This is a genomic window from Rhizobium mesoamericanum STM3625 (genome assembly GCF_000312665.1).
Classification (GTDB): domain Bacteria; phylum Pseudomonadota; class Alphaproteobacteria; order Rhizobiales; family Rhizobiaceae; genus Rhizobium; species Rhizobium mesoamericanum.
The window spans coordinates 235,582-349,317 of record NZ_HF536773.1; the positions used below are offsets into that span (position 1 = coordinate 235,582).

Below are 113,736 nucleotides of genomic sequence, written 5' to 3' on the forward strand. Positions count from 1 at the left end.
ATTGTTCGAAGCCTGGTTGAATAATACATCGACCCAGTAGTTCTCGGCGTTGAAGGTGCTGCTCGGAAAGACGCTTGACGAATTGTAGGTGTAGACACCGGCATTCGCGGGAGCCGTGAGGAATCCGTTTGTCACGGACGACGCGAAGTAGTTTCCCGTTGTCGTGTAGTGTCCGTAGTTTGTGTGATACGAGACCACATAGGTCGTACCGGCAGTGATCGCGACCGGGTTGGAAAAGCTCGCCGCCTGCCAACCCACATCTGACTCATTGGTGAAGGTGACTGTTGCCAGCCTGGTCCCTGTGCTTGACCATAGCGATGCCGTATGTGGCCCGATGTTCAAGTCGCTCTTGTAGTAGCGCACGCCCGTAACCGTGCCTGCCACTGAGGACTGGAACTTCATCCCCACCTCGACGGCGTTGCCATCGGGATCTGGCACGATGGGCGGAACCGCCGAAGCGGGAAAGAAGTTGTTGCCGGTTACCGTCACGGTGCGGCCGGCACCGGGGGTCTCCAGATTGAGGCTGTCGTCCACCGCCCGAGTCTTGATGGTGAAGGTGCCAGCTGTCGACGCGACCCAGCTGTAGGTCCAGGACTCGTCTCCAACCGCACGGTGCCAGGTCGTGCCGCCATCCGTCGAGACCTCGACCGCGGCGATGACGCCGCCGACGTCAGAAGCGGTTCCGCTGATGGTGACGGCGTTGCCGACCTTCAGGGCAGTCCCGTTATTCGGTCCGGTGATCAATGACACCGGTTTTGTCGTATCCGTCGACTGGGTTTCAGATACCAGGCCGGCCTCCAATGTGCCGGGCTGGATCCCCATGTCGGCCAAAAGGTTGACCATAGCCTGCTTGACGCGCGGGTCGACCGGGGTGGCCTCGAGATCATGGTTCTGATCGAGCCCCCAGGCCCAGTAAACAGTGCCGGCGCCGAACACCAGGGCGCCGCTCGGAGCTCGATAAAGCGTCAGATTGTGCGTTGCGGTCGCCGTCCCGGTAACGGTGCCATAGTCCAGCAGATATTGGGTCACGGGTATGGTTGTCGATGACAGTTCGATCAGTCCGGCGGGACGAAAGCCATTGTCGGGTGATTGGTCCCATTCATATCCAAGGTAGTTCTGCTGGAGCGTGGCCGTCTGGCCCGGTTGCAGGTTAGCCACGCTGGTATCGCGCCAGAAGCGCAGATTGGCGTCGTCGTAAGGGATGGTGATCGCATCGCTTCGGTACGAGTCCACCTGGAACATGGTGCCACTCAGCGCATTCTCCGGCCGCCCTCCCCCAACCGCAGTTGGCGAGACAAACCGTGGGTCCCGGTAGGTCCCAGTCCATTGGTTATTCGGATCGATGGGGCCCGCCCTGGTCTCCTTGTAGCACACCAGAGTGCGATAGGCTTGGGCGCCAGAACTGATGCTCGGAGCAAAGCGCGTCTCCCAGTAGACCTCGTTACCGCTCCAAAAGCAGAGGTTCACACCGGCATCCCGCGCTGCTTCGACGTTGGTGCGCTGTTGCCCCGACCAATACTCGTCGTGGCCGACACTCAGGAACATCTTGTGGTTCTGGATCAGGCTGCCGAGACGATCGGAGTCCATTCCGGCCATATAGGAAACGTCGTAGCCGTTCTTCTCCAGCCACTGGATGGCCGAAAACTCGACTCCGAAGATATAATCCTGCGGTCCTGCCGCCAGGCCGCCGCCTCTCGTGGTGATAGGGCGATTGTAGCTAACTGCGTATGCGCGCCCTGGAGAGGAGTCGCCTCCTGGCCCGTTGCCCTGGTACAGATTGGCTCCGCCCCAGGGGTTGTAGGCCTGCCAGGTTTCATCCGAAGTTTGGAAGAGGACGTCGCTGTGACTGCTGTCGTCACGCACGATGAACGGAATCTGGTTCTCGCCAAAAGTTCCGTCCTGGCGCACGAGCTTGGCGATGTAGATCCCCGAGGCTGCGTCGGCCGGAATTGCCCAGGACGCTGAAACAGCCCAGTTGCCGGCATCGACCAGACCGGTGGCATTGTCGCGCAACGCCGTGGGCTGGTTTTGGACGCCCGTATGCTGAATGGTGGCAACCTTGCGCGCTCCCATGCCGCCGTAATAGCCAAGCCTGTAGATGTCGATGCGATAGTTGCTGGAGTTCGTATTGATTTTGAAACTGACGGTCTGGCCGCGATTGATGCTGATATCGGTGGCGAAGCCCTCGATATTCGAGCTGCCGGCGCCGGTAATGCCCCACTCACTTTGCGGATTGCCTTGTTTCTGGTTTTCAAGAATGATCGGATTGGTCACTGCCGCGGCCGCGGCAAGGGTTTGAGAGGTATTGAGGGTAGTAGCCGCCCCCATCACCGGGCCGGACATGGTGCTGACCGACGCCGTCATCGTGCCGCCACCGCCTCCACCGCTTCCAGGCAGCGGTTCTTTCCAAACTGTCAACGTGGCCGCGTCTTGCGCCGGCAACGGATCGTTGGTCGAGGGAGCAAAGATGCCGTGAGCGCTCGGGACAAAATCTGCTTGGACGTTTAGCCTTGCACCCGGCAATTGACCGTCAGCCTCAATGACGCTGTTGGGGCTGGTATCGCGTGCGGCAACCGGCAGTAATCCCAGAGGCGCGGAAGATCCCACATTGTCAGTGGTGGCCGAAGGAACTGCCGTCTTGATCACCGCGACTTTTGCTGTCTCTGGTTCAAAGACCCCTGCGGCCTTTCCTGCTTCCGGCGGCGTGGCGACATCCTTTTGCAAGGCAAACAGATCAAAGGGATGGCTGATGCTCCCGCCCGCAGACGTCAGCAGCGCGACCGCCCTGAATGAACTGGCGCTCTGCGCGCCGCGCGCCGCTGCAGTTGCGTCCGCCAGCGACAGCGACGCGTAATCGACATCGACCTGCCCGCAAGCAGGAGCGAACTTTGACTGTCCAACGCTCGCTTGCGTGGCGCTACGCGATCTTGCCCTGACGTCAACGGCGAGCCACCTGGCAACCGACGTATCGGCGAAAATTGAACGGAGATTCCACCAGCGATTATCACCACCCATGAGATAACCCTTTTGCGAAACTGTTTGAAGCCGCGGAGCACAATGTCCAAACAAGATCACTCTTGGCTTGCGCACGTCCTACAAGGGAAGATTAACAGAAAATATAGTGAATATACCGTACCTACTTCGATCGACATAAAGCCAACATTTACCGTACTTAAGTGATACAGTTCATCCGTTGTACTTGAGGCAATCGGAAGAAATAGTCTTTTTAGAGAATATTTTTCGCTTCGCCAAAACAGTTGCGGGTATCGCCCAGCTGTCGAGAGAAGCAGAGAGTAAGGCACCTCAGTGATATCATCCCAGAAAGCAGCGGCATTGCTCGGTCGAACGGCTTCGCTTCACGCCAGCCCTCACAGACAACGGGCGGTTTCGTATTGCTGGGTAGCGCGATGTCTTGCTGAGAAGTTTGCCCAATCGGCACGACATCAGCCTAAATCCGCCAGGAATTTCGACGTGCTTTTTGTCGGCTCCATCTAATGGCTGATCCGAAATCCGGAGGGTGTCGTCTCATAAAAGGCCGGTTCCGTCTCGACAGCACTGACCGACGCGCCGGGTGGTCCTTTCCAGAATTCCTTCAGCATCGCCGAAACAGCACCCTGCGGGCCAACGATGAGAGCTCGCACGGAGCCATCGTCTTCATTGCGAACCCAACCCGCTAGTCCGAACTCCTCAGCCCTTGCCCGCGTCCAGACGCGAAAGCTGACGCCCTGAACCCGACCGGATATCCGCACCAGAACCGCCTTGGGATTCTCCTCCACATTGGCCTCCTTTAGGCCTGCCTGTTAGCAAATCTGGCGCATCCGAACAGAATTCAAGCGTGGCCTGCGCCGTCGCACGTGGCCAACATTAAGGATGGATCGAGATTGCGTAATTCTCGATGCCGGGTAGAGCACGAAACGCTGGACTGAATCCAACGGTGCGCTACATTGATAAGTGCTTCAACTTGAAGGGATCTCGATCATGCGCAGGCTTATCGCAGTGACTTCAGTGCTCCTCCTTAGTTTCGTCGGTTCAGCCTTTGCGCAAGCTAGTATGGGCATGGACAGTAGTGGCCGCTTTGACGGCTCGCCGCCACTTGGCACCGCGCCCGACAAGGAAGGAACCGGCGGCGGGGGATTCTCGATCCCTATCGACTTTGGTACCACCGCCAGCACGAACTCCCGCTCGATCCAATGGACGGGCTGCCCCGAGGACCAACGCGGACGAGCACGTGGCGGGTCGAATACACTGACCTATGAGGCATGCCGCAACCGCTGAGCAAGTCCCTGTGTGACGCGACCCCGCGGATCGAATTGGCGGTTCGCGGGATCCTTTCCGTGTGCTAGGAGAGGCGCGCAACACGAGGCACGACCGCCATGCTCCCCTGGCTTCAACTGGATTCCGCCGTCATTCCTGGAGAGGACGGAACATTGCGTCTTAAACAGAGAGGCAATGAATTCTCGATCATGCTCGGCTCGAACGAGCTCATGAACAGCCGCCTCAGCGGCTCCGAGGAGGCACTCGCAACGCTTTCGCAAGAAAAAATCAAGGAGCGGACGCGCCCAGAAGTGCTGATCGGTGGTCTCGGCATGGGTTTCACACTTCGTGCTGCCCTGTCGGTTTTTCCAAGTGATGCTGCAATCATCGTTGCCGAACTGGTACCAGCCGTCGTGCAATGGGCACGAGGCCCTATGTCGGAGGTATTTCAAGGCTGCCTCGACGATCCCCGCGTTGCCATCCATGAGGGCGACGTTGGCGAACTGGTAAGGCGAAGCAAGGCTCAGTTTGACGCGATCCTGCTTGACGTGGACAACGGTCCCGACGGCCTCACGCGCCGCTCCAACGATCGGCTTTACGACTTTGCGGGCCTGCGCGCCGCCCGCGACGCCCTGCGACCCGGAGGCGTTCTCGCTGTCTGGTCGTCGGGACCGGACGCCGGCTTCACGCGGCGGCTTCGTGACTGCGGCTTTGCCACCGAGGCCGTCAATACGCGCGCCAATGGCAAGGGCGGCGGCGCTCGGCATGTCATCTGGCTTGCCGTCAAATAAATCAGCTTGACTGAACTCGTCGTGCGGCCGCGATCGCACTGGCTGCACCCGAGCGCAGCTGCTGTGTGTCGGCCCCGGCGATGACGAAATCAAAACCCATTCTCAACAGTTGGCCGGCCCGCTCGCCATTGCTGCCGAAGACGCAGGCGAATTTGCCATGCGCCCGGCAACGGGCGATCAGATGCTTGAGAACACCGTCCACCTCCGCCGTATCAGGGGCGACCTTCGCTCCATCCGACAACGCGATCGACAAATCGGATGGGCCGATAAAGATACCGTCAATGCCCTCAACCCGCATGATTTCATCTGCGGCATCAAGTGCTGCGCGCGTCTCGATCATGGCAATCGCGACGGTCTGCTCGTTCGCGCTCATGAGATACTCGTTTGCCGTCAGCCCCGTATGGTTCAAAGCCAGTGTCGGCCCCCAGCTACGCTCGCCAAGCGGTGGGTATTTCGTGGCCTTCGCGAGGGCCTCGGCGTCCGATGCCGAGTTGATCATCGGGGCAATGATGCCGGAAGCTCCCACATCAAGAAGGCGCGAGGCCGATGGGAAATCGCCGACCGGAATTCGGGCGAGTACCGGCTTGCCGGCAAGTCGCCCCTGGCCAATGCCGACGGCAGCCGTCCCGATGTCCCAAACGCCATGCTGCATATCCAGCACGATGGCATCAAAGTCTTCTTGCGCCAGGTGATTGACGAACAGCGGATCGGGAATACCGATCCACGCGGATATCAATCCGCCCTCACCGCGCCTGATCCGCGTTGCGAAGCCGTCGATCGCCGTTGCGCCGCTCATGCCATGCTCCTTTCGCGGCTCAGCCGACCGCGTGTTGCTCGTCCCGATAAAATTCCTCGATGAATGTCTTTTCAAGCAGGATGCCGTCCCACTCGTCAGCAAAGAATGGTGAATCGTAAATCAACGTATACGGTCCGCCGTAACCTGCAGTCCGGCATGCTTCCAGGCATTTGCGATAATCCGCGACGTCGAGCCCCAATTCATCGAAATTGGCCTTGGCGTGGCAAAGTTCCGCTCGACGCATGATATCGCAAAGCCCTGCGTATTTTTCCGGCGCGGCCCAGTTGCCGAGATCGCCGTTCAGACCGACTTGGCCCTGCAGGGCATCAAGCAACCCGTTCGTCTCCTTCGGAGAGGCCAGAAGATCGAACCAGTTCTCGGTGACGATACGAACGCCGCTGTTGTTTGCCTGCTTGGCAAGCCAGCCGAGATGGCCCGCTGCCCGCTCAAGGTTTTCGCCTGTTGGCGCCTGCTTTCCAGCGATCACCCGCATGTTCTTGGCGCCAAGGGCTTGCGCAATCTCAATCCAGCCGGCGATCCAATGAATATCGCGCTGCGCGGTCTCCTGATGGCTTGGATCTCCGTCTTCGACGAGCAGCGTCTGAAGCAGGATACCTTCGCCCTCAAGCGCAGCGCGCATTTCCGCAAGATAGGAGGGTTCAAGGCTTGGCAGATGGAACGAGCATATCTCCAGTCGCCCAATGCCGCGAACGGCAAGTTGCCTGGGGATCTCGGTCAGCAAGGATTGTCCCGGCCCGTACGGTTCCTTGCGCGCAATACTCTTTTTCGGATCGGGGCTGTAGGGATAGACCGGCCCTAGCAGCCGATGCAGCGACCATGTCGAAACTGCAAACCGTCCATTCTGCAAATTGTCTTCAGTCATCTTCTCCTCCCGGGAGCAATGCCACCCGTCTCATTCTCCGCGGATAACCGCCTCCGCCGAAAGCGCTGCGCTAAGGAGCGCCTCATCGCGTTTGCGCATGGCAGAAAGCAGAAAGCCGACCGGCATGTCGGCATCCCCCGTCCCACAGGGGATCGATACGCCGCACCAATCGAGGAAATTGCCAAGCATCGTATTGCGCAGCGTCTTGCCGTTGGTTGCGAAAAACAGATCGTCGTTGGCTTCCAGTGGCGCGATTGGCGGGGCGACGTGGGCAACGGTCGGGAAGGCAACGAAGCTGTCACCCACGAGACGCTCGACATCGGCTATCAACTTTTCGCGGGCATCGAGGATCGCAAGATAGTTAGACAACGATGTCTTTTCGCCAAGCTTGATGCGCATCACCACGCGGTGATCCATGTCGGCGGCCTGCGGTCCGGACAACCGTTCGCGGTGAAGCGCGAACGCTTCTGCGGTCACCAAGGCACCATATGTTGCCATGAGCGCCAGAATTTCATCGAAGGCCGGGATCCTAAAGCGGCTGATCGATGCGCCCTCCGCCGCAAGCCAGTCGACCGCCGTCTCGAACGCTGCAACAACGCCGGCTTCAGCGCCATCGAGCACGACGTTGTCAGGGATCACGATATCGAGCCCCTTGAGCGGGCGGGCCACAATTGAGGGCACCGCGGCACCTCGCATTCCAGCATCGATCCAGACCGCATCCTGAACGGTCCTTGTGAGCGGACCGAGCGAATCCAGACTTTTTGCAAGCGGATAGACACCCGTCATTGGGTAACGACCCCAGGTCGCCTTATATCCGACAATACCATTGAGGGCGGCAGGGATGCGAACAGAGCCTCCCGTATCCGTGCCCATCGCCACCGGTACGAGGCCAGCTGCCACCACAACGCCAGCGCCGGACGACGAACCGCCCGGAATGCGCGGAACATCGCTGCTGCGCGGATTGTGCGGCGTCCCGTAGTGCGGATTGATGCCAAGCCCCGAAAAAGCAAATTCGCTCATGTTGGTGCAGCCGATCGAGACCATGCCGGCCTGCTCCAGCGTTGCCACGACGGTCGCATCCGCCTGCGCAACGGGACCGCTTGCCAGTACGGTCGATCCGGCCGTCGTTGTCCGCCCCTTGATATCAAAAAGATCCTTCCAGGCGATTGGTATGCCATCCAGCATGCCGCGCGAGCGGCCTTCCTTCATGCGCTTGGATGAGGCTTTTGCCTCTTCCGTCGCACGATCTTTCAGGATTGCCGTGAAAACCGATCGATCCGCATAGGATTCGATGCCATCGATCACTGCTTCCGTCACCTCGATCGGGTCGACAGCTGCCGTTTGAATGAGACTGGAAAGCTGCGCGACTGACATTGCGCCAAATGATTTGCTCATGGGGTATCCACAGTCTGACTGACTTGCCGAACTAAGCCGAATTTGATCGGCGAGCCAAGCCCTTAAAGTCAAATCAAACCGATTGGTTCGATTTTATGAACACTGCGTTTGTGTATTCGGTCTTCAATCGGAGGCGAAAAAAACACACATGGCTTTTGCCTGCTGCCCGGCGAGAGGACGATCGCACGCCGGTGCATGCATCAGTGTAGGAGTTAACAAAAATGACAAACGGCGAGAGTTGGAACACGGCGCGCAGCGACGTGGTGCACCGCCATGCAACGGATGACGAGTTGAACGGCATGGGCGAACGTGAATACGCCGAGCATGTAAATGCACACAAACCTTCCATATCAGAACGCTTCATCGTTCTTGCGGCCTTTGCGCTTCTGGGCGTCGCAGGGCTGACGGTTCATTATACGGCACCCATGGCGTCAAGCCTTGATACGGCTGCGGTGGGATCGATCTCAGAATCGTTACCCGCAGTCGATTATTGCCGTGAGCACAGCCCATATCCGGACAGAACCTGCTGAGGATCTGTCGCGCGTCGGGCATGGACAACCCTCCCCCGCGATATAGTTATGCGCAAGGGGAGGATTGTCGATGCCCGATGAGATCGACTACAATCTGGAGCGCTTCGTGGATGCGCAGAATGGCGCCTACGAGAAAGCGCTTTCGGAGTTAAGGGCCGGACACAAGCGATCCCACTGGATGTGGTTCATCTTTCCTCAGATGGCCGGCCTCGGCTCGTCGTACATGGCAGAGAAATACGCTCTTCGCTCAGCCGAGGAGGCCGCAGCCTATCTTGCAGACCCCGTTCTCGGCAGCAGGCTTTTGCGCTGTGTCGAGGCCGTCCTTTCGATCGAAGGCAAGTCCGCTCACGACATCTTTGGATCTCCTGATGACCTCAAGCTGCGGTCGTCCATGACGCTCTTTGCGGCGATCAGCGACCACGGGTCGCCTTTTCATAAGGTGATTGACCGGCTCTATCTGGGAGAGTTCGACGATCGCACCATCCAGCTCCTCAACGCCACCAATTAGCGCCGTTCGAGTGCTCAAGCGCTTCTATCTCGTTTGAGATCTCGTTGATCCGCTCTTTCCATTGGTGATCGGTGCCGTCGCCGATCTCTTCATCACCGAAGCAATCACGCGCCTCAGAGAGCGCGAGCTTGGCCTCGAGTTCGGCGCGTTTTCCATACAGACGATGAAGGTAACTGTGATCCATGCCCTTACGTCCCATATCTTTTGAAACGAGAGTAGAGGCTATAGTTCCGGCCCAAGGGCGGATGCCATCACGCAAACGCGGTGATGGCAGCGTTGCAAGCCTTGGAGAAATGATTGCAGCAAGTATCGTTGCCCATGGCCTGGCGCGTGACGCGAGCACCCTCAAGAAGGAGCGTCAGAGTATCGGCCAAAAGCTTCGGTTCGCGCGCACCGGCTGCCAGACAGAGCGCTTCAAGCCTATCGCGCTGCTCTGCCTTGTGGCGTTCGATCACGCCATAGGCCGGATGCCCCTCACCTTTCAGTTCGATCGCTGCATTGGCGAGATCACAGCCGACGTGATCACCGCAAAGGCTCTGCGTTCGCGTTTCGACCCATGCCCTGAGTTGCCCCTTCGGATCGCGGGGATGGGCCGTCTCGAGATCGCGCCAGATCGCCTCGGCCTTTTCCGACGCACGGCGCAGCGTCTCGCAGACGAGCTCGTCCTTGGACCCGAAATGGCGATAGAGCGTCATCTTGTTGGTGAGCGCTGCATCTGCGATCGCATCAACGCCAATACCGCGGATGCCGTGTTCACGGAATAGCTCGGCGGCGGTCGAAACGATGCGCTCCCGTGGTGGGATTTTCTCGTCGGAATTTGCGGGAGACAGCAGGTTCAATGATTCTGATTTTTTTGCGGACAAGGTCCTTGACATCCATGTGACCGATCGGTAACAAATGCATTGTTACTTACCGGTAACACCACTCTTTGCGGAAGTCAACGTGGTTGAATGATGCAGCCGGAGTGGAACACGGGCTACCGCCCACGAAAGGAGGCAAAACCATGAGCAAGACCAGAGAAGACCTGACTATCACCGAAGCCCTTCGCGACCCCCTGATCGCCATGGTACTCCGCGCCGATGGCGTCAAACTTGACGATTTCAAGCGTCTCCTTGAGACGGCTGCCAAGAAGGGTGAACAGCGCGCCTCTCCGGTGGGCAAATTCATGAACATGATCTCCAGCAATCCGGCTGCCATGTGCAGCTATTGCTGAAGCTTCGGGCTCTTCCCTGCCCCCGTGAGAGTCGTCGCTGTTCCAAGCGGCGGCTCTTTCAGTTTGGACGACCTCAGAACAACTCGTATTTCAAGCTGCCGAGAAACTCAGCATCCGCCACGGCATCGATCCCAGCGATCTTCTCTCCGTTAAAAGTCAGGAAGAGCACGACGCGCAGTTGTCCGTTCACGGCAACCACGAACCCGAACTTTCCGTCGATCACTGCTGGCTGCGCTGCCTGAGCCCGACCCTTGAACGTCTCTGCGACGGCATCTGCGCCGCGAAGCTCACGAACAGAAGGATTATACTGCATAGCCGCAGCGTCAGGCGTGAAGACCACCTGCGGATCGAGGATCGAAAGCAGTGCCTTTATGTCACCGAGGCGCGAAGCGGCAAGGAACGCGTTGATGACCTGCTTCTTGCGCGTGGCGTCCGCCTCTGGAACATCCGTCTTCCCCTGGACCCGACGGCGGGCGCGACTTGCGAGCTGGCGCGTTGCCGCCGATGAGCGGTGAATGATCGGCGCAATGTCGTCGAAGGGCAAATCGAACATATCGTGCAGCACGAATGCGATGCGTTCGGCAGGTGCCAATCTCTCGAGGATAACAAGCAGCGCCACGCCGACGGAGTCGGCAAAGGCAACTTGCCCCTCGGGATCGACCGTCCTGGACGCGTCGGCGATATGTTCGTGAATGGGCAAATCAAACGGCTCTTCCCGCCTCGTCTTTCTTGATCGCAGCATGTCCAGGCAGATGCGTGCCACAACGGTCGTTAACCAGCCGCCGATATTGTCGATCGTGCCGGCATCAGAGCGGCCAAGCCGCAGCCAGGCCTCCTGAACGGCATCGTCGGCTTCTGCGCGGGAGCCAAGCATCCGATAGGCGACGGCGCTGAGATGCTCCCTGTTCGCTTCGAATTCTCCCGCCAGCCAATTTTTCTCAATCATTGTCACATTCCTCCAGCCTGTTGCGTCAACTCCATGACGAACGAAACTTGGCCGGTGTGACATGACACGGCCGCGGCGTCATTTCGACAACATATCAAGGAGACACATGATGCAAGCGAGAATGGGAAACCCAGCCGTCGTCATTCCAGAAGCGATGCAAGCGCTGCACGCCCTCGGCACATTGCCGACCAAGTCAGGCCTGTCGCCAATCCTCTTGGAACTCGTCAATTTGCGTGCCAGCCAGATCAATGGATGCAGCGTCTGCATCGACGGCCATCCGCGCATTGCCAAGAAGGCAGGCGAGACGGACGAGCGCCTGTTTGCCGTCAGCGCCTGGCGCGACGCCCCGTATTTCACGCCGGCCGAACGCGCAGCCCTGGCGCTGACTGAGGCGGTGACCCGCCTCAGTGATCGCGCCGATCCGGTGCCCGACAACATCTGGGATGAAGCCACGCGGCATTTCGATGGCAAGAGCCTGGCAGCCCTCGTCATCGCCATCGCCAACATTAACGTCTGGAACCGCCTGAACATCGCCACCCGACAGATCGCCGGCGAATGGAAGCCCTAAAACGCAATCGGGCGGCCGCCTTATCGATGGCCGCCCGACAATAAACTCTCGGGAGGATCAGATGATGCCGCCACCGCCGGCAACCGAGGCCGGACGCTCGGCAGCGACCTTCCTGCGGTAGCCGCTCGCGCGGTAGGTTGCGACCGGATCGATCGCACCGCCGGCACGGCGGCGCGCTTCGGCGAGTATAGGCTCGACATCGGCGCGGTAAGCGCGCTTCAGCGTTTCGGTCGCCATCAGGGCGTCGTTGTCGTCCTGATAGGCAGCCAGCGCCTTGCGGTCGACGATGAGGGCTTGCGCAAAAGCGCGGCGGATTTCGTTGGCGCTATTGATCAGGCTTTCGATCGGGTCGGTCACGTTGTGCGACTGGTCGATCATGTGCGCCGGATTGAAATTGTTGACACCACGCTGCTCGGCATCGACCAGTTCGTTGAAGACGAGGAACAGGCGGTACGGTTCGATCGCACCGGCGTCGAGGTCGTCGTCGCCATACTTGGAGTCGTTGAAATGGAAGCCGCCGAGCTTGCCGAACTGGATCAGGCGGGCAACGATCATCTCGATGTTGGTGTTTGGCGCGTGATGGCCGAGGTCGACGAGGCATTGTGCCTTGGGGCCGAGCGTCTGGGCGATCAGGTAGTTGGTGCCCCAGTCCTGCACGACCGTCGAGTAGAAGGCCGGCTCGTACATCTTGTGCTCGGAAAACAGCTTCCAGTCGTCCGGCAGGGCCTTATAGATGTCGGCCATCGAAGCAAGATAGCGTTCAAAGGCCTTGGTGAAGTTGCTTTGGCCGGGAAAATTGGAGCCGTCCCCGATCCAGACGGTCAGCGCTTTGGAACCGATCGCCTTACCAATCTCGATGCATTCGAGATTGTGCTCGACGGCTTGCGCGCGCGTTGCGGCATCCGTGTGGCTGAGCGAACCGTACTTATAGGAATGCTTCTGGCCGGGGATGTCGGAGAAGGTGTTCGAATTCATCGCGTCGAAACCAAGGCCAAGCGCATCGCCCTTTGCCTTCAGTTCCTTGGCATCGGTCTTGTCCCACGGAATGTGGAGCGAGACACGAGGGGTCGCGCGCGTCAGCTCGTTGATGACGGAGCAATCGTCGAGCTTATCAAAGATGCCGCGAGGTTCACCAGTGCCGGGAAAGCGGGCAAAGCGTGTACCGCCTGTGCCTACGCCCCAGGAGGGAACAGCGACAAAGAACTCGGATACGCGGCGCGTGATATTTTCAATGTCGATGCCACGGCGCGAAAGATTGGCGCCAAGTGCTTCGTAATCGGATTTCAGCGCGGACACGCGCTTGTCGTTTTCCAGCGCAATCAGATCCTGCGCGATCTTGGACTCGGCCATGATTTCCTCCCGAAACATCTGGATACGAAGCGGCGGGCTGAGCCCCGCCGCTGCAGTTGGACTTAGCGCGGGAAGCTCTGCGCGTTGCCGGCGTCGACGTTGATGATGTTGCCGGTCGACTTCGCGGAGAGATCGGACGCCAGGAAGTAAATTGCTTCAGCGATGTCCTCAGGGAAGACATTGAGTTTCAGCATGGAGCGCTTGCGGTAGTGCTCCTCGAGCTCGTCGATCTCGATCTTCGACGATGCTGCACGTTGTTCGCGCCATTCGCCACTCCAGATTTTTGATCCGCGCAGGACCGCATCAGGATTGACGGTGTTGACGCGAATGCCTGCTTCTGCCCCCTCAAGCGCCAGGCAACGGGCAAGATGGATCTCGGCCGCCTTGGCCGTGCAATAGGCAGCAGCGTTCGGCGAGGATGCCAGACCGTTTTTGGAAGCAACGAATACCACGTTGCCGCCGAGATTCTGCTTGCGGAAAAGACGGAAAGCTTCACGCGACACCAGGAAGTAGCCGGTCGCCAGGATGTCAATATTCTTGCTCCACATCGATAGCTCAGTGCTTTCGATCGGCGCAGACGAAGCGATACCAGCATTCGACACCAGAATGTCGACGCCGCCGAATTCGACGCAGGCTTCCGCGAAGGATGAGATCACCGCGTCTTCCTTGGTCACATCGAGTTCGACGCTGCGAACCGCATCTGCGCCGAACTGCTTGGCGAAATCGGCTTTTGTGCTGTCGAGTGCCTCCTGATCGATGTCAGCCAGAACCACGCAAGCACCCTCACCGATCAGGCGCGCAGCCGTTGCACGACCAATGCCGCCGGCCCCGCCAGTGACAAAGGCAACCTTTCCGGCAAGGCTCTTCGGCTTCGGCATGCGCTGGAGCTTGGCTTCTTCGAGAAGCCAATACTCGATGTCGAATGCTTCCTGCTCGGGCAGGCCCTGATACTCCGAAACGGTCGAAGCACCGCGCATGACGTTGATGGCGTTGACGTAGAACTCGCTGGCAATTCGGGCAGTCGCCTTATCACGGGCAAACGACAGCATGCCGACACCAGGAACGAGGAAGATCACCGGGTTCGCGTCGCGCATCGCGGGCGAATTGTCATGCTTGCAGTCGTTGTAGTAGCGCGCGTAGTCGGCGCGGTAGTCTTCAAGCGCGTGGTCAAGGCCGGCAACGATCCCATCCACGTCAGGCTTTGCCGGGTCTAAATTGACGATCAGCGGGCGGATCTTCGTGCGCAGGAAGTGATCCGGGCAGCTGGTTCCGAGCGCCCCGAGCGACTGCAGGTTCTTGGAGTTGACGAATTCAAGCACGGCGTCCTGATCGTCGAAGTGACCGAGCTTGCGCTCCGCCTTGCCAATGCGGCCGCGGATTTCAGGCATCAGGCGGGCTGCAATGGCGCGACGCTGTTCAACCGGCAGGCTCTGGGTGGCAGCCCCCCCAAAAATCGTCTTGCCTTCGGTCTTTTCGGCAAACCAGACGATCGCCTTGTTGATGATCTCGAGCGTCAGCTCGTAACAGCCCTTTGCATCGTTTGCCCATGTGAACAGACCGTGGCTTTCGAGCACAACGCCCTTCGAGTTCGGGTTCGCCTTGACGAAGGATTCAAGGTCGAGGCCGAGCTGGAAGCCCGGACGACGCCACGGCAGCCAGCCGATCTCGTCGCCGAAGATCTCTTTCGTCAATTCCTTGGAGTTCTTGGAGGCTGCGATCGCGATGATTGCATCCGGATGCATGTGGTCGACATGAGTGAAGGGCACGAAACCGTGCAGCGGCGTGTCAATCGAGGCAGCGCGGCTATTGAGGTTGTAGGTGCAATGCGGCAGGAAGCCGACCATGCGGTCTTCGTCCTCGATGCCCTTGTAGAGGCCCTTCAGCGATTCAAGCTTGTCCTGATAGAGGGTGGCGAAGCCATCGAGCTTGATGGTGCCGACGTCGCCGCCCGAACCCTTGACCCAGAGAACCTTGACCTTTCCGCCGGTCAACGGATCCGTTTCCATCACCTTGGCGGACGTATTTCCGCCACCGTAGTTGGTGATGCGCTTGTCGGCGCCGAGCAGGTTCGAGCGATATAGCAGCTTACCAGGCTCATCCAGACCTGCAGCGTATGAATCGTCCCAACGGTTATCAAGAAGCCGGACGGTTGCCGCCATGTCATCCTCCCATGTAAAATTTCTTGAAGGCGCGAATAACCTCAACGCTCCATTGCGGTGACGTATCGCTCATCAAAATAGACATTGTCAATCGAAAACGCTCAAATTCGATTATGCTGCAGCGCAATATGAAGTTTTATGATCGTTTTTGATTGACACATTCTCACAACTGCGAAATAAGCAAGCTAGGAGGAACCCATGCACGAACGCGAACGCCATCGCATCATATTGAGCGCCGTTCAGGAAAAGTCGGTCGTCACGATTCAGGATATTTCTGAATTGACCGAGGCTTCCGAGGCGACGATCCGGCGTGACATCGCGGCACTTCACGTGCAGGGGAAGATCCGGCGCGTCCGCGGTGGCGCGGAGGCCGTGCACCCGCCACAGCTTGGCAGCCTCGCCGGACGCCCCTTCCGTGTTTCGGAATCGGTCAACATCGATAAAAAACGCTCAATCGCGCGGGCAGCCGTCGATCTCTGCGATCCGGGCGATGCCATCATCATCAATGGCGGGACGACGACGTTCCAGATGGTGTACTTCATGGCCGCCCATCGCATGCAGGTGATGACCAACTCGTTTGCGATCGCCGAGCACCTGGTCAAGCATTCGAAGAACACGGTGACGGTACCTGGTGGTGTCATCTACCGTGAGCAGAGCCTCATCCTGTCGCCATTCGACAATGATGCGATCCGCAATTTCTACGCCCGCCGCTTCTTTATCGGTGCCCAGGGGATTGGTCCGCTAGGCGTCATGGAAGCGGACGCACAGATCATTCAGAGCGAGCAGAAGCTGATGCACCAGGCCGACGAGCTCGTCGTGATGGTCGATTCCAGCAAGTTTCACCGCCGGTCGAGCCTCATTTTGTGTCCGCTCGACCGCGTTTCAACGATCATCACCGATGACGGTGTTCCCGAGGACGCTGTGCGGATGATCGAGGATGCGGGCGTCAAGCTGGTCATTGCGAGCGTGGCCTCGCAAGCGAAGGAGGATTCCTCGTCGGTCGCATGAGTGGCGCCGTCAGGATGTAGTCAAGTCTTATCAACGTGGGAGGATAAAAGTATGAAATTCGCAAAGACACTGGCAGTGGGCGTCGCCTTTGCCGTCGCCTTGATGGCAGGCGCCGCAAGCGCCAAGGACGTCAAGATCGGTCTGGTCGTGAAATCTCTCGGCAACGGCTTCTTCGAAGCCGCCAACAAGGGCGCGCAGGAAGCGGCAAAGGAACTCGGCGGCGTAGAAGTGATCTATACTGGCCCGACCTCAACGACGGCGGAAGGCCAGATCGAAGTCATCAACTCGCTGATTGCCCAGGGCGTTGATGCGATCGCCATCTCTGCCAATGATCCCGACGCCGTGGTACCGGCCCTGAAGAAGGCCAAGCAGCGCGGCATCAAGGTGATCTCGTGGGATTCCGGCGTCAACAAGGAAGGCCGCATCCTGCAGCTGAACCCTTCGTCCAACGAGCTGATCGGCAAGATGTGCCTGACGCTCGCCAAGGACCACCTCGAAGGGGGCAAAGGCGACTTCGCAATCCTGTCGGCCACGACCACCTCGACCAACCAGAACATCTGGATCGACCAGATGAAGAAGCAGCTCAAGGACTTCCCGGGCCTCAACCTCGTCACCACCGTTTACGGTGACGACCTCTCCGACAAGTCCTATCGTGAGGCCGAAGGTCTGCTGAAGTCGAACCCGAATGTCAAGGTCATCGTCGCTCCGACGACGGTCGGCGTCCTGGCCGCTTCCAAGGTCGTCGAAGACAAGGGCCTCATCGGCAAGGTCTACGTAACTGGCCTCGGCCTGCCGTCGGAAATGGCCGGCGCAATCAAATCGGGTGCGACGAAGGAGTTTGCCATCTGGAACCCGATCGACCTTGGCTATTCCGCAACGCAGATCGCCTATCACCTCGTCAAGGGTGACGCGACCGGCAAGCCGGGCAGTGAAATCGAAGCCGGCCGAATGGGCAAGATCAAGATCGGCGCAAACGGCGAAGCTGCCATGGCTGATCCCTTCGTCTATAATGCGTCGAACATCGACCAGTTCTCGAAAGTCTTCTGAGCCTGAACTTCGCTCAAGAAAAAGAACCCGGCGACGAGCCTCGCCGGGACCTCCCCATTCGACACCGGTAGCTGCAGATGAACACTGCCCTTCAACAATCCGTCGCAGGCTTAAAGACCGACGATGCGCCTGCCATTCTGGAAATGCGTGGCATTTCGCAGATTTTCCCCGGGGTGAAGGCACTCGATAACGTCAGCATCGCGCTCTATCCCGGCAAAGTCACCGCGCTGATTGGCGAGAACGGTGCCGGCAAATCGACGCTTGTCAAGATTCTCACCGGTATCTACCGCCCTAATGAAGGCGAGATCATTGTCGACGGCAAGCCCACGACCTTCTCCAATGCGCAGGCCGCCATCGACGTCGGCGTGACCGCCATCCACCAGGAAACCGTCCTCTTCGACGAATTGACGGTTGCAGAAAACATTTTCCTCGGCCACGCGCCGCGAACGAAATTCCGTACGATCGACTGGAAACTGATGAACAGTCGCTCGAAGGAACTCCTGCATTCCCTTGAAAGCAATATAGATCCGATGATCCGCCTCAAGGATCTCTCGATTGCTCAGCGCCATCTTGTCGCAATCGCTCGCGCACTATCCATCGAAGCGCGCATCGTCATTATGGACGAGCCGACCGCCGCGCTTTCGCGCAAGGAAATCGATGACCTCTTCCGTATTGTCGAAGGCCTGAAGGCACAGGGCAAAGCGATCCTCTTCATCAGCCACAAGTTCGACGAGCTCTACGAGATTGCCGACAACTTCGTGGTCTTCCGCGACGGTCGCGCTGTTGGCCACGGCCAACTCAAAAAGACGCCACAAGACGATATCGTCCGGCTCATGGTCGGCCGCGATGTCGAAAATGCATTTCCGAAGATCGACGTAGCGATCGGCGGCCCGGTGCTTCAAGTCGAGAAATATTGTCACCAGACAGAGTTTCGCGACATCTCGTTCACGCTGCGCAAAGGTGAGATCCTTGGCGTCTACGGGCTGATCGGCGCCGGCCGCTCCGAGCTCTGCCAGTCCCTCTTCGGCATCACAAAACCGGCATCCGGGACGCTGAAGCTTGAAGGCCGGGAGCTTGCAATCCACTCGCCGCTCGATGCGATCCGGGCAGGCATTGTCTATGTGCCGGAGGAGCGTGGCCGTCACGGCCTGGCGCTTCCCATGCCGATCTACCAAAACATGACGCTACCGTCGCTCGGGCGTACGTCACGCAAAGGCTTCCTGAAGGCGGCCAACGAATTTGCGCTCGCCCGCAAATATGCCGAGCGCCTGGATCTGCGCGCGGCAGCACTTTCGGTTCCTGTCGGGACATTGTCGGGTGGTAACCAGCAGAAAGTCGTTATCGGCAAATGGCTGGCAACCATGCCAAAGGTGATTATCCTCGATGAACCGACCAAGGGCATCGACATCGGTTCGAAGGCGGCCGTGCATGGCTTTATCAGCGAGCTTGCCGCCGAGGGCCTGTCGATCATCATGATCTCGTCCGAGCTGCCGGAAATCATTGGAATGTCTGACCGGGCCCTCGTCATGAAGGAAGGTCTGATGGCTGGCCTCTTCGAACGCAAGGATCTGACGCCGGAAGCGCTGGTCCGCGCCGCAACCGGTAATGCTTGAGGTAATCGCAATGTCCAGACTCCTGAAAAGGCGCGAAACGCTGCTCTTCGTCATTATCACGGTCATGGTCGCGATCTTCTCGACGAGAGCCCAGGATTTCGCAACACCAGGCAACCTTGCTGCGATCTTCAACGACACGTCGATCCTGATCATCCTTGCGTTGGCGCAGATGACCGTCATTCTCACTAAGTCGATCGACTTGTCGGTAGCCGCAAATCTGGCCTTCACCGGCATGGCAATTGCGATGATGAACGCTTCCTATCCCGACCTGCCGCTAATCGCGCTCATCCTTGCGGCGATCCTGATCGGCGCCTTTCTCGGTGCGATCAACGGCTTCCTCGTCTACGCGCTGGAAATCCCGCCGATTGTCGTCACCCTCGGTACGCTCACCATCTATCGCGGCATGGCCTTCGTTCTGTCGGGTGGCGAATGGGTCAATGCGCATCAGATGACGCCGACGTTCCTCAACGTTCCGCGCACCATCGTCCTTGGGATGCCGGTTTTAAGTTGGGCTGCGATCGTCATTGTCGCTCTGATATACATGCTCTTGAGATACACGCAGTTTGGCCGTTCGACCTATGCGGCTGGCGGCAATCCGACGGCTGCAGTCTACGCCGGCATCGATGTCGGCTGGACGAAATTCCTCGCCTTCGTTCTCTCAGGCGCGCTTGCAGGGCTTGCAAGTTATCTCTGGGTATCACGTTACGCGGTCGCCTATGTCGATATCGCCAACGGCTTCGAACTCGACAGCGTTGCGGCATGCGTCATTGGCGGCATCTCGATTGCCGGCGGCGTCGGCTCGGTCGTCGGCACCGTGCTTGGAGCCCTGTTCCTCGGCGTCATCAAGAACGCGCTCCCCGTCATCGGCATCTCGCCGTTCACGCAAATGGCAATCTCGGGCACGGTCATCATCCTCGCCGTCGTCTTTAACGCAAGGCGCGAACGCAATCGCGGCCGGATCATCCTGCGCGACAAGGCCGCAGCAGAGACCACAGCAGAGGTGGCAGCATGAGCACCGTCGTTTCCACCCCGAGCGAAAAACGCGTCATCCCCGATCGTCTTGGCACGCCCTTCAAACGCATCATGTCAAGCTGGGAGGTCCTGCTCTTTGGCGTTGCGGTGCTGATCTTTATCTTCAACTCGCTGGCGTCCCCCTACTTCCTGGACGCCTGGAACCTTTCGGACGCGACATTCAACTTCACGGAAAAGGCGATGATCGCCTTTGCCATGGCACTGCTTGTCATTGCCGGCGAGATCGACCTATCGGTTGCCGCGATTATTGCACTCGCCTCGACAGCCATGGGAGCGGCAGCGCAAGTCGGCGTTGGAGCGCCGGGTTTGGTCCTCATCGGCACTGGTGTCGGCCTGCTGTGCGGCATGTTCAATGGCTTTCTCGTCTCGGCCATGAAGCTTCCGTCGATCGTCGTCACGATTGGCACGATGAGCCTGTTCCGCGGTATTTCCTATATCGTCCTCGGCGACCAGGCCTATGGCGGTTATCCGGAGGATTTCGCCTTCTTCGGCCAAGGCTACGTCTTCTGGGTCTTTTCTTTCGAATTCGTGCTCTTCATTGTGCTCGCGATCGCCTTTGCGATCCTGCTGCATGCCACGAATTTCGGCCGTCAGGTCTACACGATCGGCAACAACGATTTCGCCGCCCGCTTCTCAGGGATCCCCGTCGAGCGCGTGAAATTCATTCTGTTCGTCTTAACCGGCGTCATGAGTGGTATCGCCTCAGTTTGCCTGACCTCGCGGCTTGGCTCAACCCGTCCCTCGATTGCCCAGGGCTGGGAACTCGAAGTCGTCACCATGGTCGTGCTTGGAGGTGTCTCGATCCTCGGCGGCTCTGGCAAGATCGGTGGCGTCGTCATCGCCGCCTTCGTCATGGGCCTTGTCACCTTCGGCCTCGGCCTCTTGAATGTTCCCGGCATCGTCATGTCGATCTTCATCGGCCTGCTTTTGATCATCACCATCGCGATCCCGATCGTCGCCCGCCGCATCAAAGCCATGAGTTCCAAATGACCCTGGAAAAGCACGCCTTTAAGATGACGCTCAATCCCGGCATGGAAGCCGAGTACAAGAAGCGCCATGACGAAATCTGGCCCGAACTCATCGACCTTTTGCACCAATCCGGCGCCAGCGACTACTCGATCCATCTCGACCGCGAAACGAACACCCTGTTTGGCGTTCTGACACGACGCTCCGATCACACGATGGCGGCCCTGCCCGAGCATCCTGTCATGAAGAAATGGTGGGCACACATGGCCGACATCATGGCAACAAACCCGGACAATTCTCCCGTCCAGAGCGACCTCGTCACCGTCTTCCATATGCCATGACGCCGAACTACAGACGCATTGCCGTTCTCGATATTGGCAAGACCAATGCCAAGGTGGTCGTGCTCGACAGCGCGACAGGCGCGGAGGTCGCAGCGGCAAGAACACCGAACACGGTCCTCAAGGACGGCCTCTATCCGCATTACGACACCGATAAGCTCTGGTCCTTCACGTTGGATTCCCTTCGCGCCTTTGCCAAGGAGCCTGGCTTCGACGCCATCTCGATCACCACCCACGGAGCCTCGGCAGCACTTCTCGACAAGGACGGCAATTTGGCGATGCCGGTGCTCGATTATGAGCACGAATATCCGGCCGCGTTCCGGGACGCCTATGCGCGGTCGCGCCCCCCCTTTGCGGAAACCTTTTCGCCACACCAGACCATGGGCCTGAATGTCGGCGCCCAGTTGCATTACCAGAAAACTGCCTTCCCCGATGACTTTGCGAAGGTCGCTACAATTGTTACCTACCCACAATACTGGACAGCTCGGCTGACCGGTGTCGTATCGAACGAGGTCACCTCCCTCGGCTGCCACACGGACCTTTGGAATCCGCGTGACAGTCGCTATTCTTCGCTTGTCGACACACTTGGTATCCGCGATCTGATGGCGCCGATCCGCTCCGCGTTCGATCCGCTCGGGTCGGTCTTGCCGGAGACTGCCGAAGCCATCGGCCTCACCCGCGAGATCCCCGTCTATTGCGGCATTCACGATTCAAACGCGTCGCTCCTGCCGCATCTGGTCGGGCGAGCCGCACCATTCGCGGTTGTCTCAACGGGTACATGGGTAATCAATTTCGGCGTCGGCGGCGATCTCAATCATCTCGATCCCAAGCGTGACACACTGGCCAATGTCGATGCCTACGGCCGCGCGGTTCCATCTTCCCGTTTCATGGGGGGGCGAGAATTTGAAACGATCTCGGGCGAGATCGGAGATGTCGACAAGGACGAAGTCGCATCAGCAATCAGGCAGGTTATCGCGAAGGGCATGATGCTGCTGCCGAATATTGTGCCCGGCTCCGGCCCCTTCCCCGGCAAAACCGGCCGCTGGGTCAACGCAGAGCATGCTGCAGGGGCAGAGCGTTACGCTGCGCTCTGCCTATATCTCGCATTGATGAACCAGGCCTGCCTCGATCTGATCGGCGCGCGGGGCCCCGTGATTGTCGAAGGACCTTTTGCACTCAACGCGTCCTACCTGATGCTGCTTGCGGCGCTCACCAATCGCGAGGTCATCGCCATCCCGGGATCGACCGGCACAAGCCAGGGCGCAGCACTGCTGACCGGCATCAAGCCGGCTGCCTGTGGCGAGCGGCATATCGCGCCGAACACCGTTCCGGGCCTCGACACTTACCGCCAGACCTGGCATGCGTGGGTTGCATAGCGATCTTTTCATCGGGCGCGCTCGCTCCATTTTAGGGTTAGCTGTAGGCTTGCGACTCGAACCAAAACGGAGGAGACCTCATGGCAGTTTCAGCCGCCGCACCTTTTGATCCACGCGCACTTGCAGCAAAACTACACAGCCTGCATCGTGCACAAAACCAGGCGCCGACGGCGGAGTTTTCCCTGCCTGTTGATCTCCGGCATGCGATGGACGCGCAGAATTTTCTTGCCGCAGATGAGGCAATTGAAAGCAACGCCTGGAAGGTAACCGTCTCGCCCGATGGGCAGGCCGTAACTGCGCCGCTGCATCCTTATGTGCAGGCCGATTCTGGAGCCCGGATTCCTTGGCAGAGGGGCATTAGGCTCGAGGCGGAGATCGCCGTGCGCCTCGGCCGGGACCTCCCCTTTCGTCGAGAGGGCAATTATAGCCGCGCCGACATCGTCGATGCGGTCGACGCCGTTCATCTCGGCGCTGAACTTCTGGCGAGCGCAGTCGAGGAGAGTGGCAAGATCTCGTTCCTGCTGTTTCTGGCCGATCGTCTTGGAAACAGCGGGTACGTACTCGGTCCCCGCCTGGAAAAGCCTGTCATCGATACGGCAAGCGGTACGCCGCTCAAGGTCACGTTCAACGGTCAGCAAATCTACGATGCACCCGCCCAGCATCCCAAGGGAGATGTGCTGACGTGGCTCCTGGACTATGCCAATGACGGAATGCGACCGAACACATCGCTCAAGGCTGGTGCCCTCATCACAACGGGCACGCTCTGCGGCGCGATCGAACTCATCACGCCTGGGGAAGTCGAAATTGTTTTCGGGGGATCCGCCTATCTGCGTCTGGCCATTGTCTGACTTCTTGTGGTGGGAAGCCGAAATGCCCTAGGTCAAAAACTGACCAAAGTACAAAGTTAAGTGATATATCCTTGAGGCGGCGATCGTGTAAGCCAATTTCTAGCCGTGGTGGACTGCCTGCTCGACTGCAATGCGACGAGTTGGCGCGATGCGATGGCCCAACCTCCATAGCCGTCGCGCTCACTTGACCTATAGAGGCCTCCCACCGCACGGGAGCGATCCATTCCCCCCATTTTTTCCCAGAGTACCTCAGCCTCAAAATCGATCGGGTGACTGCTTGGTTACTTGACGCCTCCAATGTGACCCACAAGGCACACAGTATAATCTTCTACGTTGCAAAACACGCCAGAAGAAACGTCTCACGTTCCATTGTCTCCTCCTGATGATTATCCAACTAATGGGAGCAAATCAGTGGGGTTATTGAATGAGCGGCCTTTTGAATAGTGACTGCGCTCAAGGCGTAGCAGCTTTTTTCGTCGTTATCGTCTTAGCCTTTAGTGCTCTCTATTTTGGATATGGAGTTCACCGCGCGATTGACGGACCGGATGAACCATTTGGGTATGCACCCAAAAAAACTCCAGCCAAACATATTTGATAACGCAAGATGAGCGAGAAAGCGAAAGATGCCAGCAGGTCAAAGCGCTGGAGCTGGCAGATCATGTTTCAAGGCGTCCACTGGCTTGACGTGCTATATCTCCTCACAACCGCCGTGGCATTGGCGGTCGCCTATTACCTTGGATACGGCGATACGGCAGTGAATAGCAGACAAGGCCTAGGACCATAGAACGAAACAAAGAGACGGCTTTTTAACGACCCTTCTGCAACTCCATGCCGGGGTGATAATGGTGTCCCTATTCGAGACGAGTTTTCGACGGCCTTTCCACTGACGGCCATAGGAGCCGCGATGGCCGTGATAGTTTTGGTGGTGCCTGGAAGTCTAGTGGACGGCCATCCGTCGCATGTTCAGGTGTTCGTCCAGCCCAACTTGCGTCGTTAAACAAACAGCATTCAACGACAAGCTTAAGGCGCCCGGTTGACCCGAAGACAGCGCTTTGCGGGACGGCTGAAAGGCCGCCCAGAAAGTGACGTTCTGACGCCGCATCGACAAACCCGTTCGCTCGCTGGCGATCAGAACGGCGGGCAGTCCAATGGGAGAGACGCGCCGCCGCATTATGCCGCTTCTGACTGGATCAAAGCTCGCACCTCTGTTTCGTTCCTTCAGAGGGAGGTGATATTTGTGTAGCTTCTGTTGACACAAAGGTCTCCCGCTTGCTTGGTGTCGTTGATCGGTGACGACCAGCTAAATTGCCTTGCCCACGAGAGAACCGATGAGCGCGGTCGAGGCCATGGCGACTGCACCCCAGAACACGACCCGGAGCGTTGGCTTAAACAGGTTCGCACCACCGGCGCGCGCGCCGACGGCGCCGAGGACCGCGAGCCCGATCAGGCACGCAACCGATACGCTCCAGACGACCATGCCCGCCGGCGAAAGCAGCGCAACGATCAAAGGCAGCGCAGCGCCGGACGAGAAGGTCGCCGCGGACGTAAGAGCCGCCTGAATCGGCCTCGCCATCACATGGCTCGCAAGCCCGAGCTCGTCACGCGCATGGGCTGCGAAAGCGTCCTTCGCCGTCATCTGCTCAGCGACCTGCCGCGCCAGATCAGGCTTGACGCCGCGCTGTTCATAGATTGCGGTAAGTTCCGCCAGTTCGGCGTCGGGTTGCGTGGCCAATTCACGGCGTTCGCGTGCTAAGTCGGCTTGTTCCGTGTCGGCCTGGGAACTCACCGATACATATTCGCCCGCCGCCATCGACATTGCACCGGCCACGAGCCCTGCGATGCCGGCAACGAGGATTTCATGTTGCGCCGTCGTCGCGGCGCCTACGCCCACGATCAGGCTGGATGTTGATATTAAGCCGTCATTGGCGCCAAGCACCGCAGCTCGAAGCCAACCGATGCGCTCAATCAGATGATTTTCATTGTGGAGAGCTCGCATCAAAATTGTCCCTGGCTCAAGTGTTTGTATTGCGAATTTTCAGATCAAATCAGTACTGACTTTTGCCAGCAGATTGATAGGCCGGTTCGTGGCGCTTCTTCGAGGCAGTTCCCAATCCCGCGTGAGCACTTCCTCATTCCACAATCCAGGCGGGGCACTTCTAAGCGAAAGGCCGAGTTAATTCCCCGTGCAAGCCGACGCCCATTTGTTCTTATGGCCAAAACTCTCTCGAAGCGGGAGCTTTTCAAGGCATCATCGAATTCTGCAACATCAACATACGCGAACATCACTGATGGCGGTATAAGGTGAGAAACTCATTGATAATGATGAAGCGGGTCGCGACCGCCGGCTCCAGCTTCTGCTCATGGCGAACCGATCATCATCATTACAGCAGACCTGGGTTATGACACGCCAAACGGACGATCACCATCGCGAGCCCTGAAGGCGATCAATCGGGCTCAGAGGAAGTCATTTGTCCTTCACAAGCCAAGGTTAGACGCGTCGCCCACCATGACTTTTGGTGGACAGAACCGATGCCCATCGGCTGCTATGCATGGGTGATCGCCCCTGCACTAAAGAGCGTTGCGGAGGCGACAGCCGTCTAACCGTCTCTGGCCAGAAAATCGATGAGCGTCCGTGTCGCTGTCGAGAGACGGCGGTGTGGCGCGAAAATCAACGAGAAAGGCCGGGAACGGCCCCGTGCGAGCTCCAGTACATCGACAAGACGCCCCTGTTCGATACGGTCCCGCACGATGAAATCGTAGGTCTGGCAGATGCCCATACCGTTTTCTGCCAGGGACACCACGCCCAGTACGTCGTCGAATACCCGGATGCGGCCGGGCGGCGTCCAGTCCACGTCGCGGCCTTCGACGTGAAACAGCCATGGTGCGCAACGCCCTGTGCTCGGCATTACGAACGGCAGGCACTGATGTTTCGCCAGCTCTTCCACATGCCCCGGGATGCCAGCCCGTTCGAGATAATGGGGAGAAGCAACCAAACGCAAAGGCGCGTCCTCCAGCTTGCGCGCCACCAGCCCACTATCGGGCAAGGGACCGAGGCGGATTGCCAGATCGTAACCCTCCGCCACCAGATCGACATTGCGGTTGGTGATGCTCAATTCGATGTGGACTTCCGGGTAGTCATGCGTGAAGCGGTCCAGCATCGCGGGCAGCCGGTAATGACCGTAGGTCGTTGGCACGCTGATACGGACATGACCAGTCAGCGACGCGCCAGTCGACGCCTGAATCGCTCGTTCCGCATCGTCGATCATCGAAAATGCGGCACGGGCCTGTTCGAGGTAAGCACGGCCTTCATCCGTCAGGCTTAAACGTCGGGTGGTCCGGCGCATTAGTTGCGCGCCAAGGCGGGTTTCAAGCCGCGTAATCGCCCTGCTGAGAACCGAGGGCGTCGTAGAAAGCACAACCGCCCCTTCGGTCATCGAGCCTTTTTCAGCAACGGTGACAAATGCCTCCACGTCGCCCAAATGATCAAACCGCCGCCCCATTTTGGCCCCTTGCGAAATAAAGTGTTCTGGCCCTCGCTGTCCCGACGAGCGCTGTTATGAAGGCCCTCAAACAAAAGGCATACCAAATGCTTGATGCGTGCAGTCTCGAGGAGGGTTCGCAAATCAGAAAATTTAGTGGGCCGATGACCGACTGGAATTCACTTTAGGTCGGCAAATGCACGCAACGTCCCGGAAAGCCGGTAGAAATCCGATTTCGGGGTCGTAAAGAAGCTTAGCGAAAAGCCCTTCTCGAAATTGTCGACATGAACGACGGTCGAGCCATCGGCCTCCTGCCAGGAGATAACGAAGTTGCCGCCATCGAGCTCCTTCCATTCGAAGGCGACTGTCGCGGTGGCGCCCTTGAGCGAACCGCCAGTGATTTCGTAGATCAGACTGTTCTCGTCGGTGGAATAGGCGTTGGTTGCGACGAGATCTCCGTAATCGACCTCGAAGGTGCTTCCGGCGAAGGGGAAGCGAGTGGTTGTTTGTGTACTCATTGCGGAGTCCAATCTGCGAAGTACAAAGAGTGGGTCAGGGTGGAAATGAACGGGAGGAGCACAACGCCCCTCCCCTTCTTCGTTTCTCAGGCAACCTTGTCCCAGGCGGGTGCGAGGCCGTCGGGGGAGACGATGCGACCATCGGCCTTTGCAAGGCCTTGGATTGCGCCCATTTCCTCGGCGGAAAGCGCGAAGTCGAAGATCGCGAAGTTCTCGGCGGCACGCGCCTCGCCAACCGTCTTCGACAGTGCGATAACGCCCTCCTGCTGAACCAGCCAGCGCAGAACGACTTGCGCCACCGACTTGCCATGGGTGGCGCCGATGTCCTTCAGGACGGGGTTGGTAAAGACCTTGCCGTCGGCCATGCCATAATAACCGGTGACGGCCATGCCGGCCTTCTTGGCAGCCGCGATCACCACGTCCTGGTTCAGATAGGGGTGGTACTCGATCTGGTTGGTGACGAGCGGCGCCTTGGAGAGCTTGACCGACTCGACCATCAGCGCCGTGTTGAAGTTGGAAACGCCGATATTGCGAACCTTGCCGGCCTCTTTTACGGCGTTCAGGGCGCCGATCTGTTCGGGGAGCGACACTGCCTCGTTCGGCCAGTGCAGCAGAAGCAGGTCAACATAGTCAGTCTTCAGCTTCTTCAGGCTTTCGTCGACGGACGCGAGAAAGGCGTCGTGCCTGTAGTTCTCCACCCAGACCTTGGTGGTCAGGAAGATATCACTGCGCGCGACGCCCGAGCCTGCGATCGCTTGGCCGACCTCGGCCTCGTTGCCGTAGATCTGGGCGGTATCGACGTGGCGGAAGCCGACCTTCAGCGCATGCGGCAGAATCCTGAGCACGTCCGCGCCAGGCATGCGGAAGGTGCCGAACCCGAGGGCCGGAATGGTGGCTCCATTGGCGGTCACATTATGCATAGTTCACTCCTTTGGTTATTCCGCAGCGCTCTTCGCCGGGGAGGATTGGGACTTGAGAGCAGGCAGGACGTCGCGCGCCAGTTCATCGATCACCTCGTTGAGGGGCCGTCGCGACGGCCGCAGAAGAAGCGCCAGATGATCAACGCCGGCGTCTTCTACAGCTTGCAGATGATCGATGAAGCCGTTGCGCCCGATGCGCGCGCCAAAGCGGCGCGCCGTCGCTGGTTCGGCTGGATCGTCGGCGAGATCGAGATGGAAAGCGCTTACGAATACACCGCGCGGCAGGCCGAGGAACTTGCAAGCAGAGTTCCAGTCGCTCGCCTGGGCGGCGAGCTGCTCCAGCCCGTTCGGATAAACGAACCGGCCCTGCATGTTCGCCGTGATCCAGTCCGCAGACTGGCGGCCCTGCCCGGCGATGATCATCGGGATGTGGGTTTGCCGGGGTTTGGGCAGCAGATCGAGGCTCGGTTCGATCCGGCCGTCGCCGATCGGAAGGCCGCCGGTCTTCCAGGCATCGCGCAGATAGGAGACAGCGCGACGGAAGGCTTCGCCGCGGTTCTCGAAATTAAGGCCGAGCAGCGGATATTCCACGGGCCGGTCGCCGGAAGCGACGCCGAGGATCAGGCGCCCCCCGGAAAGCTGATCGACGGAGGCGGCCGCCTTGGCGACCATCATCGGGTGACGCAGCGGCAGGACGATCGCCGCCGTGCCCAAGGCGACGTTTTCGGTGATGCCTGCGAGGAAGCCGAGATTGACGAAGGGGTCGTAGACGGACCCGGCGTCGCCGAAATTCTTGGGATCGAATACCGGCACGTCGCGCATCCAGACGGCGGCGAAACCCGAACGATCGACCTGGCGAACGAGATCGGGATAACGCGCGAGATCGGGAACGCCGAAGGGGCGTTTCTCCCTGACGCGCTGTTCTTCCCGTCCAGGCGACCAGTCGTTGTCGAGGGGAAGCTCGATGCCAAGCGTCAGGCCGCCTTCCGGTTTGCGGATGCGGTCGAGTGCACAGAACTGGCCGGCTTTGAACGTAGACATGAGAATTCTCCGAGGTGAGGATCGAAAGCTGGCCCGGCGCGGTTCGCGCCGGGCAACCGGAAGGCTCAAGCCGCCTTCAGGACCGGGGCCGCCGTGCGGCGGTCGAGAGCGCCGCTCCAAATGGTCAGAAGCAGGGCGACGACGACGAGGATCGCACCGACCCAGGGGGTCGCGCCGAGACCGAGCGGGGATTCGACCACAAGGCCGCCGAGCCATGCGCCGATGGCAATGCCGAGATTGAAGGCGGCGATGTTGAGCGCCGAGGCGACATCGACGGCGCCGGGACGGTGTTCCTTGGCCAGCTTCACGACATAGAGCTGCAGGCCGGGCACATTGCCGAACTGGAGGAAGCCGAGCGCCGCAAGGGTGACGATGGCCAGGACCGGGGAAACCGCGGTGAAGGTAAGCATAACGAGCACGATGGCTTGCAGGATGAACAGGCCAATCAGCGCCTTGACCGGGTTGTGGTTGGCGATCTTTCCCCCGGCAATGTTGCCGATCGCAATGGCTATACCATAGAGCACGAGGATCAGGCTGACGCTCTGTTCGGAGAAGCCGGTGATTTCCTGCAGGATCGGCGCCAGGAACGTGAAGGTGACGAAGGTGCCGCCGTAGCCGAGCGCAGTCATGCCAAAGACGATCAGCAAGCGGCCGGAACCGAGCACCCGCACCTGGTCGAGAAGACTTGCCGGCGGCGCTTTCTTTATATTGTGCGGCAAGAGGGCTGCAATCGCGACGAAGGCGATGACGCCAAGCGCGGCAACGGCCCAGAAAGTCGCACGCCAGCCGAGGATCTGGCCAATATAAGTGCCGAGCGGTACGCCGGTAACGATGGCAACCGTCAGGCCCATGAACATCATGGCAATCGCCGAAGCGCGGCGATTTTCAGGCACGAGATCGGCGGCGATGGTCGAGCCGACGGAGAAGAAGACGCCATGGGCGAAGGCGGCCAGCACGCGGGCGACGAGCAGCAGCTCATAGCTCGGCGACAACGCGGCAACTGTGTTGCCGACGATGAACAGTGCCATCAGGCCGAGGAGCAGCGGCTTGCGCTCGATCCTGCTGGTCAAGGCGGTGAGGATCGGCGCGCCGAAGGTGACGCCAAGCGCATAGACGCTGACGATCAGCCCAGCAAGCGGCAGGCTGATATGGAGATTGTTTGCGACGGTCGGCAAGAGCCCGACAATCACGAATTCCGTGGTCCCGATCGCGTAGGCCGCGATCGTCAATGCAAAAATGGCTATGGGCATAACAAGGTCCTCTCCCCTCCCTGTCCAGGCAAGGGTTGCTGAGACAGCGGCGCTGTCGGTTGAAGGATTGGGGGCAATATGAGCGGAGAGGGCTTGAATGATAATCGAGAGCATTGGATAAATACCTGTGAATTTGTTTCATAGGCAGACACAATGGACAATCGTGCAGGCGAGATGGAAGTCTTTGTAACGGCAGCAGAATTGCAGAGCTTTTCTGCCGCCGGGCGGCGTCTGAAGATGTCGCCGTCGGCTGTCAGCAAGCTCGTGACGCGCATCGAGGATCGGCTCGGCACCCGCCTGCTGGTCCGTTCGACCCGGATGATGACGCTGACGCCGGAAGGCGAAGTCTACCTCGCCAGGGCACGGCGCATTCTGGCGGAGATTGCTGAAACCGAGCAGATCGTCGCCGGCGGCGGCAGGATGGTTCCGCGCGGGCTGCTGCGCGTCAACGCCTCGGTTGGCTTCGGAGAACGATACCTTGTTCCACTGATCCCAAATTTTCTGGCGCTCTATCCGGAAGTGCAGCTCGACGTCTCGCTGACGGACGGCATCATCGGCCTGATCGAGGAGCGTACCGATATCGCCATCCGGTCGGGGGCCATGGACGACTCGTCTCTAAAGGCTCGCAAGCTTCTCGAAAGCCGGCGGGTCATCGTTGCGGCGCCGGCGTATCTTGCGACGAAAGGCATCCCGACGAGTCCGCAGGATCTCGCCCACCACAATTGCCTCAGCTTCAACTTCCGCCGCGCCCTGAACGAATGGCCATTCCGGAACCCCGGCTCGCCGGATGTCTACCGCCTGCCTGTCGCGGGCGATACAAGCGTCAACAGCGGCATGATCATGCGCCGGCTCTGCCTTGCCGGCAGCGGCCTAGGCAGGGTGGGTCAATTCCACGTGCAGCCCGACATCGACGCTGGAAGGCTGATACCAGTGCTGGAAGAATACAACCCTGAGGACATAGAGCAGATTCATGCTGTTTTCGCTGGACATGAACATCTTGCAGCTCGCATCCGCGCGTTCATGGACTTCCTGAAAGAGCATCTCGCAGATGAAGGGAAGTCGGCGCCCATTCTGTAGAGCCGCTTCCAAAGGGCAGGTTTTTGGATTAGCGTCACGCTTTCGATGACCGATTTTAGACGGAATACCCCAAAAACTATCTGCCAAGCGCATGGCGCATAGCTGGGTCAAGAATTTTTGCCTATGATAATTATATGGCTTTCCGACCGAAGTGGGCAGCCATCGGCCGGGCTTCGAATGCGATCGCCCATGCTCTCTTCCCCAAGCGCGCCTGCGGGAATTGCTCCATTCCTTTCTTGTCTCTTGGATTTTTTGGGAATGTGCCCGCCTGCGCCCGGCGCGTTGTACCTAACGCCGTTAGCCTACGATCTTGAACTGCTGTCATAGGGGGCAAAGGACTGTCAGCGGCGGTCCGGTCGGACCCTGACTCGCCCGTTCCGCATCGTCGATCATCGGGCGAGCGGGACAGGAGGGCTGTCCGTTGTGGGCGCGGCGGCGTGCTGTCCGTCGCCATTCTGTCCTTTTGCGAACAAATGAATTGTCCAGCGGCCAATTTATCCGCCTTTTCGGCTTTAATATATTCACGTCATTGAATGCGATCGATCCACCGTCATCCCGGATTTCAGGAGCAAATCATGACAAGCGCACCGCAGCCCATCAAACCGGTTCTCTTCGTCCTGACCAGCCATGGCTTCAAAGGCGAAACGGGCGAACCCACCGGCTTCTACCTCGGCGAAGTCACCCATCCGCTCGCCATGCTCGATGAAGCTGGCATCCCCGTTGAGTTCGCCTCGATCGACGGCGGCGAGCCGCCCGTGGACGGTCTCGACCTCAACGATGCGATCAACACACGCTACTGGAACAGCGAAGGCTTTCGGCACGCGATCCGGACAACTCAGCGCCTCGCCGACGTGAAACCGGGAGATTACTCCGCCATCTTCTTCGCCGGTGGCCACGGCGCGATGTGGGACTTCCCGACAAGCCCGGCCGTAAACAGCGTCGCTGGCGATATCTACGAGGCGGGCGGTGTCGTCGCTGCCGTCTGTCACGGCCCCGCCGCACTGGTCAACATCACGCTCAGCAACGGAGCACATCTTGTCGCCGGCAAGAATGTCGCCGCCTTCACCGATGACGAGGAGCGCGCCGTCAAGCTCGACAAGGTCGTGCCCTTCCTGCTCGCAAGCACACTTGCCGCCCGCGGCGCACATCATCATCCGGCCGCCGACTGGACAGCCAAGGTCGTCGTCGACGGAAGGCTCGTCACCGGCCAGAACCCGCAATCGGCGACCGGCGTCGGCGAGGCGCTCCGCGACCTGCTGACCGCGTAACCGGCATCAACCCGCATCACCAACCACACGTCATGGACCTTCCCTGCCATGCTGGCAGAGAATGGCTTTCGCATGGAGAAAAACATGAAACCCATTCGCACTCTCGCTCTCGCGCTGGCTCTTGGAACGAGCGCCTTCAACGCACAGGCCGCCAATGTTCTGGTCGTCCTTTCCGATTCCGACCGTCTCGATCTGAAGGACGGCAAGGTTTTCGAGACCGGCTTCTACCTCAACGAGTTGATGCAGCCGGTAAAGGCGCTCACCGAGGCCGGCCACCTCGTCACCTTCGCAACCCCGAAGGGTACGGCGCCGACGCTGGACAAATCCTCCGTGGGCAAGATGTATTTCGGCGGCGACGAGGCTGCGGCGCAGGAAAGCATCGCTATGCTGGATAAGCTCAAACTGACCTCCGACAGCGCCTCGCCGGTCGTCAGCCTCGCCCGCATCGAGCAGATCGGCTACGACCATTTCGACGCGGTCTATGTGCCGGGGCGGTCATGCCCCGATGCAGGATCTTCTCGTCAGCCCAGAACTGGGCAGACTGCTCGCCAACTTCCATGTGAAGGGCAAGATCACGGCCCTTGCCTGCCATGGCCCGATCGCGCTCCTCTCGACCTTACCCGATGCGGCGGCCTTCACCACGAAGCTGGAGTCAAGCGGTTCGGCTAAGGCCGAGGCCTGGATCTATGCGGGCTACAAGATGACCGTCATCAGCAATCAGGAAGAAGAAATCGCCAAGGGTCTGTTGAACGGGGGCGAGATGAAGTTCTATCCGCAGACTGCATTGCAGGCGGCAGGAGGCAATTTCGTCAGCAATGACGCGCCGTGGTCATCCAACGTGGTGACTGACCGTGAACTGATCACCGGCCAGAATCCTGGCTCCGCCGCGGCCGTCGCCGCGGAGCTGCTCAAGCGCCTGAAATAAACCGGCCCAACGATTGGCAAGCGCCGCCCCCGGATCGGGAACGGCGCCTCACCCTTCATTACCCAGTATCTGGCAGCTTGGGCGTTGCTTCCTATCCCAAACCGAGGCCAGCCTGACAGGACAGACAAATGACCACCAGCATCAAAGTCGTGGCACGCGTCATGATCACATCCGGCAGGGAGGATGCCTTCGAGAAACACGCGGCGGAACTGTCCGTCGCGACACGCGCCGAAGGAGGATGCCTTTCCTATCACCTCCATCGCAACCTCGACCAGAAGGGCATCCACGTCTTTGTCGAGGAATGGGCCTCTCGCCGGATCTGGGAACGGCACATGGCCGGCGAAGCCATCCGCGTCTTCAACGCGCAGCTGTCGCCGGCAACCATAGCCCACATCGAAATCCATCCCCTCGAACAGATCGCCTGAGACGGCGGCACGGGTTTCATCGAGAAGATCCTCGCCCCCGGAAATCCAGGCATCGAGCCAGCCAGGCTTGCCGCCTTTCGAGCTGGACACTTATGAGGGCGCCGTCGCCATCGAGGGCGCGGAACGGCTGATCGCCATAAAAAGAAAGCCTGCCGCGCGAGGAGATGCGGCAGGCGTTTCAACAGAACCGAACAGCGACTGGAGGAGGAGCATCGCCGTATCCGCACGCGCCCCCGGGAGGGCCGCCTGCATCACGAAGCCATGCGGGAGGATGTGCATTGCTTCGACACCTGGATGATACACCAATCCCCAGCAGTTCCCATGCTGCACGCCGCACTGCACCTTCCCGGTCCCGGCGTCATTCGATAATTGGAAATTACAGTTTTCAATCGTTTTAAAAAAGTGACAATTGCTCATCGCACCCATGCGTGAGACGCATGGGTGCTAGTGACGCTGACGCAGCAATAGGCAAAGTGACCTATTGCCACATTTCACGATCTGTAATCGGGCGACTTCACGTCGAGCCGGCGCTTGACGCTTTCCAGATGTAACCGTGCACTTTCCGGATCACCCGCACGCATCTGTTTCGCAGTCGCTTCCGCGATGTCGGGGTCGACCGGCAGAAGCGGCCTGCCCGTGCTCATCGCCTTCAATTGCACCTCCGCTGCCCGTTCCAGATAATAAAGATCGTCCCAGGCTTCGGCGATATTCGGTGCGCAGACCATGACGCCATGGTTTCTCATGAAGAGAATATCCTTGCCGCCCAGGACACTCGCCAGACGATCCCCTTCTCCCTCATCCAGGGCCAGGCCGTTATAGTCCACATCAACCGCGGTGCGACCGTAAAACTTAAGCGCGGTCTGCCCGGCCCACACCAACGGTTCAGCCTCGATCATGCACAGCGCAGTCGCATTCGGCATATGAGTATGGAACGCCGCACCGATACGCGGCGCCATCTTGTGCAGACGTGCATGAATAAAAAAGGCTGTTGCCTCGGGCTCACCATCGCCGGACAGCACGTTACCGCCGAAATCGCAGATCAGAAGGCTTGAGGCCGTGGCCTCCTCGAAGGCCCAGCCGAGTCGATTGACCAGGAAAAGATCGTCATGTCCTGGCACGAGTGCCGAAAAATGATTGCAGATCCCCTCCTCAAGGCCATATCGCGCCGCGGCCCGCAAACAGGCAGCCAGATCCACACGCGCCTGCCAGATCTCTTCCCTTTCGAGATCGACGTTTCGCAGGATCGTCGGTGCGACCAGTTCACGTTTAAGTTCATGCGCCATGAATATATCTCCGTCAGAATGATCGCCTATTCCATCCAGCCGGCAGCGGAAAGCAAGCCGCAAACCTCGTCAAGACGGTTGACCGATTCATTCGGCATATAATCGGCAAGCGGCTTCCGGCCGGTTCCTCGGTCGACCCAGATCGTTCTGAAGCCAAGCTCGCGTGCTGCGGCAAGATCAAGATGCGGACTGGCGCAGATGTGGACCAGTTGATCCTTTTTGATACCCAACTCCTTCCAGGCGTGCTGAAATATCTGCCTTGTCGGCTTGTAAGCACCGGCCTGCTCCGCCGTGATTACCCGATCGACCGAGCCATCGAGCTGGGCGACGTTTCCGGCGATGATCGCATCGTCGGTGTTGGAGATAATGGCGAGCTTGAATCCGGCCGCTTTCAGCCTCGCCAGGGTGGCGGCCACCTCCGGAAAGGGCGGCATGCGGCTGATGGACGATGTCAGAATATCTGCGTCGCCGGCCGATATGTCGAGGGAGAATTCGCTCATCGCCGATGCGAGGGCTGTGGCACTCACATCCTTGAACGACCGGTGGGGACGCTCTTCTTCCAAGCGATGTTCGTACCGGTCATATACGGAAATAAAGGCGTCGCGGTCGATAGAACGCCCCTTTCCGGCAAGGATCTTGTCCATCGCCGCCAGCAGCCCTTCATCCCACTGGATGAGGGTGCCATAGCAATCGAAGGTCAGCCATTCGGGCCGGGGTCCTGAAAGTGTCATGTTCAAACTCCAATGAAAGAACTCAAGGGGCAAAACACCTCCATTTGGCGGCTTTCCTTGGGTTCGGTTATGTTTTGACCGACATTTGCGCCGATCGGCTAAATCTCTTCCGCCCGCAGGACCGAGTTGTCCTTCGGTTCGTGAACCAATCTCCAATTCGTGACCTGATGCGTTGGCTTCGGTCACAGAGTGACGTTCGGCTCCCGGTTTCCCATTCTCCTGTAAGAGCGCAGCCCAGTCCTGCCGGGCAGGCTAGACGAACATCAGGACAACCGGGATAGCGCCGACGCGCCTTCCAGTGGGCTTTCGCCGCGCGGCTCGTAAGCGCGCTGGTCACGCAGGATCTGGAAGGCGATCGTCAAAAGCTTGCGCGCAATCGCCACGCGCGCCTTGTTGGTACCTCTGATTTTCAGGTGTTCGTATTGGGCGCGAAGCTGTGCATCGCTGGTGATGGCAGGTGTCACCGCCTCGACAAAGGCCCAGCGCAGCCACTTGTTGCCTTGCCGGATGATCTTGCCGTGGAAGGTCTTGCCGCCGCTCGAATAGGTCGAGGGGACCAGCCCGGCATAGGCGCCTAGCTTCTTCAGGTTGCGGAAGCGGCTGATGTCGTCGATCTCCGCATCGATCAGCCTTGCAAAGAACTCGCCGATGCCGGGGATCGTCTTCAACAGCTTGACGTTGGCATTGGCCTTGGTCATCGCCCGGATCGTTTTCTCCGACTGCTTGATGCGCCCATTGATGTCGGTGATGAAGTCGAGGCCGCGATCGATCTGTATGCGGTCAATCTCCGAGACGTTGACCTGCGTCAGCTGGATGCGGCCGGCCTTGCCAAACAGGTCGCCGAGTTTCTTCAGCTGTGCCGTCTGCTCCGGATAGCGATCAAACACGGTGACGATGCGGTTCTTCACCATCGTGCGCAGCCGCACGCTGGGTGCCCAGGCCTCTGGGACGAGGTCGGCTCGCAGCAGATGCGCCAGTACCGTCGCCTCGATCTTGTCGGTCTTGATCTTGGCGAGATCTGTGAAACCCCAATAAGGTAAGCCGGAAGGCTGGAAGTGTGACTGCCCTCCATCATCACCTGCATCTCAGCGATCCGTTCTCTCCAGAGGGCGCGGCCTTTTTCATGCCACCTCCTGTTACCTCGCGACAGGATTGACATACCCCGGCGTTATTTGGAAATTAGATGTCGGTATGTTGATCATTGGAAAATCGAATGACCTTTGGCTTTGATCTTGATCTTCTGAGAACCTTCGCCGCTGTCGTCGAAACGGGCGGATTTACACGAGCGGCGGATCGAGTAAATCTCACCCAGTCAACCGTCAGCCAGCAGATCAAAAAGCTCGAGACCAACCTCGGCCACGCACTGCTCATTCGCGACCGCCCAACTGGGAGCATTCGGACCACCGAGGAGGGCGAAGTTCTAATGAGCTATGCCCGGCGGATATTGACGGTTTCAGCAGAAGCAAGCCAAGCACTCGGCCGATCCGGGCCCTTACCGAAGACCGTTCGACTTGGCGTTCCCGAGGATTTCGCCGGTCAGCGCATGATCGATCTGCTCTCCGGCTTTTCTCGGACGTCTCCGGGCGCGAGGCTCGATACAGTCAGCGGGTGGAGCTTCGAGTTACGCCGGCTTCTTCACGCCGGAGAAATCGACCTCGCCCTCGTCAAACGTGAGCCGGGGGATGGCGCCTGCATCGCCAAGTGGGAAGAACGACTGGTTTGGGTCGGCGACCCGGTGCTCGCTACGGGCAGCGATCCGGTTCCGCTTGCGGTTTTCCCCGCAGGCTGCATCTATCGCGAGAGGGTTATTCGGGCGGTCGAACGAAGCGGAAGAACGTGGCGTATCGCCTTTTCCAGTCAAGGTCTGATGGGCGTTCAAGCTGCTGTCGCATCCGGCCTCGGCCTCAGCTTGCTCCCAATCGATGCAGTGCTGCCCGAACACCACGTATTGGGCAGCTCGGATGGCTTTCCGCCGGAATCCTCTTCGGAACTCGCGCTCATCGCAATGACAAAAAAGCTAGAACCAACCGTCCGAGAGCTCGCGGATTTTTTAGAGGCTAACCTGACATTGTTGCACCTAAGCGGGCGTTCACATGAAATCGGCTAGCAATCGCATGGTCAAAATAAGCTTGAAGAATGGTGGGGATAGCCAAATCAATTGTTTCACTTGCCACGCTCCGACTGACGCTGAACTGTTGTTTGCTGAGCGCTCTCGGCAAAGCATGCAGCTTCTCTCGGTCGCTTCGCTTAAGCCAACGGTCTCATAAATTCGCAGGCATTGCTTGCGCCGTCGGGGTGCGACAGCCTGGCGGCGTTACCGATCCGAGCGCCATCCCATGCGCTCCCATTTCGACTTCGGCTAGCTCGCCGAGTGCTACCCCACCCTGATCAAGGAATTCTTGTCACGGCTTTAGCCGCCAGCGGCAAGGCTATTTATAAAATGGGGAGTGCTTTGGAATTATCCGAAAGACTGCGAAGCAAGTGCAAATACGATCGGAGAACCTGCGTTCAAGCCTCCATATGAGGCAGTCTTAGAAGAAACCATGGTTGTCACGGTGTCAAAGACTGACATTCCGCTTTGCTGGATAAAACTGGCGAACCGGCCGGCATCAAAATGGGTGTCGAGGCGCAAAAAACTGCCGACATGCGCGACGACATGCGGATGAACGACAGAAACCGCGTCTTCTTCGCAATAAGCGACAACAGGACCGACGACGTGACCGCGGCCAAACCGGCGCCGCATGGAATAGGCCATCAGATTGCTGCCATCGTAAAGACCGTAGCAGATGGAGCTTTCAAACAATCGCACGAGATGTTGGTAGCGCAGCGTACCGAAAGCCGGTTCATCCAGGGCCACAACGACATCCAGATCACTGCGTTCGAGCCGTCTCAGCTCAAGCCCTGACCTGATATCGCCCGCCTGAGGCACACACAGAATTTCCCCCTGACACTGAAAGACCGTCTGTTGCGGCAAAAATCCAAGTGTCGCGCACATCCGGCGCGCCGCTCTCGTCGCATTCAACCTTAATCGTTCTTGGTGGCATTCCTCCAGCATTCGCTTGACGAGCCACTCGGCCGTACCGTTCGTCTGCAGGCGCGGCGCAGTGATCAGCATGCCGAATGTGGCGAAATTCTCCCCGTGCGGAAACCACATGGTCGAGCCAGAAACCCTACCAATTTCGTCAACCGCCACAAAGCCATGCCCCACATCTAATAAATGCTGCCAATCCTGCGATCGATGCGGCCACCCGACAGACATCGAGAGAGCCTGAAGCTGTGATAGAGCGACGTCTGCAATGTCGGCCAAACGCAGTTCAAATGCGTCGACATTCAGTCTGTCGGGTACCTTTGTATCCATTCGTGATCCAGCCGCCATCCCATCCTCCCGGCTGCATATTCGCGTAGACCGGCATCATGCTTTTGGCGAGCTTAGCCGAGACTTTGCGAAACATTTCACTGCGTATGCAAATGACGGCGCAAGAATTCACCGTTTGATCCGTACTTTCGGCAGGTATTCCTCTGATGGCGGCTTAACCTTCCCTTGATCAAAACGTCGCTTGCACAGACGAGGATCGCAATCGGAGATTGGCAACACCAATGCAGGCATCGGACATTCTGGCAAAACTGGTTGGCTTCGATTCCGTCGTCGGGACCCCGAACGCTGAAATCGTGGAGTGGATCGGCGCCTATCTGAAGTCCTTCGGCGCTACGATTGATATCCTTGTCGGCCCCGAGGGTGACCGCTCGAACCTTTTTGCGACGATCGGTCCCCGCGAAAAGCCGGGCTATGTCCTCTCCGGTCACATGGATGTCGTGCCGGCCAACGAGGCGGGATGGGCGAGCAATCCGTTTGTACTGCGGGTGGATGGCGGCAGGCTGTATGGCCGTGGCACCAGCGATATGAAAGGTTTTCTAGCCGCATCTCTGGCGGCCGTACCGGTGCTCGCGGCAAGCCCTCTCATGCGGCCAATACATCTGGCCTTTTCCTATGACGAGGAAGCGGGCTGCCGCGGCGTGCCACATCTCATTGGGCGCCTGCTCGAGCTTTGCCAAACGCCGCTCGGCGTTATCGTCGGAGAGCCCAGCAATATGCGCGCCATCCTCGCACATAAGGGGAAATCCGCCGCTCGCGTCATCCTGAAGGGACGCTCCGGTCATTCATCGCGGCCCGACCTCGGCCTCAATGCAATCCATGCCGCCGCCGATGTTTTGCAGGCAGCGATTTCGACCGCGCATTCTCTTGCACAGGGACCATTCGAAGCAGAGTTCGAACCTCCTTATTCATCGGTCTCGGTCGGCACCATTCACGGCGGACAGGCCGTCAATATCACTCCGGACTTCTGTAAGCTCGAGGTCGAAGCACGGGCAATTTCCAGCGCAGACCCGGCAGCCCTGCTCACTCCGGTGTACGAGGCCGCTGCGGCGCTCGAGCGCCTTGGATTCCAGGTCCAGTGGGAGGAGCTAAGTTCGTACCCCGCCCTCTCCCTGGAGCGGGCAGCACCTCTTGCCGATCTGCTGACGGAACTGACTGGTATCGAGCCGCTGGCAGCGGTCAGCTATGGCACCGAAGCCGGGCTCTATCAGCGCGCCGGCCTTGAAGCGATCATTTGTGGCCCGGGCGATATCGGGCGTGCGCACAAGCCGAACGAATTCATCCTCACGGACGAACTCGCCGCCTGCCAGGCCATGATCGAGGCTCTCGGCCGTCGTTGCCTGGCATGATGCCGCAAGACCGAAGGATAGATAGCTCATGACCTTTCTTTTCAACTCGGATGCCCGGCGCGGCCATATCTTCCAGCAAGCCATTGCCCATGAGCTGCCGGATCTCTCCTTTTGCATGGATCCGGCCTCCGTCGATCCTGATACCGTGCGCTATCTATTAACCTGGACCGTTCCGGACGACTTGCCGCGCTATCGCAATCTCGAAGTTCTGTTTTCGATTGGCGCCGGCATCGACCAGTTCGAACCAGCTCGTGTCCCCGATCGCGTAAAAATCGTCCGGATGGTCGAAGACGGCATCACCCGCATGATGCAGGAATATGTGACGCTTGGCGTCCTCGCACTCCACCGCAATCTTCCGGCCTATCTCAGCCAACAGCGCTGTCAGGTCTGGAATGCCTTGCCACAGGTTCAGGCCGCCGAACGCCGCATTGGTGTGCTGGGGCTTGGGAACCTTGGCCAGGCCGTGCTCGAAAGACTGAAGCCGTTCGGCTTTGTGCTTTCCGGCTGGAGCCGCAATCAACGCGAACTGGAAGGCGTTGCCTGTTTTGCCGGCCAAGCAGGACTCCATGCCATACTTTCCACGACCGATATCCTGATCTGTCTCCTGCCGCTCACCGACGAGACCCGTGGTCTTCTCAATGCCGATCTGTTCAAGAAACTGCCGCAGGGTGCGGCTCTCGTACATGTCGGCCGCGGACCACAGCTCGTTTCGGAAGATCTCCTGGCCGCGCTCGACGGCGGTCGGCTTGCCGGCGCGGTGATCGATGTTACCGATCCCGAACCGCTGCCGGCCAGACATCCGTTCTGGAACCACGAACGCATCCTGCTGACGCCGCATATTGCAAGCGTCACTCAGCCCCATAGCGCCGCGCGCTCCGTCATCGACAACATCAAGCGGATCCGGGCGGGCTTAGACCCGCTCGGCCTCGTCGACCGTCGCCGCGGCTACTGATCTCAAGCCCGAAAGGAATCCGATGTCACTCCTCAAGACGATTGATCCCAACCCGTCCTTTGCGCCGCGTGAAAACGTTGTCGCTGCCGATCGGCTGATCGCGGGAGATCCGAAGCTCAAGACCTGGGCACAGGACGTTGCCCGCAACGAGACGGTGCACACAGGCGTATGGGAGGCCACACCCGGGGTCAGCCGTTCGATCAAGGGCGAAACCTTCGAATTTTGCCATATTCTCTCCGGCGTCGTCGAATTGACGCCAGAAGGCGGCGAGCCCGTCGTCTATAGAGCCGGCGAGAGTTTCGTCATGAAGCCGGGCTTCGTCGGAATATGGAAGACGATCGAAACGGTCCGCAAGATCTACGTGACGGTCACCCCTTAAGCTTTACTGCCGCGGCACGGCTTCCGAGCCCCGCGCCGACATCTGGCCTGACCAAAGAATACGCTGCCGGACCGCCTCAAAACGTGTTTTTCGGCCGCGCCAGCCGACGCGATCGGATCAAGCTGCTTTTCCGATCCTGTAGCATCTCGGTAAATTGACCGGAGGTATCATTATGGACCTGAGCTTCGATCCAGACAGTCTTTCGCTTCCCGTCGGACATTTCATCGGCGGGCATTTCGGGGCTGCGAACGGTGTCATTCCCATGCACCGTCCCTCCGATGGCAAGGCCTATGCCGAATGCCCGATCGCGGACGCCTCCGTTGTCGACCAGGCTGTTCAGGCGGCCAAGGCGGCATTAAAGGAAAGCAATTGGGGCGGCGTCCGCCCGCGCGAGCGCCTGAACGTGCTGCACCGCTGGGCCGACCTCATCGAAAAGGAAGTAGAAACACTGGCCCAATTGGAGGCTGTCGCTTCGACCCGACCCGTAGGCCAGCTGGTCGATGGCGATATCGCGATTTCGGCAGAGCAGATCCGCTTCTTTGCCGAATTCGCAGACAAGGAGGGCAGCGACCTTGTGCCGACCGACGACGCCAATATCGGCATGGTCATGACGGAGCCCTATGGGGTGGTCGGCGCCATCACGCCCTGGAATTTTCCGATCAACATGGCCGCCTGGAAGCTGGGCCCGGCGCTGGCTGCCGGAAACGCCGTCGTCCTGAAACCGTCCGAAATGACGCCGTTTTCATCCATCTATCTGGCTCAGCTTGCCGTGCGTGCCGGCCTTCCCGCCGGCCTGATCAACGTGGTGCTGGGTGACGGCGCGACAACCGGCCAGGCGATCACCGGCCATCCCGAAATCGCCAAGATCAGCTTTACCGGGTCGACCCGGGCCGGATCGGCGATCATGGAGAACATCGCCCGCACGGGCATAAAGCCGATGACGCTGGAGCTCGGCGGCAAGAGCCCCCAGATCGTCTTTGCCGATGCGGACCTCGATAAGGCCGCCGCGGCCGTTACGGCCAGTATCGTCGGCAACGCCGGCCAGGCCTGCGTCGCCGGATCGCGGCTCATCGTGGAGAGAAAGATCGCGGCCGAACTGATCGATGCCATCCGGAACCAGATGAAGGGCGTTACTCCCGCTCCTACCTGGGATGCGGCGAGCCGCTACTCCCCCATCATCTCGGAGAAGCAGAGACAGCGTATCGATGCGATCGTCTCCGCCACTATCGAAGCCGGCGGAGAATGCCTTGCCGGCGGCACACGCATGGAGGCACCAGGCTATTTCTACGCCCCGACATTGATGGCCGGAGTCGACCAGAATTCCCCCGCCATCATCGAGGAGATCTTCGGTCCTGTGCTGACGCTCCAGACATTCGAGGACGAGGAGGAAGCCCTGCAGCTTGCCGACCATCCGAGCTACGGGCTCGCCGCAGGCCTCTTTACCCGCGACCTATCGCGCGCCATCCGACTGACCCGCCGTCTGCAAGCCGGCACTGTCTGGGTCAATCGCTATAGCCGCTCACGTGACCACATCCTGCCGACCGGCGGCTACAAGCAGTCCGGTATCGGCAAGGATCTCGGCCGCGAGGCATTCCAGGCCAATCGCAAGAGCAAGAGCGTTTTGATCAGTCTTTGAGGACAGGGAACATGAAAACCTACAAGATCGCATTGATCCCGGGTGACGGCATCGGTCGCGACATGATCGCCGCCGCCTGGTCCGTTCTCCAAAAGGCAGCCGACAAGCGCGGATTTAGGCTCGATGGTACCGAATTTCCTTGGTCCTGCGCCTTCTACAAGGAAACCGGCGCCATGATGCCCGCCGATGGCATCGCAACGCTGCGCGGTTTCGATGCCATATTGCTCGGAGCCGTGGGCTGGCCGGCCGAAGTGCCGGATGCCGTATCTCTGCACGGGCTGCTGCTGCCGATCCGCAAAGACTTCGTGCAATATGCCAATATTCGCCCGCACCGGCTGCTTCCGGGTGTTCAGGGACCGCTCAGGGCCGCAGCCTTCGACATTCTCTGCATCCGCGAAAACACCGAGGGCGAATATTCCGGCGCCGGCGGCCGCATCCATCAGGGCACATCCGACGAAGTTGCGGTCGAGACGTCGATCTTCACCCGCAAAGGCGTCGAACGCATTTTGCGTTTCGCCTTCGAGCAGGCAAGAGCCCGGCGCGGCAAGCTCGCCTCGGTCACGAAATCCAACGCCCAGAAGTATTCCATGGTCTTCTGGGACGAAATCACCCGGCAGCTTGCCCAGGACTATCCGGATGTCGAGGTCACGAGCTACCACATCGATGCCATGGCAGCCCGCATGGTAATGGCCCCGGAAACCCTCGACGTTGTCGTCGCATCCAACCTCTTCGGCGACATCCTCACGGATCTCGGCGCAGCAATCCAGGGCGGCCTCGGTTTCGCGGCGTCAGCCAACATCAACCCTGAGCGGAGCGCTCCGTCGATGTTCGAACCTGTGCACGGGTCTGCGCCCGATATTGCCCATCTCGGCATTGCCAATCCAATCGCAACGGTATGGTCCGGTGCCATGATGCTCGAACATCTGGGCGAGCAGGCCGCGGCAAATGCCGTCATGGCGGCGATCGAAGCAACAACCGCAAGCGGCATCGGCACGCTTCCGGGCAAGGACCGGACCGACGCGATCACCGCAGCACTGCTCGCCGCGATTTGAAGTGTTATCGAGGATCTGAACATGCAAAATTTGAAAGTGCCATCCCTATTCCGTGAGCAGGCGCTGATCGGTGGCAACTGGCTTTGCGCCCGCTCGGGCAAGACCGTTGCCGTCGTCGATCCGGCAACTCAGGCCGTCATCGGAACGGTGCCGGATATCGGCGGTGATGAAACCCGGTCAGCAATCGAGGCCGCCGATGCGGCTTATGTTTCGTGGAAGAAGCGCACGCATGCCGAGCGCGCAGCGATGCTGGAAGCCTGGCATGATCTGATCCTCGAGCATATCGATGACCTTGCGCTTATTCTGACGATCGAACAGGGCAAGCCGCTTGACGAGGCGCGTGGTGAAATCCGCTACGGCGCGTCCTTCGTCAAATGGTTCGCCGAAGAAGCACGTCGCATCGGCGGCCAGACCATCCCCTCGCCGACCCCTGACCGCCGCATCCTCGTTCTGAAGGAGCCGGTCGGCGTTTGCGGCATTATCACACCCTGGAACTTCCCGAATGCGATGATCACGCGTAAGCTCGCCCCGGCTCTCGCTGCCGGCTGTACTGTCGTGGTAAAACCTTCCGAATTCACCCCCTACTCGGCTCTGGCGCTCGGCGTGCTTGCAGAAATGGCTGGTATCCCGGCCGGCGTCATCAACATCGTCACCGGCATGCCCTCCGAGATCGGCGCCGAAATCCTTGCCAACGCGACCGTGCGCAAGATTTCATTCACCGGCTCCACCCCTGTCGGCTCGCTGCTGATGCGCGGCGCCGCGACCAGCATCAAACGGCTTTCGCTCGAGCTCGGCGGCAACGCTCCCTTCATCGTCTTCGACGACGCCGATCTTGACCTTGCCGTGGAGGGAGCGATCGTCTCCAAGTTCCGTAACGGCGGCCAGACCTGCGTCTGCGCCAACCGCATCCTGGTCCAGGCCGGTGTCTACGATGCTTTCGCCGAGAAGCTCGCCGCCCGCGTCGATGCCATGAAGGTCGGTCCAGGCACGGAGGCCGGCGTCACGATCGGTCCAATGATCAATGAAGCGGCCATCGCCAAGATCAACCGCCATGTCGAAGACGCGCTTTCCAAGGGCGCAATGATCGTGACAGCCAAGCGAGGCCTGCCGGCCGGCCCGCAATATACCGCGCCGATCGTCCTGACCGGGGCCACCATCACCATGCAGCTCGCCGCCGAGGAGACGTTCGGGCCGGTCGCACCGCTCTTCCGCTTCGAAACGGAAGAAGAGGCGATCACCATTGCCAATGGCACGCCCTACGGGCTTGCGGCCTACTTCTATACCGAGAGCCTGAAGCGCGCCTGGCGGGTGGGCGAGGCTCTCGAATTTGGCATGGTCGGCCTCAATACCGGCTTGATCTCCACGGAGGTCGCACCGTTTGGTGGCGTCAAGCAATCAGGCCTCGGGCGCGAAGGCTCGCAGCTCGGAATCGAAGAGTATCTGGAAACAAAGGCCTTCCATATCGGTGGCCTTAACTGAGTTGTCGTGTCTCAGACTGGAAAAGGGGTCGCAAGCGCGGCCCCTCTTCTTATGCTGCTGATTTCGTTGAGGCGCGTCACTGAAATCTGTCGAGCGTTTTGTAGTACAAGCCTACCAAGGGCAGGAACCATGGCTTGCCGAAATGGCCGGGAACGGCAGGCCAATCGAGCCCCTTGAGCGGGTTGCGGTCAGGCCTTCCCAGGATAGCATCCGCAATGGTCATACCGAGATGGGTGGAAAGCTGTGCGCCATGACCCGAATAGCCCATCGCGTACCAGATGCCGTCATGATAGCCGGCGCGTGGATAGCGGTCCTTGGTGATATCGACGAGACCGCCCCAGCAATAGTCGATCTTGACCCCGGCGAGTTGGGGAAATATCCGGGCGAGGCTTTCGCGAAGTATCGCGCCGCTCCTGGCGTCAGAGCGCTGGTCCGACGTCGCGGAGAACCGGGCGCGCCCGCCGAAGATCAGCCGGTTATCCGGTGACAGGCGCCAATAGTTGCCGATGTTCATCGTGTTCACGCAGGTGCGATTGCCGGGCATTGCCGCGGCAACCTCCACATCCGTCAAGGGCCGTGTCGCTACGATGAAACTCCCGACCGCCATGATGCGACGGCGGAAGTAACCGAAATTGGCTGTCGTATAGGCGCCGGTCGCGATCATGACCTGGTCTGCCGTCACGGTGCCTTTACTGGTCTTCAAGACGTGCCTGCCGCCGGACTGGCTCCGTTCCGTTACGGCAGCGCCTTCCACGATGACCGCCCCGCGCCGCTTGGCCGCCTCGGCCAATCCCGCGACATAGCGTCCCATATGCATCATGGCACTCTTCTTGGACAGCATCGCGCCATGGAACGGCGAACCGATCTCGTCCTTGAGATCGGTGGCGGAAAGCAGCGCGGTATCGGGATCGACCTCGACATGTACCGCTTCGAAGTTCTTTGCCAGGCCTTCGAAATGCTGCGGCTTGGAGGCGAGCTTCAGCTTGCCTGCGCGGCGGAAATTGCAGTCGATCTCTTCGTCCGCGATAATGTCTTCGAGCGTGTCGATCGAAGCGTCCAGTGCGCGATAAAGCGCGATCGCCCGCTCCTTGCCCAATTCCGCTTTTGCCCCGATGTAGCTATGCGCCAGACCGTTGTTCAGATGGCCTCCATTGCGCCCGGACGCGCCGAAGCCTACGGTCTCGGCCTCCAGAACCAGGACCTTCGCCCCCGCCATGGCGAGCTGCCGGGCAGCCCCAAGCCCGGTGAAGCCGCCACCCACGACGGCGACGTCATAGTGCCCCTCGACCGGGCCAGCGGCCGCACCCACAAAGCGGGGCGCCGTATCGTGCCAATAAGAGGAATATTTCATCTGGCTGCCCTTTCTCAGAGCCCCACGACGCCGGGCAGACCGGAAATGTCGGCGATTTCGACATAGCCATAATAGGGATTGGCCGGCTCGTGACCACGGTTGACCCAGACCTTATTCTTGATGCCGAGATCATGAGCCGACATGAGGTCGTAGCGGAAGGAAGACGAGCAATGCAGAATGTCTTCCGGGCCGCAGCCCAGCATATCGAACATGTATTCGAAGGCCTGGAAGCGCGGCTTATAGGCATTGGCCTGCTCTGCCGTATAAACGGCATGGAAAGGTGCGCCGAGCTTTGCGACATTTGACATGATCTGGCTGTTCATCGCGTTCGACAGGATGACGAGCGGAATTTCCTTCGCGACCTTGGCAAGACCCGCCGGAACGTCGGCGTGCGGCCCCCAGGTGGGTACGCGCTCATAAACCATCTTGGCGTCTTCCTCTTTGAAGGCAACGCCGTTGCGCTTGCAGGTCCGCTCGAGCGAATTGTGCACCACCTCAGCATAAGGCTTCCAGTCACCCATGATCTCGTCGAGCCGATAAGCAGCGAAATTCCTGATGAACTGCAACATGGCCATTTCATCGAGACGATCGCCATAAAGGTCACGGGCAGCTTCCGCCATCTGGAAATTGATCAGCGTGCCGTGGCAATCGAAGGTGATGTATTTCGGGCGGAAGGTGGTCATGCGCTTCGTCCTTACGTGCTGCCCCTCGAGGCGATTGGTGGAGAACACGATAATAGGATTGCTTTCGGCACTGGAGCCCACTGATTTTGCGAGGTTCGGAGCAGAAAGTATCGTATAGCGGCGTTCGTTTGGCATTTGCTTGCACGGACCGACCGACAAGGTCGTCCTTCGTCTCCACTTTCGAGACAGTTGTCAGCAGGGCTACGGCATAACATGCGGCAAGAAGGAGCAGCTACGGCGAAAGATACCGTCAAGGACGTCGCCTTCAGATAATCTTCCGGCCCCGACGCTCCGACACTTGGACGAAAGAAATTCGAGGAGCGTCATGCCGGAGCAACGGATAGAAATCAGGCCTTTCGGTCCGCAACATTTGGATGCCGCGGTCTGCTTGTCGCGTGAGGCCGGCTGGCCTCATCGTCTGGAGGACTGGAACGTCGCCCTTGATCTCAGCGAAGGTGTCGTTGCGATCGCCGCCGATGATGAAGTCGTCGGCACCACGCTCCTGACACCTTATGAAACCGACTGCGCTACGATCAACATGGTGATCGTAGCTGAACGCATGCGGGGACGCGGACTGGGACGCCGTCTCATGGAGGCTGCCTTCGCGCTTGCGCAGAACCGCCCCTTGCGCCTCATCGCAACTGCCGATGGTCTACCTCTCTATGAAAGACTGGGGTTTCGCCAGATCGGCACCATCGTTCAACACCAGGGGCACGTCACAGCGACCCAGAAACCGGAAAACACCGAGGCAGCAACCAAAGCCGATATCCCGGCCATTGCAGCCCTCGACCGAGAGGCTTTCGGCGCCGACCGCTCCACTCTCATTACACGTTTTGCGGATCTTGGTGAATTCGCTGTCATCCGCCGCAGCGGTAACGTCGTCGCCTTCGCCTGCCTTCGCAGCTTTGGCCGAGGCGAGGTCGTGGGGCCCGTCGTGGCGCCAGATATCGAGGATGCGAAATCGCTCCTCTCCCACTTCATGTGTCGCAAAGCAGGCGCCTTCCTGCGGATCGACACCAGCACGGAAACCGGTCTTGGGCCGTGGCTCGCCAGCCATTCGCTCCCCCATGTCAGTGGCGGCATCGCCATGGCGAACCCCATCATCAGACATACTAATTCGAAGACCGTCACCACTTTCGCCCTTGCCAATCAGGCGCTCGGCTGATCCGGAGAAGAACATGTACAGCAATTCCCTCATCGAGCTCGATCGCGCCCATCTGGTGCATCCGGTAGCCTCTTATCGCGGCCATGAGCAGCAAGGCGTACGGGTGCTTTCATCGGCCAAGGGAGCGACGATCATCGATGGCCACGGCCGCCAGCTGGTAGATGGTTTCGCGGGTCTTTGGTGTGTCAACGCCGGCTACGGTCACGAAACGATTGTAGAGGCTGCGGCTCGCCAAATGCGTGAGCTTCCCTACGCGACGGCCTATTTCGGTCTTGGTTGCGAATCAGCCATCCGTCTTGCCGCCGAGCTCGCCGAGCGAGCTCCCGGCGACCTCAAGCACATTTATTTTACACTAGGTGGCTCGGATGCCATCGACAGTACCGTCCGCTTCATCCGCTATTATTGGTTTGCGCGCGGAGAACCGCAACGCGATCAGTTCATCTCGATCGAGCAGGGTTATCATGGCTCTTCGACGGTCGGCGCGGGACTGACCGCCTTGCCCAATTTCCATACAGGCTTTGGCGTTCCGCTCGACTGGCAGCACAAGATTCCGTCGCCCTATCCTTATCGCAACCCCGTCGGACAGGATGCGAACACGATCATCCAAGCTTCGCTCGCCGCACTCAGGTCGAAGGTCGAAGCGATTGGAGCAAGCCGGGTCGCCGCTTTCTATGCAGAGCCAATTCAGGGCTCCGGCGGGGTGATCGTCCCGCCGAACGGATGGATGAAGGCTATGCGGGACCTCTGCAAAGAGCTCGACATCCTCTTCGTCGCCGACGAAGTGATCACCGGTTTCGGCCGAACGGGCCCTCTCTTTGCCTGTTCCGAAGAGGACATCGTTCCCGATTTCATGACGACGGCGAAGGGGCTCACCTCTGGCTACGTTCCGATGGGTGCAGTCTTCATGGCGGATCACGTCTATCAGGTCATTGCCGATCGAGCGGGAACTTCTGCCGTGGGTCATGGCTACACCTATTCCGCCCATCCAGTCAGCGCAGCGGTCGGCTTGGAAGTATTGAAACTCTACGAAGGCGGGCTGCTCGAAAACGGCATAAAGGCTGGTGCGATGTTGATGGCCGGCCTTGAAAGCCTGCGAGATCATCCCCTGGTGGGCGACGTCCGCGGTCGCGGCATGCTGGCTGCGATCGAATTGGTCGTCGACAAGGCTGCAAAAACGCCGCTGCCAGCGGAAGCCCAGCCTTCGCGCCGGATTTTCGATCGGGCTTGGGAAAACGGCCTGGTCCTCCGCGCCTTCGCCAATGGCGTGCTGGGTTACGCCCCGCCGCTTTGCTGCACCGACGCTGACATCGAAGCAATCATCAAACGAACGGAAAGGACGCTTGATCAGACGCTCGAAGATCCCGACGTCCGCCGGGCGCTCAAGGGATGAACCCGTCAAGGCCCGGGACCGATATACCGCGCGCAGGCGTTTTTCGGAATTTTGTGCCGCACCACTGGTCCGATTCGGCGCAAACGGTGCGATCGAAATGCCAAACTTGCCTGAAGGAATGGCCTAGCCCCGGCAATTCGGGAGCATCAGAAAACGAGTAGGCCTCGGAACAGCATAATCTTTCGCAAAGCGGCCGCTGCCGCCGCCAGCAAGCAGACTGGGGTACGAAATGACCAAGCCATTGGCAGAATTCAAATATATGAGCTTTGACGTCGTCGGGACGCTCATCGATTTCGAAGGTGGCCTGAAAACCTGCCTCAGCGAAATTGCAGCTGAGGCGAAGGTGATGATCGATGGCGAGGAAGCTCTCTCGCTCTATCGAGCCGCGCGCTACGCTGACGATGCGGATCTGTTTCCCGATGATCTTGTGCGCGTCTATCTCGCCATCGCACCAAAACTCGGTTTGCCGGTCGACGAGAGCTACGGTCAGCGCCTGCGCGATTCCGCCAGGCGATGGAAAGCCTTTCCCGACAGTGCCGCAGCCCTGGCGCAGCTCGCCCGCAAATATCGGCTTATCGCCATGACGAACGCCCGCCGCTGGGCTTTCGAACATTTCTCGGCGGAACTTGGACATCCCTTCCATGCTGCCTTCACCGCCGACGACACCGGCACGGAAAAGCCGGATCCAGCCTTCTTTCACCAGGTCTTCGACTTCGTATCCGGCGAAAACGCCGGCAAGGACGATATTCTCCACGTGGCGCAGAGCCAGTACCACGATATCGGCGTGTCCCACCAGTTGGGGATGACAAACTGCTGGATCCAGCGCCGTCACGCGCAGGACGGCTACGGCGGCACGATAGAGCCTAAGAGCTTCACGCAACCCGACTACCATTTCACGTCGATGGCGGCCTTCGCCTCGGCGGTGAAAGAGAGGCTGACCGAAAGACAATGATCCAACCCGGGAAAGCTCGCAGCCAAGACGGGTATCCCATCAACCAACAGAAAAAGGGGAATGAAATGACTGACAGAATTACAAACTGGACCGCCACCGACGACGCATTGGTCGAGAATGCCATTCGCCGAGGTGCCACTCGCCGCGAACTACTCACCATGCTTCTGGCAGGCGGTGTCGCAATGTCGGCGGGCGGCCTGGTGCTCGGCCGGGCATCGAATGCCGTCGCGGCCACGCCCAAATCCGGCGGCAATCTGAAAGCAGCCGGTTGGTCGTCCTCGACTGCCGATACGCTGGATCCTGCCAAGGCATCGCTGTCGACGGACTATGTGCGCTGTTGCTCGCTCTACAATCGTCTGTCCTTCATCGATAAAGCCGGCGTGACGCAGATGGAACTCGCCGAGAGCATCGAAAGCAAGGACGCCAAGACCTGGACAATCAAGCTGCGCAAGGGCGTGACATTCCATGACGGCAAGGAGCTGACGGCCGACGATGTCATCTTCTCGCTCAAACGCCATCTCGATCCCGGCGTCGGCTCGAAAGTCGCCAAGATTGCCGCGCAGATGACCAGCTTCAAGGCAGTCGACAAGTCGACGGTCGAAATTACCCTGGCCGATCCGAATGCCGACCTGCCAACCATTCTCGCCTTGCACCACTTCATGATCGTCGCCAACGGCACGACCGATTTCTCGAAGGGCAATGGCACCGGCGCTTTCGTTCTCGAAACCTTCGACCCGGGCAATCGCTCGGTCGTAGTGAAGAACAAGAACTACTGGAAATCCGGCCAGCCCTATCTCGACTCGTTCGAATTCTTTGCGATCAGTGATGACAATGCCCGCGTCAATGCGCTGCTTTCGGGGGACATTCACTACGCCGCTTCGATCAATCCGCGCGCCATGAAGCTGATTGACGGGCAGCAGGGCTTTACGCTTTCGAAAACGACCAGCGGCAACTATACCAATCTCAACATGCGCCTCGACATGACGCCCGGCAACAAGAAGGACTTCGTCGATGGCATGAAATGCCTGGTCAATCGCGAGCAGATCGTCAAGTCAGCCCTGCGCGGCCTCGGCGAAGTTGCCAATGATCAGCCCGTCTCCCCCGCCAGTATCTACCACAACAACGATCTGAAGCCTAAGGCCTTCGATCCCGACAAGGCGAAGTTCCATTTTCAAAAGGCGGGCGTGCTTGGACAATCCATTCCGGTGATAGCCTCGGACGCTGCAACCTCGTCGATCGACATGGCGATGATCATCCAGGCGGCCGGCGCCGACATCGGCATGAAACTCGACGTCCAGCGCGTTCCCTCCGATGGCTATTGGGATAACTATTGGCTGAAAGCGCCCATCCATTTCGGCAATATCAATCCGCGCCCGACGCCGGACATCCTGTTTTCGCTTCTTTATGCTTCGAATGCACCGTGGAACGAAAGCCAGTACAAGTCGGAAAAATTCGACAAGATGCTTGTCGAAGCACGCGGCTTGCTGGATCAGGCCAAGCGCAAGCAGATCTACGCCGAAATGCAGGTGATGATTGCTGAAGAAGCAGGTACCATCATCCCGGCCTATATCTCGAATGTGGATGCACTTTCGAGCAAGGTGCACGGATTGGAAGCCAACCCGCTCGGTGGCATGATGGGCTATGCAATGGCGGAGTATTTGTGGCTCGACGCCTAGCGGCCATTGAACCTCCCCGGGCGGCGCAAAGTCCGGGGATCTCCGTCTTGCGAACGCCGTTCGTTTCACAGATCACCGCAGGAGCACTGTCTTTGAGATACGAGGTCTCCGTTCTTGTCCTAAACCGGCTTTTCATTGCGATCATCTCCTTGCTGATCGTATCTTTCGCCGTCTTTTTCGCGACCAGCATGCTGCCGGGAGATACTGCCTCCATCCTGCTCGGCCAGGCGGCCACGCCGGAAGCAGTTGCAGGTCTGCGCAGGGCGATGCATCTCGACGAGCCCGCGATCCTGCGGTTCCTGGAATGGCTTTTTGGCCTGATGAAGGGTGACCTTGGCACCTCCTATGCCAACAACATGCCGGTTGCGGAGCTGATTGGCCGCCGCCTGCTGGCAACGCTGGAACTGGCCGCCATCACAACGCTCGTTTCGGTCCCGCTTGCACTCCTGCTTGGCATTACCTCGGCCATGCTTCGCGGCTCCTATTATGATCGGCTCGTAACCGTCATCTCGATCGGCGTCATATCGGTGCCCGAATTCATGGTCGCGACGCTCGCCGTTCTACTATTTGCAGTCTATCTGCGCTGGCTGCCGGCATTGTCTTCGACGAGCGAGGCCCATACGCTCTTCGACCTGCTGAAAATCTATGCCATGCCGGTCATTACGCTCACCTTCGTCATTTCGGCGCAAATGATCCGCATGACCCGGGCAGCGCTCATCGAAACGCTGAAGACCCCTTACGTCGAAATGGCCCTCCTCAAGGGCGCCTCGCGCGGTCGCATGGTGTTCAGACATGCATTGCCCAATGCACTGGGGCCCATCGTCAATGCGATCGCGCTTTCGCTCTCCTATCTCGTCGGCGGCGTGATCATCGTCGAGACTATCTTCAACTATCCAGGAATCGCCAAGCTGATGGTGGATGCAGTCGCGACCCGTGATCTCCCACTCATCCAAAGCTGCGCAATGATCTTCTGTCTTGGTTATCTCCTGTTGATCACCGCCGCCGACATCATCGCAATCCTGTCAAATCCGAGGCTGCGATGACGACGAAAAGCTTGGCTCCCCGCACTCCATCCATGTTTGGTTACAACGTTAGCCTCGTTGGCGTCGTCGCCTTCGCCGTCATTCTCGGCTGGACGATCGTCGCCCTCTTTGCGCCCTATATCATCCCCTACTCCGTCGGCGACATCGTCGATACGGATTATTTTGGCCCGATCAGCCGGCAACTATGGCTGGGCTCGGACTATCTCGGCCGTGATATGCTCTCGCGCGTCTTGATGGGCGCACGCTATACGGTTGGCATCTCGCTGGCCGCGGTCGCGCTATGCTGCCTTTGTGGTGTGACGCTTGGCATGATCGCGGCTGTTATGGGTGGATGGTTCGACACGATCCTGAGCCGTTTTCTCGATGCTCTGAACTCCATTCCAAGCAAGCTTTTCGGCTTGGTCGTCGTTGCCGCCGTCGGCTCGTCCATTCCGGTGCTGATCATCACACTCGCCGTCATTTATACGCCCGGTGCCTATCGCTTCGCCCGCGCGCTCGCGGTCAACATCAACTCAATGGATTTCATCACCGTTGCGCGCACTCGTGGTGAGCGGGTCGGCTACATCATCGGGTCGGAAATTTTGCCGAACATTATTCGCCCCGTTCTGGCGGATTTCGGCCTACGCTTCGTCTTTGTCGTTCTCCTCTTGTCAGGCCTTTCCTTTCTCGGCCTCGGACTGCAGCCGCCCTATGCCGACTGGGGAGCGCTAGTGCGCGAAAATATCGGCGGTCTGCCCTTCGCTGCACCGGCCGTGATCGTGCCTTCCTTTGCCATTGCCAGTCTCACCATCAGCGTCAACCTGCTGATCGACAACTTGCCGCGCCGGATCAGGGACAGGAGTGCATGACGTTGGCCAACCTCGTTGAAATCAAGAATCTGAAGGTTGAGGCGACGACCGACTCCGGGCGTATCGTCGAGATCATCAAGGGCGTCAGTTTCAATATCGCCAAGGGCGAGATTGTCGCACTCATCGGCGAAAGCGGCTCTGGCAAGACAACGATCGCGCTGACGCTCATGGGGCATGCGCGGGAGGGCTGCCGCATCTCCGGGGGCACCGTCCAAGTCGATGGGCAGGATATGGCTGCCCTTTCCGAGAGTAAACGTTCGAAGGTCCGTGGCACCACGGTCGCCTATATTCCGCAAAGCGCGGCGGCCGCTTTCAACCCAGCAACAAAGATCATGGAGCAGGTGATCGAGGTCACCCGTATTCACCGGTTGATGTCACCCGAACGGGCTCGCAAGCGCGCGATCGAGCTCTTCCGGGCGCTGTCGCTGCCAAATCCGGAGACGATTGGCGAACGATACCCGCATCAGGTCTCGGGAGGTCAGTTGCAGCGGCTTGCGGCGGCCATGGCCCTGATCGGCGAGCCGAAGCTGATCATATTCGATGAACCGACCACTGCACTCGACGTGACGACGCAAATCGACGTGCTGAAAGCGTTCAAGTCCGTCATCCGTGCCGGCGACATTGCCGGCGTCTACGTTTCGCATGATCTGGCGGTCGTCGCACAGATCGCCGATCGGATTGCCGTGCTTAAGGGCGGCGAAATCCAGGAAATGGCGGAGACGGAAACGATCCTGAGACGGCCGAGCCATCCCTATACGCGCGAGCTGCTGGCCGCGGTCGAGCCGAAACAGGCCTTCCGCAGCAGCGGCCCGGATCGCTCGATCGCGCCGGTGCTGAGCATCGATGGTCTGATAGCGGGCTATGGCGATATCCAGGCCAACGGTCTGCCGGCTGTGTGCGCGGTTCAATCCGTGAGCCTTGCGGTGGCGAAGGGCAGAAATCTCGGCATTATCGGCGAATCCGGATGTGGAAAATCCACACTGGCGCGGGCAATCGCCGGCATACTGCCTGCAGTGTCAGGCACCATCGGCTTCAACGGGAACGAGATGAACTGCGCCGCGAAATTGCGCACGCGCGATCAATTGCGCGAGATGCAGATCGTCTTTCAATATGCCGACACCGCGCTCAATCCGGCAAAATCGATCGCTGATATTCTCGAGCGGCCTCTGACTTTTTATCATGGGATGGACCGCAAGGCTCGAGCGGCCAGGGTCAACGAGTTGCTTGACATGGTGCAATTGCCCCGCGCGCTTCGCTATCGCTATCCGTCGGAATTGTCAGGCGGGCAGAAGCAGCGCGTGAATTTCGCTCGCGCGCTTGCTGCAGAGCCGCGCCTGATCATCTGCGATGAAATTACCTCTGCGCTCGACACTGTCGTTGCCGCGGCGATCATCGACCTGCTCAAGGACCTGCAGCGTGAACTGCATTTGTCCTACATCTTCATCAGCCACGATCTATCGGTCGTCGAGGCGATCTGCGACGAGATCGTCGTGATGTATGGGGGCAGAAAAGTCGAACAGATCACACGCGAAGCCGCAAATGCGCCCCGCCACCCCTATTCCCAGCTGCTGTTCGGATCCGTTCCGAAGCTTGATCCGACTTGGCTCGACAATCTCATCCAGGACCCGGAACTCAAGCGTGAGTATGGCCATGGCTAGCCAGATACCGCCCATACCGTTGGCGGCTGCTACATGGGAAACAGGCTCGTCAAGGGCATGTGCGCCTTGACGATCGGCGACTTGAGCACCACGAAGCTGAAATACTTGTCAATGCCGATATCCATGTCGGTGAGGCGCTCCATGATCGTCTGATATTCTCCGATACCGGCCGTCACAAACTTCAGCATGTAATCATAGCCACCTGAGACGAGATGGCATTCGACGACCTGATCGACCTTCTCCACTGCCGAGAGAAAACGTGCGAAGTCAATCTGTCGGTGGTTCTTGAGCGTGACTTCCGTAAACACGGTCAGCGTCTGGCCGAGTTTCCCGATATTGATCTGGGCCGAATATCCCTCGATATAGCCTTCCTGCTGCAATTTCTTGACCCGCATCAGACAGGGGCTCGGCGACAGGTTGACCAGTTCCGCCAATTCGACATTGGTGATACGGCCGTTCTTCTGAAGTTCGTACAGAATCTTGATGTCGATACGGTCGAGCTTCATGGCAGATCTTTCCCATATAAGGCGGCATTTTATGCTGCGAAATTTCCCGGATCGAGCATAACACCATGCTTCGTCTTTGCTATTTCATTCTGCACGAATTGGTCCAGCACATTAGGCCGCTTGGCTCACCACGGGCAGAATCTTATGCTGCATGACCCTGTTGTGCGGCAGCTTCATGTCCGATCATTTCGTTATGCTGTCGGCTCGAAAGGAGACACGCATCCATGCCCGCACCGCTTACCCTTGTCGAAAACTCTCCGGAATTTCCGGCCTCTGCCGACGTCGTCGTCATCGGTGCCGGTATTGTCGGCGTTTTTGCAGCCTATTATCTGGCGAAGCGGGGACTCAAAGTCGTTCTCCTCGAAAAAGGTCGCGTCGGTGCCGAACAATCCAGCCGCAACTGGGGCTGGTGCCGGCAGCAGAACCGTGACGCCCGGGAATTGCCGATGGCGACGAAGAGCCTCGACCTCTGGGACCAGTTCGCCGCGGAAACCGGGGAAAATACCGGCTTTCGCCGCTGCGGCCTCTTTTACCTGAGCAACAATGAGGAAGAGTTAGCCGGGTGGGCACGCTGGCGCGACTTTGCGCGCGATGTCGGTGTGACGACGCATATGCTTGATTCAGGTCAAGCCAGCGAGCGCGGCAAGGCGACCGGTCGCATCTGGAAGGGCGGCGTCTTTTCACCGACAGATGGCATTGCCGATCCGGCCAACGCCGCCCCTGCGGTCGCTCGCGCCCTGATAAAACTGGGGGGCTGCCTGCGCCAGAATTGCGCGGCTCGCGGCATAGAAACCGAAGGCGGAAAACTTTCCGCCGTCGTGACCGAGGAAGGCACGATCAGAACAAGAACTGCCATCCTGTCAGGAGGCGCCTGGGCTTCGTCCTTCTGCCGCCAGCTCGGTATCCGCTTCCCGCAGGCGTCGATCCGCTCGTCGATCCTTTCGGTCAGCGCTGGCGACGGCGAACTTCCGGATGCTCTCCATACCGCCCATGTTTCGGTGACGCGCAGGGGCGACGGTGGCCATACGCTCGCCATCAGCGGACGTGGCCGCGTCGATCCCACGCCCCAGAACATGCGGTTCGCAGCACAGTTTCTGCCGATGTTCATTCGTCGCTGGCGCTCCCTTTCCGTCGGGGGTTTCGAGGGCTTTCGCAGCGGCCATGAAAACCTCTCGCGCTGGCGCCTGGATCGGCCGACGCCAATGGAGCGGATGCGCATCCTCGATCCGGCTGCCGACAAGGCCACGATCAGCATTACCTATGACCGCGCGGTCGAATTGCTGCCGGCGATCAAAAACCGCCGCATCACCGCCAGTTGGGCCGGCTATATCGATTCGACGCCGGACGGCGTGCCGGGCATTGGCGAGATCGCACGCATACCAGGCTTGGTGCTGGCGGCCGGTTTCAGCGGTCACGGTTTCGGGATCGGACCGGGAGCCGGCCATCTGATTGCTGATATCGTCACCGGAGCCGCTCCGATTGTTGACGCAAAGCCCTATCACCCCGACCGTTTCTCGCAATCCGCGTGGGGTAAGGTGGCGGACTTCTGAAACGGCTCGTCAATCCTAGACTCCTCCGGCAACCGAACCAAGGACGCGGAAATTCCAGATGCAAGCCCGTCAGCTCGAAGTCTTTTGCATGCTCATGCGATGTGGGACGGTGACCGGCGCTGCCGCCATGCTCAACATCACGCAGCCGGCACTCAGCCAGATCTTGCTGCATGCGGAAGACCAGCTGGGGTTCAAGCTCTTCAATCGCGTGCGAGGCAAGCTGGTTCCCACCCGGGAGGCCGAAGAACTTTATCCGGAAGCCTGGCGCATCTTTTCCGAGCTCGGAGCGCTTAGACGCCGAACGACCGACATGCGCTTCGGGCGGACTGGACTGATCAGGATCGCAGCCACGACGCCACCTGCCATGTCGATCGTACCGAAGGCGCTTCTCGCCTTCAGGACGACCTACCCGGATATCGTCGTCCGCTCTCTGATCGCTCCGCTGATTAACGTCGTGGATATGATCCGCAATGGCGACGCCCCGCTCGGCATCGTCATGAACAATATAGCGCGGCCTGGTATTGATGTCGAAACCCTCGGATATGCTGAACTTGTTTGTATCGTGCCGGAGGGGCACCATCTTGCCGCGCGCGACAGCATTACATTTGCCAATCTTCAGAACGAGACGCTGATTTCCTACCGCGCCGATACCCTCCCCGGTCAGCTCCTTGCCAATGCCGCAGCTTCGGAAAATCAGTCGTTCAATCCCGCGATCGAAATCGATATCTCCATTACCGCCTTGCCGTTTGTCCGTAACGGCTTTGGCGTCGCGATCGTGGATGGCCTCCTGCCGTGGGAACAGTTTCCCGGCCTCCTGCGTCGGCCGCTTCTGCCACGAAAGACGGTTCCAATCGCGCTGCTGACCAGCCGGGACCGTCCTTTGACTGGCAGTCACCTTGCCATACGCGACTATCTGCGCGAGGCCTGTGCCGTCGTGTTGAAGGATGGCGAAGCGCAATGGGGATAAAAATCGTCCCCATTGGGTCAAAGCGAACCTGATTATGCCTCGCTTATCCAGGATCCGACGGGCAGCGGACGAGCCGGCGCCTGCTCGCGCAGTCGACCGACGTCGCAAACAGGGATTCCCACATGCGCCGAAATCAGTTCCGCGCCGGCCAGCTGACAAAACCGCCCCTGACAACGTCCCATACCCACCCGCACCATTGACTTTACCCGGTTTGCTTCACCTCCGGCATAGTCAACACTCCGGCGAAGATCGCCTGCGCTGATACCTTCGCAGCGGCAGACCATCGTTTCATCAGGTGTGGATCGGATCATGTCCACAGGCCAGGGAAAGGCGCTGGCGACGGCGCGAGCAAAGCGCTCGTAGCGGGCCATCAGGCGGAGATCCCGTGCCGGATCCGGAAAAGGCAGCCCGATATCGGCAAGGCAGGCACTCGCGGCAAGCCGTCCGGCAACTTCGGCGCCATCCGCCCCAAGGATCCGCAAGCTGTCACCGGCAAGATAGACACCCTCCATACAGCGGCCCATTCGATCGGCCCGCGGCAACCATTGAGCCCAGCCCGGACCATAATCGAAACTGCATTGGGCCAGGCCGGCAAGTTGTGTCTCGGCCCTTAAGTGCCAGCCAATGCCGACCGCATCGCATTCGGTATGATGGTCGCACCCGCCGGCATCCCGCCAACGAACGGCCCCCGGGCCGCTTTCGTCGCTGACGATATCCGTCAGCGTCACGCCTGCGCGATATAGGCGGCCGAGTTTCAGTCGCATCGCCAGGCCCCGCAGGACCAGAGCCGGCCTTGCCATCATGCCCGGTAGGGCAAGGATCTGATTTCGAAGTGAGGCGGTATCGAGAATGGCCACGACATTTGCCCCTGCCTTCAAAAGCTGGGCCGCAACGAGGGTCAGCAGTGGTCCGGAGCCCGCCAAGACGATCCTTCGCCCCAAGGCGACGCCTTGTGCCTTCAGCGCGATTTGCATGGCTCCGAGACTGTAGACCCCCGGAGCTTGCCAGCCAGGTAGCGGCACCAGCCGGTCGGTCGCGCCGGTCGCGAGAATTAGCCGGTCATAGGCGAATTCCCGGCGACCGGCGGGCGTGAGCACCTGCAGCACATTGTCCGCTAGCGCCATCGCTGAACTTTGAGGATAGTATTCGACCTCCCCGCGAGCCACCAGACGATCGAAGAGAGCATGAAGGGCAAGCGCTTTGCCCGCCTCCGACCCATAAAGCTGCTCGGCCGGGCGCCCAAAGCCCTGCGGCGGACGACGATATACCTGGCCGCCCGCCTTCAATCCCTCATCGATGACGACGGGGCGGATACCGGCGGCTGCAAGAAGCTCGGCTGCGCGTATGCCCGCCGGACCAGCGCCGACAATCACAGTTGCCTTCCGCTCAGCCGCCATCGTCATGGCCAATCTCCCGGCGCCTGGGTCATTAAGGACATGCCGTTTTCGACGAGGGTCGAACAGGCACGCAGGCGGGTCCCATCCTGGTGCCAGACCCAGCAGTCCTGACAGGCGCCCATCAGGCAGAAACCAGCTCGCCCCTCCGGCCCAAACTCGGATTGCCGAAGAATGCGAGAAAATGTCAGCATGGCGGTCAGTACCGTGTCGCCGGCCAACACTTGGCGTTCAATGCCGTCGAGCAGGAAGCGGACGGGTTGGCGGTCCTGCTCGGCGAGGCGCACGATACGCCCCACTTCTCCAGTTAGACCCAGGTCCTGGCTCATTCAGCCGCCTCTTTGATCGGAATGCGAGGCTCGGGCATCTCCGGGTAACGTGCGCAAACATCGCCAAGCGCTGCCGCGACGCCCTCATGTCCGGCACGTCCCGCCATTCGGCGGAAAATCTCCGTCTTGGTGAAGAACCGCCAGTGGATGGGAAGGCCGGCAAGAATATCCGTGAGCAGGTCGTAAGCGGCGGATGTCCACTGCGCCTCGTAGCTTTCGCGCTCGCTGCCATAGTGGAAGTGGGCAGAGGGAGCCGCACGCGATGCCCTGAGACTGGACGTTTCGGCTTCGTCGACCTTGCCAGCCCGGATGACCACTCCGTAGTCGCGCTCGGCAGCTTCAAGGGAAACGTAGCCGCGCTCCACATCCTGCAGCACGCGCCAGGCCTCACGCTCGAGCGGATTTCCGCGACCGCCGCCCCCGGCCGAGCGGATCTCAAGCACATCGCCCGGCTGCAGGACTGCAGTATCGATGTTGCCGAGCCGGCGATAGTCCTCGCGCCCGGGATTGAGCACCATGTTGGAGAGCCCTGCTGCCTTGCCGCCGAGCAATCCCCAGGGACGGAAGAAACTGCGGTCGCGGTTGCGGGCCGTGATACGGCTGCCGGGCGTGAACACGCGGAACGCCATTTCGGTCGCCAGACCGCCGCGCCAGCGGCCGGCACCGCCGCTATCCCTGGCAAGCCCGTATTTGACGAACTCGATCGGCACTTCGGTTTCCGTGATTTCGATCGGCGTGTTCTTCAGATAGGCAGCATCGGCACCGGAACCATTGGTCCCGTCGCGATGTGGCATCCCACCGCCGCCGCCAACCACCGGATTGACGGCGGCAATCACGCTGCGGCCGGTCCGTTCGTCAGTGGTCATGACGTTGACGATGCAATTGTTGCCGGCCGGTGCAGCAGGCAACAGATCGGGAATAGCCTGGCTGAAGGCGCCGAAGATCACGGACCGGAGGCGCGCACAGGTAAGCGAACGCATGCCGACAGCCGCCGGCGACACCGGATTGAGCACGCTCCCCTGCGGGGCAACGCAGGTGAAAGGGCGCGTCAAGCCGGTGTTAAGCAGGATCTTGGGATTTAGCGTGTAGAGAATGTAATAGACGCCGACCAGCAGCATGGTGTGGCGCGGATCGCCGCCCGACGGAACATTGAGCGACGAGCCGAGCTGCGGATCGGATCCGGTAAAATCGAGTATCGCCTCGTCACCCTTGATCGTCAGCGTCAGCTTCAGGCGGCATGGATTGGCTTCTATGGAATCCTCGTCGGCATAATCGACAAATTCCCAAATGCCGTCCGGCATCGCCCGCAGGAGATCGCGAGCCTGTGCTTCCGCGTGATCCAGAAGGACTTCGGCGCCTTCGAGAAATGCCTGCTTGCCGAATTTCTCTACCATTGCCAGGATCTTCCGTTCACCGGTGTTCAGCGCACCGACCAGCGCCTTGATGTCGCCGATATTAAGGTCTGGTTTGCGGACATTCGTGGTCATGATTTTGAGGATGTCTTCATCGAAGACACCTTCGTTGACCAGCTTCATCGGCGGAAAGCGAATGCCTTCCTGGTGGATCTCTGTCAGCGCACGCGACAGGGAAGCAGGCACGGCACCACCCATGTCGGTGTTGTGGATATGCCCGCCGGTCCAGGCGATGATTTCACCATCATAGAAAACCGGCTTCCAAAGGTGTGTGTCCGGCGCGTGAGTGGCCACGAAGCAGGAATAGGGATCGTTGGTAAAGGCAACGTCGCCCGGCCTGTATTCCCCGATCATTTCGATGGCCCGGGTATAGGTAAGCCCCGGATACCATGTCGCGCCGAGCCCCATCGGGACGCCGAAGGTTTCGCCCTTGCGATTGATCAACATGACCGTGAAATCTTCCGTCTCCTTGACGAAGGCCGAATGTGCCGTCCGCTGCAGTGTGTAGGCCATGTTCTCCGCTGCGGCCCGGGTATGGTTGGCAAATACTTGAAGGTTCGAATGGTCGAACATGGGCCGCTACTCCGAAAACGTGAGATGAAGGTTCAGGTGCCGATCAATCACCACCTGTGTGCCGACCGGAATGGCAAAGGTCGTATCGTCCTGCGCTATGACAGCAGGCCCTTGGAAGCACTCGCCGGGATGCAACGTGTCCCGTCGGTATAGTCCGATCCATTCGAACGTTTTCCCCGTATAGACCGGTATTTCACGCTCGGGTTGGGCTATACCGGCGATCTCTTCGCGGTCGAGGGTCGTTTGCAGCGCCGGTCCCGCGCCGAGTGCAGACAGGCGGAGATTGACGATTTCGATCTTGCCGTGCGGGTCGGCAAAATCATAAAGGCGGGCGTGCATGGCATGAAACGCCTCTTCGATCGCAGTGAATTTGCCCTCCTCCACCCAGCTTGCCCGCAGCGGAACCTCGATTTCAAAGCTTTGGCCGACATAGCGCATGTCGGCCGAAATCCGCAATTCGGCGGCACCTTCGTGGCCCTGCTTGACAAGCCAGTCCCGCCCTTCGGCAGACAGCGCCTCCGAACAGGCACGCAGCAACGGCGCTGCCTCCGGCGACAGGTGCGTGAAAACCGTCTTGATGAAGTCGCCGCGCAGATCCGCGACCAGACCGCCGAGAGCCGACACCACACCCGGACGCAGTGGCCCGATGACTTTCGCCATGCGGAATTCGCGAGCCAGGAAGGCGCCCAGCATGGGTCCGCCACCGCCGAACGGCATGAGGGTAAACTCCCGCAAGTCAACTCCAGCCCGCGACGCCAGCTTTTCCACCTCGACGAACATCTCGGAGATCGCGATGTCCAGAATGGCCTGGGCCACCTCTTCAACCGATCGTTCGATACGCTCGGCGAGCTTTGCGACGGCGGCGCGCGCCAGCCCGACATCGATCCGCAATTGACCGTAGGCCATCTCGCTGTGTCCGAGCCAGCCGCAGACGGCCATGGCATCGGTCACGGTCGCTTTCGTGCCGCCCCGGTCATAACAGGCGGGACCTGGTGTCGAGCCGGCCGATTCCGGCCCCACCCGCAAGACACCATGGGCATCGATGCTGGCAACGGAGCCACCGCCGATACCGATGGAGCTGACCGAGACCGAAGGAATATGAAGCGGAAACTCGCCGATCAGTTCGCCCGTCCCGAATTGCGGCTCGCCGTCGATGATCAAGGCGAAGTCCGCCGAGGTGCCGCCTATGTCGAGGGTGAGAACATGTCTTTCACCGGCAAGGCGCGCCAGCCAGGCGGCGCCGATTACCCCCGAGGCCGTGCCGGAGAGCAGCATCTGCACACAGGAACGCTTTCCTTCCGCCGCGTTCATGACGCCGCCGTTCGATTTGGTCAGCAAGGCCGGCGCCGTCACTCCGCGCGATGCAAGCTTGTGTTCGAGGGCCGCCAGGTAGCTCGAAACCCTGGGATGGACGTAGCCGTTGAGGATCGCGGTCGTCGTACGCTCGTATTCGCGAATGACCGGCCACACTTCCGAGGACGTGAAGACGAAGAGATCGGGTGCGAGCTTTTCGATTGCGCTCTTGACCGCAGTTTCCTGGGCATCGTCGCGCCAGGAGTGCAGAAAGGATACGATGATGCCCGCCGCGCCCTTGGCTTTTGCAGCTGCGACCGCCGTGGCAACCGCCTTCATGTCCGGCGCCTGCGCTTCACTGCCATCGGCCCGCAAGCGTGCGGGAATGCCAAAGATCATGTCGCGTGCGATGAGCTGCTCCGGCCGTGAGCAGAAGAGGGAGTAGACGTCGGGCATTCTAAGCCGGGCCAGCTCGATGACATCTTCGAAACCAGCATTCGTCATGAGCGCGAGCGATACGCCGCGCCTCTGAATTACGGTGTTGATACCGACGGTGGTGCCGTGAACGAAGCGGCTGATTGCCTCCGGCTCCAATCCCTCGCGCTCGGCAAGCAAGGAAAGGCCGGTCATCAATTCGGCACCCGGATCATCGGGCGTGGTCAGCACCTTCAGCGAAGCGACGCGACCAGAGCGGCTTTCCAGGGCGCAGAAATCGATGAAGGTGCCGCCGATGTCAACGCCGATCTTCCAGTCTTGCCGCAAAGCCTCTCGATCTTGCCTTGTCGCATCCGCCATGTTCGTTCCTTTCTTGTATCGGCGATGAAACTGGCACGAACGGATCGGCTAGGTCCAAGAGCGAAAACGCCAAATGTCATAAGCCAGACTTATGCTCTGGGACCAAGCAACCCATAGGCCGGACTTATGGGCCTGCCGTGATCTCAACTTTGACAGCGCCGACCCGGGTTGCACAGGATGGGGGACTGTTTTCAGCCTCTGGAGATTTTCCATGGATGCTATTGTGCTGGGCGGCGGGCTCATGGGAGCCGCCTCTGCCTTCTTTCTCGCCCGGCGCGGCATCCGCGTCACACTTATCGAACGCAATCGGGTCGGGAGCGGCGCCACGATAGCGTCATTCGGCAACATCCGGCGAAGCGGCCGATACATTCCACAATTACCGCTTTCCCACCGTTCGCTTGCGCTGTGGGGAGAGGCCGAGGCGATGCTTGGGCGCGACGTGGAATTTCGTGCGACCGGCCACCTGCGGCTAGTGTTCAGCCAGGAAGGACTTGCAGCGATGCGGTCCTTCATCGAGGAATCACGGCCGTGGGGGCTGGAACTGGAGGAGCTGACCGCAAGGGACCTGCGGTCGCGCTTTCCTGGCCTTGGCCCCGAGGCGATCGCGGCATCCTTTTCCCCGAAAGATGGAAGCGGCAATCCGCGTCTTATTGCACCGGCCTTCGCAAATGCCGCTCAAAAGTTAGGCGCCGACATCGTCGAAAATGTCGTCATCAGGGCGATCAGAAAAACTGACTATGGATTTAAGGTCGAAACATCGAAGGGTTCGCATGAAGCCTCGATGCTGCTGAACGCGACGGGTGCCTGGGGCGCACGTATCGCAACCCTGTTCGGAGAGACGGTTCCGATCGTTGCCAAAGGTCCGCAAATGGGAGTAACAGAACCTCTCCCCCACCGCATCCTCCCGGTCGTCGGCGTCTGGGCGCATGATCACGGAGGCGGGTATCTCAGACAGGTGGAAAGAGGCAACATCGTCTTCGGTGGTGGCGCAAATCGCATAGACGTTTCGCTGGATACGGGATACGCCAAGGCAGATCCGGCTCGCTTGCCTGGTCAGCTCCGTTCGCTGCTGCCGATTTTGCCTGCGCTGAAAAACGTTGCGGTGATACGAACCTGGTCTGGTTGCGAGGGCTATGTCGAGGATGGTCTTCCGGTGATCGGACGGTCATCGACGACACCGGGGCTCTTCCATGCATTCGGCTTTTCCGGCCACGGTTTCCAACTCGGACCCGGCGTTGGCGACGTTATGGCCGAGATCATGGCGACGGGTGGAACGGACATTCCGCTGCAAGACTTTCGCATCGAACGCTTCACAAAGCCGAATGGCCTTAGAATTTCCCGGTAGATTTCGACGAGCGGCATGACGTTCACTGTTCGGTCTCAGCGCAGGATTCTGGACTGCTCTTGTCCTGCCTCCATCTTTGGCCGGGCGTGAGCCTAAGTCGCAGCGTTTTATCACGCGTTCGTTACCCTGATCTCTGTAACAACGCCCACTCCCGTTGCGAGTACCTGCCGTGCCCGATGAAAAAGGGCGTCATGAGCAACGGAGAAAATGAATGTTGAAGACCTCAATCAGCACCGCCCTTCTTGCAAGCGCCATTACCTCTGCACTTGCCACGATGGCAAGCGCAGCCCCATTGACGAAGGCGGAAGCCGCTGCTGCGGTCGCTGCTCATAAGGAGAAGTGCTACGGCGTCGCGCTGAAGGCCCAAAATGATTGTGCGGCCGGCCCTGGCACCACCTGCCAGGGGACCGCTGTGAAAGACTTCCAGGGCAACTCCTGGAAATTCGTCCAAGGTGGCACCTGTGCTTCACTTGAGCTGCCAGGCGGTCGTCACGGTTCGCTGAAACCACTGGAACGCGACATCTAAACCCGAAATCAGGAAAGCGGAGGCGAACATGGTCCACGTCAACACGACGGCCAATCCCCACCAGAAGACAGATAGCGCGCTCCGCTTTCCGGCGATTTCAGTGGCTGGCCAAGCAGGAACCAGCTTCAAGCCGGAGCACCTGGGGGCAATCGTGGCAGAGCCCGGCTCTTTGGGTTTCTTCGAGGTCCACGCCGAAAACTACATGGGCGCGGGCGGTCCTCCACACCGAGCCCTCGAAAGGATGCGCCGCGATCACCCGATCTCATTGCACGGTGTATGCATGTCACTTGGCGGCTCCCAGCCACTCGACAAGGAGCACCTCAAGCGTTTCAAGAGCCTCGTCGACCGCTATGAACCAGCACTCGTTTCGGAACACCTCGCCTGGTCAACTCACTTGGATACCTATCTGAACGATCTGCTGCCGCTTCCCTATACCCCTGCGACGCTGACGCATGTCTGCGATCACGTCGACCAGATGCAAGCAACTATCGGGCGATCCATCCTTCTGGAAAATCCATCTACCTATGTGCTCTTCTCGGAATCCTCGATCAGCGAGACCGATTTCATCCGCGAGATAGCGAAGCGCACCGGTTGCGGACTGCTGCTCGACATCAACAATGTCTTTGTGTCGGCCACCAATCACGGCTTCTCGGCATTGGAATACCTGCGCGACTTTCCGCTCGCCGAGGTTGGTGAAATCCACCTCGCCGGTCACGCGGAGCAAGAGGACGATGACGGTGAGCTACTGCTGATCGATAGCCATGACGGCCCAGTCGCAAATGCCGTTTGGCAACTCTATGAGATCGTGATCGCTGGCAGCGGACCAATCCCGACGCTGGTCGAATGGGACAGCAACATTCCGGATTGGCCGGTGCTGCGGTCCGAGGCGCTTGCGGCTCAAGCCATTCTCGCCAAATACACCCACCGCCAGCTTACAGGTCGCATGGAGGCTTTCCATGTCTTCGGCTGAAGTCTTAGCAATTCGGCCGAACACCTCTGATTTCGTTCATCAATTTGCCGGCGGTCTGCTTTCACCCGATCGGCCAGCACCAACGCTGATTACAGGCCCGCGCGGCAAACATGCAAAGACGGGTTACGCTATCTACCGCAACAATGTGACAGTGAGCTTGATCGAGGCACTGGCTTCGATCTTCCCAGCCGTCCAACGCATCACCGGACCTGATTTCTTCCGCGCTATGGCGCGTTTTCACGTACGCGAGACCCCGCCGAACTCGCCGCTACTTTTCGAATACGGTCGGGGTTTTCCGGATTTCATCGACCGCTACGAATATGCGCAGGCCATGCCTTGGCTCTCCGACGTAGCGAGGATCGAACGAGCCTGGCTGGATGCCTATCACGCTGCGGACGCGCACGCGCTCAATCCTGCAGCGCTCGCCCTCGCGTCTCCGCAAGAGATGGGCGCCCTTGTCCTTCAGCCCCATCCGGCAATGCGTGTAATATCATCCAGTTATCCGGCTGTGACTATTTTCGCCATGAACCGCAGCACGGGCTCTGTCGGCCGGGTCGAGCCCCGTCCCGAGGATGGGTTGATCAGCCGTCTTGGGGATGAAGTCAGCATACGCGTTCTGCAACCGGGCGGCGCGGACTTCATCAATGCCCTGGTTGGCGGCGAACCGCTCGCAGTAGCTGCAGCCGCTGGTCTTGCTGCCCATGCCCGCTTCGATCTTACCCTTGCCATCTGTGAAATCATCGCAGCAGGCGCATTTTCCCATATCGCGATGGAGAACTCCAATGTCGAACATGCTTGATACCCTGCCCGGTGGTGGCGCGCGTTCACAGCCCGCCAGGCTTTTCGCCGCGGTAACCGACCTGATCCGCATCGTGGCTCAACCGGATCTCGTCCAGGCTGTCCTGCGTTTTGCGCTCGCGGTGCCATTCTGGCGGTCCGGCACATTGAAATGGGATGGCTTCCTCCAGCTCAGCGACACGGCAATCGATCTGTTTACACAGGAATTCATGCTCCATCTTCCGGGTGGTCCCTATCCATTTCCGGCCCCCGCCACGATGGCCTTTATTTCGGGCTGCGGCGAAATCATCTTTCCGTCCCTCCTGGTACTTGGTCTTGCGACACGCTTTGCCAGCGTCGGCTTGCTCCTTATGACCGTCGTGGTCGAGCTGACTGTTCCGGATGGCTGGCCCATTCATATTACCTGGGCCGCTATGGCTCTTGCCATCATGCGTTATGGCCCGGGCCGCCTGTCGCTTGACGCCCTGATCGGGCGCATCTTGGGCGCTGCTCATCCCTAGAAATTTCCAGGCCATCCTCCGCAACAGCCGTCCCGCTCACAGAGCCGGGCGGCTTTTGCGTTTTCTTGCCAAACCACCCCTTGCCGATTGTCCGTTGATGCGCTCAATAGGCGCTGCGTCAGAAATCTTCGGAATGCTGGTAACAGAGACGTGGTCCGACACGTAGGGGATAGTGACGGATGAAATATTCGGCGCGAGAAGAGGAGTGGGCAGCGTGGATGCGAGCGGCGGTGGCCGGTGACGCCCAGGCCTACGACCGGTTCCTGAGGGCCGTCACGCCTTATCTCCGGTCCATTGCCCGGCGGCGCTGCGATCAGTTTGGTGCGCCGCCGAGTGAGGTGGAGGACGTGGTGCAGGAAGTTCTGCTGGCCGTTCACTTGAAGCGCGGGACCTGGGACGTTTCCCGCCCAATCGGCCCGTGGTTGTCGATTATCGTGCGCAACAAGCTGATCGACCGCCTGCGCCGGCGTGGCCGCCACGTCAGTGTGCCGATCGAGGATGTGATGGAGACGCTGGAAGCCGACAGGAACGAGGATGGAGGTGACCGTGTCGATGTCGACCGAATGCTGGAAGGTCTGCGCGATCCACAGCGCGAAATCGTGCGGTCAATTTCCCTTGGCGGAGCCGGCATTCGGGAAACGGCTGAAAGACTGAAAATGACCGAAGGCGCGGTGCGAGTTGCGTTACATAGGGCACTCAAGGGTTTGGCCGCCCTTTATCGGAGCGACGGACGTGAAGACGGATGATCTTATCAACCTACTGACAAATGACTCGCAGGTGCGCGTCCGCTTCGACCGTGTATTCGTCAGTGCTCTTACGATCGGGATAGTGCTCTCCGCGATACTTCTGCTTGTGACCATCGGTATCCGCAAGAACATGGCCGACGCCATCGAGACACCGCGCGTCATCTTCAAGCTTTGCCTGACGCTGTTGCTGGCCATCACCACAACGCGCCTGGCCTTTCGCATCGGCAAGCCCGGCCTTTCGCTTAGATCAGCGACCTTGATGCTGCTTTTGCCCTTCGTCATCCTGATAGGTGGGATTGTCATGGAGCTTCTGATCGTGCCGCAGAACGCATGGGCCACGAGCATGAAAGGACGTTTCTCGATGTTCTGCCTGTTCTTCGTTCCAGTCCTTTCGATCGCGCCACTGACCGCCATTCTCTATTCTGTCCGACAGGGCGCGCCCGAAAACCCCGGCATGGCAGGCGCAGTCGCTGGACTTGCCGCCGGCGGTATTGCCGCTGCCATCTATGCCTGGCATTGTCCGGATGATAGCCCGCTGTTTCTGGCCACCTGGTATTCCATCGGAATATTGCTTGCTACAGCCGCCGGCTTCGTGCTGGGCCGGAGGATTCTTCGCTGGTGAATGACGCAGATGACTAGGCCGTCACTCCAGTCATGACCTTGCGTGGCTTGCAGTAGATGACCCCATCTCCACTGCAACCAAAAGCCGACCGCATGAGCTCTCCGGATATCGAACGGTGCGGTGGCCCTTACTTCACCGTGATGCTCATACCGCTGACATCGGCGTTGACTTGCAGGCCGACTTGCCGTCCCGAGAGCTCGAGTTGGGCGCCTCTGTCATTGGTCATGACGATCATCTGGGCCCCTTGGCCGACCGCGCCGCCACCGCCCGCTGCCGCGTATACCCCCGTTACATCTTGAGCGCGGCGTATGTGGCGCACGGTACCATGGAAATAAGTCTTAGAGGCACCGAAGGCGAGGCCCCCGGAAATGCCGCCGACCGAGATGGGATAATGGCGGCCATGGAAGGTCAGCGTGCCCTCGCCTCCGGCGCCACCGACGAAGAAGGCGGCCTTGTAGACGGCGAAGCTGATCGTACCGTTGTCGGCATGGGCGACGCTGGCAAAGCTAACTCCGGTGGTGGCGATAACGGCAACCGCAACGGATCGAAATCTGGGCGAAATCTTCATGATGAGACACTCCTCAAGAACACCGCTGACCCAGCCAGCCGGGCACGTCAGCGTCGTAACAATGCTATAGCTGAACAGTCTCGTACCTCATTAGTTCCAAGTCACGCAGACGGCACCTCTAAACGAAACGGCGGATGGCTGGCTGGAGAGCCCGGTCGAACCTTGTTACGCACCCCGCTTGCCGCCGTACGTCATCAGTGCGGTCAAGTGCTCGTCATTCCCCTCGCATGCGCCGGATGAAGTGGTAGATTGTTTTTCTGCTTTCAAAATGCCCCGTGAGGAGACGCATATGAGCAAATTTCGGGCTTTCATGGCAGCCGGAATGCTGATCGTGCTGGCAGCAATTACTGCAGCTTGCACGACAACGCCTCGAAATCCAAATCCGCCTGATTTCCGATACCAACCACGGTATTCGGTGAATCCCGCCTGCAGCCATGGCTTCAGACCGACTAACGCGCTATCGTGCAGCTACTGACGGGGCCGCCAATTGAACCGCCATTAGGCTTTGCTGCGTCCGTCGCCTTTTTCCGTGCACCGTCCAACTTCGCCCCTCGCTCGTTGGGTTCTCTATGCCCCTAGCGTGACGACGATCGCCAGCGGGAACTTCAGGCATTGTGAGGCATTATCGATCATCTCCAGAGGAGGACGTCATGAAAAGCTGCCGCCACGCTGCTGCCGTCACCGCATTGATCTGGCTAGTGACCGGAACCGCATACGCCGATGAGGCGCCGTTCCTTCAATCGCTCGCCGGTGATTGGACGGGCGGAGGCATGATGAAGCGCACGACCTCCTCGTCCCCCATTAATCTCAGCTGCAATTTCAAGACCGAGGCGAGTGGCGAAGCGCTTTCGATGAAAGGGATGTGCCGTGGGATGATCGTTATTACACGAGCGGTTTCTGCCAACATTAAAGTCAGCGGCATTCAATACTCCGGTAATTACATCGGTCCTTCAGGAGGCGTCTCTGGGCTCCGCGGAACGCGCAGCGGCGATGCCATCAATCTTGCCGTGCACTGGTCGAAGGTCATCAACGGCGATCGCAGCGCCAGCATGACGATCCAGCGCGTGGACGCCAATGCAATACGGATCCGAACGGTCGACATGGATCCGGCATCCGGCCAGCAAGTTGTGACGAGCGATCTTAACCTGCGTCGCAACTGACGTTGTCTGCGAAGATACAACCTCTCGTCGGAGCAAGCCCGACAACCTATATAGATCGCAAAAAGTCGGCGATTTCCGCCGGCCGAACCGGAGACATTTATGAGCCGCGATCCATACGAGCTTCTCGGCGTGAAAAAGGACGCCACACAGAAGGACATTCAAAGCGCATTTCGCAAGCTCGCCAAAAAACTTCATCCCGATCTCAATCCCGGCGACAAGAAGGCTGAGGAGCGCTTCAAGGAGATTTCCACTGCCTATGAGCTTTTGAGCGATGAGGAAAAACGGGGGCGCTTCGACCGAGGCGAGATCGACATTAGCGGTGCCGAACAACAGCAGCGCCACTACTATCGCGACTATGCCTCGGCCGCCAATGCCGGCAATCCTTACCACAACAGTGCGGGTTTTGCCGACTTCGGTGACAGCGACGATATTTTCTCGAGTTTCTTTTCGCGACGAACGCGTGGGGGCGATTTCCATGCGCACGGACAAGATCGGCACTATTCAATGGAGGTCGATTTCCTCGATGCGATCAACGGCACGAAGACACAGATCCGTTTGCCAGATGGGCCGGCGCTCGATCTTCAGATCCCGCCCGGAACACGCGACGGCCAGACGCTCAGACTTAGAGGCAAGGGCGAGCCAGGTATTGGTGGCGGCCGGTCCGGAGACGCGCTGGTCGAAATTCGTGTGCGTCCGCATCGCTTCTATGTTCGGGATGGCGACGATATCCGCTACGATCTGCCGATTACGCTGCGCGAGGCCGTCCTCGGCGGCAAGGTTCGGGCGCCGACGCCGTCCGGCCCCGTCAACCTTACATTGCCGCCGTACTCAAACACCGGAAAGGTCTTGCGCCTGAAGGGCAAGGGCGTCCCGAAGAAAGGCGGCAGCGCGGGGGACATCTACATCTCGCTGAAAATCGTGCTGCCGGACGCGGCGGATCGGCAACTGACCGACTTCATGACCAGCTGGACGGCGGGCGGCGCGCAGGATCCGAGAAAGGGCATGGGAGAATAGCCATGGACGATCGTGAATTCCGCCGTTTCCTGAAGATCGACGTGGCGGTGCTTGAGGTCTGGGTCGAACAGGGATGGCTTCTACCGCAGACGCGTGATGGCGCCCGCGATTTTTGCGACACGGATGTCGCGCGGGCGCAACTCATCCTCGACCTGACACGTGATATGGGCGTCAACGACGCCGGCGTCGACCTCATCATGGATCTCATCGATCAGATCCATGGACTGCGCCAAACGCTTCGGGAAATGCTCGCCGCCATGAAAGAGCAGGACGCGGAAGTGAAGCGCAGAATACGTGGCAAACTCGATGAACTCTCCGAAGTGCGCGGCCTTTAGCCATAGCCGGGAAGCACCATTGAACGACCTGGTTGGATCAAAAAGATGCAGTGATAACGCGCCCGATCAAATGATTTAGGTCAAATACGGGCGATGTAAAAGTGTGCAAAAACCACCTTCGCTCCTAGAGGATTTTGCAATGGATACTCCCGCTTTTGCCGCCAGTGTTGTTGCGCTTCTGATCTTGCCCGGTCCGACAAACGCTGTTCTGGCAATGGCCTCTCACGGGCTGAGGTTGTCGCGAATGGGCGTCCTGTTGGTTGCCGTCATTCTGACCTACCTGGCCGTCATAGTGCCTGTCTCCCTATTCGGAGGTCCCTTTCTTCAACAACATCCCGCCGTATCTCAAGGCGTCAAGCTAGCGTCGGCTACTTGGATGTTTTACTTAGCTTTAAAGTTATGGGGCCGCCCGTCCCGTCAGATGCAGCCAGTTGCAATAGGTGTCAGGCAGGTGGTTGCGACCACTCTATTGAACCCCAAGGCGATCATTATCGCGCTTGCAATGCTTCCCTCCCGAGGCATCCTTGCACCAGATCTATTCGTAAGTTTCGTGGTTGCAGCCGGTGGGGCGTCCTGCATGTGGTTGTCGATCGGCCGTCTTGTCCTCGGAGAGGGCGACCAAATGCCACTCGCCGCGAGGAGGTGTGGCTCTGCCGTCTTATTGGGATTTTGCGTGTTGCTGGCCCTCAGCGCGCTCTGATCCCATGCTCTGCGACGGCGCTACCCTCTCACTTGTTCTCTCCGGACCTGGCGATATCATCTCGTAAGGGGATCACCCTCAGGCAGGCAAAATGACCAGGAACGAGCACGGTTTTGCGCTGCGTTTGGGCTGCGCCAACTCTGGCTCGAGTGGGATCGCAAAAAGCCCCGAGAAGGCAAGTGATTAGCGCCATTTATAGGGGCCGGCACATTGGAGACGGGGTCCATAGTAGGGCTGGAACGTGTTGTCGAATGCCCTATACGTACGATAGCGTGCAAAGCACCAACTCACATGGCTTCCACCTTCATAGGCAACCGACGGTTCATACTCGCGGTATGGCCGATAATAGGCATACGGCCGATGCTGATATCTGTAAGAAGAGCCATAATATGCGGCAAGGTACGGGCCGTAGTGCGGCTGTGTTAGTGCGCCGCCGAGGATCGCGGCGTAATCACCGTAGGGGCCACCGTCCCCATGGCGCCATTGTACGGATTCTACCTGCTGCGGCGGTTTGATCCCGGGTGGGCTGATTGCTGGAAATGCCTGGGCTGGCATATTGAAGAGAGCGCTTGTGATCAGACCAAACACGACCAGGACCAGTTTACCCATGACCGAGCCTCCTTTGCTCTCCAGGTGGGAAACATCCAGCATCATGCAGGAAATGCCATAAGGTTGCGACTCCAATACGAAGGAGCGAGTCAAGGAGTAATGCAAATGCATTGTGCGTCGATGTCCCCGGGATTTTTGTGACATTTACTGCAAGATACCGGAAATCCGGATTATGAAGCCACTTCATGAGAACAACGCCAAGTCAAGACGGCAAGCATCTGTGGGAACTCGATGGTCAGGACGGTTAGTTGGCGTGGTCCGGCCAAGAGCCGGTGGCCGTCAATCTCGAGATTGAGCCACTCGAACAACAGCCGGAAAATGTTTCCATGGATCGACCCGATCCATCGGCTGCAAGCGTTCTTAGAGCGAATCCTTGAGAATGGCTGCAAAGCTCGGATCGAAGGCGCGGCTGATAGGCTCGGCGGCCGCACCAAGCGCCACGGCCCATGGATCAGTCATACCAAGCTGGAAGCGAGGAATTGTCCTGTCTCGGCGATCTGCGATCGATGATGGCAGAGGATGCATCGCCTCGATGAGGCGTCGCGCCAAGGCCTCCGGCGCACCGCCGCAAAGAATGACCGTCTGCGGATCAAAGAGCGATTCGATAAGGTGCACGCTCCAACGCAGATCCATTACCGCTTCTTCGATCCAGCTCTGTATTCTTACATCATCCTTCAGCGCCAGTTCGTTCACCATCACATAGACGCCGGGATCTGCCGGGTCGATCGCCAGGTGCTGGTAGAGCGAGGCGAGCGAGGCGCGATGTTCGAGTGGCGTCGGGCTGCCGCTTGCAGAAAGGAGGGCCATACCGATTTCACCCGCATTGCCGTTGGCACCACTGTAGAGTTCCCCACCGAGGATCAGGCCCGCACCGATACCATAGCCGAGATAAAGGCAGACAGCGTGATCAAGCCCCTGGGCAGCCCCCACCATGCGCTCTGCCGTGGCGCATGCCGCCGCGTCGTTTTGAAGCCGAACGCCAAGCCCGGTGCCTGTTGCCAGCGTCTCGAGAAGGGGAAATTTCTGCCAGGCGGCCATCATCCAGGGATCGTCACCCGTCGCCTCGACACCGAACGGTCCGGGCATTGCTGCTCCCAGGCCAACGAGCCGGCGCTCCGATTGCGCGACAAGCCCGGCAAGATCGCGGCGCACCTTCTCGATCAGTTCGAGAATAACCGTTGCACCGTGCGACGGCCCATCGGGCGGCAGGTTCGCTTCGGCCCGCGTCAGCACATTGCCGACAAGATCGACGGCGATGGCCCGCGTCAGGTGACGATCAATCTGTAATCCGATTGCAAAGGCCCCTTCTGGCACCAGCCGATAGGGTGTAGATGGCTGCCCCCTGCCCTTGCGGACGGCTTCCTGCGCGGTCACCAGCCCTTCCTGCTCGAGTTCGTCGATAATGTTCGACACGGTCTGTTTGGTAAGCTTCGTGGCGCGTGCCAGATCAGCGCGCGAGAGCGCCCCGTTCATCCTGAGGGCATCCACCATCACTCGCCTGTTATGGGCGCTGGTGCCTTCGTGGTTGGTGCCGCTCTTTGCCCGTATTGGGCGCGCGTCGTTCATCTTAGTTCCCTCTTGACAGCAGTAGAATATTGAAGAAGAAATAAGTCAACACAATTGACCTAATAAGGAACCAAAGAGTTCCAGGGAACGAGACGAGCCGAAAAACCGGCTCTGAAGACGCTCTGAGACTGGCAGCTGGCCCACCGGCGCCTTTTCGACAACCGAGGGCGGCGATAGCCGCCTTTGGAAAACGGGTGAATGTCAAAAAACTGGAGGCTGGAATGTTGAAATCCCTAAACAAGACGCTGCTCGGCGCAGCGCTGATCGGCGCATCTTTTGCGCCACATGCTTTTGCCGAAACCACGATCAATGCGCTATTCATGGCGCAGGCGGCCTATAGCGAAGCCGACGTCCGTGCCATGACGGATGCCTTTTCAAAGGCAAACCCTGACGTCAAGGTCAATCTCGAATTCGTTCCCTATGAGGGCCTGCACGACAAGACCGTGCTCGCTCAGGGATCCGGCGGTGGTTATGACGTCGTCCTCTTCGACGTCATCTGGCCGGCCGAATACGCGACCAACAAGGTGCTGGTCGACATTTCCTCGCACATTACCGATGATATGAAAAAGGGCGTCCTCCCTGGCGCATGGACCACGGTTCAATACGACGGCAAATACTATGGAATGCCGTGGATCCTGGACACCAAATACCTGTTCTACAACAAGGAAATCCTTGAGAAAGCCGGCATCAAGGCGCCGCCGAAGACCTGGGATGAGCTGACCGAGCAGGCAAAGACGATCAAGGACAAGGGCCTTCTTGCAACACCGATCGCCTGGAGCTGGGCCCAGGCTGAAGCCGCCATTTGCGATTACACGACGCTCGTCAGCGCCTACAAGGGCGATTTCCTGAAGGACGGCAAGCCGGACTTCCAGAATGGCGGCGGTCTGGACGCGCTGAATTACATGGTGTCCAGCTACAAATCCGGCCTGACAAACCCGAACTCCAAGGAATTCCTGGAAGAGGATGTGCGTAAGGTCTTTGAGAACGGCGATGCCGCGTTCGCGCTGAACTGGACCTACATGTACAACATGGCGAACGATCCGAAGGACAGCAAGGTCGCGGGCAAGGTCGGCGTCGTCCCGGCTCCGGGCGTGGCAGGCAAGAGCGAGGCGTCGGCCGTCAACGGATCGATGGGCCTCGGCGTCACTACCGCCAGCAAGCATCCGGATGAGGCTTGGAAATACATCGCCTTTATGACCTCGCAGGCGACGCAAAACCAGTACGCCAAGCTCAGCCTGCCGATCTGGGCCTCCTCATATGACGACCCGGCTGTGACGAAGGGTCAGGAGGAAATGATCGCTGCGGCCAAGGTCGGTCTCGCCGCCATGTATCCACGCCCGACGACCCCGAAGTATCAGGAGCTCTCGACAGCCCTGCAGCAGGCGATCCAAGAATCCCTGCTTGGCCAGTCCTCGCCCGAGGACGCGCTGAAGTCGGCTGCCGAAAACAGCGGGCTCTAAGCGAGACTACAACCGTCCAGGCGGCCTCGTGCCGCCTGGCTTGATCCGCCAATCCGATGAATTGAGAGGGCGCCTTATGTCCGGCACCTGGATGACAACCCGCGCGTGGCTTTTGATGTTGCCGCTGCTTGTCGTGATGATCGCCGTCATCGGATGGCCGCTGGTCGACACCGTCGGCCTGTCCTTCACCGACGCCAAACTCGTCGGCACCGCCGGCAACTTCGTCGGCATCGACAATTACGTGAAGATGGTTTCCGGTTCCAGTTTTCAGCGAACATTGATCACGACCACCTGGTTCGCGGTCATTTCGGTCGCCGCCGAAATGGTGATTGGCGTGCTTGCAGCCCTGCTACTCAATCAGGACTTCCGTGGCCGTGCGATTTTGCGTGCCCTGATGATCCTGCCCTGGGCGCTTCCGACAGTCGTGAATGCGACGCTCTGGCGGCTGATCTACAATCCGGAATATGGCGCACTCAACGCAGCGCTGACGCAAATCGGCCTGATCGACGCCTATCGCTCCTGGCTTGGGGAGCCGGGTACCGCACTTGCCGCACTGATCGTTGCCGATTGCTGGAAGAACTTCCCTTTGGTGGCTTTGATTGCCCTTGCTGCCCTCCAGGCCGTCCCCCGCGAGGTCACGGCCGCTTCGCTCGTCGATGGTGCCGGTCCCTTCGCCCGCTTTCGCTTCGTGATCCTGCCTTATCTCGCCGGTCCACTGATGGTGGCGCTCGTACTGCGTACAATTGAAGCCTTCAAGGTGTTCGATATTATCTGGGTCATGACCCGTGGCGGCCCGGCCAACAGCACGAGGACGCTGTCGATCCTGGTCTATCAGGAAGCGTTCTCCTTCCAGCGCGCCGGCTCCGGCGCTTCCTTGGCCCTGATCGTCACGCTGCTGGTGACGCTGCTCGCCGTTGCCTATGCCGCCCTGGTGCGCAAGACCGCTGGGAGTGCCGCCTGATGGAACGCAAAAGCCCGATCTTTTCAGCCTTCATCTATGCCTGCGCATTGCTGCTTACTGCCGTCATTCTGGCACCGGTTCTCTGGCTGTTCGTCATGAGCATCTCGCCGGCGGCCGATCTTGCCGCCAAGCCACTACGCTGGTGGCCACAGTCAGCCGACCTCTCGCGTTACGCCACCCTGCTGTCGACTGTCGAAAATAGTGCCGGGGCAGCCTTCACCTCGTCGCTCAGAAACAGCATCGAGGTTGCCGGCATGGCGACGATCGCCGCCATTGCACTGGCCATTCCGGCCGGTTGGGCTGTGTCGCGAACGCCTTCCGTCGGCTGGTCACTGTCGATGGTCATCGCTACCTATATGCTGCCCCCGGTAGCCCTTGCCGTGCCGCTCTACATGGGTCTCGCCTACCTCGGTATGCTGAACAACGTTTTCGGCCTCGCCCTTGTCTACCTGACGATCCTTGCACCCTTCACGACATGGCTGATGAAATCAGGCTTTGACTCGATCCCGAAGGAAATCGAAGCGGCAGCCATGATCGACGGCGCGGGTCTGCTTCAGACCTGGAAAATCATCACCCTGCCGCTCGCCATGCCGGTGGTTGCAACCTCGGCGCTGTTTGCCTTCCTGCTCGGCTGGGATGAATTCTTCTATGCGCTGCTCTTCACCTCTGACCAGCGTGCCAAGACACTCACGGTTGCCATTGCCGATCTGGCCGGTGGCCGTGTCTCCGATTACGGACTGATCGCAACCGCCGGTGTGCTCGCCGCCCTGCCCCCGGTGCTGGTTGGTCTTGTCATGCAACGGGCCCTGATTTCAGGACTGACAAGTGGCGGCATCAAGGGATGAGAAGCACAATGGAAACCACACGACCAGTCGGTCTGATCGCGATCGATCGCGAGATGGCGCGTCAGCATGCGGATGCGCTGGCGTCCTACAACGCTGCAGCACAAACTGCTCAAGCTATCGCGGCATCGCTGAAGAAGAATGGCAGGCTCCTTCTTCTCGGTATGGGCGGATCTCATGCCGTCGGCCGCGCCGTCGAGCCTCTCTACCGCGCCCTCGGCATCGATGCGATCGCCCTGCCGCTCTCCGAACAGCTCGGACAACCGCTCCCGCTGGACGGGCGAACAGTCATCATCACCTCTCAATCTGGCGAAAGCGCCGAGGTCGTTCGCTGGTTCAATGAGACCGGCGGTGGCTCCGACACGTTCGGCTTGACGCTGGAGGCCGGATCGTTTCTCGCGCGCACCGCCCCTTCCCTGATCGGTGTCGGTGGCACGGAACTGGCGTTTGCCGCGACGCGCAGCCTGACCGTCTCCTTTGCGCTGCATCTGGCAGTGCTGGTGGCCATTGGCGAGGATCCCGCGACCGCGCTTGCCGCTCTGACCTTCCCCGAAGCGCCAGACATCGATGCCGCTCTTGCTGCCCTGGACGGTGTGGCAACGGTGGTTACCTCCGGGAGGCGTTTGCAAGGTCTTGCGGAAGCGTTGGCGCTTGGCTTGACAGAACTTTCCCGTCGCCCTTGCTTTTCACTGGAGGGCGGCCAATTGCGACACGGACCGATGGAGATGCTCGGCCCGGCGATCGGCGTCGTCCTTTTTCGAGGCCATGATCACACGACAAGCCTCGTCACCGCCATGGCCACATCGGTTGTCGAAACCGGCGCACCGGTCATCATCTTCGATGCTTCTGGCGAAGAGCCTGTCGCAGGCGCGATCACCATCGGTTTCAAGCCGGCCTCGGGCTTGGCCGCGATATTCGCAATGTTGCCGGTGGCACAGCGCTTCATGATTGCCTTCGCCAATGCGCGGGTCGACAACGCCGGGACACCGGTGCGTTCGACCAAGATTACCCGGAGCGAGTGAATGCGTCCGCTTGCAGTCATCGGAAACGTCAATGTGGATCTCATTCTCGGTCCGGCAGCTCCCTGGCCAAAAGCCGGCACCGAGATCATCGTGGATCATGACGAACTTCGCGTCGGCGGGGCAGCCGGTAACAGTGCCCTCGCCTGGGAGGGGCTCGGTATCCAATTCGAGATTGCCGCAAATGTCGGCAACGATCAGTTTGGTCGGTGGCTGAGCGAGGCGTTTGGGGAGCGGACTGCGAAGTGGTCAGTGTGCCCGGAGCAAACGACACTGTCCGTCGGCATCACCCATCCCGACGGGGAACGCACGTTCTTCACCACCCGTGGCCATCTGCCACGCTTCAATCTTGCCCATGTGCTTGCTGTTCTCGATGGCACGCAGCTGTCGGGCGGATTTGCTCTACTTTGCGGCTCGTTCCTGACCGACGATCTCACACGCGACTACGACGCGTTCTTCGACTGGGCGGATCGGCATCAAATTGCCGTTGCGCTTGATACTGGCTGGCCGCTCGACGGTTGGACGAACGAGAATTGCGATGCGACGCGACGCTGGCTTTCCCGCTGCGCAATCGCGCTGCTCAACGAAGTGGAATCGACCACCCTTGCCGGCATTGACGACCCCGTCGAAGCCGCAGCCGAGATCCGGTCGCACATGCCAGATGGTGCGATCGTCGTTGTCAAACGCGGACCCGACGGGGCGCTGGCGATCGGCGCTGATGGACAGGGAATTTCGGTTGCCGCCCCATCGGTCAAGGTTGTCGATACGATCGGCGCCGGCGATGTCTTCAACGCCGGTTTTCTTGCCGCACTGGCGCAGGAAAAGTCGCTTGCCGCTTGCCTGAAGGCGGGAACCGAAGTCGCCTCGCGGGCCATTTCCACCCTTCCGCGCAGCTACGGCGGACAATCAGCATCCGAGGAAACCGCTCAATGAGTGCGCTTGAAATCGTCAATATCCGTAAGACATACGGCGATGTCGAAACTCTGAAAGGCATCGAGATCGCGCTAGAGAGCGGTGAATTTCTCGTGCTGCTCGGCTCCTCGGGCTGCGGCAAGTCGACCCTGCTCAACATCATCGCTGGACTGGCCGAGGCGACAAGCGGCGACGTGCGCATCGGCGGGCGCTCGGTCCTTGGCGTACACCCAAAGGACCGCGACATCGCGATGGTCTTCCAGTCCTATGCACTCTATCCCAACCTGACGGTCCACCGAAATATCGGCTTTGGCTTGGAGATGCGCAAGGTTCCCGCCGCCGAACGGGACCAGGCAGTGCGCGAAGCCGCCAAGCTCTTGCAGATCGAAAACCTCCTTGAGCGCAAACCGAGCCAACTGTCGGGCGGCCAGCGGCAGCGCGTTGCGATCGGTCGGGCGCTGGTGCGAAAGCCCGAAGTTTTCCTGTTCGACGAACCGCTCTCCAATCTCGATGCGAAACTGCGCATGGAAATGCGTACCGAACTCAAGCGCCTGCATCAGATGCTGAAAACCACTGTCGTCTATGTCACGCACGACCAGATCGAAGCCATGACGCTCGCCACTCGCATCGCCGTCATGCGCGATGGGCGGATCGAACAGCTTGGCACCCCATCGGAGATTTACGACAGGCCGGCAACCCTCTATGTCGCCACCTTTGTCGGCGCGCCTCCAATGAACCTTTTGAACGTTAGGGTTCACGGCGGTCAACTTCAGATCGACGGGAGTGACACCGTGTTGCCGCTGCCGGACGGACTTGAGACCCGACCCAAGGATAGGCAAAAGCTGATCATAGGCATTCGGCCGGAAGCATTTCGGCTCGGCTCTTCGGAACTGATGATTCCGGCAAAGTGCGAGGTCGCGGAATTGACCGGACCGGAGCTTGTCGTCACCGCCTTTGCAGGCACGCAACGGATCATGGCCAGCCTACCGCCCCGCACGGCCTTGGAGAATGGACGACCGCTAACGCTTTCGTTTGACCGGGAGGCAATTCACCTTTTCGACGCGGAAAGCGGATTGCGCCTATAGGGCCTAGATCAGACCGGCTTTCGAGCAGCGACGAAGCGGTTCATCGCATCAAAGGAGAAGGCGGCGATCGGCAGGTTGGTTCCACCCTCGAGGGCCAGGTCGGCGAGAATCTCGCCGACGACGCTTGTGAACTTGAAGCCATGCCCGGAGCACGGCGAGGCGACGACCACGTTCGGATTGCCGGGCGCAAGGTCGAGAAGGAAATCCTCGCTCGGCAGCATTGTATAACGGCATGTCACCGCGTTGACGCGCAACCCGGCCGCCGCCGGCACGCGCTTGGAAATAAAGCCGTCGAGCAGGCTTGTATCCGCATCATTGACCGGCGGATTGGGCTGGTTTGGATCTATCGGCTCGCGAAAGTGCGCGTGGCGGCCGACCTTCACGCCATCGACGCCGATTGCCGGGAAGCCGAAATAGGAGCCTTCTGCCCCCTCGTCCCTCAGGAAACACGGCATCCGTTGCGGTTCGGTCGCAAACCCGTCTCGCGGCTGATACCAGGCAACCACCTGCCGTATCGGGACAGCATGCGCCTGCAATTGCGGAACCAGCTCGGCGATCCAGGAGCCGGTCGCAACGACGACCTTCTTGGCGCGATATTGGCCGTCAGCGGTGCAAATTTTCACGCCGCCGTCGCTTGTCTCGATCGCAGTCACCCGTTCGCCGAAGTGAAGGACCGCGCCATCCTGCGCCGCAAGTTTAAGATAGCCCATGACAGCCACTTCTGGCCTGAGATAACCGCCCTGCGGGTCGAGAACGGCAATCTCGTCCTCATCCAGTTGGAAGGCGGGAAACCGACGCGCCATATCCGCCCTATCGAGAACCTCGTGCGGTAACCCATGCATCCTGCAGGACGCGCGCGTTCCCGCAACAACCTTGCCGTCGTCGGCGCCAATCTGGAGGACACCGGTAATCGTCAATACGTCTGCACGAAGCCGGGTTTCCAAATCGCGCCAGTTGCGATAGGCGCGCTGAAGCAGCGGCACGTAGGACGGATCCTCGAAATAACCGAGCCGAATGAGGCGACTATCTCCATGTGAAGAGCTAAGCGCATGCGCTGGAAAATAGGCATCAATCCCAATCGTCTTGGCGCCCCGCGCAGCAAGAAAGGAAAGCGCTGCGCTTCCCATTGCCCCAAGACCAATGACGGCCACATCGAACCCAGCTGTCATTTTTGCTCCTCATCTCACAGTTGGCGGTGCTTCCTCGCGGATCAAGGTGCGAAGGGCTTCCATGTCGCCGGCCAGCGGCCGATCGTCGCCGTAATGCGCAACGACGGCCCGTGTGGCGTGGTGAATTGCTTCCGTGCCCTTGGCGCGCGCTCCCGTCAACGTCAGGAAATCATGCGCCTGGGCAGCAGCCATCAACTCGATTGCTAGAATATATTCGGCGTTATCGATCACAGATAAAAGCTTGTTTGCCGCCGCCGTCGGATGGGCAAGAAAGTCCTCCTGGAGACCAGAGGTCAGGCCGCCATCTGTGGAGGCGGGTGCAGCCAGCCTGCGGTTCTCGTTGCTGAGCGCCGCCGCCGTGTACTGCGCGATCATGAAGCCGGAATTGCTGCCGGCGTCGCTCGCCAGGAACGGCGGCAGACCGCTGACCAGAGGATTGACGAGCCGGTCCATGCGACGCTCGCTCATGGCGGATATCTGCGCAAGGGCGATCGCCAGGCTGTCGCAGGCCTGCGCAAGCGCCGGCGCCACCGCATGGGCCTCCGAGGAGACAACCGGATTTTCCGGCGTCCCTGACACCGCCGGATTGTCGGTAACTGAGGCAAGTTCGCGATCGACAACCTCAGACACAGTGTCAAAAACATCGCGGGCCGCGCCATGGGCGTGCGGGACCGCACGCAGGCTAAGCGCATCCTGTGTACGTTTGCCAAGGGCGGCTGCGATCAGGCCGCTGCCATCCAGGCGCCCCCTTAAAGACGCGCCAACATGCGCGATGCCGCGCGACGCACGCAGAGCCAGGACGGCTTCGTCGAATGCTGCCATCTGGCATCCCGATGCCTCCAGCGTCAGGGCCGCGACCGCATCCGCCCAGTCGAGCAGGCGGCTGACGCGTTCCAGGGCAACACTGGCTAGACCAGTTGCACAGGCCGTACCGTTGACAAGGCTCAATCCTTCCTTTGCAGCGAGCACGAGCGGCCGAAGGCCGATCGCATTCAGCGCCTCGCGACCATTCATCCGCTTGCCCGCCACCGATGCACTTCCCTCGCCGATCAGAACGAGCGCCGTGTGGGCGTTATGTGTCAGGTATCCGGCCGAACCTTTGGACGGGACATCAGGCACACAGTCCCGTTCCAAGAATGCCGCCAGATGACGGACGATTTCCGCACGCACGCCGGAACGCCCGTGCGCGAAATTGGCGATTTGCGCAGCGATGATCGCTCGAACCTCACGCGCCGCCAACAGCTCGCCAACCCCACAGGCATGGCTCAAGATGATGTTGCGCGATAGCCGGCTCTGGGAGGCACGATCAACCACCGTATCGGAAAGAGCACCGACGCCGGTATTGATGCCGTAGGCGCGCGCGCCCGTTTCGACGATCCTTTCGACGATCCGGCTGGCATTATCGACACGGGCCCATGCGGCAGGTGAAAGCGAAAGCGTGTCGCCTGCCGCAACGCGTGCGACGTCGCGCCAGCCGATCCGCGTATCGATGGCAACCATCATTGTCCGCTTCCGAAATGACCGATGAACTGGCGGAAGGCAGGCGAGGCGCCGCCGCCGAACATTTCGTCCGGGGCGCCGCTGCTTTCGACCAAGCCTTCCTTCATGAAGACAACGCGGTTTGAGACATTGCGGGCAAAACTCATCTCGTGCGTGACGACCAGCATGGTCATTCCCTCCTCGGCGAGCGCACGCATGACACGCAACACCTCGCCGACGAGCTCAGGGTCGAGGGCGGAGGTCGGCTCGTCGAAAAGCATGACCTTCGGCTTCATCGCAAGGGCCCGGGCGATTGCGGCGCGTTGCTGCTGGCCGCCCGACAGGTGCGCGGGATAAGCATGTCGCTTGTCTGCTATACCAACCTTTTCCAGCAGCACCTCGGCTTCGGCGATGCATTCAGCACGTGGACGCTTGAGGACATGAACGGGCCCCTCAATCACATTCTGCAGGATCGTCATGTGCGACCAGAGATTGAAGGACTGGAAGACCATGCCGAGTTCCGAGCGGATGTGGTCCACCTGTTTCTGGCTCGCCGGGCGGCTCGTGCCACCCTTGTGGACCATGCGGATCTGTTCTCCGTCGACCCAGATCTCGCCATCGGTTGCGGTCTCGAGCAGGTTGATGCAGCGCAGGAAGGTGGACTTGCCCGAGCCGGAGGCCCCAAGCAGTGAGATAACGTCGCCATCCTGCGCATCGAGGGATATGCCGCGCAGGACCTCGTGCGTGCCGAAGCTCTTGCGGATGTTGTGTACGGAAAGTCGGGTAACGCCTGGCATAAAAGCTCCAATCGTGTCCGTAAGGCTCTCAGGCTTTCAGCGCCGGCGGAATCGCGCGGCGGTGTCGCGAGAGCGAATACTCGAGCAGGGACATCGCCTGCAGAATGATGAAGTTGAGAACGAGGTAGATGATGGCAGCACAGAGAAACACTTCCATCGTGCGGTACGTTTGCGAAATCAGCCGCTGCGCCACACCGGTCACTTCCCACACCGTGACCAGGCTTGCGAGCGCCGTCGATTTCATCATCAGGACGATCTCGGTGGAATAAGCCGGCAGTGCGTGCCGGAAGGCGATCGGTGCCAGGATGCGACGAACCAGCAGCGCACCGGACATGCCGATGGAGCGCGCCGCCTCAATCTCGCGCGGCGAGACGGCGCGAATGCCGCCACGGAAGATTTCGGCCGAGTAGCCGGCCGTGCAAAGCGCCAGCGATAGAACGGCGCAAACGAACGGTTCGCGTAGAAACGGCCAGAGGAAGGAGTAGCGGATGAAGGCGAACTGACCGAGGCCATAAAAGACGAGGAACATCTGGATCAGCAGCGGCGAGCCACGGAAGACGAAAATGTATCCCTTGGCGATCGCCGAAAGCACTGGGTTGCCGCCGACGCGCATCCAGACGATCAGGAGCGCCAGCAGGCCGCCAAAGAAGACCGAAAGAGAGAACAGAGCCAAGGTCATCGGAACGGCCTTGAGCAGGGTGGTCATTGTTTGAGCGAGAAAAGCGAAATCCATCTTCCTACCTCACGCCTTTCCCATGGCCGCTGTCGGCATGCTGCGATTGGCGCGCCGCTCGGCGCCGTTAAAGACGCGGTCAGAGAGGCTGGTCAGGATCAGATAGAGAGCGCCGCCAACGATAAAGAACAGGAAATACTGTCGCGTCGAACCGGCGGCGACCTGACTGGTACGCATCAGCTCCGCCAGGCCTGTCACCGAGATCAGCGCCGAATCCTTCAAGCTGAGCTGCCAGACGTTGCCGAGACCGGGGATCGCGAAACGCAGCACCTGCGGGATGACAATCCGCCGAAACCTTAGGCCACGATGCATGCCGATCGCCGACGCGGCCTCCAGCTCACCCTTGGAAATGGCAAGGTAGGCACCGCGGAAGACTTCCGCCTGATAGGCGCCGGAGATGATTCCGACAGCCAGCGCACCGGCGAGGAACGAGGGCAACCCGAGGAAACCCTCGTAACCCATCGCCTTGCCGATCGAGGTGACGGCGGAGGAGCCTCCAAAATAAATCAGATAGATGATCAGCAGTTCCGGCACACCGCGAAAGACGGTCGTATAGACGTTGCCGAGTGCAACGAGCGAGGTTCTGCCGGACAGCTTCGCCGCGGAGATTATCGCACCAAGCACGGCGCCGATCGCAAGCGCACTTGCAGTCACGGCGAGCGTCATCAAGGTGGCAAGCAGAAGCAGCGCCCCCCATCCGGTCGAGCCGAATCCAATCAGTTCCAGTGTTGCCATGTCACGTTCCCCGCGCCCGCCGCTGTCTCGGCGTGTCAGAATAGCATACGGCCCCCGGCATTGAAGCCGGAGACCGGGACGTCCGGCCGCCGCCGGAAATCAGTTCTGCGGGCTGACGTCGACCTTGAACCACTTCATCGACAGGTTTTTCACGGTACCGTCGGCAAGCGCGGACTTGATCGCTTCGTTGAACTTGTCACGAAGGTCGGTATCGGCCTGGCGAATGCCCAGGCCCTCACCCTCGCCCCAGATCGAGCCGACGATTTCAGGACCGGTAAATGCCAGCGTGTCATTGGCAGACTGGAAAGCGTTCGCAAAGTAGACGGCATCGTCAAAGCCGAGATCGATACGGCCGTTCTGCAGATCGAGATCGCGGTCAGCGCCGGTCTTGTATTCGCGGATTTCCGCGATGTCGCCGAAATTGTCGTAGACGAACTTCGCATAGACGGTGGCGGCCTGAATGCCGATCGTCTTGCCCTTGAAGGCCGCCTTCAGCGCATCGATTTCCTTAACGCCGGTCTGGCCTGGTGTCATCTTGATCGTGGCGCCCGTCCCAGCTGCATTGGCCAGCGGGCTGTCCTTGGCCGTTGCAAAGGCTGCCGGTGTCGCAGCGTAGGGGATCGTAAAGCCGATGACCTTCTTGCGATCGTCGGTGATCGACAGGGCATCCATGATGACATCGAACTTGCCGGCATTGAGCGCCGGGATCATGCCGTCCCAGTCGGAGGCGACGAGCTTGCATTCAATCTTCGCGCGTTCGCACAGAACCTTCGCAAGCTCTGGCTCGAAGCCGCCGAGCGTGCCGTCGGCATTGGTCATGTTCCAGGGCGCGTACGCACCCTCAAGTGTAATCGTGGCAGTCTTCCAGTCCTTGGCCGCAACAGGAGCAGCAAAGGCCGAAAGCGCAAAGGCGCTGGAAAGAAGAAGCGCGCTGAATTTCATTGGTTCTTTCTCCTCTGAAGTGACGATTGACCTTACGGTCCGACACCGGTCTACGCCGGCTTGCCCGATGCCGACCTTTTTGCTGGCCGATCTTTCGAGAGGTTGTATAGGGTACCATATGAGATATTTTGTGTTATGCAAGAGGAAAGTCGACTTATCGAGCGGATTCCACCGTTGCAAAAGGAATAAGCAATGAAGCGTCCAGGCGAGATGAAGCGGGACAACGATACCGCACCGCTCTACGCCGGTGTCAAGCAGATGATACTCGACCGGATCCATAGCGGCGAGTGGCCCCCAAAGCATCGTGTGCCTTCTGAAAACGAACTGGTGAGCGAGCTCGGCGTCAGCAAGATGACGGCCAACCGGGCGCTTCGTGAACTCGCAAGTGAGGGCGAACTGGTTCGCATTCAGGGCGTCGGCTCGTTTGTCGCGGAGCGCAAGGGTTACTCAGCCTTGTTCGAGGTGCGCAACATCGCCGAAGAGATTGCAGAGCGCGGCCACGCACATGAGGCTTCCGTGGTGATTTTGGGCCAGGAACCAGCCTCCCCGGAGACGGCGGACGCACTGGAACTCGATATCGGCGCGCCTGTGTTTCACTCCTTGATCGTGCACAGCGAGAACGGCGTGCCGGTGCAGATCGAAGACCGCTTCGTCAACCCGGCAGCAGCGCCAGATTATCTGGCCCAGGATTTCGCTTCGCTGACCCCGAACGCCTATCTGACGGCAACGGCCCCGCTGAGCGGCTCCGAGCATATTGTCGAGGCTGCCATGCCGCAGTCCTGGGAATGCAAGCTCTTGACGATCCTCAAGAACGAGCCATGCCTTGCGATCCGTCGCCGCACCTGGTCAGGGCGGCACGTCGTCTCCACGGCGCGCCTCATCTATCCCGGCAACCGCTACCGACTCGAGGCTCGTACAGGCAAGGTCTTCGAGGATTAGCCACCTGGTTGTATATGGAACATCGCTCTGGTTTTTGGAGATAGCCAGGTGCGGCGGCCTTGCGTTCCAGGTCCGGCGGAGGCTGATAGTCTGCATCCGATCGTATGACGAACCCCCAAAGCGCAAGCGTTTGGTGGACGCCCCCAAGGAAGCCTCGACGATCGCACTCCGAAGCGCATCGCGCACCTACTCAACTTGACCGTCCGAGGTGCCGACCGAGGTCACGAGGGTAGGCCCGGACCCTTGGCCGCTTCGGCAAGGATGCGCACACCGGCGAGCCTATCGGGCGCAAAACTAGAATATTGCCATAGGTCACGCAATCGATGCGGCGACGGCGGCCTGCCAACAGCATAGCAGCAATATTGCGCCGTAGCTGCCCGTCTCGATCACCTCAGAGAAGAAGTGCCCACCTTCGGCAAGCGGGGCAATCTCACACCGGAATTGCTGCCCGAGTTGGTCTCGTGATTATTGACCGCAGTACGCAAACCTTGGAGATCAGCAAGCGATCGAGCGAACGCATCCTTGTGAACGAAAATGAAGCTGCGCATCAACCGACCTTCGCAGCCCGGTAGGTCGTGAACCGGCGTCGCAATGCGGCGAGCCAATCCGTGCGGCCGCTTCACATAAAATCTGAACCCCGGCCCCAAAGGGCCACGACGCTGCAGTTCCTCCCAGTCCCGCGAAACTTCAATTCCAATCCACAGTTCGAGGATTGAATTTCCGAAAACATACTGTGAGCACTGCAAATTATAGTGGCACACCTGCCCAAATAGCCTGCGGGGTGGTATCATTGGTTGAAACAGATGGGCAGCATGCAACGAATTACGGGGCCGGGTGGCCTCATCGACCGTTTAAACGCCGCGACGGTGTGAGCGTCATTGAGGGTTTCAGTAGACCCATAGGTGGATTGGACGGGCTTGGCCGCCTCCATAGAACTTTCCAAGACACATGACCCCGTCGTCCATAGTTGCAAACACGGCCAAACGATGCCGTTTTCATCAAGTATTCGGGAGGATCACAGATGCCTGCTACAGTAACCGTTTGGGAGAAAGATCCTGCATTGGCAGCCAGGATCATAACGGTGCCGGCACCCGACATCGCGAAAACGCCCTTAGCATTTCACCTTATCCCGTCGCTCGGCGACAACCCACCGAAGGCGGTCGAATTTCGATACTGGAACGCCGCCGCAACACTGCGACGGGCGGCCGACTTTTGGGCTGCGAGTAGTCAGCCGCCCGTTAAGTGGCGCGGCGGTCAAGTAATGGACGTGTTCCTTGATCGAGGAGAAGCCCTGAATTCCGAGTATGACGGGGTGACTTTGAGCTTTTATCACGGCTCGACCGCAGGGCATCCAACTCTTGTCGTCTATTCGGGCGAGAGCCCCGATCTGCTTTGCCATGAACTCGGTCACGCCGTTCTGGACGCAATACGCTCAGATTTGTTCGAGGCCGATGAACTGGAGGTCAAAGCCTTCGGCGAATCCTTCGGTGACATGAGCGCGGTCCTGTGTGCGATGCAGCTTCCCACGTTCTGCTCCTTCGTGCTCGCCGAAATTTTAGGACGGGATTTCTGGAGTAGTTCGAGCCTCTCTCGAGTTGGGCAACAATTTGGTTCTGCGCTACGTTTGGTGAAGCCGGCAGACGCGGACGTTGATTGCCTGCGCAACGCATGGAATAACCACTTCTATATCGACCCTGCTCAACTCAGTCAGGTTGGTTTGGCCGACGCTATCTGGGCCAATGCCCATTCATTTTCCAGGATTTTTACGGGGGCTTTCTTTGAAGCGCTCTCGGGCATGCTGTCAGTCAGGGCAGGCACCTCCCTGGAGCCGGAAACTCTGCGACAGGTCAGCGACGACATGCGCGATATTCTGGTCGGTGCCACAAGAAGAGTGCAGCTTGTTCCCCGCTTTGCCGCGGAGATTGCGGCTGCCATGGTGGAGGAAAGTGACAAGTACGACCACGGGTACCCGAATGTATTCCAAGGGGTTTTCGTTCGGCGCAACATCCTTCCGCAGGCCATCAGCTGATGGCCAGTTGGCGGGATGTAGATTCGCGCACAAATTGCTCTTTCTTCGCAATCTCTCGACCCCTCAGTTGTCATAGCTTGCTATTTAGCGTATTCTAATTTTAATTACAAAAGCAGATGTGAACCGTGGTGGCCGTCCTCAGGATTCGGCCTGCCATTTTGTCTGGTTACGTCTAGCCGCTTTAGCATTGCACAGACAGCACTACACAAATTCATTCTCCATCAACGGGGGCACAGTATGGCCAGCGGCTGGATAATACCTAAAATTCGATGGCCAGCCCTAGCGCTTGGCTTAGGCTCTTCGCTTGCATTGACTAGCGCTGCGTTAGCGCAAGATCTTCCCTCCTGCACTTACGAACTCAACCGCGAATATCTCAGGACTGTTGTGAATCCCCCGCCGTCCGATCGACAGGAGGTAATGGATCTTTTGCACCGCTACAACTGGGCGCTTGATGACGCAAGCACTCAAGGTGTGGACGCCATGCTGCTAGACAATGTCACTTTCGAGCTGTGCACAGGCCGCAAACAGCTGCAAAGGAAGACCAATAGGACAGGGCTGCTTGATTACCTCGACGTTGTAAACGGCGAGATGGGAAACATCAGCAGAAGACGGCACATCGAAAGCAATACCCTGCTAAACCTGATAGACAAGGACACTATTCAGGGTAAGTCCACGGTCGTCGTCACGATACAATTTACGACAATCGAGACACCTGTGCTTGATTACACCGCAACAATGGTGACGACCTTCAAGAGAGATGCAGGCGCCTGGAGATTCGCGATGATCGTTCTGTTGCCGGATTCACCGAGGGTTACTCTAAGCGCCCGCTGAAGTTGGTAATCCTCAGCCCGGAGAAGGCCGTGCGCTCTGTCGCTTTTGGATTGCTCGGTGCGCTCTCGATGGCCTTGCTGTTGTCCAGCTCTGCCACGTCGGCGCATATTGCGGTTGAGTCGACCCAATTCGATCGGCTTGGCTCTGGCACCGCAAACAGCGCAATTCTTGCCGATGAAGCCAAATGCCGTGATCGCAATTATTGTGACCCACGGCCCTGTACGGTCCCGGTACGGCTACGGGAACCACTCACAGAAGCGCTTTCTAATAACCAAGGACATCAATTCGAAGCCTTCCGACTCTGCGAGCAATTCACCCAACTGGCTACGCACGCCGACCAGACGATGATCTGGCCCAGTTCCGAAAACAACGCCGAGGCAACTTCCTTCGCTGAGGCCTCCAGCCGCTGGAACGGCGACTTTCAATGGAAGCCGGCTTCAGCGAGCACTGACATCATCACGAGATTCGGCGACGAGGCACGTGCCGTTTTCGGCCCGATCCCAGACATCGATTGCGGCGACTTAGCTGCGAAGGTCATCCCATTAGAAATTGACGGCAATATCGTCGACCTGAAACCAAACCCCGCAATCAGTGGAAGTCCTCTACAATTCGAACACCGCGACGCCAAAGGCAAGATCGTCAAGTGGAGCACTCAAATCGCTAAATGTGACAAGCCTTCGCTTGCGGGCAACGTCACTTACTGCGGGATGAATTCGCGTGTAAGCCGTAGGGTGGTAGGCACCGTCGAATGGGTTTCGCTCTGTCGGAAATCGAGCCCCCACCTTGAAATAGACCCGGAACCGTACTGGCAGAAGAACAATCCGACATTCGCTCGACTCGGGATCATTGGTTTCAATCGAGAAAGCGGAGAAATCGTTTTCTTTGACGGCAGCAAGAATCGGCAACACTTTGACTGGACTACGCCCTTCACTCCCCCAGGTGGCCGATCCTATGCAGATCACAAAGGGCGAACTACCGCCGCCACGCTGTATGACTCGACCTTCCAGATCCAATGCTCCGCATGTCATGACAATAAGGCTCCGTACGTCATTAGTCCGCATATTGGCCAGGCCCGGATCGGATACTTTGGTGGAGCAGCAAGCGAGAGAGCCTTGGCCTTCAGCCTTGGCGACTACGTCCCGAAGATGAAGCGCGACGAGCGCCTACCTTTTCGTGTTATCGGTTCCGCTTACACCGCCACTTACGCCACCGATCTTGCTCGTGCAAGAACCGTCGAAGACCCCTCCGGTAATTGCACCCAATGTCATACGCTGACGACGCAAATTACCGGGCAACGCATTGCGGCAGATGCCGCGGGCCGAATTCCGGAGGTGACGAACCCGACCTGGGCACAGGTCGTCAGTGTCCGGGCGGAGGTGTTGAAGCTTAGCGAAATCGATGCGCACCGAACGGATTGGGCTCGACGGTCAGCGTACGGCAATATCCATCCCTGGATGGTTCCCCGCGAAGGAAACAAGATCACTGCAGAGAGCGGCCAAATGAGCGAAGATGACTGGCGGCAATTGAGTAATTGCATTTGGGAAGCTGGCGGCAAAGAGTGTCGTTATAAGCCGCTCTTCACAGCGTGCCCTGCACCCGGTGTCCAATTGGGCGGGGACGGCTCCCAACCAACCGCCGTGTCGTCGGAAGTGCTCCCCGTCCCCACCGGGGAAGTCGGAGCGAACCGCGTTCTTCGTTTGAGATGGAGCTACCTCAATGACTATGGGCATGTGCCCCAGCGTGATGATGTCCGGTTCAATATCGCGATTAAATCAACCCCAATTCCGTTATCGGGAAAAGCACCTCTGGAAAGCGACTATCCAACAATCGACGAAGCCAAGGATGCCATTGACGACACAACGGTCGGGCATGGAGGCACCTCTGGCCGAGCGATGTTCGTTGGCGACCTGTCCTACTTCGGGCATAAGCGATTTACCGATCCGGCGCCTTCCACCACGCCGCGCGAATTCCGTGCGGATCTGCCGGCCATGTGCAACCGGCGCTATCTCGCGCGCGTCTTGGCGAAACGGTTCTGCTTCGATCAAAGTGGCGTCAAGTACGCAGACAGAGGACAAGTCCTTTTCGCCGATGTCACATGCAACTGACACGTGGCAGTCCAAGCATTCACAGTCTATCGTTTGCGCCGAAAATTCATGCCACGTCGAAACTAGGTCATACACTTGCCCCGCCGATGTTTTGTTAACGCAGCTTCTTGGACGCTTGGAGAAGTGCTATCCTTTCGCCTCATGAATACCCAGGGAGCGAGCGAGTTCATCACCGGTTTGCTGGGAGTTTCGATGGAAGATGTGAGGAAATGGCTAGAGGGGTTGGGACTTGAGCACCTCGCTGGCATATTCGCGCGATCGCAGATCGACGGCGATAGCCTTCGCATGCTTTCTGAAGAAGATTTGCGCGAGATGGAGATCCCTGTGGGTCCGCGCAAGAAAATTGCCGCCGCCATAAGTTTGCTGAATGCCGATGATGCCGCGAAAGCGTTTGCGACCTCAGCCGAGAGGCGGCATCTGACAATACTATTTTGCGACCTGGTAGACTCGACCGGATATGCAACACGCCTCGATCCAGAAGATTTCACAAGATTGACAAAGGCTTACCTGGCTGAATGCACTGCCGCGGTCCGAAATCACAACGGCATCGCCGCCAACTATGTCGGCGACGCATTTCAGGCACTGTTCGGGTATCCAATAGCGGAAGAAGATGACGCCGAGCGTGCTCTTGAGCTTGCCTTTGACATCCTGCAATTAGTTCCTGACGTAAAAGTGTCCGGCGGGCCGCCACTGCGTGTCCGCATTGGAATTGCGAGTGGCCTGGTCGTCGTCGGAGACTTTGTCGGCGCTCCGGCAGGAGTTTCGACTGTTGCTCTTGGATCGATTCCAAATCTGGCTCAGCGCCTTCAGACCATTGCAGAGCCTCAAACAATCATGACCGATCAGCGGACTTACGATGCTGCCGCCGGCGCGTTCGAGTTCACTGATTTCGGGTCCCGGGCACTTAAGGGGTTCCCGAATGAGGTCCATGTCTGGCGAGCCGACAGGCCCAAATCCCTGGAGAACCGCTTTGCGAAGAGAAGAGAGCTAACCGAACTTGTTGGGCGTCAAACGGAAATCTCGGGTCTGCTGGAATTGTGGGAAGAGGTGGTCGCGCGAAAGCGCGGCCATGCTGCCATGATCGTCGGCGAACCTGGCATCGGAAAATCGCGATTGATATTCGAGGTCCAACGGCGCATTCGCCAGGGCACCTACCTCACGCTTCAATGCTCCAGCACTTATTCCAATAGCGCCCTCTTCCCATTTTTGACCCTCCTCAAACGATACGCCGGAATAGAGGGGGGCGATCCACCGGAAATCGCCATGACGAAGCTGGGGACGGTTCTCGCCCTGAGCACCGTCCCCATTTCCGAGTCATTGCCCGTGTTTGCAGAACTTCTAGCGATTGACCGCCACAAACCAGCGGATGTACGCCCTTCCGCGCGACAACGCGGCCTATCCCATAGGATCCTTATTGACTGGCTGCATCATCTCTCGCAAATCGGTCCAGTGCTGTTGTCGATCGAGGACGAGCAGTGGATCGACCCTTCATCGAGCGACTTGCTTGAGGCCCTTATCGCAGAAACAGGGCCATTTCCAATTTTTATCCTGATTACCTCCCGTGAAACGCGCCGACGAACCGAAACAGAAGGGGGCGTCAGAAAAGTTGCGCTGGATCGGCTGTCCGATGATGACGCGCGCGTACTCCTGCATCGCCTCACCGCGGGGCGCGATATCGCAGACGAAACTGCCCTCCTGCTCCTGGAAAAGAGCGAGGGAGTACCCCTCTATGTCGAGGAATTGGCTCGAGCTGTCCTGGAGAGTGGACCGCTTTTTGAGGAGGGTGGCCAAAATTCGCCCAACCTTGCCGTCGGCGTTCCCACATCCATCCAGTCTTCACTTTTGTCCCGCCTCGACAAAATCGGTCCCGGCAAGGTGATTGCACAGGTTGCGGCTGTTGTCGGGCGTGAATTTGACCTGCCGGTTGTTGCCCAGGTATGCGGTTTGTCGCAAGACATCGTGGAGCCAACGCTGCAGCGATTGGTGGAGGCTGGGCTAGTAATGCGGCAGACGACCGCCAGCGAACCACGCTATGCTTTCACCCATGCCCTTCTGCAAGAGGCCGCGCGCGAAAGCCTCCTTAAAGAGCGACGCCGCGAGCTTCATGCCGAGGTTGCCCGCACTGTTGAGAGCCTCAATCCAAAGCTCGCGGCCGAGCACCCGGAGGTCCTCGCGCAGCATTTCGCCGAAGCCGGACTTTTCGAGGAGGCAGTCGACAAATGGTTAGCCGCAGGTCTTAACACGAGCAGGACCTGGGCAAAGGTCGAAGCCGCGAATATGTTTTCCAATGGTCTTGCCTGCCTCGCGAAATGCCCTCCTTCGGCAAAGCGAGACCGGATAGAGCTTGAACTCGAACTCGAACGGGGCGACGTCCTTTACGCTACCTTCGGCTATGTTACCGACGAAGGTAGCGCAGCCTATCGCAATGTTATCCGGCTGAGCGATCACCTCGGCGATGTGGAGGCGCCGGTCCGCGCGCTGGATGGCCTTTTCGGCACAGCACTCAACTCCGGACGCTTCGCAGATGCCGAATGGGCGGGCGACGAGCTGCTGGTCATCGGCAAATCCCGCAACAGCTTGAAAGCACTTGTCCTCGGCATGCAGTTCAAAGGCATGTGCTTTTTTTCGCAAGGACATTTCGAAAAGGCTCGCGACTTTCTTGAGCGAGCGCTTCGTCACGCGGACCGCGCTGATGAAATCGGCAGCGACTTTCCGAGTATGGCAATGCTTTATCTGTCATGGACATTGCAGCTAACCGGGCATGACGCGAGGGCAATCGAACTCTATGCCGCCGCAGAAGCCGACGCGCGCCGCCATTCCGCATACCAGCTGGCGGCCTGCCTTGGAAATTGTTGCATCCTTTACGCGCTACGTGACGAGTTCCAACCGCTCCAGCACAAGCTTGACGAACTGTTCATGCTCGCCAGGACGAACGGCTTTCGTATGTGGACGAACGTCGCCTCATTTTTTCAGGGCTGGATCTTGGCGCGTGGAAACGATCCCCTCGGTATTGCGAAAATGGAGCAGACCTGCGCGAACCTTGGGGAGCAGGAAATCGACAAGTCCTGCTACCTGGGCCTGCTCGGAGAAAGCTATCTGCAAGCCGGCAACATAAAACGGGCGGCGGCCACTCTGGACGAAGCCCTAGCGCTCGCTGAACACACTGGGGAGAACTATTTCACGGCGGAGCTACTTAGGTTACGGGGAAAAGTCGAACTTCGCTGCGGTCGGGAAAACCGCGCGGTGTACTACATCAGCGCGGCCATCGACTTCGCTCGCCGGCAAGGCGCTACGACGTGGGAGCGAAAAGCCAGTCAAACACTCAAAGCGCTGGCGGACCGCTAGACAGAGTTAAATAAGGCTTGGATCCCTCCAATGATCGCCCCCTACAAAGCAGGCTTTATGTTTACGACTCTGCCCGACCAGAATCATGTTCAAAAGAGGCAGGCCAATAAGCAGCTTCGCTGTGGCGAACCTCGTCAGTGAAAGTTCGTTCCCGCGCCCGACTTGATGCGTCGCAAGCGTAGTCATACGCCGGCGGTCTTGGCCAACGATATCAGTCAGCGTTGCACATCGAGCCCAATATCGAGGGTTGGGGCACTGTGCGTGCACCAGCCAACCGACACGAGGTCGACACCGGAGGCGGCGATTGCAGCGACTGTCGCAGGGGTTACCCGACCCGAAGCCTCGGTGACCGCACGACCATTGACGATCGCGACGGCTTCGCGCAGTTGATCCGGGGTCATATTGTCGAGCAGCACCGCGTCGACGCCCTGTTCCATCGCCTCCCGCAGCTGCTCCAGCGTATCCACCTCGACCTCGATCTTGACCATGTGCCCGACGCCGGCACGCGCGCGGGCAATCGCCTCCGCCACGCCGCCAGCAATTGCGACATGATTGTCCTTGATCAAGACAGCATCATGGAGCGCAAAACGATGATTCATGCCGCCACCGGCGCGAACAGCATATTTTTCCAGAGCCCGCAGCCCAGGCGTCGTCTTTCGTGTACAGGCAATCGATGCCTTCGTGCCGCTAACCGCCTCGACCAGACTTGCTGTCACCGTCGCGATGCCAGAGAGATGGCCGAGGAAATTGAGCGCCGTGCGCTCCCCGGTCAGCAAGCCGCGCGAAGGTCCAGCAATCGTTGCAATGGTCTCGCCTGCTTCGATGGGGGCCCCGTCTTCTCTATGGCGGGTCATCGTGATCGTGGGCTCGACGAAATGGAAGGCGAGTTCGGCAGCATCGAGACCGGCGATGATGCCGCGCTGCCGCGCCACCATGACCAGCGACGAGCGATGATCTGCCGGGACGACCGCAGCCGACGTGATGTCGCCGGCAAGGCCGAGATCCTCAAGGAGAGCTGCGCGTACAAGCGGTTCGATGACAAGACGTGGCAAGGGGGCAAGTAACATGTCAGGCACTCCGGGCAAAGGAATGGGTTTCGGCACGCGCGACATCGAATACATCAGCAAGCGTCATGAAGCGGCGTTCGGCAACCGGCAGCTTCAAGGGATAATCGCTGCGTGCATGCGCACCGCGACTTTCCTTGCGCAGCATTGCGAAGACGGCAATTGCCAAAGCAACAATTGCCGGATCGGCGGCAGGTCCGTCGGTTTCGGCAAGCGGCAAGAGTGCCGTGATTGCTTTCTCAAGAGCCCCTGCATTGCGCAGCACACCGAGATGACGCGACACGAGCGCACGCACGAACGCGGCATCCGGCGCAGGCACCGGCGACACTCTTGGTGCCAAGCGAACGGTCCCTTGCGTCGTTCCATGAATATCACGAGCGGCCAGCGTGCCGAGGACGGCCGCCTCAAGCAGCGAGTTGCTGGCCAGCCGATTGGCGCCATGCAACCCGGTCGAGGCCGCCTCGCCGACCACCCAGAGGCCAGGGATCGAGCTGCGTCCGGCTAAATCGGTTGCAATGCCGCCCATGTGGTAGTGAACAGCAGGGCGCACCGGGATGAGGTCGATTGCCGGGTCGATGCCAGCCTCATGGCATAGCGCATGGATCGTTGGAAAGCGCAAGGCGAAGCGATTGCCAAGTGCGCGACGCGCATCCAGGAAGACACGGCGTCCCAGTGAAAGCTCGGAGCTGATGGCGCGCGCAACAATGTCGCGCGGTGCCAGTTCTTCTCCGTCGATACCCGACATGAAGCGCTCGCCCCGGTCATTGACAAGGATGGCGCCCTCACCGCGCACGGCCTCACTGACAAGCGCCAGCGGCCGGCGCGCAGAATCGAGGCCGGTCGGGTGAAACTGGACGAATTCCATGTCGGCAAGCTGAGCCCCTGCCCGTGCCGCCAGCGCAAGTCCTTGCCCGAAATTGCATATCGGATTGGTCGTGGCGCCAAAGAGCCCGCCGATACCGCCCGTCGCCAGCACCACTCTGTTGGTCATGACGGCGGCAGTCTTCTCCCCTCTCGAAACCATGAGGCCGCTGATAGTACCGTCGTGGATCAGAAGCGAGCGCACCTCGGTTGCGTCTAGCACAGTAATCGAGGGCGTGTTTGCGACCGCCCGAACGAGAGCGGCGATGATCGCAGCACCAGACCCATCTCCCGACGCGTGTACGATGCGTCGACGCGAATGCGCCGCCTCCAGACCAAGGACGAGCGTCCCTTGGCCATCCCTGTCGAAACAGACGCCGACGCGCTCCAGGGCCGCAATGACGCTCGGGCCCTTTGCGATAATCTCATACGCGGCCTGGGGATCGCACAAGCCGTCACCCGCAGCAAGCGTATCCGATAGGTGTAACTGAGCGCTGTCGTCCTTACCAAGACTGGCCGCGATTCCGCCTTGTGCCCAGGCGCTCGAGGTCTGCCCACCAATTGGGCCGCGGGTAATGAGCACGACCGGTAGCGGCGCCAGCGTGAGCGCCGTCATTAGACCGGCGAGCCCGCTTCCGACGACAACAACCTGCCCGCTCAAGACGTCAAAAGGCGCGGTCATATCGCAAGCATCCGCTCGACCGCCCGCCGCGCAGGGCCGGCAATCTCAGGATCGACCGTGACCTCGTGGCGATTTTCTTCAAGGGCCGCGCGGATGTTGCCGAGCGTGATCCGCTTCATATGCGGACAAAGGTTGCAAGGGCGGATGAACTCGACATCAGGGTGATTTACCGCGACATTATCGCTCATCGAGCATTCGGTAAGAAGCACGACGCGAGGGGGGCGCTGGCGCCCGATAAAATCGACCATCACCGCGGTCGATCCTGCGAAGTCCGCCTCATCTACGACCTCCGGTGGACATTCTGGATGAGCCAGCACGGTCACACCGGGATAATTTTCGCGCAGTTGCCGGACGTCATCGGCCGTAAACAGTTCGTGGACTTCACAATGCCCATGCCATGCGATGACCTCGACCTTCGTTTCGCGGGCGACGTTACGGGCGAGATATTCGTCCGGAATCATCAGCACGCGTGGCACGCCGAGCGACTCGACCACCTGCCTGGCGTTACCTGACGTGCAGCAGATGTCAGATGCCGCCTTCACGGCCGCTGAGGTGTTCACATAGGTGATGACAGGCACCCCGGGGTAGGCTTCGCGCAGCAGCGCCACGTCTTCTGGCGTGATCGAATCCGCCAGCGAACAGCCCGCGCCCATATCCGGGATAAGCACCGTCTTGTCAGGATTGAGGAGCTTGGCCGTCTCAGCCATGAAGTGCACACCAGCCAGCACGATGACGTCGGCCTCGACGTCGATCGCCTTGCGGGCCAGCGCCAGACTGTCCCCCACGATATCGGCCACGCCATGAAAGATTTCCGGTGTTTGGTAATTGTGCGCAAGGATCACCGCATTGCGCTGCCGCTTCAGCTCGAGGATCGCCTCGACATCATTTTCGAAGGACATCCATTCCGCCATCGGGATGACGTGGCGGACGCGCTCATACAGGGAGGATGCGGAAACTCGATGGTTCATGGCCGGCTCCATTTATGCTCCAATTGAGCATATCATGCCCAAATAGATATTCTCGACATGAGCATATGTCAATTGCGTGAGAGCGGGAGTTTCGAACCGGCGAGCGCGCGCTCTTCTACCACCGCGTGGCGGTAGCGAAACAGCTTTGCCGGGCGCCCGCCCGTCTCGCTCATGGATTCGCCGGTTTCCTCGACCAGCTCCTGCTGCTCGATCAACCGACGGAAATTCTGCTTGTGCAAAGTCAGGCCAGCAAGTGCCTCAACGCTGCGCTGCAACTGCAACAATGTGAAGCTCTCCGGCATCAGTTCGAAGACGACTGGGCGATATTTGATCTTTGCACGCAGTCTCGCCATGCCAGTCGCGAGAATGCGACGATGATCGGCAAACATCGCGCGACCTAGATTGGCTTTTGGCGAGCACCCGGCCTCCTTCACAAGGCCCGCTTCATAGAGCAACTCGTAGCGCTGCAGCACGAGATCCTCGTTCCACACAGCCCCACCAATACCAAAAGCGAAATTTGCCCGGCGCAATCGCTCCTCGTGGCGCAAAGGGTCCTGCTGCGCCCAAAAGGCAAGGCGGGATATGATGTCGTCGTAAACCGCCGGCCGTCCAGCGCGCCAGTCCTCCCAGGGAAAATAGCTGTACCAGCCATGCCATGCAGGCAGCCCAGCGCCGGGAGCGGACTGCTCACGCACCAGGCCGAGATAGCTGATCGAAATCGTCCTGCCGCCAAGGATCTCGTTGTTTCGGTCGCGGTCAGCGAAGGTGTAGAGCTGTTCCAGATAACCGACCGGATGACCCGTCTGCTCCTGAACCCATTCGCGCAGACCGCTCTGCAGTGTGCGGTGACCCATTTCGAAAGGACCGGACGGCAGCGCATCTCCCGACCGGATCGTCATGACGCGAGGCTCGCCACCTGTCACAGCAACGAGTACAGCTATCAATTCGGCATGGGCAAACCCGATTGTCACGGCAGTTACGAATCCACTTCCCTCGACTGGTCAATCTCTGACACAGCAAACCGCAACACGAAAGCGCCGCGCAATTGCGACCTGCAGATTCCCTTGCCGGCGCTTCCATCACAGGAACCGCGGGACCATTGGAGCTAAAGAGAAGAAAGATAGCGCATCCTGGGACAACACCGAACGACGGCCGCATCACGAAACCACCGCTTCCGAGACGAGGGCGAAATCCGTCATTGGCAGACACAGGCGCCAAAAGCGCTCGTCAACTTAAAGCCGTTATCCTGCATACGATCTATGGTTGCGCTCTCGGCGGCGGGGATTTGCGTTGGAAGCGGCTTGAGGTTCAGGCGGATGGCCGGATCTTCAATATGTTGAGCCGAGGCGCCTTATACGAGATAAAAAACGAATCAACACAATTGATCCGATCAATTATCTCCGTTAGGTTGATCGCTAGCATAATAGTCGCGCAACAACCGGCGTTGGAAGGAGAGAGTCATGAAAGATGCACCCCATGCGGTCGATGTTCACGTCGGGAAGACAATCCGCATAAAGCGCCTGATGCGTAAAGTATCGCAAACCGAGCTTGGCGATCGCGTCGGCGTCACGTTTCAGCAGATCCAGAAGTACGAGAAGGGCTCAAACCGTGTCTCGGCTAGCATGCTCGTTGAGATTGCCGGCGCACTCGACGTCGACGTCCGTTCTTTCTTCGAGGACGTTCATCCCGGAACGGCCAACGACAATCCAACGCCCAGCGAGGAATTCGTCGTCTCCCGCGATGGTGTATTGCTTAACGCCGCATTCCTCTCGATCAAGAACGAGCAGGTCCGCAAGAAAATCGTAAAGCTCGTGCAGGCGATTGCGGGCATGGAACAGCTGGACGACGCCGAGTAATCGTTCGATCGCAGCGGAGCAATCCGACGTTAATGGCAGTCGAGAAGCACAAGGTTCTCGCTGGCATCTTTTATTGCGACCTGCGTCTTCTTTCCGATCAGCTTTTCCAAGTTGACATCGAGTTCCCGTTCCGGGTCGATACCGTCCCAATCGATAACGACCTGAAGGAGCGCCATATTGGTCAAGTGCATCAGATTATGCAGCTTGAGCTTCTGGGCTTCGTCTTTCGCCGCCGCGAGCAACCGAAAGATTCTGGCATACTCACTCCCTGTTCCTTCGTCCCTCGTCAGAATGTTCATCGCTATCGCTTTCTCCAATGATGAGCCTTCAGGGCTACAACAAGATCCATCATTCGGGTTTGGCGTTACTCGGGCGTTACAGGCGTGACAGCGCCTGTGATCTCCGCTCGCAAATGCTCGAAGTGCGAGGTGGCTGCGAAGCCCCAGTCACGCTTTAGAGCGGCAAATTCCACCTCCTGCAGATATCGCAGGACGAGTTCAGCGTCCTGGCGCTTACGCTCGATCTTTCCTGCTCGAATCATCCGCAGCAGATCCTTGGCCCGATCAGCACTGGCAAAAGCACAAGCTCCGACGACCTTGGGATAGGTGCGCTCCGAAAAGTGGAGCGCTCGCCCGGCGAGCAACAGCATCTTGTGTTCGGCAAGCGATAGAGCGCCCTTCCGGTAAAGAGCGTCGATCGTGGGCTGAAAATCCACCCACGGAACCGATAGCGGCAGCCAGGCGAGTTCTTCGGGCGCATGCACGAGCGCCACAGCCTCGTCGTCAATCAAGCGGCCTTCCGCGTAATCCTCGTAGATCGAGCCCAGACCAACCATACCGAACGCAGCACATTCGGCAGCCCGAAGCGCCCCCATGCTGGCACCTCCTGCAACGACGACGTTGTGCTGCAATGCATAGAGAATTTCCTTGTGCCATACCGAAGGCATTTCTCCGAAATAGCCATCAACAATCCCGATCGCTCGAGCGCCATCGTGAACGGCTTGCAATATGTCGCCGCGTGCGGCAGGCCCCCGAAAGAGGATCGACCGGTTCTCAGACTGAAGCCTGTCGATATCGGCACCAAAGCTCGGACCTACGAAAATGATCTTCATTGCATCGCCCCTTGCATGGCGTTGACGGCACGTAATCCGAGTTGAATGAATTCCCCGCTGACATCCACCTCGAGGCCCGGAACGATCATGCGGACGACTGAAACCGGAAGGCGTGGATTTGAAAGCGGCACGGCCACGACCTGATCGATACCTCTCGACTTGAGGCGATCAAGAATGTGGCTGATATTTTCCTGAATGCTACGCGGCGCTGCTTCAAAAGGGAATTTGTAAGCGATGGGCGCTTCGTCGCAGAGACTGATAAGTTCCTGAACTGGGCCGCCGTCGTCGAGCCGCTGGTAGAGACGCGGGGAAAAGTCATCGCGGCTACCGGCAATTGCCGTCAAACGGCTCTGTGCCGCCTCTGTAATGGCGCGAAGCGCTGCGCGAATGGGATCAGGGTGGCAGCCGCATCCACCGCAGACGTGCGTCCAGCGGGCATCCACGTGCTCACCAAGGTTGCCGGGAATGATAACGGCGAGAAAGCTCGGGACGCCAATATCGGTCGTCATGTCGAGCAATAAGAGACGCATTCCAGCGCGATTGATGCGGTCGACGACGATGTCCAGGATTGGATCGCCGAACGCCCTCGGATCGATGCGCGCGCCACGCAATTGCTCGTATGGGCGCAACTGTGTCAGCGCCCAGGCATCACGCTCAACCAGTTCGCAAAGTCCGTGAAGCACGGCTTCCGCCGGCCGATTTCCGGATGCAAGACCATCACTCGACTGCTCGAAGCCGGGGGGCCGGACACCCCGATGATCGAGGCCGACGAGTGGCCAAGGCACGAAGGCGGGGCGGTCGGACATAATGTCCAGGCCTTCGCTCCAAGCGATCGGCTGTGAGGTGATCTCGGAGGGAACGCAGCGGGCGACCAGATCGAGGTCGATCATTGGCGCATGCTCGGCCTTCATTCCTTCTAGCGTCGCCACCACGAGATCGTTCGGCTGGATTTCCGCCACGCGCGTTTCGACCGCTTCCATCGCCGCAGAGGTCATAGCGGCCTCCTCGTCAATGCCCTTTCCCTGAAAAACAGAAAGGGTGTAGCTGTTCGGCCGTGTTGCGAAAGCAACGGGAATCTCGACGAGGTCGAGCGCGGTGAGCAAACCGACCCGGGTAATGCCCAGTTCGTTGAAGTGCGGTTTGATGGCCGCGAATGTCTGTCCAGGCGTCAATGAGCGGTCGTGATAGCTATTGATACCGGCCGACGAAAGACTGAGATCCTGCGCCAGGCGCTCGAGTGCGGTCTGAACAGACATTCGCATCGACCTCAACGGAACTTCAGGGCGTGAACGATGCTCGCCGTAGCGTTCGTGTCAAGCTGGACGGCGTCCTGCTTCAAAACAGCTTGAGCGGCGGCGGAAAGGCGTACTGCGACTGGCTTGATCTGGGTTGTCGTCATTGTGTCATCTCCTGCTTTTAGCAGCATCATGCTGCGGACAGGAGGAGCATGCCCCGACTGGCGTTATTTCGGCGTGACCGAGTTTTGCGCTAGGACGGCGCTGGAAGCGCCTCAGGTGTAGCGCTTCAGGACAATCCGGCCATCCGAAGGCCGTCAATCAGCTGACGGGTGTCATCCGGATTGCGGTCCGGCACGAATTGCCAGACATCATCGGTGCGAAAATCGGGAAAATTCTCGAGAACGATGGACGCATAGCGCGACGCGGCCTCGACATCGCCGTTCTTCGCATGAGCCGCCGCCAACAGGCGCGAGGTGGCCGGACGGTCCTTGACACGATCCAGAACCTCGATCGCCTTTGCGTAGTTTTCCTGGACGAAATGGATGCCACCGAGATTCCAATAGTAGTAATCGGGGGGCAGCGGATTGAGCTTGAGCGCTGCGAGGCTCAATTCCAGGGCCCGGTCACTTTGTCCATCATGCAGCAGCGCATCCGCGTGATCGGCGAGAATGTCGGCGTCATTCGGGTTCAGCATCTGCGCTTCAGCGAAAAAGTCGAGACTATCGCTGAAGCGACGGCGATAGAGGGCGACGAAGCCCAGTTCGCGCATTGCCCTACCGCTATTCGGGTCACTGTCACGGGCAAGCCAGGCTGAGCGATCAGCCTCCTCCAGCAATTGCGTATCTTTCATCCCGCGCACGAGCCACTCCATGCCAAGCACGCGTGCCATTCCAGCGTGAGCCGATGAAAACCTGTCGTGGCGGGAGAGCGCTGATTTGAACCATTTGCGCGCCTGGCGCAGATGCTGAAGGTCAGTCTTCGAAACGAGCCGCTTCCCTTCAAGATACAAGCGATAGGCTGACGGATTGACATCATGCGTCATATCCAGGAGCTCGCGACGCTCGATCGTATCGGCGAGCGTCATCACAATACGTCGTGCGAGCTGACCGAATGATGTGTTGACCTTCTGCATGGCAAGCGGCAGATCGATCGCCCAGAGCACCTCGGCCGTTGAAGTCTTCGTCAGCCGGCAAGTCGAATAGATGTCATCGTCCCGACCGTGGATCGTAACGTAGACGGTATAGTCGAACCGCAGTTCGGGTGGCGTCGGCACAACCGGATCGCCAGCGAGACTGCGATTGACGATCTCAAGGCTCGTGTGCGCGGCGATCACCTTGAAGCCGCGCTGCTGGCTCAAACCAATCGTGACCTCCTCCAAAAGCGCGCGCCCCACACGCTGCAACATCGGATCGGACAAGATCGTATCCGGAGGCAGTATGAGGACCCGCGGCTGACCCACCGGGTCAGAAGGCACGTCGCCCGGGATTGGTTTCAAGGGACCCGCGAGGGAGGCCGGTGCGATGATGCCGAGCGCCTGCGCCAGAGCCATGGTCTGGCCATCTGGCTCCGCACCGTATTCAGCCCTCAGCTCGTTGCGGCATCGCAAATACACCTGACGTGCGGCCGCAAGATCCCCAGCGTCCACGTGTCGTTGCATCAGCGCTCGGCAAGCGACTTCGTTTGCAGGATCGGCCTCAAGCAGCGAGCCTGCAAGTATCAGGATGTCGTCGGACGTACGTTTCTCTGGTGTTTCCAGAAGTGCAATAATATGAGCCTCGCGGCGCTGCTCGATGCGTTGACGCTCGACGACAACTCGCTCTTCGGCCTCGATCGTCGGCGCCTTGAACCCCTCGAGAAGATCGCCGCGAAGCAGCGTCCACGCCGATCGCGGCAAGGGCGCGGCAGTATCACTCAACACAAGTACGTCTGCGTCCCAAGCATCACGGTTGAAGGAGACATGGGTATTCGTCGTCTTGAGCAAACGCGGCAGACTGTCTGGTATGCTGCGATCAATGCGCGCCAGAAGCTGGCGCAGGCTGCCGGCGCGCTGCTTGGACTGGTCCGACTGCCACAAGATCGCGCGTAGGATTTCACGCTCCATCGCATATTGCGGGGCAGTGACCAGGAAAGCGAGGAGCGCGTAGGCTTTCTCCGGCAAAACGATCTCATTGCCATCCGCGAAAAGCGCTGGCACCCCAAGTAAACGGAGAAGATGGTTCTGTTTGCCGGTCACGAGCAGCTCGCGATTGGATCATCCGATCGCGAGTATAAGGACAAACAATGGCAAGGCAAAAGGATTATGCGTGTTCGGTTGAATTTATCAACCGGTAGATGATTTCAGCAAGCAACGGACTGGAAGAGCGCTGTGCCGGGAATTCTATTCCGCTACGTTTTCGGTCCGCTTGTGATGCCACCAGACAAATGGCGCCGATCTTTCGATCGACGCCATTTGCAGCGAACGCAACTTGGCAGCTTATGCAGCAGCCGAAGCAAACCCGGCGGTCGGAACTTCCGAGATCGTCTTCAGAACCTGCGAAGCAATCTGGTAGGGGCAACCCTGGGAGTTCGGGCGACGATCTTCGAGATAACCGCGATAGTCGTTCTTGATGAAGGAGTGCGGAACGCGGATCGAGGCGCCACGATCGGCAACACCATAGGAGAACTTGTTCCACGGGGCCGTCTCATGCTTGCCGGTCAGGCGCAGGTGGTTGTCGGGACCGTAGACGTCGATGTGCGCCTGCAGGTTCTTGTCGAACTGGGCCATGAGCGCCTCGAAATAGGCCTTGCCGCCAACTTCGCGCATGAACTTGGTGGAGAAGTTGCAGTGCATGCCCGAGCCGTTCCAGTCCGTGTCGCCGAGCGGCTTGCAATGGAACTCGATGTCGATGCCATACTTTTCGCAGAGGCGCAGAAGCAGGTAGCGAGCCATCCAGATCTGGTCGGCTGCGCGCTTGGAGCCCTTACCGAAAATCTGGAACTCCCACTGACCCTTGGCCACTTCGGCGTTGATGCCTTCATGGTTGATGCCGGCTGCGAGGCAGAGATCGAGGTGCTCCTCGACGATCTCGCGAGCGATCGAGCCAACATTCTTGTAGCCAACACCCGTGTAATACGGACCCTGCGGAGCCGGGTAGCCGGTTTCCGGGAAACCGAGCGGACGACCGTTCTCGTAGAAGAAGTATTCCTGCTCGAAGCCGAACCATGCATCCTCGTCGTCGAGGATCGTCGCGCGGCTGTTGGACGGATGCGGGGTGACACCGTCAGGCATCATTACTTCGCACATGACGAGAACGCCGTTCGTGCGGGCCGGGTCCGGATAAACCGCCACGGGCTTTAGCACGCAGTCAGAGCTGCGGCCTTCGGCCTGCATCGTCGACGAACCATCGAAGCCCCAGAGCGGGAGCTGCTCGAGGGTCGGAAAAGCGTCGAATTCCTTGATCTGCGTCTTACCACGGAGATTTGGTACCGGGGTGTACCCATCGAGCCAGATGTACTCGAGCTTATACTTGGTCATTTGCGAGTCTCTCAAACATAAATCGTGAGCAAATCCTCACGCGAACCTGACCTGATAAGGCCCAGATCGCGAAGGGATGCCAAGCTACATGCAGGTGGCGTGCCAGTTCGCGTGCGACGACCTAGAAAGCAATCCGATGTGACCCGACAAGACGTCCCGCAAATCATGCTCTTTCGTCGGTTGCCGGGCCAGAACTAGCAGCGGACTCAAGTGGTTAATGGCCTAAACATCGCCACCGAGCTTCACCCTCCCCGACATTCCCCGAGCAACCAGCCGGAGCAACATTTTTTTCGCATCACTGTCACGATGAGCAAAACTTAGGCATCTGATTATTTTTTACCCTTGCGTAGATTCTGATATAAATGCCAGCATTTTTGAATGCCCACAAATCCAACAAATGTTGCACTTTTTTCAATCACACAGCGCATTTCCTGTGCAACTTTGCTATGGTCGTGCTAACGTCCTTGGACGTCGATGAGCAGGAGGCACTTTATGGCCATTGGTGTGCATCACGAGACCGCAAAGATTTACACGTTCCCCAAGCGATTCGCTGGGGCAGAGCGTCGCCAGAGGGTCGACGTTGAAAAAGACGTGGTCCCGTCCGTCTATGAAAGCTGCTGGTATCACGAAGAGGCGATCAAAGAAGCCGCAGAACCAGAACAGCCGAAATTCACGCCCCGCATCGTGGATTGACTTCCCTTGAGTTCATACCGGTGCGGACGGCGCGTGGCGTAGCCACGCTGCGCAACGCGGCACATGCTCTCGCACGGGTCCGCCATAAGCGCCTACCCGTCGCATGTGCTGCATGCTCCTCAAATGACAACGCTCTTGCGCATCGTCTTCACTCAGGCCATGAGAGGCCTTTGATATCGATCCCGGGCGACCTTTAATGGTGAGAAAGCAAATCGCGATCCTCGGCGGCGGCCCGGCGGGCCTGGCGGCCGCGGAAAGCTTGTCGTCCGAAGGACACGCCGTCACCGTCTACGAAGCGATGCCGACAGTCGCGCGGAAGTTTCTGCTTGCCGGCAAGTCCGGGCTCAACATCACGCATTCCGAGGACTACGAGCGCTTCGCATCACGCTTTGGCACGTCGAACGCCCGGCTGCGCGAAGCACTGGACAGCTTCAAGCCGTCCGATGTCAGAACATGGGCGACAGGACTTGGTGCGGAAACATTCGTGGGATCCTCCGGGCGCGTGTTTCCAACAGCCATGAAAGCCTCGCCGCTTCTGCGCGCTTGGCTGCGAAGACTTGAGGCACAAGGCGTCAAGATACTGGTCCGGCACCGGTGGATTGGATTTTCGGGCGACGACTACGTAATCGAAACACCCGTCGGCACCAATGTGATCCGACCGGATGCAGCACTCCTTTCGCTAGGCGGGAAAAGCTGGCCGCGGCTTGGCTCTGACGGGAGATGGCTACCTTGGCTGAGGGGAAAGGGCATCGCAGTCGATGACTTCCAGCCGGCCAATTGCGGGTTCGACGTCGATTGGAGCGAGTATCTAAGGCAGCGTTTTTCGGGCGAGCCGGTCAAATCAGTTACGGCATCCTCGCTGGCTGGAACGATCCCCGGAGAATTTGTCATCACCCGGCATGGCATCGAGGGGAGTCTCGTCTATGCCCATACGGCAGCATTGAGGGAGAGCTTGGCGGCTGGCCAAGCAGCAACACTCCACGTCGACCTAATGCCTGGGCGCGCGCAAGACCGCGTCGCCCGCGAACTTGGAAAACAGGATCCGAAGGCAAGTCTATCGAACCGGCTGCGCAAGGCTGTCGGTATCGACGGTGTGAAGGCCGCACTCGTGCGCGAGTTCGCCGGCACCACGGAGCGCGGCGATCCCGATCAACTGGCAGGCCTTATCAAAGCCTTGCCGATCCCTGTTCAAAGAACTCGCCCTATTGCCGAGGCAATTTCCTCGGCCGGCGGCGTCAAGTGGGATGAGATTGATCGGAACTACATGCTGAAGGCCCTGCCCGGCCTCTTCGTCGCCGGTGAGATGATCAACTGGGAAGCACCGACCGGCGGTTACCTCCTGACGGCGTGTCTCGCCACCGGCCAGGCTGCCGCCCGTGGAATAAACGCTTGGCTCGGCCGGATCTAAGACCTGCTTTCATCACCCCGTCAGGCTACCGCTTTGGCTGGAAGGTATGTTCCTTGGCCGGAAACTGGCCGGAGCGAACTTCCTCGGCGTAAGTCTGCGCGGCTTGGGACACCAGTGGGCTCAACTCGGCAAAGCGCTTGACGAACCGCGGCTTGAAGTCATTGAAAAGTCCCAGCATGTCGTCCGACACCAAAACCTGTCCGTCACACGCAGGCGATGCGCCAATCCCGATCGTCGGCACGCGAAGCGAAGCCGTAATGTCGCGGGCGACGGGCTCGACGGTTCCCTCGACGACAACCGCGAAGGCGCCGGCTTCGTCAACGGCCAGCGCATCGCGCCGAATCTTTACCGCCTCTTCCTCCGAATGCCCTAGGGATCGAAAGCCGCCGGCCGTATTAACGAGCTGGGGCATAAGTCCGACATGGGCGAAAACCGGCACGCCTCTTGCGGTCAGGAACGCGATCGTCTCCGCCATTTCCTCCCCGCCCTCCAGCTTCACGCCGTCGCATCCAGTCTCCTGCATCAGCCGGACGGCGTTCCGAAACGCCTGTTCTTTCGATTCCTGGTAACTGCCGAAAGGAAGATCGACGATGACGCAGGCATGCGATACGCCGCGCATGACGGCACGGCCGTGGGCAGCCATCATGTCGAGTGTTACGCCAACCGTCGTCTCCATGCCATAGAGCACCATCCCGAGAGAATCGCCCACCAGGAGAAGGTCGCAGTGCGGATCGAGCAGGCGCGCGATCGGCGTCGTATAGGCTGTCAGGCAAACGACACGTTCATTGCCCTTCATCGCGCGGATCGAGGCGGTCGTCAGCCGCTTCTGCTTGCTATGGGTGCTCACTACGCCGCCCTCGAGTTCTTGACCGATTTCATCCCGATGACCCTGTTGTCTAGGAGCCGCGTCGTGCCGATGCGCACGAAAAGTGCAACAAGCGCAGGCGCCGATTGCAGCGAGGACAGGCGCTCTAGCGTTTCAGGATGGCGTACTGCGACCACTTCGGGCGTGGCAAGCGGCTCAGCCGCGATGAACTGACTTAACGCGGCCTCCAATTCCTCGGGGCTATCGCATCCCTCTGCATAAAGCCGCTCGGCTTCCGCCAGCGCCTTCGGCAGGACAACGGCCGCTTCCCGTTCCCTCTCGTCGAGGTAA

Annotated in this window: 105 protein-coding genes and 2 pseudogenes (1 of these 107 only partly in view); 58 read left to right on the forward strand and 49 right to left on the reverse strand. The window is 59.3% G+C overall.

Annotated elements, in window-relative coordinates:
* Both BN77_RS21460 and BN77_RS21465 read right to left on the reverse strand, forming a co-directional pair.
* A partial coding sequence (locus tag BN77_RS21460; protein WP_482822329.1) for a N,N-dimethylformamidase beta subunit family domain-containing protein occupies nucleotides 1–2,724 on the reverse strand: 2,724 nt, incomplete at its 3' end.
* A gap of 767 nt (nucleotides 2,725–3,491) precedes the next feature.
* Nucleotides 3,492–3,776: an acylphosphatase gene (locus BN77_RS21465; protein ID WP_007535924.1), complete on the reverse strand. Its 285-nt coding sequence runs from the start codon at nucleotides 3,774–3,776 to the stop codon at nucleotides 3,492–3,494.
* Nucleotides 3,777–3,978: 202 nt separating this feature from the next.
* Between BN77_RS21465 and BN77_RS21470 the strand changes: the two genes are divergently transcribed.
* Together BN77_RS21470 and BN77_RS21475 are read left to right on the forward strand one after the other, a co-directional pair.
* The gene (locus tag BN77_RS21470) at nucleotides 3,979–4,275 is read left to right on the forward strand and encodes a hypothetical protein (protein ID WP_007535926.1); all 297 of its coding nucleotides are present in this window, start codon (nucleotides 3,979–3,981) and stop codon (nucleotides 4,273–4,275) included.
* Between the two features lie 98 nt (nucleotides 4,276–4,373).
* Nucleotides 4,374–5,045, forward strand: a complete 672-nt coding sequence (locus BN77_RS21475; protein ID WP_007535928.1) for a spermidine synthase — start codon at nucleotides 4,374–4,376, stop codon at nucleotides 5,043–5,045.
* Nucleotide 5,046: 1 nt separating this feature from the next.
* Here the strand turns inward: BN77_RS21475 and BN77_RS21480 are convergent, their stop codons facing one another.
* The 3 genes from BN77_RS21480 to BN77_RS21490 are packed head-to-tail and all read right to left on the reverse strand — an operon-like array spanning nucleotide 5,047 to nucleotide 8,119.
* On the reverse strand, nucleotides 5,047–5,841 hold the full coding sequence (locus BN77_RS21480; RefSeq protein WP_007535930.1) for an HpcH/HpaI aldolase family protein: 795 nt from the start codon (nucleotides 5,839–5,841) through the stop codon (nucleotides 5,047–5,049).
* 19 nt (nucleotides 5,842–5,860) lie between these two features.
* Nucleotides 5,861–6,724, reverse strand: a complete 864-nt coding sequence (locus BN77_RS21485; RefSeq protein ID WP_007535932.1) for a sugar phosphate isomerase/epimerase family protein — start codon at nucleotides 6,722–6,724, stop codon at nucleotides 5,861–5,863.
* Between the two features lie 30 nt (nucleotides 6,725–6,754).
* Nucleotides 6,755–8,119 carry an amidase gene (locus BN77_RS21490; protein WP_007535934.1) on the reverse strand — a complete coding sequence of 455 codons (1,365 nt, stop codon included), beginning with the start codon at nucleotides 8,117–8,119 and terminating at the stop codon, nucleotides 6,755–6,757.
* A 221-nt stretch (nucleotides 8,120–8,340) separates the two neighbouring features.
* Here BN77_RS21490 and BN77_RS21495 point away from each other — a divergent pair, with 221 nt between their 5' ends.
* The gene (locus BN77_RS21495; RefSeq protein ID WP_007535936.1) at nucleotides 8,341–8,649 is read left to right on the forward strand and encodes a hypothetical protein; all 309 of its coding nucleotides are present in this window, start codon (nucleotides 8,341–8,343) and stop codon (nucleotides 8,647–8,649) included.
* Between the two features lie 70 nt (nucleotides 8,650–8,719).
* Entirely contained in the window at nucleotides 8,720–9,157 is a 438-nt protein-coding gene (locus BN77_RS21500) for a DUF1810 domain-containing protein (protein ID WP_007535937.1), read from the forward strand.
* Here the strand turns inward: BN77_RS21500 and BN77_RS32395 are convergent.
* Nucleotides 9,141–9,341: a hypothetical protein gene (locus tag BN77_RS32395; RefSeq protein ID WP_081593610.1), complete on the reverse strand. Its 201-nt coding sequence runs from the start codon at nucleotides 9,339–9,341 to the stop codon at nucleotides 9,141–9,143. The genes BN77_RS21500 and BN77_RS32395 overlap by 17 nt on opposite strands.
* Before the next feature lie 67 nt (nucleotides 9,342–9,408).
* On the reverse strand, nucleotides 9,409–10,032 hold the full coding sequence (locus BN77_RS21505; RefSeq protein ID WP_040678282.1) for a TetR/AcrR family transcriptional regulator: 624 nt from the start codon (nucleotides 10,030–10,032) through the stop codon (nucleotides 9,409–9,411).
* Nucleotides 10,033–10,160: 128 nt separating this feature from the next.
* Here BN77_RS21505 and BN77_RS21510 point away from each other — a divergent pair, with 128 nt between their 5' ends.
* The gene (locus BN77_RS21510; RefSeq protein WP_007535944.1) at nucleotides 10,161–10,370 is read left to right on the forward strand and encodes a hypothetical protein; all 210 of its coding nucleotides are present in this window, start codon (nucleotides 10,161–10,163) and stop codon (nucleotides 10,368–10,370) included.
* A 73-nt stretch (nucleotides 10,371–10,443) separates the two neighbouring features.
* Here the strand turns inward: BN77_RS21510 and BN77_RS21515 are convergent, their stop codons facing one another.
* Nucleotides 10,444–11,316 (reverse strand): sigma-70 family RNA polymerase sigma factor, encoded by an 873-nt coding sequence (locus BN77_RS21515; protein WP_007535948.1) that lies wholly within the window; start codon nucleotides 11,314–11,316, stop codon nucleotides 10,444–10,446.
* Nucleotides 11,317–11,425: 109 nt separating this feature from the next.
* On the opposite strand from BN77_RS21515, the gene BN77_RS21520 reads away from it, so the two are divergent.
* On the forward strand, nucleotides 11,426–11,884 hold the full coding sequence (locus BN77_RS21520; RefSeq protein WP_007535949.1) for a carboxymuconolactone decarboxylase family protein: 459 nt from the start codon (nucleotides 11,426–11,428) through the stop codon (nucleotides 11,882–11,884).
* Nucleotides 11,885–11,941: 57 nt separating this feature from the next.
* Here BN77_RS21520 and rhaI read toward each other — a convergent pair whose 3' ends face one another.
* Nucleotides 11,942–13,234 carry an L-rhamnose catabolism isomerase gene (gene rhaI / locus BN77_RS21525; RefSeq protein WP_007535950.1) on the reverse strand — a complete coding sequence of 431 codons (1,293 nt, stop codon included), beginning with the start codon at nucleotides 13,232–13,234 and terminating at the stop codon, nucleotides 11,942–11,944.
* Between the two features lie 62 nt (nucleotides 13,235–13,296).
* Nucleotides 13,297–15,393 (reverse strand): bifunctional rhamnulose-1-phosphate aldolase/short-chain dehydrogenase, encoded by a 2,097-nt coding sequence (locus BN77_RS21530; RefSeq protein WP_007535951.1) that lies wholly within the window; start codon nucleotides 15,391–15,393, stop codon nucleotides 13,297–13,299.
* Nucleotides 15,394–15,591: 198 nt separating this feature from the next.
* Between BN77_RS21530 and BN77_RS21535 the strand changes: the two genes are divergently transcribed.
* From BN77_RS21535 to BN77_RS21570, 8 genes are all read left to right on the forward strand, one after another.
* Nucleotides 15,592–16,401: a DeoR/GlpR family DNA-binding transcription regulator gene (locus tag BN77_RS21535; RefSeq protein WP_007535953.1), complete on the forward strand. Its 810-nt coding sequence runs from the start codon at nucleotides 15,592–15,594 to the stop codon at nucleotides 16,399–16,401.
* Nucleotides 16,402–16,452: 51 nt separating this feature from the next.
* Nucleotides 16,453–17,448 carry a rhamnose ABC transporter substrate-binding protein gene (gene rhaS, locus BN77_RS21540; RefSeq protein ID WP_007535954.1) on the forward strand — a complete coding sequence of 332 codons (996 nt, stop codon included), beginning with the start codon at nucleotides 16,453–16,455 and terminating at the stop codon, nucleotides 17,446–17,448.
* Between the two features lie 77 nt (nucleotides 17,449–17,525).
* Complete coding sequence (locus tag BN77_RS21545) at nucleotides 17,526–19,061, forward strand: sugar ABC transporter ATP-binding protein (RefSeq protein ID WP_007535955.1); 1,536 nt, start codon at nucleotides 17,526–17,528, stop codon at nucleotides 19,059–19,061.
* 10 nt (nucleotides 19,062–19,071) lie between these two features.
* Nucleotides 19,072–20,073, forward strand: coding sequence for an ABC transporter permease (locus BN77_RS21550; protein WP_040678606.1), 1,002 nt, complete (start codon nucleotides 19,072–19,074; stop codon nucleotides 20,071–20,073).
* Nucleotides 20,070–21,083, forward strand: coding sequence for an ABC transporter permease (locus tag BN77_RS21555; protein WP_007535957.1), 1,014 nt, complete (start codon nucleotides 20,070–20,072; stop codon nucleotides 21,081–21,083). The genes BN77_RS21550 and BN77_RS21555 overlap by 4 nt, the downstream gene beginning before the upstream one ends.
* Nucleotides 21,080–21,400 (forward strand): L-rhamnose mutarotase, encoded by a 321-nt coding sequence (gene rhaM, locus BN77_RS21560; RefSeq protein ID WP_007535959.1) that lies wholly within the window; start codon nucleotides 21,080–21,082, stop codon nucleotides 21,398–21,400. Before BN77_RS21555 ends, rhaM begins: the two co-directional genes overlap by 4 nt.
* On the forward strand, nucleotides 21,397–22,773 hold the full coding sequence (locus BN77_RS21565) for an FGGY-family carbohydrate kinase (protein WP_007535962.1): 1,377 nt from the start codon (nucleotides 21,397–21,399) through the stop codon (nucleotides 22,771–22,773). Before rhaM ends, BN77_RS21565 begins: the two co-directional genes overlap by 4 nt.
* Nucleotides 22,774–22,853: 80 nt before the next feature.
* Nucleotides 22,854–23,621, forward strand: coding sequence for a fumarylacetoacetate hydrolase family protein (locus BN77_RS21570; RefSeq protein ID WP_007535963.1), 768 nt, complete (start codon nucleotides 22,854–22,856; stop codon nucleotides 23,619–23,621).
* Between the two features lie 1,300 nt (nucleotides 23,622–24,921).
* Here BN77_RS21570 and BN77_RS21580 read toward each other — a convergent pair.
* The 6 genes from BN77_RS21580 to BN77_RS21605 all read right to left on the reverse strand — a co-directional run bounded on the left by BN77_RS21580 (nucleotide 24,922) and on the right by BN77_RS21605 (nucleotide 30,829).
* Complete coding sequence (locus tag BN77_RS21580) at nucleotides 24,922–25,617, reverse strand: VIT1/CCC1 transporter family protein (RefSeq protein WP_007535966.1); 696 nt, start codon at nucleotides 25,615–25,617, stop codon at nucleotides 24,922–24,924.
* 601 nt (nucleotides 25,618–26,218) lie between these two features.
* A complete protein-coding gene (locus tag BN77_RS21585; protein ID WP_007535967.1) occupies nucleotides 26,219–27,121 on the reverse strand; it encodes a LysR family transcriptional regulator in 903 nt (300 codons plus the stop codon).
* A 158-nt stretch (nucleotides 27,122–27,279) separates the two neighbouring features.
* Nucleotides 27,280–27,618, reverse strand: coding sequence for a MoaF-related domain-containing protein (locus BN77_RS21590; RefSeq protein WP_007535973.1), 339 nt, complete (start codon nucleotides 27,616–27,618; stop codon nucleotides 27,280–27,282).
* An 86-nt stretch (nucleotides 27,619–27,704) separates the two neighbouring features.
* Entirely contained in the window at nucleotides 27,705–28,538 is an 834-nt protein-coding gene (locus BN77_RS21595) for an aldo/keto reductase (protein ID WP_007535975.1), read from the reverse strand.
* 15 nt (nucleotides 28,539–28,553) lie between these two features.
* Nucleotides 28,554–29,579 (reverse strand): LLM class oxidoreductase, encoded by a 1,026-nt coding sequence (locus BN77_RS21600; RefSeq protein WP_007535976.1) that lies wholly within the window; start codon nucleotides 29,577–29,579, stop codon nucleotides 28,554–28,556.
* Between the two features lie 65 nt (nucleotides 29,580–29,644).
* A complete protein-coding gene (locus BN77_RS21605; RefSeq protein WP_007535978.1) occupies nucleotides 29,645–30,829 on the reverse strand; it encodes an MFS transporter in 1,185 nt (394 codons plus the stop codon).
* Between the two features lie 153 nt (nucleotides 30,830–30,982).
* On the opposite strand from BN77_RS21605, the gene BN77_RS21610 reads away from it, so the two are divergent.
* The 4 genes and pseudogenes from BN77_RS21610 to BN77_RS21625 all read left to right on the forward strand — a co-directional run bounded on the left by BN77_RS21610 (nucleotide 30,983) and on the right by BN77_RS21625 (nucleotide 34,524).
* Nucleotides 30,983–31,906 carry a LysR family transcriptional regulator gene (locus BN77_RS21610; protein WP_007535980.1) on the forward strand — a complete coding sequence of 308 codons (924 nt, stop codon included), beginning with the start codon at nucleotides 30,983–30,985 and terminating at the stop codon, nucleotides 31,904–31,906.
* A 575-nt stretch (nucleotides 31,907–32,481) separates the two neighbouring features.
* On the forward strand, nucleotides 32,482–33,174 hold the full coding sequence (locus BN77_RS21615) for a type 1 glutamine amidotransferase domain-containing protein (RefSeq protein ID WP_007535982.1): 693 nt from the start codon (nucleotides 32,482–32,484) through the stop codon (nucleotides 33,172–33,174).
* An 84-nt stretch (nucleotides 33,175–33,258) separates the two neighbouring features.
* Nucleotides 33,259–34,099 (forward strand): annotated as a pseudogene (locus BN77_RS21620) (type 1 glutamine amidotransferase domain-containing protein).
* A 128-nt stretch (nucleotides 34,100–34,227) separates the two neighbouring features.
* Nucleotides 34,228–34,524: a putative quinol monooxygenase gene (locus BN77_RS21625; protein ID WP_007535985.1), complete on the forward strand. Its 297-nt coding sequence runs from the start codon at nucleotides 34,228–34,230 to the stop codon at nucleotides 34,522–34,524.
* A gap of 90 nt (nucleotides 34,525–34,614) precedes the next feature.
* Here BN77_RS21625 and BN77_RS33655 read toward each other — a convergent pair whose 3' ends face one another.
* The 4 genes and pseudogenes from BN77_RS33655 to BN77_RS32400 all read right to left on the reverse strand — a co-directional run.
* Nucleotides 34,615–34,950 carry a hypothetical protein gene (locus BN77_RS33655; protein WP_157224495.1) on the reverse strand — a complete coding sequence of 112 codons (336 nt, stop codon included), beginning with the start codon at nucleotides 34,948–34,950 and terminating at the stop codon, nucleotides 34,615–34,617.
* Nucleotides 34,951–35,015: 65 nt separating this feature from the next.
* Entirely contained in the window at nucleotides 35,016–35,807 is a 792-nt protein-coding gene (locus BN77_RS21635) for an aldolase (RefSeq protein WP_007535987.1), read from the reverse strand.
* Between the two features lie 26 nt (nucleotides 35,808–35,833).
* A complete protein-coding gene (locus tag BN77_RS21640; RefSeq protein ID WP_007535989.1) occupies nucleotides 35,834–36,538 on the reverse strand; it encodes a haloacid dehalogenase type II in 705 nt (234 codons plus the stop codon).
* Between the two features lie 263 nt (nucleotides 36,539–36,801).
* Nucleotides 36,802–37,551: pseudogene (locus BN77_RS32400) on the reverse strand (IS110 family transposase); the annotation flags it as partial.
* Between the two features lie 200 nt (nucleotides 37,552–37,751).
* Here BN77_RS32400 and BN77_RS21650 point away from each other — a divergent pair.
* Nucleotides 37,752–38,645, forward strand: a complete 894-nt coding sequence (locus BN77_RS21650) for a LysR family transcriptional regulator (RefSeq protein WP_007535994.1) — start codon at nucleotides 37,752–37,754, stop codon at nucleotides 38,643–38,645.
* A 351-nt stretch (nucleotides 38,646–38,996) separates the two neighbouring features.
* On the opposite strand, the gene BN77_RS21655 is transcribed toward BN77_RS21650, so the two are convergent.
* A complete protein-coding gene (locus BN77_RS21655; RefSeq protein WP_040678291.1) occupies nucleotides 38,997–39,896 on the reverse strand; it encodes a GNAT family N-acetyltransferase in 900 nt (299 codons plus the stop codon).
* A 239-nt stretch (nucleotides 39,897–40,135) separates the two neighbouring features.
* On the opposite strand from BN77_RS21655, the gene argE reads away from it, so the two are divergent.
* From argE to BN77_RS21685, 6 genes are all read left to right on the forward strand, one after another.
* Nucleotides 40,136–41,260, forward strand: a complete 1,125-nt coding sequence (gene argE, locus BN77_RS21660) for an acetylornithine deacetylase (RefSeq protein ID WP_007535997.1) — start codon at nucleotides 40,136–40,138, stop codon at nucleotides 41,258–41,260.
* 28 nt (nucleotides 41,261–41,288) lie between these two features.
* Nucleotides 41,289–42,212 (forward strand): 2-hydroxyacid dehydrogenase, encoded by a 924-nt coding sequence (locus BN77_RS21665; RefSeq protein WP_007535999.1) that lies wholly within the window; start codon nucleotides 41,289–41,291, stop codon nucleotides 42,210–42,212.
* A gap of 22 nt (nucleotides 42,213–42,234) precedes the next feature.
* Nucleotides 42,235–42,591, forward strand: a complete 357-nt coding sequence (locus BN77_RS21670) for a cupin domain-containing protein (protein WP_007536001.1) — start codon at nucleotides 42,235–42,237, stop codon at nucleotides 42,589–42,591.
* Between the two features lie 172 nt (nucleotides 42,592–42,763).
* Nucleotides 42,764–44,227 (forward strand): aldehyde dehydrogenase family protein, encoded by a 1,464-nt coding sequence (locus BN77_RS21675; protein WP_007536004.1) that lies wholly within the window; start codon nucleotides 42,764–42,766, stop codon nucleotides 44,225–44,227.
* An 11-nt stretch (nucleotides 44,228–44,238) separates the two neighbouring features.
* The gene (locus BN77_RS21680; protein WP_007536006.1) at nucleotides 44,239–45,279 is read left to right on the forward strand and encodes a tartrate dehydrogenase; all 1,041 of its coding nucleotides are present in this window, start codon (nucleotides 44,239–44,241) and stop codon (nucleotides 45,277–45,279) included.
* Nucleotides 45,280–45,300: 21 nt separating this feature from the next.
* Complete coding sequence (locus tag BN77_RS21685; RefSeq protein WP_007536008.1) at nucleotides 45,301–46,758, forward strand: NAD-dependent succinate-semialdehyde dehydrogenase; 1,458 nt, start codon at nucleotides 45,301–45,303, stop codon at nucleotides 46,756–46,758.
* Nucleotides 46,759–46,834: 76 nt separating this feature from the next.
* On the opposite strand, the gene BN77_RS21690 is transcribed toward BN77_RS21685, so the two are convergent.
* Together BN77_RS21690 and BN77_RS21695 are read right to left on the reverse strand one after the other, a co-directional pair.
* The gene (locus tag BN77_RS21690; protein WP_007536010.1) at nucleotides 46,835–48,109 is read right to left on the reverse strand and encodes an NAD(P)/FAD-dependent oxidoreductase; all 1,275 of its coding nucleotides are present in this window, start codon (nucleotides 48,107–48,109) and stop codon (nucleotides 46,835–46,837) included.
* 14 nt (nucleotides 48,110–48,123) lie between these two features.
* Nucleotides 48,124–48,792 carry a haloacid dehalogenase type II gene (locus BN77_RS21695; RefSeq protein ID WP_007536011.1) on the reverse strand — a complete coding sequence of 223 codons (669 nt, stop codon included), beginning with the start codon at nucleotides 48,790–48,792 and terminating at the stop codon, nucleotides 48,124–48,126.
* 325 nt (nucleotides 48,793–49,117) lie between these two features.
* On the opposite strand from BN77_RS21695, the gene BN77_RS21700 reads away from it, so the two are divergent.
* The 7 genes from BN77_RS21700 to BN77_RS21730 all read left to right on the forward strand — a co-directional run bounded on the left by BN77_RS21700 (nucleotide 49,118) and on the right by BN77_RS21730 (nucleotide 57,524).
* Nucleotides 49,118–49,957, forward strand: a complete 840-nt coding sequence (locus BN77_RS21700) for a GNAT family N-acetyltransferase (protein ID WP_007536013.1) — start codon at nucleotides 49,118–49,120, stop codon at nucleotides 49,955–49,957.
* A 13-nt stretch (nucleotides 49,958–49,970) separates the two neighbouring features.
* On the forward strand, nucleotides 49,971–51,347 hold the full coding sequence (locus tag BN77_RS21705) for an aspartate aminotransferase family protein (RefSeq protein ID WP_007536015.1): 1,377 nt from the start codon (nucleotides 49,971–49,973) through the stop codon (nucleotides 51,345–51,347).
* Between the two features lie 229 nt (nucleotides 51,348–51,576).
* Nucleotides 51,577–52,299, forward strand: a complete 723-nt coding sequence (locus BN77_RS21710) for an HAD-IA family hydrolase (RefSeq protein ID WP_007536018.1) — start codon at nucleotides 51,577–51,579, stop codon at nucleotides 52,297–52,299.
* 65 nt (nucleotides 52,300–52,364) lie between these two features.
* Nucleotides 52,365–53,975, forward strand: coding sequence for an ABC transporter substrate-binding protein (locus BN77_RS21715; protein ID WP_007536020.1), 1,611 nt, complete (start codon nucleotides 52,365–52,367; stop codon nucleotides 53,973–53,975).
* A gap of 92 nt (nucleotides 53,976–54,067) precedes the next feature.
* A complete protein-coding gene (locus BN77_RS21720) occupies nucleotides 54,068–55,018 on the forward strand; it encodes an ABC transporter permease (protein WP_007536023.1) in 951 nt (316 codons plus the stop codon).
* The gene (locus BN77_RS21725; protein ID WP_007536025.1) at nucleotides 55,015–55,866 is read left to right on the forward strand and encodes an ABC transporter permease; all 852 of its coding nucleotides are present in this window, start codon (nucleotides 55,015–55,017) and stop codon (nucleotides 55,864–55,866) included. Before BN77_RS21720 ends, BN77_RS21725 begins: the two co-directional genes overlap by 4 nt.
* 2 nt (nucleotides 55,867–55,868) lie before the next feature.
* Nucleotides 55,869–57,524 (forward strand): ABC transporter ATP-binding protein, encoded by a 1,656-nt coding sequence (locus tag BN77_RS21730; protein ID WP_040678615.1) that lies wholly within the window; start codon nucleotides 55,869–55,871, stop codon nucleotides 57,522–57,524.
* Between the two features lie 29 nt (nucleotides 57,525–57,553).
* Here the strand turns inward: BN77_RS21730 and BN77_RS21735 are convergent, their stop codons facing one another.
* The gene (locus tag BN77_RS21735) at nucleotides 57,554–58,030 is read right to left on the reverse strand and encodes an Lrp/AsnC family transcriptional regulator (protein ID WP_007536030.1); all 477 of its coding nucleotides are present in this window, start codon (nucleotides 58,028–58,030) and stop codon (nucleotides 57,554–57,556) included.
* Between the two features lie 224 nt (nucleotides 58,031–58,254).
* Here BN77_RS21735 and BN77_RS21740 point away from each other — a divergent pair, with 224 nt between their 5' ends.
* Nucleotides 58,255–59,580, forward strand: a complete 1,326-nt coding sequence (locus BN77_RS21740) for an NAD(P)/FAD-dependent oxidoreductase (protein ID WP_007536032.1) — start codon at nucleotides 58,255–58,257, stop codon at nucleotides 59,578–59,580.
* Between the two features lie 58 nt (nucleotides 59,581–59,638).
* Complete coding sequence (locus BN77_RS21745; protein ID WP_007536035.1) at nucleotides 59,639–60,547, forward strand: LysR family transcriptional regulator; 909 nt, start codon at nucleotides 59,639–59,641, stop codon at nucleotides 60,545–60,547.
* A 32-nt stretch (nucleotides 60,548–60,579) separates the two neighbouring features.
* Here BN77_RS21745 and BN77_RS21750 read toward each other — a convergent pair whose 3' ends face one another.
* From BN77_RS21750 to BN77_RS21765, 4 genes are read right to left on the reverse strand one after another with little or no spacing between them, the layout of a single operon-like run.
* Nucleotides 60,580–61,950 carry an FAD/NAD(P)-dependent oxidoreductase gene (locus BN77_RS21750; RefSeq protein ID WP_007536038.1) on the reverse strand — a complete coding sequence of 457 codons (1,371 nt, stop codon included), beginning with the start codon at nucleotides 61,948–61,950 and terminating at the stop codon, nucleotides 60,580–60,582.
* Nucleotides 61,947–62,270: a (2Fe-2S)-binding protein gene (locus BN77_RS21755; RefSeq protein ID WP_007536040.1), complete on the reverse strand. Its 324-nt coding sequence runs from the start codon at nucleotides 62,268–62,270 to the stop codon at nucleotides 61,947–61,949. The genes BN77_RS21750 and BN77_RS21755 overlap by 4 nt, the downstream gene beginning before the upstream one ends.
* On the reverse strand, nucleotides 62,267–64,255 hold the full coding sequence (locus BN77_RS21760; protein ID WP_007536042.1) for a hydantoinase B/oxoprolinase family protein: 1,989 nt from the start codon (nucleotides 64,253–64,255) through the stop codon (nucleotides 62,267–62,269). Before BN77_RS21760 ends, BN77_RS21755 begins: the two co-directional genes overlap by 4 nt.
* Nucleotides 64,256–64,261: 6 nt before the next feature.
* Nucleotides 64,262–66,343 (reverse strand): hydantoinase/oxoprolinase family protein, encoded by a 2,082-nt coding sequence (locus BN77_RS21765; RefSeq protein ID WP_007536045.1) that lies wholly within the window; start codon nucleotides 66,341–66,343, stop codon nucleotides 64,262–64,264.
* A 211-nt stretch (nucleotides 66,344–66,554) separates the two neighbouring features.
* Between BN77_RS21765 and BN77_RS21770 the strand changes: the two genes are divergently transcribed.
* From BN77_RS21770 to BN77_RS21800, 7 genes are all read left to right on the forward strand, one after another.
* Entirely contained in the window at nucleotides 66,555–67,688 is a 1,134-nt protein-coding gene (locus BN77_RS21770) for an NAD(P)/FAD-dependent oxidoreductase (protein ID WP_007536047.1), read from the forward strand.
* A 211-nt stretch (nucleotides 67,689–67,899) separates the two neighbouring features.
* Nucleotides 67,900–68,214 (forward strand): BufA1 family periplasmic bufferin-type metallophore, encoded by a 315-nt coding sequence (locus BN77_RS21775; protein ID WP_007536049.1) that lies wholly within the window; start codon nucleotides 67,900–67,902, stop codon nucleotides 68,212–68,214.
* Nucleotides 68,215–68,242: 28 nt separating this feature from the next.
* The gene (gene bufB / locus BN77_RS21780) at nucleotides 68,243–69,184 is read left to right on the forward strand and encodes an MNIO family bufferin maturase (RefSeq protein ID WP_007536051.1); all 942 of its coding nucleotides are present in this window, start codon (nucleotides 68,243–68,245) and stop codon (nucleotides 69,182–69,184) included.
* Nucleotides 69,171–69,983: an HvfC/BufC N-terminal domain-containing protein gene (locus tag BN77_RS21785; RefSeq protein ID WP_007536053.1), complete on the forward strand. Its 813-nt coding sequence runs from the start codon at nucleotides 69,171–69,173 to the stop codon at nucleotides 69,981–69,983. The genes bufB and BN77_RS21785 overlap by 14 nt, the downstream gene beginning before the upstream one ends.
* Nucleotides 69,967–70,482 (forward strand): DoxX family protein, encoded by a 516-nt coding sequence (locus BN77_RS21790; RefSeq protein ID WP_040678295.1) that lies wholly within the window; start codon nucleotides 69,967–69,969, stop codon nucleotides 70,480–70,482. Before BN77_RS21785 ends, BN77_RS21790 begins: the two co-directional genes overlap by 17 nt.
* Before the next feature lie 179 nt (nucleotides 70,483–70,661).
* Entirely contained in the window at nucleotides 70,662–71,228 is a 567-nt protein-coding gene (locus tag BN77_RS21795) for a sigma-70 family RNA polymerase sigma factor (protein ID WP_007536057.1), read from the forward strand.
* Nucleotides 71,215–71,850, forward strand: coding sequence for an NrsF family protein (locus BN77_RS21800; RefSeq protein ID WP_007536059.1), 636 nt, complete (start codon nucleotides 71,215–71,217; stop codon nucleotides 71,848–71,850). Before BN77_RS21795 ends, BN77_RS21800 begins: the two co-directional genes overlap by 14 nt.
* Nucleotides 71,851–71,977: 127 nt before the next feature.
* Here BN77_RS21800 and BN77_RS21805 read toward each other — a convergent pair whose 3' ends face one another.
* Nucleotides 71,978–72,418: a lipid-binding SYLF domain-containing protein gene (locus BN77_RS21805; RefSeq protein ID WP_007536062.1), complete on the reverse strand. Its 441-nt coding sequence runs from the start codon at nucleotides 72,416–72,418 to the stop codon at nucleotides 71,978–71,980.
* 650 nt (nucleotides 72,419–73,068) lie between these two features.
* Here BN77_RS21805 and BN77_RS21810 point away from each other — a divergent pair.
* The 3 genes from BN77_RS21810 (at nucleotide 73,069) to BN77_RS21820 (ending at nucleotide 74,927) form a co-directional block, all read left to right on the forward strand.
* On the forward strand, nucleotides 73,069–73,578 hold the full coding sequence (locus tag BN77_RS21810) for a hypothetical protein (protein ID WP_007536064.1): 510 nt from the start codon (nucleotides 73,069–73,071) through the stop codon (nucleotides 73,576–73,578).
* Nucleotides 73,579–73,677: 99 nt separating this feature from the next.
* Nucleotides 73,678–74,592: a DnaJ C-terminal domain-containing protein gene (locus tag BN77_RS21815; protein WP_007536066.1), complete on the forward strand. Its 915-nt coding sequence runs from the start codon at nucleotides 73,678–73,680 to the stop codon at nucleotides 74,590–74,592.
* Nucleotides 74,593–74,594: 2 nt separating this feature from the next.
* Nucleotides 74,595–74,927 carry a chaperone modulator CbpM gene (locus BN77_RS21820; RefSeq protein ID WP_007536068.1) on the forward strand — a complete coding sequence of 111 codons (333 nt, stop codon included), beginning with the start codon at nucleotides 74,595–74,597 and terminating at the stop codon, nucleotides 74,925–74,927.
* 883 nt (nucleotides 74,928–75,810) lie between these two features.
* On the opposite strand, the gene BN77_RS21830 is transcribed toward BN77_RS21820, so the two are convergent.
* Both BN77_RS21830 and BN77_RS21835 read right to left on the reverse strand, forming a co-directional pair.
* Nucleotides 75,811–76,236 (reverse strand): BA14K family protein, encoded by a 426-nt coding sequence (locus tag BN77_RS21830; RefSeq protein ID WP_007536073.1) that lies wholly within the window; start codon nucleotides 76,234–76,236, stop codon nucleotides 75,811–75,813.
* Nucleotides 76,237–76,596: 360 nt separating this feature from the next.
* On the reverse strand, nucleotides 76,597–77,802 hold the full coding sequence (locus BN77_RS21835; RefSeq protein ID WP_007536075.1) for an ROK family transcriptional regulator: 1,206 nt from the start codon (nucleotides 77,800–77,802) through the stop codon (nucleotides 76,597–76,599).
* A gap of 221 nt (nucleotides 77,803–78,023) precedes the next feature.
* Here BN77_RS21835 and BN77_RS21840 point away from each other — a divergent pair, with 221 nt between their 5' ends.
* The 6 genes from BN77_RS21840 to BN77_RS21865 all read left to right on the forward strand — a co-directional run bounded on the left by BN77_RS21840 (nucleotide 78,024) and on the right by BN77_RS21865 (nucleotide 84,081).
* A complete protein-coding gene (locus BN77_RS21840) occupies nucleotides 78,024–79,262 on the forward strand; it encodes an extracellular solute-binding protein (protein ID WP_007536076.1) in 1,239 nt (412 codons plus the stop codon).
* A gap of 76 nt (nucleotides 79,263–79,338) precedes the next feature.
* A complete protein-coding gene (locus BN77_RS21845) occupies nucleotides 79,339–80,223 on the forward strand; it encodes a carbohydrate ABC transporter permease (protein WP_007536078.1) in 885 nt (294 codons plus the stop codon).
* Nucleotides 80,223–81,068 carry a carbohydrate ABC transporter permease gene (locus BN77_RS21850; RefSeq protein WP_007536081.1) on the forward strand — a complete coding sequence of 282 codons (846 nt, stop codon included), beginning with the start codon at nucleotides 80,223–80,225 and terminating at the stop codon, nucleotides 81,066–81,068. The genes BN77_RS21845 and BN77_RS21850 overlap by 1 nt, the downstream gene beginning before the upstream one ends.
* A complete protein-coding gene (locus BN77_RS21855; RefSeq protein WP_007536083.1) occupies nucleotides 81,065–82,087 on the forward strand; it encodes an SIS domain-containing protein in 1,023 nt (340 codons plus the stop codon). The genes BN77_RS21850 and BN77_RS21855 overlap by 4 nt, the downstream gene beginning before the upstream one ends.
* Nucleotides 82,088–83,017, forward strand: a complete 930-nt coding sequence (locus tag BN77_RS21860) for a PfkB family carbohydrate kinase (protein WP_007536086.1) — start codon at nucleotides 82,088–82,090, stop codon at nucleotides 83,015–83,017. It abuts the gene before it with no gap.
* The gene (locus tag BN77_RS21865) at nucleotides 83,014–84,081 is read left to right on the forward strand and encodes an ABC transporter ATP-binding protein (protein ID WP_007536088.1); all 1,068 of its coding nucleotides are present in this window, start codon (nucleotides 83,014–83,016) and stop codon (nucleotides 84,079–84,081) included. Before BN77_RS21860 ends, BN77_RS21865 begins: the two co-directional genes overlap by 4 nt.
* Before the next feature lie 8 nt (nucleotides 84,082–84,089).
* Here BN77_RS21865 and solA read toward each other — a convergent pair whose 3' ends face one another.
* The 6 genes from solA to BN77_RS21895 all read right to left on the reverse strand — a co-directional run bounded on the left by solA (nucleotide 84,090) and on the right by BN77_RS21895 (nucleotide 89,936).
* Nucleotides 84,090–85,250, reverse strand: coding sequence for an N-methyl-L-tryptophan oxidase (gene solA, locus BN77_RS21870; protein WP_007536090.1), 1,161 nt, complete (start codon nucleotides 85,248–85,250; stop codon nucleotides 84,090–84,092).
* Nucleotides 85,251–85,259: 9 nt separating this feature from the next.
* The gene (locus BN77_RS21875; RefSeq protein ID WP_007536092.1) at nucleotides 85,260–86,753 is read right to left on the reverse strand and encodes an HAL/PAL/TAL family ammonia-lyase; all 1,494 of its coding nucleotides are present in this window, start codon (nucleotides 86,751–86,753) and stop codon (nucleotides 85,260–85,262) included.
* Nucleotides 86,750–87,526 (reverse strand): ABC transporter ATP-binding protein, encoded by a 777-nt coding sequence (locus BN77_RS21880; RefSeq protein ID WP_007536094.1) that lies wholly within the window; start codon nucleotides 87,524–87,526, stop codon nucleotides 86,750–86,752. The genes BN77_RS21875 and BN77_RS21880 overlap by 4 nt, the downstream gene beginning before the upstream one ends.
* A gap of 28 nt (nucleotides 87,527–87,554) precedes the next feature.
* Nucleotides 87,555–88,259, reverse strand: coding sequence for an ABC transporter permease (locus tag BN77_RS21885; protein ID WP_007536096.1), 705 nt, complete (start codon nucleotides 88,257–88,259; stop codon nucleotides 87,555–87,557).
* 9 nt (nucleotides 88,260–88,268) lie between these two features.
* Nucleotides 88,269–88,994 carry an ABC transporter permease gene (locus BN77_RS21890; protein ID WP_007536099.1) on the reverse strand — a complete coding sequence of 242 codons (726 nt, stop codon included), beginning with the start codon at nucleotides 88,992–88,994 and terminating at the stop codon, nucleotides 88,269–88,271.
* A 99-nt stretch (nucleotides 88,995–89,093) separates the two neighbouring features.
* Entirely contained in the window at nucleotides 89,094–89,936 is an 843-nt protein-coding gene (locus tag BN77_RS21895) for a transporter substrate-binding domain-containing protein (protein ID WP_007536101.1), read from the reverse strand.
* A 192-nt stretch (nucleotides 89,937–90,128) separates the two neighbouring features.
* Between BN77_RS21895 and hutC the strand changes: the two genes are divergently transcribed.
* The 5 genes from hutC (at nucleotide 90,129) to BN77_RS21915 (ending at nucleotide 99,185) form a co-directional block, all read left to right on the forward strand.
* On the forward strand, nucleotides 90,129–90,875 hold the full coding sequence (hutC, locus tag BN77_RS21900) for a histidine utilization repressor (RefSeq protein ID WP_007536104.1): 747 nt from the start codon (nucleotides 90,129–90,131) through the stop codon (nucleotides 90,873–90,875).
* A 1,021-nt stretch (nucleotides 90,876–91,896) separates the two neighbouring features.
* The gene (locus BN77_RS21905; RefSeq protein ID WP_007536109.1) at nucleotides 91,897–92,904 is read left to right on the forward strand and encodes a gluzincin family metallopeptidase; all 1,008 of its coding nucleotides are present in this window, start codon (nucleotides 91,897–91,899) and stop codon (nucleotides 92,902–92,904) included.
* Nucleotides 92,905–93,141: 237 nt separating this feature from the next.
* A complete protein-coding gene (locus BN77_RS31490) occupies nucleotides 93,142–93,735 on the forward strand; it encodes a nuclear transport factor 2 family protein (RefSeq protein WP_007536111.1) in 594 nt (197 codons plus the stop codon).
* Nucleotides 93,736–93,803: 68 nt separating this feature from the next.
* Nucleotides 93,804–95,840, forward strand: a complete 2,037-nt coding sequence (locus BN77_RS21910) for a hypothetical protein (RefSeq protein WP_157224496.1) — start codon at nucleotides 93,804–93,806, stop codon at nucleotides 95,838–95,840.
* A gap of 192 nt (nucleotides 95,841–96,032) precedes the next feature.
* The gene (locus BN77_RS21915) at nucleotides 96,033–99,185 is read left to right on the forward strand and encodes an ATP-binding protein (RefSeq protein ID WP_040678618.1); all 3,153 of its coding nucleotides are present in this window, start codon (nucleotides 96,033–96,035) and stop codon (nucleotides 99,183–99,185) included.
* 215 nt (nucleotides 99,186–99,400) lie between these two features.
* Here the strand turns inward: BN77_RS21915 and nadC are convergent, their stop codons facing one another.
* From nadC to BN77_RS21935, 4 genes are all read right to left on the reverse strand, one after another.
* A complete protein-coding gene (gene nadC, locus BN77_RS21920) occupies nucleotides 99,401–100,252 on the reverse strand; it encodes a carboxylating nicotinate-nucleotide diphosphorylase (protein ID WP_007536119.1) in 852 nt (283 codons plus the stop codon).
* 1 nt (nucleotide 100,253) lies between these two features.
* Complete coding sequence (locus BN77_RS21925; protein ID WP_007536122.1) at nucleotides 100,254–101,792, reverse strand: L-aspartate oxidase; 1,539 nt, start codon at nucleotides 101,790–101,792, stop codon at nucleotides 100,254–100,256.
* Nucleotides 101,789–102,760 (reverse strand): quinolinate synthase NadA, encoded by a 972-nt coding sequence (gene nadA / locus BN77_RS21930; RefSeq protein ID WP_040678620.1) that lies wholly within the window; start codon nucleotides 102,758–102,760, stop codon nucleotides 101,789–101,791. The genes BN77_RS21925 and nadA overlap by 4 nt, the downstream gene beginning before the upstream one ends.
* 68 nt (nucleotides 102,761–102,828) lie before the next feature.
* Nucleotides 102,829–103,731, reverse strand: coding sequence for an NUDIX hydrolase (locus BN77_RS21935; protein WP_007536127.1), 903 nt, complete (start codon nucleotides 103,729–103,731; stop codon nucleotides 102,829–102,831).
* A gap of 489 nt (nucleotides 103,732–104,220) precedes the next feature.
* Here BN77_RS21935 and BN77_RS21940 point away from each other — a divergent pair, with 489 nt between their 5' ends.
* The gene (locus BN77_RS21940) at nucleotides 104,221–104,616 is read left to right on the forward strand and encodes a helix-turn-helix domain-containing protein (RefSeq protein WP_007536129.1); all 396 of its coding nucleotides are present in this window, start codon (nucleotides 104,221–104,223) and stop codon (nucleotides 104,614–104,616) included.
* A gap of 29 nt (nucleotides 104,617–104,645) precedes the next feature.
* On the opposite strand, the gene BN77_RS21945 is transcribed toward BN77_RS21940, so the two are convergent.
* The 6 genes from BN77_RS21945 to BN77_RS21965 all read right to left on the reverse strand — a co-directional run bounded on the left by BN77_RS21945 (nucleotide 104,646) and on the right by BN77_RS21965 (nucleotide 110,479).
* Entirely contained in the window at nucleotides 104,646–104,915 is a 270-nt protein-coding gene (locus BN77_RS21945) for a hypothetical protein (RefSeq protein ID WP_007536132.1), read from the reverse strand.
* Nucleotides 104,916–104,980: 65 nt separating this feature from the next.
* Nucleotides 104,981–105,727, reverse strand: a complete 747-nt coding sequence (locus tag BN77_RS21950; protein ID WP_007536134.1) for a TfuA-like protein — start codon at nucleotides 105,725–105,727, stop codon at nucleotides 104,981–104,983.
* Nucleotides 105,724–106,983, reverse strand: a complete 1,260-nt coding sequence (locus tag BN77_RS21955; protein ID WP_007536136.1) for a YcaO-like family protein — start codon at nucleotides 106,981–106,983, stop codon at nucleotides 105,724–105,726. Before BN77_RS21955 ends, BN77_RS21950 begins: the two co-directional genes overlap by 4 nt.
* Nucleotides 106,984–106,994: 11 nt before the next feature.
* On the reverse strand, nucleotides 106,995–107,126 hold the full coding sequence (locus BN77_RS35575; protein WP_280109952.1) for a hypothetical protein: 132 nt from the start codon (nucleotides 107,124–107,126) through the stop codon (nucleotides 106,995–106,997).
* 125 nt (nucleotides 107,127–107,251) lie between these two features.
* Entirely contained in the window at nucleotides 107,252–109,198 is a 1,947-nt protein-coding gene (locus BN77_RS21960; RefSeq protein ID WP_007536138.1) for an AfsR/SARP family transcriptional regulator, read from the reverse strand.
* 240 nt (nucleotides 109,199–109,438) lie between these two features.
* Entirely contained in the window at nucleotides 109,439–110,479 is a 1,041-nt protein-coding gene (locus tag BN77_RS21965; RefSeq protein ID WP_007536141.1) for a glutamine synthetase beta-grasp domain-containing protein, read from the reverse strand.
* Nucleotides 110,480–110,971: 492 nt separating this feature from the next.
* On the opposite strand from BN77_RS21965, the gene BN77_RS21970 reads away from it, so the two are divergent.
* Both BN77_RS21970 and BN77_RS21975 read left to right on the forward strand, forming a co-directional pair.
* Nucleotides 110,972–111,172 (forward strand): DUF2735 domain-containing protein, encoded by a 201-nt coding sequence (locus BN77_RS21970; protein WP_040678300.1) that lies wholly within the window; start codon nucleotides 110,972–110,974, stop codon nucleotides 111,170–111,172.
* 196 nt (nucleotides 111,173–111,368) lie between these two features.
* Nucleotides 111,369–112,580: a TIGR03862 family flavoprotein gene (locus BN77_RS21975; RefSeq protein WP_007536143.1), complete on the forward strand. Its 1,212-nt coding sequence runs from the start codon at nucleotides 111,369–111,371 to the stop codon at nucleotides 112,578–112,580.
* A gap of 25 nt (nucleotides 112,581–112,605) precedes the next feature.
* On the opposite strand, the gene panB is transcribed toward BN77_RS21975, so the two are convergent.
* A complete protein-coding gene (panB, locus tag BN77_RS21980) occupies nucleotides 112,606–113,427 on the reverse strand; it encodes a 3-methyl-2-oxobutanoate hydroxymethyltransferase (protein ID WP_007536146.1) in 822 nt (273 codons plus the stop codon).
* On the reverse strand, nucleotides 113,427–113,736 hold the 3' portion of the coding sequence (gene panC, locus BN77_RS21985; protein WP_007536147.1) for a pantoate--beta-alanine ligase. It continues 566 nt past the right edge of the window; the window shows 310 of its 876 coding nt (coding positions 567–876); its start codon lies off the right edge, out of view; its stop codon occupies nucleotides 113,427–113,429. Before panC ends, panB begins: the two co-directional genes overlap by 1 nt.

Excerpts from the sequence above, each read along its gene's own strand:
- BN77_RS21470 (WP_007535926.1), top strand. The coding sequence starts at position 3,979 with ATGCGCAGGCTTATCGCAGTGACTTCAGTGCTCCTCCTTAGTTTCGTC.
- BN77_RS21475 (WP_007535928.1), top strand. The coding sequence starts at position 4,374 with ATGCTCCCCTGGCTTCAACTGGATTCCGCCGTCATTCCTGGAGAGGAC.
- BN77_RS21480 (WP_007535930.1), bottom strand. The coding sequence starts at position 5,841 with ATGAGCGGCGCAACGGCGATCGACGGCTTCGCAACGCGGATCAGGCGC.
- BN77_RS21485 (WP_007535932.1), bottom strand. The coding sequence starts at position 6,724 with ATGACTGAAGACAATTTGCAGAATGGACGGTTTGCAGTTTCGACATGG.
- BN77_RS21490 (WP_007535934.1), bottom strand. The coding sequence starts at position 8,119 with ATGAGCAAATCATTTGGCGCAATGTCAGTCGCGCAGCTTTCCAGTCTC.
- BN77_RS21495 (WP_007535936.1), top strand. The coding sequence starts at position 8,341 with ATGACAAACGGCGAGAGTTGGAACACGGCGCGCAGCGACGTGGTGCAC.
- BN77_RS21500 (WP_007535937.1), top strand. The coding sequence starts at position 8,720 with ATGCCCGATGAGATCGACTACAATCTGGAGCGCTTCGTGGATGCGCAG.
- BN77_RS32395 (WP_081593610.1), bottom strand. The coding sequence starts at position 9,341 with ATGGATCACAGTTACCTTCATCGTCTGTATGGAAAACGCGCCGAACTC.
- BN77_RS21505 (WP_040678282.1), bottom strand. The coding sequence starts at position 10,032 with ATGTCAAGGACCTTGTCCGCAAAAAAATCAGAATCATTGAACCTGCTG.
- BN77_RS21510 (WP_007535944.1), top strand. The coding sequence starts at position 10,161 with ATGAGCAAGACCAGAGAAGACCTGACTATCACCGAAGCCCTTCGCGAC.
- BN77_RS21515 (WP_007535948.1), bottom strand. The coding sequence starts at position 11,316 with ATGATTGAGAAAAATTGGCTGGCGGGAGAATTCGAAGCGAACAGGGAG.
- BN77_RS21520 (WP_007535949.1), top strand. The coding sequence starts at position 11,426 with ATGCAAGCGAGAATGGGAAACCCAGCCGTCGTCATTCCAGAAGCGATG.
- rhaI (WP_007535950.1), bottom strand. The coding sequence starts at position 13,234 with ATGGCCGAGTCCAAGATCGCGCAGGATCTGATTGCGCTGGAAAACGAC.
- BN77_RS21530 (WP_007535951.1), bottom strand. The coding sequence starts at position 15,393 with ATGGCGGCAACCGTCCGGCTTCTTGATAACCGTTGGGACGATTCATAC.
- BN77_RS21535 (WP_007535953.1), top strand. The coding sequence starts at position 15,592 with ATGCACGAACGCGAACGCCATCGCATCATATTGAGCGCCGTTCAGGAA.
- rhaS (WP_007535954.1), top strand. The coding sequence starts at position 16,453 with ATGAAATTCGCAAAGACACTGGCAGTGGGCGTCGCCTTTGCCGTCGCC.
- BN77_RS21545 (WP_007535955.1), top strand. The coding sequence starts at position 17,526 with ATGAACACTGCCCTTCAACAATCCGTCGCAGGCTTAAAGACCGACGAT.
- BN77_RS21550 (WP_040678606.1), top strand. The coding sequence starts at position 19,072 with ATGTCCAGACTCCTGAAAAGGCGCGAAACGCTGCTCTTCGTCATTATC.
- BN77_RS21555 (WP_007535957.1), top strand. The coding sequence starts at position 20,070 with ATGAGCACCGTCGTTTCCACCCCGAGCGAAAAACGCGTCATCCCCGAT.
- rhaM (WP_007535959.1), top strand. The coding sequence starts at position 21,080 with ATGACCCTGGAAAAGCACGCCTTTAAGATGACGCTCAATCCCGGCATG.
- BN77_RS21565 (WP_007535962.1), top strand. The coding sequence starts at position 21,397 with ATGACGCCGAACTACAGACGCATTGCCGTTCTCGATATTGGCAAGACC.
- BN77_RS21570 (WP_007535963.1), top strand. The coding sequence starts at position 22,854 with ATGGCAGTTTCAGCCGCCGCACCTTTTGATCCACGCGCACTTGCAGCA.
- BN77_RS21580 (WP_007535966.1), bottom strand. The coding sequence starts at position 25,617 with ATGCGAGCTCTCCACAATGAAAATCATCTGATTGAGCGCATCGGTTGG.
- BN77_RS21585 (WP_007535967.1), bottom strand. The coding sequence starts at position 27,121 with ATGGGGCGGCGGTTTGATCATTTGGGCGACGTGGAGGCATTTGTCACC.
- BN77_RS21590 (WP_007535973.1), bottom strand. The coding sequence starts at position 27,618 with ATGAGTACACAAACAACCACTCGCTTCCCCTTCGCCGGAAGCACCTTC.
- BN77_RS21595 (WP_007535975.1), bottom strand. The coding sequence starts at position 28,538 with ATGCATAATGTGACCGCCAATGGAGCCACCATTCCGGCCCTCGGGTTC.
- BN77_RS21600 (WP_007535976.1), bottom strand. The coding sequence starts at position 29,579 with ATGTCTACGTTCAAAGCCGGCCAGTTCTGTGCACTCGACCGCATCCGC.
- BN77_RS21605 (WP_007535978.1), bottom strand. The coding sequence starts at position 30,829 with ATGCCCATAGCCATTTTTGCATTGACGATCGCGGCCTACGCGATCGGG.
- BN77_RS21610 (WP_007535980.1), top strand. The coding sequence starts at position 30,983 with ATGGACAATCGTGCAGGCGAGATGGAAGTCTTTGTAACGGCAGCAGAA.
- BN77_RS21615 (WP_007535982.1), top strand. The coding sequence starts at position 32,482 with ATGACAAGCGCACCGCAGCCCATCAAACCGGTTCTCTTCGTCCTGACC.
- BN77_RS21625 (WP_007535985.1), top strand. The coding sequence starts at position 34,228 with ATGACCACCAGCATCAAAGTCGTGGCACGCGTCATGATCACATCCGGC.
- BN77_RS33655 (WP_157224495.1), bottom strand. The coding sequence starts at position 34,950 with ATGGGTGCGATGAGCAATTGTCACTTTTTTAAAACGATTGAAAACTGT.
- BN77_RS21635 (WP_007535987.1), bottom strand. The coding sequence starts at position 35,807 with ATGGCGCATGAACTTAAACGTGAACTGGTCGCACCGACGATCCTGCGA.
- BN77_RS21640 (WP_007535989.1), bottom strand. The coding sequence starts at position 36,538 with ATGACACTTTCAGGACCCCGGCCCGAATGGCTGACCTTCGATTGCTAT.
- BN77_RS21650 (WP_007535994.1), top strand. The coding sequence starts at position 37,752 with ATGACCTTTGGCTTTGATCTTGATCTTCTGAGAACCTTCGCCGCTGTC.
- BN77_RS21655 (WP_040678291.1), bottom strand. The coding sequence starts at position 39,896 with ATGGATACAAAGGTACCCGACAGACTGAATGTCGACGCATTTGAACTG.
- argE (WP_007535997.1), top strand. The coding sequence starts at position 40,136 with ATGCAGGCATCGGACATTCTGGCAAAACTGGTTGGCTTCGATTCCGTC.
- BN77_RS21665 (WP_007535999.1), top strand. The coding sequence starts at position 41,289 with ATGACCTTTCTTTTCAACTCGGATGCCCGGCGCGGCCATATCTTCCAG.
- BN77_RS21670 (WP_007536001.1), top strand. The coding sequence starts at position 42,235 with ATGTCACTCCTCAAGACGATTGATCCCAACCCGTCCTTTGCGCCGCGT.
- BN77_RS21675 (WP_007536004.1), top strand. The coding sequence starts at position 42,764 with ATGGACCTGAGCTTCGATCCAGACAGTCTTTCGCTTCCCGTCGGACAT.
- BN77_RS21680 (WP_007536006.1), top strand. The coding sequence starts at position 44,239 with ATGAAAACCTACAAGATCGCATTGATCCCGGGTGACGGCATCGGTCGC.
- BN77_RS21685 (WP_007536008.1), top strand. The coding sequence starts at position 45,301 with ATGCAAAATTTGAAAGTGCCATCCCTATTCCGTGAGCAGGCGCTGATC.
- BN77_RS21690 (WP_007536010.1), bottom strand. The coding sequence starts at position 48,109 with ATGAAATATTCCTCTTATTGGCACGATACGGCGCCCCGCTTTGTGGGT.
- BN77_RS21695 (WP_007536011.1), bottom strand. The coding sequence starts at position 48,792 with ATGACCACCTTCCGCCCGAAATACATCACCTTCGATTGCCACGGCACG.
- BN77_RS21700 (WP_007536013.1), top strand. The coding sequence starts at position 49,118 with ATGCCGGAGCAACGGATAGAAATCAGGCCTTTCGGTCCGCAACATTTG.
- BN77_RS21705 (WP_007536015.1), top strand. The coding sequence starts at position 49,971 with ATGTACAGCAATTCCCTCATCGAGCTCGATCGCGCCCATCTGGTGCAT.
- BN77_RS21710 (WP_007536018.1), top strand. The coding sequence starts at position 51,577 with ATGACCAAGCCATTGGCAGAATTCAAATATATGAGCTTTGACGTCGTC.
- BN77_RS21715 (WP_007536020.1), top strand. The coding sequence starts at position 52,365 with ATGACTGACAGAATTACAAACTGGACCGCCACCGACGACGCATTGGTC.
- BN77_RS21725 (WP_007536025.1), top strand. The coding sequence starts at position 55,015 with ATGACGACGAAAAGCTTGGCTCCCCGCACTCCATCCATGTTTGGTTAC.
- BN77_RS21735 (WP_007536030.1), bottom strand. The coding sequence starts at position 58,030 with ATGAAGCTCGACCGTATCGACATCAAGATTCTGTACGAACTTCAGAAG.
- BN77_RS21740 (WP_007536032.1), top strand. The coding sequence starts at position 58,255 with ATGCCCGCACCGCTTACCCTTGTCGAAAACTCTCCGGAATTTCCGGCC.
- BN77_RS21745 (WP_007536035.1), top strand. The coding sequence starts at position 59,639 with ATGCAAGCCCGTCAGCTCGAAGTCTTTTGCATGCTCATGCGATGTGGG.
- BN77_RS21750 (WP_007536038.1), bottom strand. The coding sequence starts at position 61,950 with ATGACGATGGCGGCTGAGCGGAAGGCAACTGTGATTGTCGGCGCTGGT.
- BN77_RS21755 (WP_007536040.1), bottom strand. The coding sequence starts at position 62,270 with ATGAGCCAGGACCTGGGTCTAACTGGAGAAGTGGGGCGTATCGTGCGC.
- BN77_RS21760 (WP_007536042.1), bottom strand. The coding sequence starts at position 64,255 with ATGTTCGACCATTCGAACCTTCAAGTATTTGCCAACCATACCCGGGCC.
- BN77_RS21765 (WP_007536045.1), bottom strand. The coding sequence starts at position 66,343 with ATGGCGGATGCGACAAGGCAAGATCGAGAGGCTTTGCGGCAAGACTGG.
- BN77_RS21770 (WP_007536047.1), top strand. The coding sequence starts at position 66,555 with ATGGATGCTATTGTGCTGGGCGGCGGGCTCATGGGAGCCGCCTCTGCC.
- BN77_RS21775 (WP_007536049.1), top strand. The coding sequence starts at position 67,900 with ATGTTGAAGACCTCAATCAGCACCGCCCTTCTTGCAAGCGCCATTACC.
- bufB (WP_007536051.1), top strand. The coding sequence starts at position 68,243 with ATGGTCCACGTCAACACGACGGCCAATCCCCACCAGAAGACAGATAGC.
- BN77_RS21785 (WP_007536053.1), top strand. The coding sequence starts at position 69,171 with ATGTCTTCGGCTGAAGTCTTAGCAATTCGGCCGAACACCTCTGATTTC.
- BN77_RS21790 (WP_040678295.1), top strand. The coding sequence starts at position 69,967 with ATGTCGAACATGCTTGATACCCTGCCCGGTGGTGGCGCGCGTTCACAG.
- BN77_RS21795 (WP_007536057.1), top strand. The coding sequence starts at position 70,662 with ATGAAATATTCGGCGCGAGAAGAGGAGTGGGCAGCGTGGATGCGAGCG.
- BN77_RS21805 (WP_007536062.1), bottom strand. The coding sequence starts at position 72,418 with ATGAAGATTTCGCCCAGATTTCGATCCGTTGCGGTTGCCGTTATCGCC.
- BN77_RS21810 (WP_007536064.1), top strand. The coding sequence starts at position 73,069 with ATGAAAAGCTGCCGCCACGCTGCTGCCGTCACCGCATTGATCTGGCTA.
- BN77_RS21815 (WP_007536066.1), top strand. The coding sequence starts at position 73,678 with ATGAGCCGCGATCCATACGAGCTTCTCGGCGTGAAAAAGGACGCCACA.
- BN77_RS21820 (WP_007536068.1), top strand. The coding sequence starts at position 74,595 with ATGGACGATCGTGAATTCCGCCGTTTCCTGAAGATCGACGTGGCGGTG.
- BN77_RS21830 (WP_007536073.1), bottom strand. The coding sequence starts at position 76,236 with ATGGGTAAACTGGTCCTGGTCGTGTTTGGTCTGATCACAAGCGCTCTC.
- BN77_RS21835 (WP_007536075.1), bottom strand. The coding sequence starts at position 77,802 with ATGAACGACGCGCGCCCAATACGGGCAAAGAGCGGCACCAACCACGAA.
- BN77_RS21840 (WP_007536076.1), top strand. The coding sequence starts at position 78,024 with ATGTTGAAATCCCTAAACAAGACGCTGCTCGGCGCAGCGCTGATCGGC.
- BN77_RS21845 (WP_007536078.1), top strand. The coding sequence starts at position 79,339 with ATGTCCGGCACCTGGATGACAACCCGCGCGTGGCTTTTGATGTTGCCG.
- BN77_RS21850 (WP_007536081.1), top strand. The coding sequence starts at position 80,223 with ATGGAACGCAAAAGCCCGATCTTTTCAGCCTTCATCTATGCCTGCGCA.
- BN77_RS21855 (WP_007536083.1), top strand. The coding sequence starts at position 81,065 with ATGAGAAGCACAATGGAAACCACACGACCAGTCGGTCTGATCGCGATC.
- BN77_RS21860 (WP_007536086.1), top strand. The coding sequence starts at position 82,088 with ATGCGTCCGCTTGCAGTCATCGGAAACGTCAATGTGGATCTCATTCTC.
- BN77_RS21865 (WP_007536088.1), top strand. The coding sequence starts at position 83,014 with ATGAGTGCGCTTGAAATCGTCAATATCCGTAAGACATACGGCGATGTC.
- solA (WP_007536090.1), bottom strand. The coding sequence starts at position 85,250 with ATGACAGCTGGGTTCGATGTGGCCGTCATTGGTCTTGGGGCAATGGGA.
- BN77_RS21875 (WP_007536092.1), bottom strand. The coding sequence starts at position 86,753 with ATGATGGTTGCCATCGATACGCGGATCGGCTGGCGCGACGTCGCACGC.
- BN77_RS21880 (WP_007536094.1), bottom strand. The coding sequence starts at position 87,526 with ATGCCAGGCGTTACCCGACTTTCCGTACACAACATCCGCAAGAGCTTC.
- BN77_RS21885 (WP_007536096.1), bottom strand. The coding sequence starts at position 88,259 with ATGGATTTCGCTTTTCTCGCTCAAACAATGACCACCCTGCTCAAGGCC.
- BN77_RS21890 (WP_007536099.1), bottom strand. The coding sequence starts at position 88,994 with ATGGCAACACTGGAACTGATTGGATTCGGCTCGACCGGATGGGGGGCG.
- BN77_RS21895 (WP_007536101.1), bottom strand. The coding sequence starts at position 89,936 with ATGAAATTCAGCGCGCTTCTTCTTTCCAGCGCCTTTGCGCTTTCGGCC.
- hutC (WP_007536104.1), top strand. The coding sequence starts at position 90,129 with ATGAAGCGTCCAGGCGAGATGAAGCGGGACAACGATACCGCACCGCTC.
- BN77_RS21905 (WP_007536109.1), top strand. The coding sequence starts at position 91,897 with ATGCCTGCTACAGTAACCGTTTGGGAGAAAGATCCTGCATTGGCAGCC.
- BN77_RS31490 (WP_007536111.1), top strand. The coding sequence starts at position 93,142 with ATGGCCAGCGGCTGGATAATACCTAAAATTCGATGGCCAGCCCTAGCG.
- BN77_RS21910 (WP_157224496.1), top strand. The coding sequence starts at position 93,804 with ATGGCCTTGCTGTTGTCCAGCTCTGCCACGTCGGCGCATATTGCGGTT.
- BN77_RS21915 (WP_040678618.1), top strand. The coding sequence starts at position 96,033 with ATGGAAGATGTGAGGAAATGGCTAGAGGGGTTGGGACTTGAGCACCTC.
- nadC (WP_007536119.1), bottom strand. The coding sequence starts at position 100,252 with ATGTTACTTGCCCCCTTGCCACGTCTTGTCATCGAACCGCTTGTACGC.
- BN77_RS21925 (WP_007536122.1), bottom strand. The coding sequence starts at position 101,792 with ATGACCGCGCCTTTTGACGTCTTGAGCGGGCAGGTTGTTGTCGTCGGA.
- nadA (WP_040678620.1), bottom strand. The coding sequence starts at position 102,760 with ATGAACCATCGAGTTTCCGCATCCTCCCTGTATGAGCGCGTCCGCCAC.
- BN77_RS21940 (WP_007536129.1), top strand. The coding sequence starts at position 104,221 with ATGAAAGATGCACCCCATGCGGTCGATGTTCACGTCGGGAAGACAATC.
- BN77_RS21945 (WP_007536132.1), bottom strand. The coding sequence starts at position 104,915 with ATGAACATTCTGACGAGGGACGAAGGAACAGGGAGTGAGTATGCCAGA.
- BN77_RS21950 (WP_007536134.1), bottom strand. The coding sequence starts at position 105,727 with ATGAAGATCATTTTCGTAGGTCCGAGCTTTGGTGCCGATATCGACAGG.
- BN77_RS21955 (WP_007536136.1), bottom strand. The coding sequence starts at position 106,983 with ATGTCTGTTCAGACCGCACTCGAGCGCCTGGCGCAGGATCTCAGTCTT.
- BN77_RS35575 (WP_280109952.1), bottom strand. The coding sequence starts at position 107,126 with ATGACGACAACCCAGATCAAGCCAGTCGCAGTACGCCTTTCCGCCGCC.
- BN77_RS21965 (WP_007536141.1), bottom strand. The coding sequence starts at position 110,479 with ATGACCAAGTATAAGCTCGAGTACATCTGGCTCGATGGGTACACCCCG.
- BN77_RS21970 (WP_040678300.1), top strand. The coding sequence starts at position 110,972 with ATGGCCATTGGTGTGCATCACGAGACCGCAAAGATTTACACGTTCCCC.
- BN77_RS21975 (WP_007536143.1), top strand. The coding sequence starts at position 111,369 with ATGGTGAGAAAGCAAATCGCGATCCTCGGCGGCGGCCCGGCGGGCCTG.